This window comes from Thermanaerothrix daxensis, from assembly GCF_001306145.1.
GTDB lineage: Bacteria > Chloroflexota > Anaerolineae > Anaerolineales > Anaerolineaceae > Thermanaerothrix > Thermanaerothrix daxensis.
Genome location: NZ_LGKO01000005.1, coordinates 400590 through 515512 on the forward strand (window position 1 = coordinate 400590; position 114923 = coordinate 515512).

At 56.2% G+C, this 114923-nt stretch carries 108 protein-coding genes, 2 tRNA genes, 1 other RNA gene and 1 other annotated feature (2 of these 112 cut by a window edge); of the genes, 56 read left to right on the forward strand and 55 right to left on the reverse strand.

Features of this window, described 5'->3' with window-relative positions:
• The 5 genes in view from lysX to SE15_RS10505 are tightly spaced (at most 23 nt apart) and all read left to right on the forward strand, a layout consistent with a single transcriptional unit that may run on beyond the window.
• Positions 1-821 carry the 3' portion of a lysine biosynthesis protein LysX gene (lysX, locus tag SE15_RS10485; protein ID WP_054522484.1) on the forward strand. The gene continues 46 nt to the left of window position 1, outside the view, so only the last 821 of its 867 coding nucleotides appear in the window; the start codon falls outside the window, past its left edge; it ends in the stop codon at positions 819-821.
• Entirely contained in the window at positions 818-1852 is a 1035-nt protein-coding gene (gene argC / locus SE15_RS10490) for an N-acetyl-gamma-glutamyl-phosphate reductase (protein ID WP_054522064.1), read from the forward strand. The genes lysX and argC overlap by 4 nt, the downstream gene beginning before the upstream one ends.
• A gap of 23 nt (positions 1853-1875) precedes the next feature.
• Positions 1876-2706 (forward strand): [LysW]-aminoadipate kinase, encoded by an 831-nt coding sequence (locus tag SE15_RS10495; RefSeq protein WP_236690022.1) that lies wholly within the window; start codon positions 1876-1878, stop codon positions 2704-2706.
• A 20-nt stretch (positions 2707-2726) separates the two neighbouring features.
• Positions 2727-3941: an aspartate aminotransferase family protein gene (locus tag SE15_RS10500; RefSeq protein ID WP_236690023.1), complete on the forward strand. Its 1215-nt coding sequence runs from the start codon at positions 2727-2729 to the stop codon at positions 3939-3941.
• Positions 3931-5028 (forward strand): [LysW]-lysine hydrolase, encoded by a 1098-nt coding sequence (locus SE15_RS10505; RefSeq protein WP_054522066.1) that lies wholly within the window; start codon positions 3931-3933, stop codon positions 5026-5028. Before SE15_RS10500 ends, SE15_RS10505 begins: the two co-directional genes overlap by 11 nt.
• Here the strand turns inward: SE15_RS10505 and SE15_RS10510 are convergent.
• Positions 5004-6335: a glycoside hydrolase family 1 protein gene (locus tag SE15_RS10510; protein ID WP_054522067.1), complete on the reverse strand. Its 1332-nt coding sequence runs from the start codon at positions 6333-6335 to the stop codon at positions 5004-5006. The genes SE15_RS10505 and SE15_RS10510 overlap by 25 nt on opposite strands.
• A 92-nt stretch (positions 6336-6427) precedes the next feature.
• Between SE15_RS10510 and SE15_RS10515 the strand changes: the two genes are divergently transcribed.
• From SE15_RS10515 to SE15_RS10585, 15 genes are all read left to right on the forward strand, one after another.
• Entirely contained in the window at positions 6428-6964 is a 537-nt protein-coding gene (locus SE15_RS10515; RefSeq protein ID WP_083461882.1) for a CinA family protein, read from the forward strand.
• The gene (locus tag SE15_RS10520; protein ID WP_054522068.1) at positions 6948-7181 is read left to right on the forward strand and encodes a hypothetical protein; all 234 of its coding nucleotides are present in this window, start codon (positions 6948-6950) and stop codon (positions 7179-7181) included. The genes SE15_RS10515 and SE15_RS10520 overlap by 17 nt, the downstream gene beginning before the upstream one ends.
• A gap of 9 nt (positions 7182-7190) precedes the next feature.
• The gene (locus tag SE15_RS10525) at positions 7191-8435 is read left to right on the forward strand and encodes an MGDG synthase family glycosyltransferase (protein WP_054522069.1); all 1245 of its coding nucleotides are present in this window, start codon (positions 7191-7193) and stop codon (positions 8433-8435) included.
• Positions 8432-9136 (forward strand): 5'-methylthioadenosine/S-adenosylhomocysteine nucleosidase family protein, encoded by a 705-nt coding sequence (locus SE15_RS10530; RefSeq protein ID WP_054522070.1) that lies wholly within the window; start codon positions 8432-8434, stop codon positions 9134-9136. The genes SE15_RS10525 and SE15_RS10530 overlap by 4 nt, the downstream gene beginning before the upstream one ends.
• Positions 9137-9404: 268 nt before the next feature.
• Positions 9405-9920: a cytochrome c maturation protein CcmE gene (locus SE15_RS10535; RefSeq protein WP_054522071.1), complete on the forward strand. Its 516-nt coding sequence runs from the start codon at positions 9405-9407 to the stop codon at positions 9918-9920.
• Positions 9921-10007: 87 nt separating this feature from the next.
• Positions 10008-12065, forward strand: coding sequence for a heme lyase CcmF/NrfE family subunit (locus SE15_RS10540; RefSeq protein ID WP_083461884.1), 2058 nt, complete (start codon positions 10008-10010; stop codon positions 12063-12065).
• Positions 12062-12595, forward strand: coding sequence for a cytochrome c-type biogenesis protein (locus SE15_RS10545; protein ID WP_054522073.1), 534 nt, complete (start codon positions 12062-12064; stop codon positions 12593-12595). Before SE15_RS10540 ends, SE15_RS10545 begins: the two co-directional genes overlap by 4 nt.
• Positions 12596-12625: 30 nt before the next feature.
• A complete protein-coding gene (locus tag SE15_RS10550; RefSeq protein ID WP_054522074.1) occupies positions 12626-13189 on the forward strand; it encodes a TlpA family protein disulfide reductase in 564 nt (187 codons plus the stop codon).
• A gap of 15 nt (positions 13190-13204) precedes the next feature.
• Positions 13205-13744 (forward strand): zinc ribbon domain-containing protein, encoded by a 540-nt coding sequence (locus SE15_RS10555; protein ID WP_054522075.1) that lies wholly within the window; start codon positions 13205-13207, stop codon positions 13742-13744.
• The gene (locus SE15_RS10560; protein WP_054522076.1) at positions 13741-15678 is read left to right on the forward strand and encodes a c-type cytochrome; all 1938 of its coding nucleotides are present in this window, start codon (positions 13741-13743) and stop codon (positions 15676-15678) included. The genes SE15_RS10555 and SE15_RS10560 overlap by 4 nt, the downstream gene beginning before the upstream one ends.
• A gap of 17 nt (positions 15679-15695) precedes the next feature.
• Positions 15696-16430 carry a heme ABC exporter ATP-binding protein CcmA gene (ccmA, locus tag SE15_RS10565; protein ID WP_054522077.1) on the forward strand — a complete coding sequence of 245 codons (735 nt, stop codon included), beginning with the start codon at positions 15696-15698 and terminating at the stop codon, positions 16428-16430.
• On the forward strand, positions 16427-17116 hold the full coding sequence (locus SE15_RS10570; RefSeq protein ID WP_054522078.1) for a heme exporter protein CcmB: 690 nt from the start codon (positions 16427-16429) through the stop codon (positions 17114-17116). Before ccmA ends, SE15_RS10570 begins: the two co-directional genes overlap by 4 nt.
• A 15-nt stretch (positions 17117-17131) precedes the next feature.
• Positions 17132-17830 carry a cytochrome c biogenesis protein gene (locus SE15_RS10575; protein ID WP_054522079.1) on the forward strand — a complete coding sequence of 233 codons (699 nt, stop codon included), beginning with the start codon at positions 17132-17134 and terminating at the stop codon, positions 17828-17830.
• 14 nt (positions 17831-17844) lie between these two features.
• Complete coding sequence (locus SE15_RS10580) at positions 17845-18033, forward strand: hypothetical protein (RefSeq protein ID WP_054522080.1); 189 nt, start codon at positions 17845-17847, stop codon at positions 18031-18033.
• A 10-nt stretch (positions 18034-18043) separates the two neighbouring features.
• Entirely contained in the window at positions 18044-18661 is a 618-nt protein-coding gene (locus SE15_RS10585) for a ribonuclease H1 domain-containing protein (protein ID WP_054522081.1), read from the forward strand.
• 106 nt (positions 18662-18767) lie between these two features.
• Here the strand turns inward: SE15_RS10585 and SE15_RS10590 are convergent, their stop codons facing one another.
• The 3 genes from SE15_RS10590 to SE15_RS10600 all read right to left on the reverse strand — a co-directional run bounded on the left by SE15_RS10590 (position 18768) and on the right by SE15_RS10600 (position 21447).
• Positions 18768-20147 (reverse strand): TrpB-like pyridoxal phosphate-dependent enzyme, encoded by a 1380-nt coding sequence (locus tag SE15_RS10590; protein ID WP_054522082.1) that lies wholly within the window; start codon positions 20145-20147, stop codon positions 18768-18770.
• Positions 20148-20635: 488 nt separating this feature from the next.
• On the reverse strand, positions 20636-20881 hold the full coding sequence (locus SE15_RS10595) for a hypothetical protein (RefSeq protein WP_054522083.1): 246 nt from the start codon (positions 20879-20881) through the stop codon (positions 20636-20638).
• A 215-nt stretch (positions 20882-21096) separates the two neighbouring features.
• Positions 21097-21447 carry a hypothetical protein gene (locus SE15_RS10600; protein WP_054522084.1) on the reverse strand — a complete coding sequence of 117 codons (351 nt, stop codon included), beginning with the start codon at positions 21445-21447 and terminating at the stop codon, positions 21097-21099.
• Positions 21448-21672: 225 nt separating this feature from the next.
• Here SE15_RS10600 and SE15_RS10605 point away from each other — a divergent pair, with 225 nt between their 5' ends.
• Entirely contained in the window at positions 21673-22284 is a 612-nt protein-coding gene (locus tag SE15_RS10605; RefSeq protein WP_054522085.1) for an inorganic pyrophosphatase, read from the forward strand.
• Here the strand turns inward: SE15_RS10605 and SE15_RS10610 are convergent.
• The 9 genes from SE15_RS10610 to nusA form a co-directional block, all read right to left on the reverse strand.
• Complete coding sequence (locus tag SE15_RS10610) at positions 22281-22781, reverse strand: DinB family protein (RefSeq protein WP_160316701.1); 501 nt, start codon at positions 22779-22781, stop codon at positions 22281-22283. The two genes, SE15_RS10605 and SE15_RS10610, sit on opposite strands and share 4 nt — an antisense overlap.
• Before the next feature lie 8 nt (positions 22782-22789).
• A complete protein-coding gene (locus tag SE15_RS10615) occupies positions 22790-24205 on the reverse strand; it encodes an FAD-dependent thymidylate synthase (RefSeq protein ID WP_054522087.1) in 1416 nt (471 codons plus the stop codon).
• Entirely contained in the window at positions 24195-25124 is a 930-nt protein-coding gene (locus SE15_RS10620; protein ID WP_054522088.1) for a bifunctional riboflavin kinase/FAD synthetase, read from the reverse strand. Before SE15_RS10620 ends, SE15_RS10615 begins: the two co-directional genes overlap by 11 nt.
• Positions 25125-25278: 154 nt before the next feature.
• Positions 25279-26193, reverse strand: coding sequence for a tRNA pseudouridine(55) synthase TruB (gene truB / locus SE15_RS10625; protein ID WP_054522089.1), 915 nt, complete (start codon positions 26191-26193; stop codon positions 25279-25281).
• 15 nt (positions 26194-26208) lie between these two features.
• Entirely contained in the window at positions 26209-27198 is a 990-nt protein-coding gene (locus tag SE15_RS10630) for a DHH family phosphoesterase (RefSeq protein WP_054522090.1), read from the reverse strand.
• Positions 27195-27614 (reverse strand): 30S ribosome-binding factor RbfA, encoded by a 420-nt coding sequence (gene rbfA / locus SE15_RS10635; RefSeq protein WP_054522091.1) that lies wholly within the window; start codon positions 27612-27614, stop codon positions 27195-27197. The genes SE15_RS10630 and rbfA overlap by 4 nt, the downstream gene beginning before the upstream one ends.
• A 19-nt stretch (positions 27615-27633) precedes the next feature.
• Positions 27634-29427: a translation initiation factor IF-2 gene (gene infB, locus SE15_RS10640; protein WP_054522092.1), complete on the reverse strand. Its 1794-nt coding sequence runs from the start codon at positions 29425-29427 to the stop codon at positions 27634-27636.
• A 75-nt stretch (positions 29428-29502) separates the two neighbouring features.
• Positions 29503-29844 (reverse strand): YlxR family protein, encoded by a 342-nt coding sequence (locus SE15_RS10645; RefSeq protein WP_054522093.1) that lies wholly within the window; start codon positions 29842-29844, stop codon positions 29503-29505.
• A gap of 27 nt (positions 29845-29871) precedes the next feature.
• Positions 29872-31806, reverse strand: coding sequence for a transcription termination factor NusA (nusA, locus tag SE15_RS14220; protein ID WP_083461885.1), 1935 nt, complete (start codon positions 31804-31806; stop codon positions 29872-29874).
• Between the two features lie 232 nt (positions 31807-32038).
• Here nusA and SE15_RS10655 point away from each other — a divergent pair, with 232 nt between their 5' ends.
• From SE15_RS10655 to SE15_RS10670, 4 genes are read left to right on the forward strand one after another with little or no spacing between them, the layout of a single operon-like run.
• Entirely contained in the window at positions 32039-33001 is a 963-nt protein-coding gene (locus tag SE15_RS10655) for an SH3 domain-containing protein (protein WP_054522094.1), read from the forward strand.
• 41 nt (positions 33002-33042) lie between these two features.
• A complete protein-coding gene (locus tag SE15_RS10660; protein WP_054522095.1) occupies positions 33043-34218 on the forward strand; it encodes an ArnT family glycosyltransferase in 1176 nt (391 codons plus the stop codon).
• Positions 34172-34720 (forward strand): hypothetical protein, encoded by a 549-nt coding sequence (locus tag SE15_RS10665; protein WP_152965602.1) that lies wholly within the window; start codon positions 34172-34174, stop codon positions 34718-34720. Before SE15_RS10660 ends, SE15_RS10665 begins: the two co-directional genes overlap by 47 nt.
• A 30-nt stretch (positions 34721-34750) precedes the next feature.
• A complete protein-coding gene (locus SE15_RS10670) occupies positions 34751-36361 on the forward strand; it encodes a glycoside hydrolase family 13 protein (RefSeq protein ID WP_054522097.1) in 1611 nt (536 codons plus the stop codon).
• Between the two features lie 28 nt (positions 36362-36389).
• On the opposite strand, the gene SE15_RS10675 is transcribed toward SE15_RS10670, so the two are convergent.
• The 3 genes from SE15_RS10675 to SE15_RS10685 are packed head-to-tail and all read right to left on the reverse strand — an operon-like array spanning position 36390 to position 40486.
• Complete coding sequence (locus SE15_RS10675; protein ID WP_054522098.1) at positions 36390-37499, reverse strand: Ldh family oxidoreductase; 1110 nt, start codon at positions 37497-37499, stop codon at positions 36390-36392.
• A gap of 32 nt (positions 37500-37531) precedes the next feature.
• Positions 37532-39445, reverse strand: coding sequence for a DNA topoisomerase (ATP-hydrolyzing) subunit B (gyrB, locus tag SE15_RS10680; RefSeq protein WP_054522487.1), 1914 nt, complete (start codon positions 39443-39445; stop codon positions 37532-37534).
• Positions 39446-39490: 45 nt separating this feature from the next.
• The gene (locus tag SE15_RS10685) at positions 39491-40486 is read right to left on the reverse strand and encodes a hypothetical protein (protein ID WP_054522099.1); all 996 of its coding nucleotides are present in this window, start codon (positions 40484-40486) and stop codon (positions 39491-39493) included.
• Positions 40487-40623: 137 nt separating this feature from the next.
• Between SE15_RS10685 and SE15_RS10690 the strand changes: the two genes are divergently transcribed.
• Positions 40624-41127, forward strand: coding sequence for an HNH endonuclease (locus tag SE15_RS10690; RefSeq protein WP_054522100.1), 504 nt, complete (start codon positions 40624-40626; stop codon positions 41125-41127).
• 5 nt (positions 41128-41132) lie between these two features.
• Here SE15_RS10690 and SE15_RS10695 read toward each other — a convergent pair whose 3' ends face one another.
• The 11 genes from SE15_RS10695 to SE15_RS10745 form a co-directional block, all read right to left on the reverse strand.
• Complete coding sequence (locus SE15_RS10695) at positions 41133-41879, reverse strand: MBL fold metallo-hydrolase (RefSeq protein ID WP_054522101.1); 747 nt, start codon at positions 41877-41879, stop codon at positions 41133-41135.
• Positions 41880-41927: 48 nt separating this feature from the next.
• On the reverse strand, positions 41928-43355 hold the full coding sequence (locus SE15_RS10700; protein ID WP_054522102.1) for a stage II sporulation protein M: 1428 nt from the start codon (positions 43353-43355) through the stop codon (positions 41928-41930).
• Complete coding sequence (locus SE15_RS10705; protein ID WP_054522103.1) at positions 43342-44274, reverse strand: ABC transporter ATP-binding protein; 933 nt, start codon at positions 44272-44274, stop codon at positions 43342-43344. Before SE15_RS10705 ends, SE15_RS10700 begins: the two co-directional genes overlap by 14 nt.
• A 19-nt stretch (positions 44275-44293) precedes the next feature.
• Positions 44294-45109, reverse strand: a complete 816-nt coding sequence (lgt, locus tag SE15_RS10710) for a prolipoprotein diacylglyceryl transferase (protein ID WP_054522104.1) — start codon at positions 45107-45109, stop codon at positions 44294-44296.
• Positions 45110-45115: 6 nt separating this feature from the next.
• A complete protein-coding gene (locus SE15_RS10715; RefSeq protein ID WP_054522105.1) occupies positions 45116-45766 on the reverse strand; it encodes a CDP-alcohol phosphatidyltransferase family protein in 651 nt (216 codons plus the stop codon).
• Positions 45767-45868: 102 nt separating this feature from the next.
• The gene (locus tag SE15_RS10720; protein WP_083461886.1) at positions 45869-48043 is read right to left on the reverse strand and encodes a DNA translocase FtsK; all 2175 of its coding nucleotides are present in this window, start codon (positions 48041-48043) and stop codon (positions 45869-45871) included.
• Positions 48040-48990, reverse strand: a complete 951-nt coding sequence (locus SE15_RS10725) for a 30S ribosomal protein S1 (protein ID WP_083461887.1) — start codon at positions 48988-48990, stop codon at positions 48040-48042. Before SE15_RS10725 ends, SE15_RS10720 begins: the two co-directional genes overlap by 4 nt.
• Before the next feature lie 59 nt (positions 48991-49049).
• Entirely contained in the window at positions 49050-50936 is a 1887-nt protein-coding gene (locus SE15_RS10730; protein WP_054522108.1) for a histidine kinase N-terminal 7TM domain-containing protein, read from the reverse strand.
• A gap of 33 nt (positions 50937-50969) precedes the next feature.
• Positions 50970-51509, reverse strand: coding sequence for a GNAT family N-acetyltransferase (locus SE15_RS10735; protein ID WP_054522109.1), 540 nt, complete (start codon positions 51507-51509; stop codon positions 50970-50972).
• Positions 51510-51514: 5 nt separating this feature from the next.
• A complete protein-coding gene (locus SE15_RS10740) occupies positions 51515-52225 on the reverse strand; it encodes a hypothetical protein (RefSeq protein WP_054522110.1) in 711 nt (236 codons plus the stop codon).
• Between the two features lie 42 nt (positions 52226-52267).
• Positions 52268-53107: a purine-nucleoside phosphorylase gene (locus tag SE15_RS10745; RefSeq protein WP_054522111.1), complete on the reverse strand. Its 840-nt coding sequence runs from the start codon at positions 53105-53107 to the stop codon at positions 52268-52270.
• 221 nt (positions 53108-53328) lie between these two features.
• On the opposite strand from SE15_RS10745, the gene SE15_RS10750 reads away from it, so the two are divergent.
• Positions 53329-55050 carry a diguanylate cyclase gene (locus tag SE15_RS10750; protein ID WP_054522112.1) on the forward strand — a complete coding sequence of 574 codons (1722 nt, stop codon included), beginning with the start codon at positions 53329-53331 and terminating at the stop codon, positions 55048-55050.
• On the opposite strand, the gene ltaE is transcribed toward SE15_RS10750, so the two are convergent.
• The 7 genes from ltaE to SE15_RS10785 form a co-directional block, all read right to left on the reverse strand.
• A complete protein-coding gene (ltaE, locus tag SE15_RS10755; RefSeq protein ID WP_054522113.1) occupies positions 54971-56011 on the reverse strand; it encodes a low-specificity L-threonine aldolase in 1041 nt (346 codons plus the stop codon). The genes SE15_RS10750 and ltaE overlap by 80 nt on opposite strands.
• A 25-nt stretch (positions 56012-56036) precedes the next feature.
• A complete protein-coding gene (locus SE15_RS10760; RefSeq protein WP_054522114.1) occupies positions 56037-56975 on the reverse strand; it encodes an RluA family pseudouridine synthase in 939 nt (312 codons plus the stop codon).
• Positions 56972-57514 carry a signal peptidase II gene (gene lspA, locus SE15_RS10765; RefSeq protein WP_054522115.1) on the reverse strand — a complete coding sequence of 181 codons (543 nt, stop codon included), beginning with the start codon at positions 57512-57514 and terminating at the stop codon, positions 56972-56974. Before lspA ends, SE15_RS10760 begins: the two co-directional genes overlap by 4 nt.
• A gap of 69 nt (positions 57515-57583) precedes the next feature.
• Complete coding sequence (locus tag SE15_RS10770) at positions 57584-58042, reverse strand: GIY-YIG nuclease family protein (protein WP_054522116.1); 459 nt, start codon at positions 58040-58042, stop codon at positions 57584-57586.
• Entirely contained in the window at positions 58039-58965 is a 927-nt protein-coding gene (locus tag SE15_RS10775) for a class I SAM-dependent methyltransferase (RefSeq protein ID WP_152965603.1), read from the reverse strand. Before SE15_RS10775 ends, SE15_RS10770 begins: the two co-directional genes overlap by 4 nt.
• A 14-nt stretch (positions 58966-58979) precedes the next feature.
• Positions 58980-60068, reverse strand: coding sequence for a glycosyltransferase family 4 protein (locus SE15_RS10780; protein WP_054522118.1), 1089 nt, complete (start codon positions 60066-60068; stop codon positions 58980-58982).
• A gap of 3 nt (positions 60069-60071) precedes the next feature.
• Positions 60072-60449: a 6-pyruvoyl trahydropterin synthase family protein gene (locus SE15_RS10785; RefSeq protein WP_054522119.1), complete on the reverse strand. Its 378-nt coding sequence runs from the start codon at positions 60447-60449 to the stop codon at positions 60072-60074.
• Positions 60450-60528: 79 nt separating this feature from the next.
• Here SE15_RS10785 and SE15_RS10790 point away from each other — a divergent pair, with 79 nt between their 5' ends.
• The gene (locus SE15_RS10790; RefSeq protein ID WP_330218237.1) at positions 60529-61392 is read left to right on the forward strand and encodes a 1-acyl-sn-glycerol-3-phosphate acyltransferase; all 864 of its coding nucleotides are present in this window, start codon (positions 60529-60531) and stop codon (positions 61390-61392) included.
• Here SE15_RS10790 and SE15_RS10795 read toward each other — a convergent pair.
• From SE15_RS10795 to ileS, 5 genes are all read right to left on the reverse strand, one after another.
• The gene (locus SE15_RS10795; RefSeq protein ID WP_054522121.1) at positions 61383-62411 is read right to left on the reverse strand and encodes a zinc-dependent alcohol dehydrogenase; all 1029 of its coding nucleotides are present in this window, start codon (positions 62409-62411) and stop codon (positions 61383-61385) included. The genes SE15_RS10790 and SE15_RS10795 overlap by 10 nt on opposite strands.
• Positions 62408-63154 (reverse strand): RibD family protein, encoded by a 747-nt coding sequence (locus SE15_RS10800; protein WP_083461889.1) that lies wholly within the window; start codon positions 63152-63154, stop codon positions 62408-62410. Before SE15_RS10800 ends, SE15_RS10795 begins: the two co-directional genes overlap by 4 nt.
• Positions 63105-63764, reverse strand: a complete 660-nt coding sequence (ribA, locus tag SE15_RS10805; protein WP_054522123.1) for a GTP cyclohydrolase II — start codon at positions 63762-63764, stop codon at positions 63105-63107. Before ribA ends, SE15_RS10800 begins: the two co-directional genes overlap by 50 nt.
• A 46-nt stretch (positions 63765-63810) precedes the next feature.
• Positions 63811-64140 (reverse strand): hypothetical protein, encoded by a 330-nt coding sequence (locus SE15_RS10810; protein ID WP_054522124.1) that lies wholly within the window; start codon positions 64138-64140, stop codon positions 63811-63813.
• Between the two features lie 220 nt (positions 64141-64360).
• Positions 64361-67516: an isoleucine--tRNA ligase gene (gene ileS, locus SE15_RS10815; RefSeq protein ID WP_054522125.1), complete on the reverse strand. Its 3156-nt coding sequence runs from the start codon at positions 67514-67516 to the stop codon at positions 64361-64363.
• A 78-nt stretch (positions 67517-67594) separates the two neighbouring features.
• Positions 67595-67858 (reverse strand) — a binding site (T-box leader).
• A 186-nt stretch (positions 67859-68044) separates the two neighbouring features.
• Between ileS and SE15_RS10820 the strand changes: the two genes are divergently transcribed.
• From SE15_RS10820 to SE15_RS10840, 5 genes are all read left to right on the forward strand, one after another.
• Positions 68045-68953 carry a TIGR01777 family oxidoreductase gene (locus tag SE15_RS10820; protein WP_054522126.1) on the forward strand — a complete coding sequence of 303 codons (909 nt, stop codon included), beginning with the start codon at positions 68045-68047 and terminating at the stop codon, positions 68951-68953.
• A gap of 49 nt (positions 68954-69002) precedes the next feature.
• Positions 69003-70217 carry a tyrosine--tRNA ligase gene (tyrS, locus tag SE15_RS10825; protein ID WP_054522127.1) on the forward strand — a complete coding sequence of 405 codons (1215 nt, stop codon included), beginning with the start codon at positions 69003-69005 and terminating at the stop codon, positions 70215-70217.
• Between the two features lie 56 nt (positions 70218-70273).
• Complete coding sequence (locus SE15_RS10830) at positions 70274-71893, forward strand: ABC transporter ATP-binding protein (protein WP_054522128.1); 1620 nt, start codon at positions 70274-70276, stop codon at positions 71891-71893.
• Between the two features lie 13 nt (positions 71894-71906).
• Positions 71907-72839: an ECF transporter S component gene (locus SE15_RS10835; protein WP_054522129.1), complete on the forward strand. Its 933-nt coding sequence runs from the start codon at positions 71907-71909 to the stop codon at positions 72837-72839.
• A 78-nt stretch (positions 72840-72917) separates the two neighbouring features.
• Positions 72918-73787, forward strand: a complete 870-nt coding sequence (locus SE15_RS10840) for an energy-coupling factor transporter transmembrane component T family protein (RefSeq protein WP_054522130.1) — start codon at positions 72918-72920, stop codon at positions 73785-73787.
• A 53-nt stretch (positions 73788-73840) separates the two neighbouring features.
• Here the strand turns inward: SE15_RS10840 and SE15_RS10845 are convergent, their stop codons facing one another.
• The 4 genes from SE15_RS10845 to SE15_RS10860 are packed head-to-tail and all read right to left on the reverse strand — an operon-like array spanning position 73841 to position 77510.
• Positions 73841-75034 (reverse strand): MFS transporter, encoded by a 1194-nt coding sequence (locus SE15_RS10845; RefSeq protein WP_054522131.1) that lies wholly within the window; start codon positions 75032-75034, stop codon positions 73841-73843.
• A 34-nt stretch (positions 75035-75068) separates the two neighbouring features.
• The gene (locus SE15_RS10850) at positions 75069-75290 is read right to left on the reverse strand and encodes a DUF6494 family protein (protein ID WP_054522132.1); all 222 of its coding nucleotides are present in this window, start codon (positions 75288-75290) and stop codon (positions 75069-75071) included.
• A 22-nt stretch (positions 75291-75312) separates the two neighbouring features.
• Positions 75313-76785: an MFS transporter gene (locus SE15_RS10855; RefSeq protein ID WP_201778095.1), complete on the reverse strand. Its 1473-nt coding sequence runs from the start codon at positions 76783-76785 to the stop codon at positions 75313-75315.
• Positions 76786-76802: 17 nt separating this feature from the next.
• Positions 76803-77510: a response regulator transcription factor gene (locus tag SE15_RS10860; protein ID WP_054522133.1), complete on the reverse strand. Its 708-nt coding sequence runs from the start codon at positions 77508-77510 to the stop codon at positions 76803-76805.
• A gap of 175 nt (positions 77511-77685) precedes the next feature.
• On the opposite strand from SE15_RS10860, the gene SE15_RS10865 reads away from it, so the two are divergent.
• A complete protein-coding gene (locus SE15_RS10865; RefSeq protein ID WP_054522134.1) occupies positions 77686-77970 on the forward strand; it encodes a ubiquitin-like small modifier protein 1 in 285 nt (94 codons plus the stop codon).
• 57 nt (positions 77971-78027) lie between these two features.
• Here the strand turns inward: SE15_RS10865 and SE15_RS10870 are convergent, their stop codons facing one another.
• Entirely contained in the window at positions 78028-79845 is a 1818-nt protein-coding gene (locus SE15_RS10870; RefSeq protein ID WP_054522135.1) for an aldehyde ferredoxin oxidoreductase family protein, read from the reverse strand.
• A 363-nt stretch (positions 79846-80208) separates the two neighbouring features.
• Here SE15_RS10870 and SE15_RS10875 point away from each other — a divergent pair, with 363 nt between their 5' ends.
• The 3 genes from SE15_RS10875 (at position 80209) to SE15_RS10885 (ending at position 84449) form a co-directional block, all read left to right on the forward strand.
• Positions 80209-81195 carry a DUF368 domain-containing protein gene (locus tag SE15_RS10875; protein ID WP_054522136.1) on the forward strand — a complete coding sequence of 329 codons (987 nt, stop codon included), beginning with the start codon at positions 80209-80211 and terminating at the stop codon, positions 81193-81195.
• A 1-nt stretch (position 81196) separates the two neighbouring features.
• Complete coding sequence (locus SE15_RS10880) at positions 81197-82141, forward strand: DUF1028 domain-containing protein (RefSeq protein ID WP_054522137.1); 945 nt, start codon at positions 81197-81199, stop codon at positions 82139-82141.
• Between the two features lie 67 nt (positions 82142-82208).
• The gene (locus SE15_RS10885; RefSeq protein ID WP_054522138.1) at positions 82209-84449 is read left to right on the forward strand and encodes a hypothetical protein; all 2241 of its coding nucleotides are present in this window, start codon (positions 82209-82211) and stop codon (positions 84447-84449) included.
• Between the two features lie 3 nt (positions 84450-84452).
• On the opposite strand, the gene polX is transcribed toward SE15_RS10885, so the two are convergent.
• From polX to rnpB, 5 genes are all read right to left on the reverse strand, one after another.
• Positions 84453-86174 (reverse strand): DNA polymerase/3'-5' exonuclease PolX, encoded by a 1722-nt coding sequence (polX, locus tag SE15_RS10890; protein ID WP_054522139.1) that lies wholly within the window; start codon positions 86172-86174, stop codon positions 84453-84455.
• A gap of 13 nt (positions 86175-86187) precedes the next feature.
• Positions 86188-87408 (reverse strand): site-2 protease family protein, encoded by a 1221-nt coding sequence (locus tag SE15_RS10895; protein WP_054522140.1) that lies wholly within the window; start codon positions 87406-87408, stop codon positions 86188-86190.
• A 62-nt stretch (positions 87409-87470) separates the two neighbouring features.
• Positions 87471-87564, reverse strand: a tRNA-Sec gene (locus SE15_RS10900).
• A 196-nt stretch (positions 87565-87760) separates the two neighbouring features.
• On the reverse strand, positions 87761-88093 hold the full coding sequence (locus SE15_RS14630; protein WP_201778096.1) for a DUF4190 domain-containing protein: 333 nt from the start codon (positions 88091-88093) through the stop codon (positions 87761-87763).
• A 38-nt stretch (positions 88094-88131) separates the two neighbouring features.
• Positions 88132-88556: RNase P RNA component class A (gene rnpB, locus SE15_RS12670), an RNA gene on the reverse strand.
• 167 nt (positions 88557-88723) lie between these two features.
• Between rnpB and SE15_RS10910 the strand changes: the two genes are divergently transcribed.
• On the forward strand, positions 88724-89581 hold the full coding sequence (locus SE15_RS10910; protein WP_054522141.1) for a DegV family protein: 858 nt from the start codon (positions 88724-88726) through the stop codon (positions 89579-89581).
• 168 nt (positions 89582-89749) lie between these two features.
• Entirely contained in the window at positions 89750-91069 is a 1320-nt protein-coding gene (locus SE15_RS10915; protein WP_054522142.1) for a DUF1015 domain-containing protein, read from the forward strand.
• Between the two features lie 11 nt (positions 91070-91080).
• Here the strand turns inward: SE15_RS10915 and mce are convergent, their stop codons facing one another.
• A complete protein-coding gene (mce, locus tag SE15_RS10920; protein WP_054522143.1) occupies positions 91081-91488 on the reverse strand; it encodes a methylmalonyl-CoA epimerase in 408 nt (135 codons plus the stop codon).
• A gap of 22 nt (positions 91489-91510) precedes the next feature.
• Complete coding sequence (locus tag SE15_RS10925) at positions 91511-93166, reverse strand: acyl-CoA mutase large subunit family protein (RefSeq protein ID WP_054522144.1); 1656 nt, start codon at positions 93164-93166, stop codon at positions 91511-91513.
• A 120-nt stretch (positions 93167-93286) separates the two neighbouring features.
• On the opposite strand from SE15_RS10925, the gene SE15_RS10930 reads away from it, so the two are divergent.
• Positions 93287-94543: a cation:proton antiporter gene (locus tag SE15_RS10930; protein WP_054522145.1), complete on the forward strand. Its 1257-nt coding sequence runs from the start codon at positions 93287-93289 to the stop codon at positions 94541-94543.
• Positions 94544-94560: 17 nt separating this feature from the next.
• Positions 94561-94923: a hypothetical protein gene (locus tag SE15_RS10935; protein WP_054522146.1), complete on the forward strand. Its 363-nt coding sequence runs from the start codon at positions 94561-94563 to the stop codon at positions 94921-94923.
• A gap of 37 nt (positions 94924-94960) precedes the next feature.
• On the opposite strand, the gene queA is transcribed toward SE15_RS10935, so the two are convergent.
• Together queA and ruvB are read right to left on the reverse strand one after the other, a co-directional pair.
• A complete protein-coding gene (gene queA, locus SE15_RS10940; RefSeq protein WP_054522147.1) occupies positions 94961-95995 on the reverse strand; it encodes a tRNA preQ1(34) S-adenosylmethionine ribosyltransferase-isomerase QueA in 1035 nt (344 codons plus the stop codon).
• Positions 95996-96038: 43 nt separating this feature from the next.
• The gene (gene ruvB, locus SE15_RS10945) at positions 96039-97070 is read right to left on the reverse strand and encodes a Holliday junction branch migration DNA helicase RuvB (RefSeq protein WP_054522489.1); all 1032 of its coding nucleotides are present in this window, start codon (positions 97068-97070) and stop codon (positions 96039-96041) included.
• A gap of 75 nt (positions 97071-97145) precedes the next feature.
• Here ruvB and upp point away from each other — a divergent pair, with 75 nt between their 5' ends.
• Complete coding sequence (upp, locus tag SE15_RS10950) at positions 97146-97772, forward strand: uracil phosphoribosyltransferase (RefSeq protein ID WP_054522148.1); 627 nt, start codon at positions 97146-97148, stop codon at positions 97770-97772.
• A 57-nt stretch (positions 97773-97829) separates the two neighbouring features.
• Here upp and SE15_RS10955 read toward each other — a convergent pair whose 3' ends face one another.
• On the reverse strand, positions 97830-98612 hold the full coding sequence (locus tag SE15_RS10955; protein WP_152965604.1) for a hypothetical protein: 783 nt from the start codon (positions 98610-98612) through the stop codon (positions 97830-97832).
• Positions 98590-100893, reverse strand: coding sequence for a triose-phosphate isomerase (tpiA, locus tag SE15_RS14965; RefSeq protein WP_083461892.1), 2304 nt, complete (start codon positions 100891-100893; stop codon positions 98590-98592). Before tpiA ends, SE15_RS10955 begins: the two co-directional genes overlap by 23 nt.
• A 157-nt stretch (positions 100894-101050) precedes the next feature.
• Between tpiA and SE15_RS10965 the strand changes: the two genes are divergently transcribed.
• From SE15_RS10965 to SE15_RS11030, 14 genes are all read left to right on the forward strand, one after another.
• A tRNA-His gene (locus SE15_RS10965) sits at positions 101051-101122 on the forward strand.
• A 400-nt stretch (positions 101123-101522) separates the two neighbouring features.
• Positions 101523-102398, forward strand: a complete 876-nt coding sequence (locus SE15_RS10970; protein WP_054522150.1) for a CRISPR-associated ring nuclease — start codon at positions 101523-101525, stop codon at positions 102396-102398.
• 107 nt (positions 102399-102505) lie between these two features.
• Positions 102506-103438, forward strand: coding sequence for a type III-B CRISPR module RAMP protein Cmr1 (gene cmr1, locus SE15_RS10975; RefSeq protein WP_054522151.1), 933 nt, complete (start codon positions 102506-102508; stop codon positions 103436-103438).
• Complete coding sequence (cas10, locus tag SE15_RS10980) at positions 103435-105189, forward strand: type III-B CRISPR-associated protein Cas10/Cmr2 (protein WP_054522152.1); 1755 nt, start codon at positions 103435-103437, stop codon at positions 105187-105189. The genes cmr1 and cas10 overlap by 4 nt, the downstream gene beginning before the upstream one ends.
• Positions 105186-106271 (forward strand): type III-B CRISPR module-associated protein Cmr3, encoded by a 1086-nt coding sequence (gene cmr3 / locus SE15_RS10985; RefSeq protein WP_054522153.1) that lies wholly within the window; start codon positions 105186-105188, stop codon positions 106269-106271. The genes cas10 and cmr3 overlap by 4 nt, the downstream gene beginning before the upstream one ends.
• Before the next feature lie 30 nt (positions 106272-106301).
• Entirely contained in the window at positions 106302-107201 is a 900-nt protein-coding gene (cmr4, locus tag SE15_RS10990; protein ID WP_054522154.1) for a type III-B CRISPR module RAMP protein Cmr4, read from the forward strand.
• A gap of 14 nt (positions 107202-107215) precedes the next feature.
• Entirely contained in the window at positions 107216-107605 is a 390-nt protein-coding gene (cmr5, locus tag SE15_RS10995; RefSeq protein WP_054522155.1) for a type III-B CRISPR module-associated protein Cmr5, read from the forward strand.
• 18 nt (positions 107606-107623) lie between these two features.
• The gene (gene cmr6 / locus SE15_RS11000) at positions 107624-108619 is read left to right on the forward strand and encodes a type III-B CRISPR module RAMP protein Cmr6 (RefSeq protein WP_054522156.1); all 996 of its coding nucleotides are present in this window, start codon (positions 107624-107626) and stop codon (positions 108617-108619) included.
• A complete protein-coding gene (locus SE15_RS11005) occupies positions 108594-109511 on the forward strand; it encodes a PDDEXK family nuclease (protein WP_054522157.1) in 918 nt (305 codons plus the stop codon). The genes cmr6 and SE15_RS11005 overlap by 26 nt, the downstream gene beginning before the upstream one ends.
• Positions 109508-109891: a CRISPR-associated protein Csx15 gene (csx15, locus tag SE15_RS11010; RefSeq protein ID WP_054522158.1), complete on the forward strand. Its 384-nt coding sequence runs from the start codon at positions 109508-109510 to the stop codon at positions 109889-109891. The genes SE15_RS11005 and csx15 overlap by 4 nt, the downstream gene beginning before the upstream one ends.
• A 23-nt stretch (positions 109892-109914) precedes the next feature.
• A complete protein-coding gene (cas8a1, locus tag SE15_RS11015; protein ID WP_054522159.1) occupies positions 109915-111390 on the forward strand; it encodes a type I-B CRISPR-associated protein Cas8b1/Cst1 in 1476 nt (491 codons plus the stop codon).
• A gap of 24 nt (positions 111391-111414) precedes the next feature.
• Positions 111415-112494, forward strand: coding sequence for a type I-B CRISPR-associated protein Cas7/Cst2/DevR (cas7i, locus tag SE15_RS11020; protein ID WP_054522160.1), 1080 nt, complete (start codon positions 111415-111417; stop codon positions 112492-112494).
• A gap of 18 nt (positions 112495-112512) precedes the next feature.
• Positions 112513-113232 (forward strand): CRISPR-associated protein Cas5, encoded by a 720-nt coding sequence (gene cas5, locus SE15_RS11025; protein ID WP_054522161.1) that lies wholly within the window; start codon positions 112513-112515, stop codon positions 113230-113232.
• Between the two features lie 3 nt (positions 113233-113235).
• Positions 113236-114923, forward strand: partial view of a CRISPR-associated helicase/endonuclease Cas3 gene (locus SE15_RS11030; protein ID WP_083461893.1) — the 5' portion only. The gene runs 694 nt beyond the window's last position; 1688 of the gene's 2382 nt are visible here — the first part of the coding sequence; its start codon is at positions 113236-113238; the stop codon falls past the right edge of the window.

The window sequence follows — 114923 nt, forward strand, 5'->3', positions numbered from 1 at the left end:
GGATTTTTGCGGCACTTGAACAGCGCGGTGTGGATTATGAGCGCTTGGACGACCGTTTTGTCCACTTCGACCTGGATAACCCTGGTCCGTGGCTTCAGTACGATGCCATTCTGGAGCGCAGTATCAGTTACGCCCGTGGCCTTTATGCTCTGCGGGTGCTCAATGCCTGGGGCGTGCCCACGGTGAACACCGCGGCAGTGGCGGAGGTGTGCGGGGATAAACTGGCCACCACTGCAGCGCTGACACGTGCGGGCATCCCACAGCCGCGCACGGTGGTGGCTTTTACAGCGGAGGCAGCCTTAGAGGCCATTGAACAATTGGGGTATCCGGTAGTGCTCAAGCCCGTAGTGGGTTCATGGGGACGCCTGCTGTCGAAAATCAATGATCGTGATGCGGCGGAAGCCATTCTGGAACACAAGGAAGTCTTGGGGTCTTACCAACACCAGATCTTTTACATCCAGGAGTACATTGAAAAGCCGGGACGCGATATTCGGGCTTTTGTGCTGGGAGATCGCACCGTGGCAGCCATTTACCGCAAATCGGAGCACTGGATCACCAACACGGCGCGAGGTGGCCAGGGTGAGATCTGTCCGATTACCTCAGAACTGGAAGAACTCTGTGGGCGGGCAGCAGCAGCCGTTGGCGGAGGGGTGTTAGCCATTGATATTTTGGAGCACCCTGAGCGGGGCCTTCTGGTTAACGAGATTAACCACACCATGGAATTCCACACTACGGTACCTACCACAGGTGTGGACATTCCGGGCATGATCGTGGATTACGTCCTGGCGGTGGCGCGCCAGCGTGTGGGGGTGGTGGCATGATCCGTGCAGCCATTGTTGGGGCTTCCGGCTATGCAGGTGGCGAGGTCTTGCGCCTGCTTCTGGACCACCCGGAGGTTGAGGTGGTACAGGTGACTTCACGTCGCCATCTGGGGGAGTATGTTTACCAGGTCCATCCCAACCTGCGCAAGCGCACCTCGCTTAAATTTAGCGATCCCGCCGGACTTGAAGCGGTGGATGTTCTCTTTCTGGCGCTCCCCCATGGCGAGGCACAGCACCAGATTGACCGTCTGGCAGGTTTGGCCACCTACATCATTGATCTCTCTGCCGACTTTCGCCTTAAGCGCGCCGAAGATTACGAACACTGGTACGGAGCGCCACATGCAGCCCCTCACTGGTTAGGGCGCTTTGTTTACGGCCTACCCGAACTTCATCGCGAAGATCTGCGCGGTGCTCACTACGCCAGCGGCGTGGGTTGTAATGCCACTGCAGCCAACCTGGCACTCTGGCCGCTCGTGCGTGCCGACTTGCTGGATACGAGTCAGCCGGTAGTGGTAGAAATCAAAGTTGGATCTTCGGAGAGCGGCGCTGAAGGGAACGTCGGAACTCATCATCCGGAGCGCAGTGGGGTCATTCGCACCTTTTCCCCCTTTGGTCATCGCCACACTGCAGAGGTGATCCAGGAGATGGGGTTGGAACATGTGGTGCTGACCATGACGGCAGTGGACCTGGTGCGTGGGGCCCTGGCAACAGCCCACGCGCGGGTGAAAGCCGGGGTAAGCCAACGCGATCTGTGGCGCGCTTATCGTGCAGTGGTCAATGAAAACCCGTTTTTGCGGTTGGTCAAAGAGCAGCGGGGCATCTACCGTGTGCCGGAGCCCAAAATTCTGGCCGGTTCCAATTACGCTGATTTGGGGTTTGAATTGGATGAACGCACCGGGCACGTGGTTTCCATGTGTGCCCTGGATAACCTGATGAAAGGTGCGGCGGGTTCTGCCGTACAGTGCATGAATTTGATGTTGGGGCTGGATGAGACCTTGGGGCTGACATTCCCCGGCCTACATCCCATTTAATGTTTTTAGGAGGAGGCAAGCGTGTGAACGGAAATGGGCATTTGCAGACCCTTGTGGTCAAACTAGGAGGTACCGAAGGGGTTGACTTTGCTGCGATTTGCCAGGACGTGCTGGCCTTACAGCGCGAGGGCTGGCAGATGGTGCTGGTGCATGGAGGATCAGCAGAAGCCAATGCCTTGGGAGAAGCATTGGGGCATCCCCCGCGTTTTGTGACCTCACCCTCAGGTTTTACCTCGCGTTACACCGACCGCAAGACCCTGGAAATTTTTGCAGCAGCGGTTAACGGCCGTGTCAACACCTTGCTGGTGGAGCAATTGCAGGCGTTGGGTATTAACGCACTGGGGCTGTGCGGCCTGGATGGGCGATTAATGGTGGCCCGGCGCAAGGATGCCATTCGGATTATAGAGAATGGGCGTCAGAAAATCTTGCGCGATGATTACACCGGGACCATTGAAACGGTCAATGTGGGCCTGTTGCGCCTGTTGCTCAAGGAGGGCTATGTGCCGGTGGTGGCGCCTCTGGCACTTAGTCCACAGGGAGAAGCCCTTAATGTGGATGCTGATCGTGCGGCGGCCATGATTGCTGCAGCACTGCAGGCAGCCACTCTGGTACTGTTGACCGGGGTTCCGGGGCTGCTGCGCGCCTTTCCGGATGAAAGCACGCTCATCCCGCGCCTTACGCTGGCTGAGATGGAACGGGCATTGGGTTACGCTGAAGGTCGGATGAAGAAGAAGATCCTGGGGGCGCAGGAGGCTCTGCGCGGTGGAGTGGGACGCGTCATCATTGCGGATGGACGCGTGGGCCAGCCGCTGGTGAGAGCATTGCAGGGTGCCGGTACCTGGATTACTCCCTAGAAAAGACGGAGGAGAACGTGATGAGCACATTGACGATGGTGGACTCGATTCAGGCCGTTGAAGGTCGTCACACCTCGGGCCTCTATAATAAGCAGCCGATCACCCTGGTAAGAGGGGAAGGGGCCTGGCTGTGGGATGAGCGCGGACGAAATTACATTGATTGCACCAGTGGTCAGGGCGTGGCCAATTTAGGACACGGTCGCATTGAAATTGCACGGGCCATTGCCGAGCAAGCCCAGCGTCTGATTACCTGCCCGGAGACCTTTTTTAACGATCAGCGTGCGGCACTTATGGAGGAACTCACCGCATTAACGCCGGGATTGGAGCGGGTGTTTTTCTGCAACTCCGGCACTGAGGCGGTGGAAGCGGCGCTTAAATTCAGCCGATACAGTACCGGGCGCAAGCAAATTGTGGCTACCATGCGCGGGTTTCATGGGCGGACGATGGGGGCGCTCTCGGCAACCTGGAATAAAAAATACCGCGAGCCGTTTGAGCCGCTGGTGCCGGGATTCATTCATGTGCCCTATAACAATCTAGAGGCCATGCAGACGGCAATCGGGGAAGATACGGCGGCGGTCATCCTTGAAGTGGTACAGGGCGAAGGGGGAGTTTACCCGGCAACACCCGATTACCTGCTCGGGGTTCAGGCACTGTGCCGCGAACGCGGCGCCCTGCTGATCATTGATGAGGTGCAAACTGGCTTTGGACGCACCGGACGCATGTTCGCCTATCAACATTATGATCTGCAACCCGATTTACTTTGTGTGGCTAAGTCTCTGGCTGGGGGACTGCCCATGGGGGCTGTGCTGATGGGTGAACGGGTACGCGCACTCAGCCCGGGCTTGCACGGTTCGACATTTGGTGGCAATCCCCTGGCATGCGCCGCTGCTCGCGCGACTCTGCGCATTTTACAGCGTGAGGATTTACCGGCCCAGGCAGCGCGTAAGGGCACCTATTTCATGGAACGCTTGCGTCAAATCCGCTCACCGCTTATTCGTGAGGTGCGAGGCCTGGGACTGATGGTAGGTGTGGAGTTGAAGCAAAAGGTGGCCCCTTACCTGAGCCTGATGCAAGAGCGGGGCGTTCTGGCGCTTTCGGCAGGGCTAAATGTCATCCGCTTTTTGCCGCCCCTGGTGATCCGTGAAGCCCAACTGGATCGGGTGGTTGAAACGCTGGAAGAAGTGCTCGCCTTGGGGCCGGATGGGGCTGAGGAGCAAGGCCAGAATGGAAGGTGAGGGTATTTTGCAGGCAACTCGCTTGACCACCCTGGTGGGGTTGTTAGAGCGCTACAGCCCGACCGGGAATGAAGCCGAGGCTGTGGCCTGGTTGGTGGGGCGCATGCGCGCGCTGGGGTTTACGGGTGCCCGGGTGGATGAGATCGGTAACGCAGTCGGGTGGATGGGTGCAGGACCTTACCAGGTGCTGCTCCTGGGACATATTGATACCGTGCCGGGAGAAATCCCGTTGCGTCTGGAAGCAGGCCGGCTCTATGCCCGGGGGGCTGTGGATGCCAAGGGGCCGCTGGCGGCTTTTGTAGATGCGGTTGCCCAGGTGGGGGAGATGCCAGGTGTGCAGTGGGTCGTCATCGGGGCCGTTGGCGAAGAGGGGGATTCACGGGGGGCCCGCTTCCTGTTACCCCACTATCGCCCCCAAATGCTGATCATCGGCGAACCGAGCGGCTGGGAACGCCTGACCCTGGGTTACAAGGGGAGCGCCTGGGTGCAGGTTACTGCTCGACGTACTCTGGCCCATACGGCGGCACTAGCGGAAAGCGCCTGTGAAGCAGCAGTGGCGTTTTGGGAACGTCTTAAGCAGGCAGTGCTGACTTTTAATCAGGGCCGCTCCGGCATATTTGATCAATTGCTGGCAACTTTGCGCCAGATGCATTCCGATTCAAATGGATTTGAGGAGCGGGCTCAATTGCAAATTGGCTTGCGACTTCCGCCGGGGTTGGAGCGGCCGGAATTAGAGGCCTTGCTTACCGCGGCCGCAAACGGCGATACCTGGTTAATTGAAGATTTTATCCCCGCGTATCGAGCAGAGAAAAATACCCCGCTCGTGCGAGCCTTCCTGGCGGCCATTCGGGCTCAAGGGGGGCGGCCCTCATTTACGCTTAAATCGGGCACGTCAGATATGAACCTGGCCGCACCGGCCTGGGGATGCCCCACTCTGGCTTATGGGCCGGGCGATTCCAGCCTGGATCATACACCGTACGAACACATTGAGGTGGAGGAGTATCTTAAGGCCGTTGAGGTTCTATCCCATGCCCTGCGCGGTCTGGCTTCAATCTTCAATGATCACTCCGGGAACAATTTCGCATAGATTTCCGGCGTGAAACGCTGGACCGTTTCGGCAGAGAGACTGTTGGTTTTGCAGATTTCGGCGTAAAGATCCACGCTGGGTCGGCGAATGCGTCGTTGGGTTTCGACGTCCAGCCCCCATAGACCGAAGCGCTGGGTCCAACCGCGTTCCCACTCAAAATTGTCCACCAGGGACCAGTGGAAGTAGCCCTTGATTTGCCAGTTGAAGTTGACCGCCCGCCAGACCTGATGAAGGTGTTGCACCAGGTAGCGCGGGCGCAAATCATCATCAGCATCCTCCACGCCGTTCTCAGTGATCAGGATCGGCAAACCGTATCGCTTGGCCCATGCCAGGCCCTCAAACATGCCCTCAGGCACGTTAGCCAGAAAACCGGTATCGCTTAGTTCGGCTTCCTGAGGGTATCGTGCGGTGTAGAAAAAGCCGCTTTTTGAGAATGGATTGAAGGAGATTAAGTCGCGAGAGTAGTAGTTGAGGCCAAAGAAATCCTGCGTTTTGGCGGCTTCTGGGATCTCGGCTCGAAAAGTTGCAAAGCGCAGTTTGCCGTGCGTGATGGCATCGGGAAAGGCGGCGTTGAAGCCCTGGTGCAAGAAAGCGGCTATCCAGGCATCGGGGGGAAACCAAGTTCGGGCAGGTCGGAAACTGCGGTAGTTGAGGGCTATGCCCACCCGGGCGGTCTTTTGGATGCGGTGGATGGCCTGATAGGCTGCTGCGTGACCCTTGACCATGTGAGCTAGCACCTGGAAGGCGGTGCGCAGGTCGTTTTTTCCGGGCGGAAATCCCCCGCCCAGGTAACCCCCGTAAACATAGACATTGGGTTCGTTGATGGTTACCCACAGTGAAACATAGTCTTTCAGTGCCTCTACCACCTTGGTAACATAACGTTCAAAGTGGCGCGGTGTTTCCTCGTTTTCCCATCCCCCTTTTTCATACACCCAGATGGGATCGGTGAAGTGATGAAGAGTCACTAACGGGGTCATGTTGCGCTGGTAGAGGCCGCGAATGATCTCACGATAGTGGTCCAGGGCATCCTCATCCCAACGATCTGGGGTGGGTTGAATGCGGCTCCATTCAATCGAAAGGCGGTGCGCGTTTTGACCTGTTTCAGCGGCGCGGTCGAAGTCCTCGCGCCAGCGTCCGCCCCACCAATTGCAGGCCAGGCCGGAACGATGCCCGTGGACGATGCGCCCGGGTTCATTTTCCCAAAGGTACCAGTTATTATTGGTATTATTGCCTTCCACTTGATGGGATGAAGTTGCCGTACCCCAGAGAAAGCCGGTAGGAAAGTAGTAGGTGGCACTTGGGGGCATTTGCGAGGCACTCCTGGTGATGTGGGATTATGGACTAGATTTATTATATCCTTCCCGCGCCGGTGAGGGCTTCGTTTATAATACCCTTGATTATGGATGATGGACTGGCTCTGACCGTGAATGATGAGCTGAGTGCCCAAGTTGGTTTGCTCCTCCGCCGACACGGGTTGTACCTGGTAGTGGCAGAATCGTGCACCGGTGGGTTATTGGGGCATCGCATAACGAATGTCCCGGGATCTTCCGATTACTTCCTGGGAGGCGTCATTGCCTATGCGGATTCGATCAAGCAGGCTTTGCTGGGAGTAAAGGCCGAAACCCTAATCCGTTTTGGGGCGGTAAGCCGCGAGACGGTACTGGAGATGGCGCATGGTGTGCGAGAGCGCCTGTGCCCGCCGGGTATTACCCCGGCGCAACTGATTGGCCTGGCCATTAGCGGTATTGCCGGACCGGGCGGTGGTACCCTCGACAAGCCAGTGGGCTTGACCTGGATCGCTTTGAGTACGGCTGAGGGGGAGTGGGCCTGGTCATATCACTGGGAGGGGGATCGGCTCCACAACAAGGCCTCCTCTGCGGAGCAGGCCCTGCGCCTTTTGCTGAACTATTTGGAGGGATATGGGTCATCGCGTTGAAGTGATCCTACGTACCCAGGGTGGGCGTCAACTCCCCTGGATGGTTGTTCACCAGGGGCGTGTGCTCCCCATCACAGAATGGGGACGAGCCTGGGTGGACTGGGATGGCGAGCACTACCTGGTTCGCCTTGAAGGGCAGATTTGTGAACTGTGGCACAATACTGCCGAAACCGTGTGGTATTTGCGCGATGTGGCCGGTTCAACTCACCCGGCCTGAGGAGGACCTGTGGACAGTCCCAGACGGATTGTTATTCTGACCGCGGATGCGGGTTTTGGTCATCGGAGTGCGGCCAATGCGGTCGCCGCTGCTCTGCAGGAGCGCTTTGGAGCGCAGTGTGAGGTCCACATTCTCAATCCGTTGGAGGACAAGCGAGTGCCTTTCATCTTGCGCGAGAGCCAGTCGGATTATGACATTCTGGTACGGAAGGCGCCTGAACTTTATCGCCTGGGATTTGAGGTTTCCGATGCCACCCTGCCCAGCGCGGTCGTTGAGGGGGCGCTGACGGTAATGCTGTTTGAGGTCCTGTGGGATCTCGTTCATGAATATCGCCCCGACGCCATTCTAACTACCTACCCGCTCTACCAAGCCCCGCTGACAGCGGTTTTTACCGTCTCACGTCGCTTTGTACCATTGCTAACCGTCATTACCGACCTGGTGACTGTGCACCGTTTATGGTTCCACGAACGTGTAAATTACTGTCTGGTTCCTACACCGGCGGTTTATGATCTGGCATTGGAGTATGGACTGGCACCGGAAAAAGTGCGCTTGACGGGCATTCCCGTGCATCCACGCTTTGCCCAGGAAAAGCGCCCCAAACCCGAGATTCGCCATGCGCTGGGCTGGCACCCAGATCTGTTTACCGTCATGGCGGTTGGGAGTCGCCGGGTTTCAGGGCTGATGGATATGCTGCACGTGCTGAATCATTTTGGGGCTCCCCTGCAGGTTGTGGTGGTAGCCGGCAAGGATGAGGAACTCTATGCTGACTTACAACGCGTGGAGTGGCATGTGCCGGCTTTCTTGTACCTGTATGTAAGCGAGATGCCGGCTTTTATGCACGCTGCCGATCTGCTCATTTCGAAGGCGGGAGGGCTCACGGTAACTGAAGCCCTGGCCAGTGGTTTACCCATGGTGCTCATTGATGTGATCCCCGGTCAGGAAACCGGCAACATGCAGTATGTGGTTGAAAACGGCGCTGGAGATTGGGTCGAGCAGCCCCTTCAGTTTTTGGAGGTTCTGGCGCACCTGCTCCAGAATGACCGGGCTTTGCTCCGTCAGCGTGCCGAAAACGCGCGGCGGTTAGGGCGTCCGCTGGCGGCCTATGAGGTGGCAGAATTGGTTTGGGAGGCGGCCCAAACTGGGCCTGTGCGTAAGGCAGCCGGCAAGCTGGCCGGAAGGCGCTCTCTACTCGACCTGCTCAGGCTGAATCAGGTGCACTGGAACGAGGCGGCAGAGACGGAGGAGGCTGAGTGAGACGTGCAGATGTCGTGGTGTTAATCTCAGCCCACGCCGAGTGGCAGGTGGTCACGGATTTTTATTCGTATCCCCCGCAGGGGCAAACCCCTTTCGGGGATTTTTTTGAAATGGAGATCGAAGGGTTAAGGGTGGTGTTTGTATATGGGGGGTGGGGGAAGATCTCGGCGGCGGCTTCGGCTCAGTATACCATTGATCGTTGGCAGCCCCGTCTATTGGTCAACCTGGGAACCTGTGGGGGAATCGCCGGCCAGGTGCAGAAGGGAGAGATCCTCCTGGTAGAGCAGACCCTGATCTACGATATTTTGGAGCAGATGGGGGATCCTCAGGAGGCGTTGGATTTTTACACCACTTCTTTGGATGTCACCTGGGTGGGGGAGCGGGCTCCTCTGCCGGTACGCCGCGCGCGTTTGCTCTCTGCAGATCATGATTTAGATCCCTGCGAAGTCCCCATACTAAGGGAGCGCTTTGGGGCAGTGGCCGTGGACTGGGAAAGCGGGGCCATTGCCTGGGTAGCAGCGCGTAATTGTTGTCCCTGTCTGATCCTGCGCGGCGTGAGCGATCTGGTGGATGAGCACCGGGGCGAAGCCTATGTTGCCTTTGAGGTTTTTCAACAAGGGGTTGAGGCTGTCATGCGTCCCTTGCTGGTAACGCTCCCGACCTGGCTTTTGCTCTGGGCGGAGAAAAGGTTGAAAGATTAGCCCTAAGGTCCACCCAGCCTGATTTGATATCAAAATTTTGTGATGATTTTCACTATTTGTTTGTGCCAGTTATCCGTAGTCGGTGGATGGCAGAGATGATATACTGGCCAAATTGGAGGTAAAAAGTAAACATTGTACGTATTATCAATTCTTATGTCATCGTGCCTTATGTTCTCACCTTTGGTTAATCTTTGCATGGCATAATTAGGCCGGATATTCCGGGCTAGACAAGATATCGGTACAATATTTCATGACCAAAGGAGGTCAAATGTCTCAACCCGCTGTTGAAATCCCCAGGCCAGGTGGCAACCGCGCCAAGTTTATTGTGGGTGGCTTATTGATTGTTGCGGCCATTGTTTATTTGATTGCTTCTTCCACCCAGGCCAGCGCGCAATATTTCCTGACTGTAGAAGAACTTCGGGCTAGAGCCGATGAAGTGAGGGGTCGTGAGGCGCGCATTTCGGGGGCTGTGCTTGGGGACACAATTCAGTACGATCCACAATCCTTGCAATTGAGTTTTGAGATTGCCCACGTGCCCGGCGATAATAAAGAAATTGAAGTGCAGGGAGGATTGGCGGCTGTACTGCACGCGGCGGTGAATGACCCCACCCGACCTCGTATCAAGGTTGTCTACCACGGGGTCAAGCCCGACCTCCTGCGTCATGAGGCCCAGGCCATTGTCACGGGCAAGTTGGGTGAAGATGGGGTATTTTACGCTGAGGAATTGCTTCTCAAATGCCCTACCAAGTATGAAGAAGCCCTGCCCGAACAGGCGGGGAATTAACGCGCCGGGTGATTGTCCAAAGTCACACCGCGTTGGGATGTTGAACTGAGCTTACCTCTTCGCGGGTGACCAAACGAGGAGAGGATTATGGTGGCCGAAATAGGGTTTGGTGCGCTTATCGTTGCTTTTGTGGTTTCAATTTATGGAATCGTGGCCGGCATTTATGGGGCGCGTCGTCACGCAGAGCCCTGGCTGGAGAGTGGGCGCCGGGCCATGTTGCTCACCTGGCCGCTGATCACGCTTGCGGTGCTTTGTCTGGTGGCCCTGTTGGTGGGTGGTCACTATGAGGTGCAGTATGTTTATAACGTGACCAGCAGTTTCATGCCCCTTTATCTGAAAGTAACGGCTTTGTGGGGTGGCCAGGCGGGTTCATTAGTTTTCTGGTCCTGGCTTATGGCAGCCTTTGCCTCCGCGGTAACACTGCGCAAATGGGATCGAGACCGTGAATTCCTCCCCTGGGTAATCGTGGTCACGCTGGTCACACTAGCATTTTTCCTTGGGCTGGTCATCTTTGTGGAAAATCCTTTTGTTCGGTTTTGGCAGATGCCAGATGGTCGGCAGGCAGTGGCGATGTTTGCCCCGCGCGGGGCTTTGCCGCTCGTGCCGATGGAGGGGCGCGGGCTCAATCCGCTTTTGCGCCATCCGGGGATGATTTTGCACCCCCCAATGCTTTATTTGGGTTTTGTGTCTTTTGTCATTCCCTATGCGTTTGGCATTGCTGCGCTGGTAACGGGCCGGACGGATGATCGGTGGATTCGCATTACCCGGCGCTGGACCCTGGTAGCCTGGTTGTTCCTCTCATTGGGGTTGATTTTAGGTAGCCGCTGGGCGTATGATGTCCTGGGGTGGGGGGGCTATTGGGGCTGGGACCCGGTTGAGATTGCCGCTTTCATGCCCTGGCTGAGCGGCACGGCCTTCCTTCACTCAGTGATGATCCAGGAAAAGCGAGGACTTTTCAAGCGCTGGAATATGATTTTGATCATTCTGACCTATGCGCTGGTCATTTTTGGCACCTTCCTGACTCGCTCGGGAGTGCTTTCCTCGGTGCATGCCTTCGCTCAGAGTGCCATTGGCCCGCTGTTCTTTGGCTTTATTGCCATCACCTTCCTTGGCTCCTTGGGGTTGTTACTATACCGCTGGAATGATCTGCGCTCCGAAGGAGTCATGACCTCGTTGCTTTCGCGCGAGGCGCTTTTCTTGCTCAACAACCTGCTTTTTATGGGCGTTCTGGTGGTGTGCTTCTGGGGGGTCATTTATCCCCTCATTTCAGAAATCATCACCGGGCAAAAGGTAACCGTAGGCCCCTCCTACTATGAACGCTCCACGGGTCCCCTATTTGCTGCTTTGTTGCTCCTGATGGGCATTGCCCCCCTTTCTGCCTGGGGGCACTCGACGCTAAAGACGTTGGGGCGTGCCCTGTGGAAGCCTTTGGTGGCCTCTGTGGTGATTGTCGTTGGCTTGTGGGTAGGAGGAATCCGCGCGTGGAGCGCTTTACTGGCTTTCTGGCTGGTTGCTCTGGTGTCGTTAGTGACCTTGTATGAGTACTACCGGGCTGTGGTGGCGCGGCATCGTCGAACGGGTGAGAATTACCTGCGGGCATTATGGAACCTGGCCGGGCGCAACCGCCGCCGCTACGGCGGGTACATCATCCATCTGGGGGTGGTTCTGATGGCGCTGGGGATCATCGGAATTGAACTTTTCCAAACGGAGACCCAGGGGACGGTCCAGCCGGGTGGCTCATTGCGCCTGGGAAATTACACCATGCTCTTCCAGCGCCTGGATGTGTTTGACACGCAGGACGGACGCAACGTGGCGCGGGCGGTGGTCTCGGTTTTTAAGGGGGATCGCTACGTGGGTGAGTTGCACCCACGTCGGGATTTCTTTTACGATTCTCAGCAAACCATGACCATTCCAGGGGTACGTAGCACAATGGAAGACGACTTCTACGTCCTCCTGGTGGATTGGCAATCCTCCGCCCAGGGGATTACCTTCAAGGTTTACCATAATCCCCTGGTTAACTGGTTGTGGGTAGGTGGGTTGGTCTTCATTCTGGGGACGCTGGTAGCGGCCTGGCCGGACCGCGAAGCCGAACCAACCCGTGCTCGGGCTACGCAATCCCTGGCGGCGCAGAGGGTGAGACCGTGAGTAAGATCAAAACTGGCGAAGTGCGCTTTTTCTGGCAAGGCTGGGTTTGGGGGGCAATGCTTGTGCTGATCCTGGCGGGGATCGTGGTGCAGCCGGTGCTGGCCCAGCAGCCCACTCCCTCCGATGACGAGGTAAATGCGATTGCCAAGACCATGTACTGCCCCGTCTGCGAAAACGTGCCTCTGGATGTATGTCCAACGCAGGCGTGTGCCCAGTGGCGTGAGTTGATCCGTCAGAAACTGGCAGAGGGCTGGACGGAGCAACAAATCAAGGATTATTTCGTGGCGCAGTACGGGGATCGAGTGTTGGGAGAGCCGCCTCGCCGCGGCCTGCATTGGCTGGTTTATGTGCTTCCCCCGCTTTCGTTTTTGATCGGTGTTGTCATTGTGATTAACGTTATCAGAAGCATGCGCCGACCTCTGTCTCTGAACGCCTCATCCCCCTTGGGGGCGGATGCGCCATCCGCCGCAGAGGATCCTTATTTGCAACAGTTGGAAGAGGAGTTGCGTCGGCGCGAACGTGGCGAGTAAGCGCCCGAATTTTAGAGATGGAGAGGTAAGATGAGCACCGAATCCAAACCGACCACGGGTTCGCGTTCGTTATCCCCTGTGATTATTGTGGTTTCGTTTGTGTTGTTGATCGGCTTTCTATATCTGATCGGTCAGGGGCTTCGCCGTGCCTATGCCGGCCCGATCGCGATTGGGCAAAAGGTACCAGCGTTTGAATTGACCACATTTGAGGGGGCGGTTATTCGCACAGCCGACTGGCAGGGCAAAGTGATCGTGGTCAATTTTTGGGCATCGTGGTGTAAGCCATGTGAGCAAGAGGCCGCTGATTTAGAACAAGCCTGGCAGCGCTATCGCCCCGGAGGGGAGGTGTTGTTCCTGGGGGTGGACTATGTGGATACCGAGCCGGAAGCCCGTGCGTTCATCGAAAAGTTTGGCCTCACTTATCCTAACGGCCCGGATTTGCGAACCAAGATTTCGCAAATGTTCCGCATCCAGGGCGTGCCCGAAACCTATATCATTGATCGTGGCGGTCGCTTGGCCTTTGTGAAGAAAGGTCCTACGACGCTGAACGAAATTACCGGGGTCATTGACCAGTTGCTGGCTCAGGCCCCATAAGGAGTGTATGGTTTTATGGAACTGGGTACATTGTTTCTCATCCTGGCGCTGGCATTACTGGTGGGTTTCTACCTCAGCCAGCCCTTTTTTGATGCCCGCCTGCGTCGAATCTCGAAGGCTGCGCAAGCAGCAGCGGATAGCCGCGAGCACCTTCGTTCCAGCCTGTTGGCGGAGCGTGATCGCCTGATTAATGCTTTATTGGAACTGGATTTTGATTATGCCCTGGGAAAGATCCCCGAGGAGGATTATCCGGTCCAGCGCGAAACCATGCGTCAGGCGGCAGTACAGGTTCTACGTCAACTGGATGAACTCGAGGTATCGGTTGCAGAAGGCGAGGCCGAAGAGCGCCTGGAAGCCGCTCTGGCGGCACGGCGGGCCGAACGCAGGGGTGAAGCCCTACCCGAAGAAATGGATGAGATTGAACGCCTGATAGCCGAGCGCCGACGCGAGCGCCAGGGTAAAGTGGCTGGCTTTTGCCCTCAGTGTGGCCAGCCGGTGCGGCGTGATGATCGCTTCTGTCCCAAGTGTGGTGCGGCGCTTCAGGGGGGAGCATGAGCATCTTAATGAACCGTCATTGCCGTATAAGTGGACTTATCCTCATAGCGGTCTGGCTTGTCTTCGGCCTGGTGGGGTGTTCGCTGGCCGCTGATGTCACCCCTCCACCCAATGTACAATCGTTTGTGGCTGCTCAGCCCACTCCCACTCATGCCACGCTTCCTCTGGTCCCTCCTGACCCGCGGCAGGGTGAGGCTATCTATCGCGAAAAATGTGCGCCTTGCCACGGGGAAAGCGGTCTGGGGGATGGCCCACAGGCCACGCAGTTACCGGTGGCGGTACCCGCGCTGGCCGATCCTCAACTGGCCCGCGAGGCCAGCCCTGCCGCCTGGTATGCGATGGTGACTCAGGGTAATGTGGAGCGCTATATGCCGGGTTTTCGCTCCCTGAGTGACCGTCAGCGCTGGGATGTGGTGGCCTATGCTCTTTCCTTGAGCCTTTCCGAGAAGATGTTGCAGCGCGGCGCCGAAATTTATGCGCGGGAGTGTCAGGCATGCCATGGCCCGAAGGGCGAAGGAGATGGCCCACGTGCGAAATCTTTGGGCATCACTTTGTCGAATTGGCGAAGCGAGCCCGGAATCCTGGCTGAGCGTTCTCTGCGCGAGATTTACAAGGCGGTTCAGGCGGGGGTGACCCCTGCCATGCCGGCGTTTGCGCAGACCTTGAGCGATGATGATCTGTGGGCTGTGGCGGGTTATGTGCGCTGGCTCTCATTTGTTTCGCCCTCTCCTACTCTAGGAACTACTGGGGTGGAAGCCACGCCGCTGGCAGCCACCCCTCCTGCGGGCTCTGCTTCTCAGGCAACGCAGGCTCCTACCACTTTGCCCTCGACGGTGGCACTGGTCACGGTCAAGGGTCAGGTTAACAACGTAACCCTGGGAAAGGCATTAACCGGCGTTGAGGTGCGTTTACTGGCCTTTGATGGCATGACCGCTGCTTTTGAGCGCTCAGCGCGCACCGATGCGCAGGGACGTTTTACCTTTTCCGAAGTCGAGATTCAACCTGGACGGATTCTGCTGGCCACAGTAAGTTATCAGAACCTTTCCTTTGAGTCCCAGGCTTATCATGTCCAGGATCAAGATATGACCTCGACCGACCAACCGATTGATCTCTCGGTGGCTGTATATGAGACCACCACCGACACCTCCGTGCTCTACGCAGATCGCATGCATGTTTTCCTGGACGTGCTGAACAACGAGCGTCTGCAGGTGGTGGAACTTTTGCTCTACAGCAATGTGAGCGATCGGGTGTTGGTGCCCTCCGAAGCAGGTGGTCCCGTGTTTACTGTGGCTCTCCCCGCCGGGGCTGAAAATCTCCAGTTTCAGGATGGGACATTGGGGGAGCGTTATGTGGCGACCAGCGGCGGCTTTGGCGATACCGAACCGGTCTATCCGGGGATGAGCCACCAGCTCTTGTTCGCATATGAACTGCCGATGGCACGCCAGGTGTCGTTGAGCATCCCGGTACCTATGCCAGTGGAGGCGGCGGTGATCATGGCCCCCCAAGAGGGAGTGAGCCTGAGCGGCCCTCAGTTGCAGGCGATCGGTACGCGTCAGGTGCAGGGGGTGAATTTGCAGGTTTTCACCGCTTCGGCACTGCAGGCGGGGTCAACCCTTGATCTCACGCTGGGGGTGCGGCGTGCTTTTCCCTGGCGCTTAAACCTGAACGCCGGCAATAGTTTGATTGTGGGACTGGTGGTATTCATCGCAGTGGCCTTGGGACTGGGTGTGTGGTACTGGCGACAAGTCCGTCTTCCGCAGAGGACGGAGCCATCCCCAGAGATTGAAAGCGAAGACCCGGTGGCCATTCTGGATGCAATCATCGCCCTGGATGATCTCTACCGGGCAGGTGAATTGCCAGAAGAAGCCTACCGCACACGACGGGAGGAATTGAAAGCCCGCCTGCGGAACTTGAAACAGCCTAAGGACTCCTGAAAGGGTAAGACGTGGCGATGATTGAAGTGCATCATCTCACCAAACGTTATGGCCCCAAGGTGGTACTGCGCAGGCTGGATCTGCGTGTGGAGAAGGGTGAGTTTGTTGCACTGTTGGGACCCAATGGCGCAGGGAAGACCACTTTACTGCGCATTCTGGCTTCTCTCTCCAAGCCGACTCTGGGTGAGGTTTGGATTGCCGGTTATCGGTTAAGAGACCAGGCGGCTTGGGTACGACGGCGTCTGGGGGTGGTCTCACATCAGCCCCTGCTCTATGGGGATTTGAGCGCTGAGGAGAATTTGCGTTTTTACGCCCGACTTTATGGACTGGAAAACGCGGAGACGCGAATTCGCGAGGTTTTGACCCTGGTAGGACTTTGGGCGCGGCGGCGTGACCTGGTACGGACTTTTTCGCGCGGGATGCAGCAGCGACTGGCCATCGGGCGGGCCATTTTGCACGATCCAGAAGTGCTTTTGCTAGATGAGCCGCACACCGGGCTGGATCAGGAGGCCTGCGACATGCTCGATCAATTGTTGCGGCAGGTGGCTGCGAGAGGTCGGACAGTGGTCATGACCTCGCATGATCTGGCGCGGGCGGCTGACCTGGCTTCACGTTTTGATGTGCTTAGCGGGGGGCACATTCAAGCGAGTGTGCGGCGCGAAGACCTGGCCGGAGATGCATTGCTGACATTTTACCGTCAGGCTTTGGGGTCTGAAAACGCTACGGAGGGAACGGGGGAGGTGCATTTGTGAAAGCGACGGGGGCGGTTTCATTCTGGCAGGCCACTCTGGCCGTGTTGTGGAAGGACCTGGCAGCCGAGTGGCGCAGTCGCGAGTTGCTCTCAGCAATGCTGGTTTTTGCCCTGTTGGTGATCTTTATTTTCAATTTTGCCCTGGAACTGCAGACCCAGTTGCGTGCCGGCCTTAGCGCAGGGATTCTGTGGGTCACCCTCATTTTTGCGGGCACGTTGGGGTTAAATCGCTCATTAGCCGTTGAAAAGGATCGCGGCTGCCTGGATGGTCTCCTGCTGGCACCAGTGGATCGGGCAGCCATTTATGCAGGAAAAGCACTGGCTAACTGGGTTTTCATGCTCATCGTGGCCGCGATTATGCTGCCCCTGTTTGGGATTTTCTATAATGCCTCTCTAGTACTGCCGGGCGTTGTCCTGGTGGTCCTGCTGGGCGCTGAGGGTTATGTGGCAGTGGGGACGCTGTTGGCTAGCATGGCGGTTCAGGCCCGCACGCGTGACATTCTTCTTCCCATTTTGTTGTTCCCGGTGGTTATCCCGGTGGTGGTAGCCGCGGTCAAGGCTACAGGGGGCTATTTGCAGGCTTTACCCCTGGAGGAGATTCGTCCCTGGCTCAACCTTCTGGGGGTGTACGATGTCATTTTCACTTCGGTGGCTTTTATGGTATTTGATTCTATTCTGGAAGAATGAGTAGAGGAGGTTTCCATGTCAACAACTCCCCGAGCCTTAGTGGTACTGGATGTCATTGCTGGTCTGGCGTTGGCAGTAGCAGCCGGTATGGTTTTTTTCTATGCCCCGTTAGAGCGGGTCATGGGAGCGGTTCAGAAGGTGTTTTACTTTCACGTGGCGGCTGGCTGGGTGGGCATGTTGGGCTTTGGGTTGGCGGCGGTGGCGGGTATTATCTACCTGATGAGGCGTCGCAGCCGGTGGGATTTACTGGGGGTGGCGGCTATTGAGATCGGTCTGGTCTTTACGTTGATCAACGTGGTCACCGGCATGATCTGGGCACGCCCGGTCTGGAATACCTGGTGGACATGGGACCCGCGCCTGACGACGGCCACGATCATGGAACTGGTTTACATTGCCTATCTCATGTTGCGCCAGGGCATTGAAGATCCGGAACGACGAGCGCGTTTTGGAGCCGTTTATGCCATTGTGGGTTTCCTGAGCGTCCCGCTGACTTTCTTTTCCATCCGCATCTTCCGTACCATTCATCCAGTGGTTTTGGGGAGCGGTGACCCGACGGCGACCGGTGCTTTCAGCATGACCCCCCGAATGACCCAGACGCTGATGGTCAGTCTGGTGGCGTTCTCGCTGCTGTTTGTGGCTTTGCTCTGGCATCGCCTGCGCCTGGGCGAGTTGGGCGAACGGGTAGAACAACTACGTCTTAAGTTGCAATCCTAGTGAGGAATAAACTTATGGAACAACCGGCCAATACATTTACTTACTTTATTGCGGGGTATGCGGTCATCTTTGGAGCTATGCTCATTTACCTGGTGAGCCTGGTGGTGCGGTGGCATCACTTGCGTCAAGATGAGGCCCTGTTAACCCAACTTGAAGCCGAGAAGGCCAATCCCCAGGCAAGGGATCAGGCATTCTCACCTTAAGCGACGGCGCATGGCAAAGGCACAGCGTTTTTATGCCGTCTGGCAGGGGCGGCAGCGTGGGGTGTTTGATTCCTGGGAGGCCTGTAGGGCGCGGGTGGAGGGGTATCCGGGTGCCCAGTTCATGAGGTTTGAGACCCGCGAGGCCGCTGAACAGGCGTTGCAGAGACCTTACCAAGATGTTGTGGCCGAGCGCCAGAGCCCTCCGCGTCCGTCTCAATCACCAGCACCATCGCAGGGCTATTGCGTAGATGCGGCTTATGACACAGCCCGTCAACGCCTGGAGTATCGCTGTGTGTACCTCCCTTCACGCCGCGAGATCTTTCGGGTTGGTCCCCTGCCCGATGGGAGCAATAACATTGGGGAATTCCTGGCCATTGTCGAGACGCTCATGTATCTGGCAGAGCGCAACGATCCAGCACCAGTTTACTCAGACTCGGAGATCGCCCTGCTATGGGTGGCTCGGAAACGCTGTCGCACGCGGTTGCCTGAAAGTCCGGAACGGGCAGCCCTTTTTGAACGCATCCGGCGAGCAGAACAATGGTTGCAGTCTCATACGTTCAGCAACCCATTGCGCAAGTGGAAGACAGACCAATGGGGGGAGAATCCCGCCGATTTTGGGCGCAAGTAAGCAGGGTGGGGAATTAAAGCCTCCAACGGGGCCTTGCATGCGTACCCCGTTGGAGGCGTTTCAGGAGGTGTGGCACACGGAGAGGTCCGTGGTGGCACGCTCTTTCCTAGGCAACCTGGCTCTGGGAGATCTGAGGTAGCCGTGAGGGTATGGCAGCGATTTCTTCTTCGGGAAGGGCCAGGTCTTCTAATTGCCCGTTATTATAGGCATTATAGGCACTCAGGTCGAAGTGACCATGACCGGAGAGGTTGAAAAGGATGACCCGTTTCTCACCCGCTTCTTTGGCTTTCAGGGCTTCGTCAATGGCAACCCGAATGGCATGAGCGGACTCGGGTGCCGGCAAGATCCCTTCGGTACAGGTGAAGAGCACAGCGGCTTCGAAAACGGACCGTTGAGGCACAGCAACGGCTTCGATGTAGCCCGCGTCATAAAGGGCACACAGGGTAGGTGCCATGCCATGGTAGCGCAAACCACCAGCGTGAATGGCGGGTGGGGTGAATGAGTGTCCCAGGGTGTACATTTTCATCAAGGGGGTCATGCCGGCAGTGTCGCCGAAGTCGTAGGCGTAGATGCCACGGGTGAGCGAAGGCGCGGCGGTGGGTTCAACCGCGATCAATCGGGTGCGCTGGCCGTTGCGCAAATTCTCGCGCAGGAATGGGAACGCAATGCCCGAAAAATTGGAGCCTCCTCCGATGCACCCGATGACCATGTCCGGATACTCGCCGGCCAGGTCCATTTGCTTGAGGGCCTCTTCTCCGATTACGGTTTGGTGCAAGATGACATGGTTGAGCACCGAACCCAGGCTGTATTTTTTCTTCCCGCCCGAGGTCGCAGCCACTTCGACGGCTTCGGAGATGGCAATGCCAAGGGACCCGGGATGGTCGGGGTTGGTTGCCAGGATGGCGCGCCCGGCTTGAGTGCGGTCGGTGGGGCTGGCAAAAACCTGAGCGCCATAGGTTTCCATCAGAAAACGACGGTAAGGCTTTTGCTGGTAGGAAACTTTGACCATGTAGACTTCCAAGTCGAGGTCAAAAAAGCGGCAGGCCATGGCCAGGGCTGAACCCCACTGCCCGGCGCCGGTTTCTGTGGTTAAAGCATGCGTTCCCGCCACCTTGTTGTAAAAAGCCTGAGCCAGGGCGGTGTTCGTTTTGTGACTGCCGGATGGGGAAACACCTTCGTATTTGTAATAAATGTGCGCCGGTGTATCGAGAACCTTTTCAAGCCGGCGAGCACGAATCAAGGGGGTGGGGCGGTAGAGTTTATAGGCCTCGCGCACGGGCTCAGGTATCTCAATGTACCGCTCTTGACTGACCTCTTGCAGGATCAATTCCATGGGGAAGAGCGCACTAAGGGCATCTGGGGTCAGGGGTTGACCGGTTGCCGGATGCAGGGGCGGGCTAAGAGGTACCGGCATGTCGGCTAGAATGTTGTACCAGTAGCGGGGCAGATCGTTTTCATTAAGGATGTAGCGGGTCTGTTCGGACATGGTAAACCTCCTTTGGAAATGTGAATTAGATAAAAGACGCCATTTAGCGGTTTGTGATTACACACCGAAACAAAAAGCGTGTTCGCCTCGCTTGGAGGCGAACACGCTTTGGTGTCCGCGGTGCCACTCCAGTTAGGCGGCTTTTCTAACGAAAATCCCCTGGTGAAAGCACACAGGGGAAAAAGCCAGCCTCACTCGTTGCGGGTACGGTGGTCGAGCCACGATACCCTTTGCCCTGATAACGGTGGCGACTCCGGCTCAGGCTACTTTCCTGCTTGGCAGGAGTTCGCCCTGCAACTCCGAGGTCCATTCGGCAACGCTGTACGTGCAGGCTCTCACCTTACCCTGCTCTCTGGAACGCCCTGGCGCTGCTTACTCGCCCTCTTCATCGTCTTTCGCTATTTTGTTTTGCCTGATTATATAGGTTTCAGGTGTTTTGTCAATAGTTGATTTGAAATTTTTAAGAATCTGAGGCCTCGGATTTTGATCTACGACGTGGCCTTAGGGCGTTGGGTGAGTGTAGCGGAAAGCACGATTAAGAAGAGATAGACAGTGACAGCGATGAGGATATACGCAGTGGGACGGATGTTGAGGTTCATTAGGAGGAGACTGATGAGTAACCCTCCCAGCGGAACGGCTAGGCAGGAAATTGTGAGAGCCCTGCGTTGTAGCCGACGCAACCCATAGCAGGCGAGACAAGCAATCGCCCAGAGTGCAACCACTATATAGTACATGGCATTCTCCCCGTAGGTGACTATCGTTGAAGAGGTGTGAGAGATGAAACGATCGGATAGACACCTATCTAGCTACATTATATAAAAATTTTTCATTGAATACAATAATAAATCTTTATTGTTATTGGGTAAAAAAACCATCTCCAGAAGCCCAAGGATTAAACACCCCAGAGGCGATGGAGATGGAGGTTACAAAAATGATGCGGTGTGCGGGCTTAAAGTACGTGCCGGTTCATCAGGTCCATTTCGCGGAGCAGGTTCAAGCCGATTGCGCTGCCTTGCATGACCAGGAACAGCCCAATCCCTGTAAAGAGGGGGGTACTGATGTTAGTGATGAGGAACGATACTGCGGAAGGCTGGCGCAGCACCTCAGCCAGGCTCAGACTTTGATTGGTCAGGGTGATCTGAATGTTGACCACCTGGGCAATGACATCCGCCAGGAACGCAGCCAGGACAACCCATGAGAAAATACTTAGCAAGGTGGTTACCAGAACGAGTGCCTTGCTACTGTAGAGCATCGGCTCGCTGGCTTCGACCGCTTCGGGTAAATTGGGGGTTTCTTCCACTTTGGGCTCCTTGAAAATGAAATGGTTTTGTCCTCTCCAGGTGAGGACAGGTCCATTCTAACACGGATCGGTAAAGGCGAAAGCGCGGATTGGGTGCACGAGAGAGGGATGAAGACTGGCGCATTCAGGGGAGAGGGCTTAAAATAAGGGAGCTGCATTAAGCGAGGAGCAGGTTTTGTTGCTTCCTGCTTACCTTGTAAAAAACAATCATTCAGGAGTAGTCCCTTGACATTTCCAAATCCATTTTATCGCTGGCGCCCGCATCCCTGGCATGGGTTAGAAACCGGTCCCCAGCCCCCACAATTGGTCTATGCTTATATCGAGTTAACCCCGTTCGATCTGGTCAAATACGAAGTCGAAAAAACCACCGGGTATCTTAAGGTGGATCGGCCTCAACGTACGTCATCCCAGCCCCCTACTCTGTACGGATTTATCCCGCGCACCTACTGCGGTGCAAGGGTGGGGGCCTTGACCTCGGGGACTTACCGAGGCGATGGAGATCCGCTGGATATCTGTGTTATCAGCGAGCGCCCAATTGCCAAATCAGAGGTGATCTTGACCGCACGGGTCATTGGGGGAATGCTGATGATTGACAATGGCGATGCCGACGACAAGATCATCGCCGTTTTGGCCAATGATCGCTTTTGGGAAAGTGCTAATGACGTGAGTGACCTTCCAGATGTGCTGGTAGAACGCTTACGGCACTACTTCAGTACTTATAAATTAGTGCCCGGCAAGGAATCTACCACCTTTATTGAGCGTATTTATGATGCTCAACACGCAATGCGGGTGATTGAGGCTGCCATCCAGGACTACATTGACATGTACGGCGGTTAGTCCGTAGTAGAGGTTGGGTTGTCCTGCCGCCGACGCCAGGCTTCAAGGTCGGCGGCATGCTCTTCCTCATGCTGTACCACCCACTCATAGACAAAGTCAGCAAGGCCTTTTCTCAGCCAGGGGAAGCGGGTGGGAGCACTTAATTCCGGCTCAGTAAAGGCTTCCAGGCGGCGCAAGGTCTGTACCCGAACACCCTGGAAATCTGCCCATGCGCGTTCCCAGGGGCAATCTTTAGATTTTTCATACCAAAGGGCATTTTGGTGATCGGTATCAAAGGATTTGAAATGTAGGGTGGAGGGCTTGATCCCCTGGCGCATCTGGTACAAGAGCGTGACTGTTTCGGCTTCCCACATTGCCAGATGAGCCAGTACGTCTTTCGCAGACCATATCCCTACCGCTCCTGGTTGGGTGAGCAGATCGGGTTCCAGCCCTTCAATGGCGCGCAGCAGGCGCTCACGACTGCGCTGGAGAGCCTCGAAAAGGGTTTTCTTGTCCATGGATCCCATTAGGCTCGCAGGAAGTATTGGGTTTCAATTTGTTGCCAGGTTTCTTCCGGGTGGACGAGCAGGAATTGCCCCAGTAAAGGCGTAGCCTCGCGGATCCGTTCCGCCATGCGCTGGGCCAGCCGCCGCAGGGAGAAGTGGGCATTGGGTGCACTTCGCAATGCAATCATGTGCCAGGCCTGACGGAAGTTGAGTCGTACCAATGCTCGGCGGCGGAAGGCATTGGGGACGACGTAGGCGGCCACGTCCGGGTTCCAGGCTGCAAGTTCACGGTAAGTTTGGTCAGCAGTGCTCATGACTTGCTCATAGGACTCGAGCAAACCAGCGGCTTCAATGGCACGCGGGATGGTGTAGCCCAGGTATGTGCTCAGCGGCTGTGGGCTAAGGGTCATCATGCGATGACGTTTGAGTTCAAGGTAACCTCCTTGATCCAGCACGAGAACGAAGGTGTAGCCAACATGTTCCAGTTCACGGATTGGGGGTGTAAAGCGATCCAGGCCACCCAGGATCATTCGCGCCAAAGTACTTATCTGTTCGGGAGAGCGTTCTCTAATGGCCTGACGCGCCTGCTCGAAACTCAGGTGAGAGTAGCGAAAGAGGCAGGCGGCCAGGGCGGTTTCTTCGGCGTTGTGATCCCAGGCTACTAAGTGGCACCAATCCTCCATTTCAGGAGGAACGGCAGGAATTTCTCGTGCCAGTTGGCGTGGCAAGGTCTGAAGGTAGGGCACTGCCTCGGCGTATTTGACCAGGGTGGGCACAGAAGCCTGAGCGACGGCTTTTATTTCTGCGCCTAGTGCGCGTACCTCCTCCAGCGGATGAGAAAGCATTTTACGGAGGGTGTGTTCCAGCGCGCGGGCATTGATGGTGACCCCCACATTAGCCAGGGCTGCCGCCGGCAAGTAGAAGCGGCACACATCCACATACTTGGAGCGAATGCGTCGCTCCCATGCGTTTTCGTCTTCGTCGGATCGGCGCGGAAACTGAGCGGCGATTACCTCGCGCACTTTGGGCAGTGCCTCATGGTAATGGGCAAAGAGGGTTCGACAGGTCTCTAGATAGCGTTTTTCAAGGGAATGCCCGGCCAGTTCAGGGGGGCGGTAAAAATCTTCCGTTCCCCATTTCTGGTAGCGTGTGGATTTTTCGGTGTATGAAGCCAAGCGGCACGATTCCAGGGTTTCGATTGCCAGGCGTGAAACGTTCTCCACGGCGATATGAAGAACCGCGTGTTCTGCGACCGAGGCATGGCCATACCCTACCACCCATTTTTCATGGAAGGCGGCACTCTTTTCTTCCGTCAGTTCGGCGGCAATGTCGCGAAAACTTTGGGGGGAACGCGAGGTCTTGGCAAACGTGACAGCAATGGTTTCAGGGGGCAGGGATTGAGGGTCCAGCAAGTAAACCTGGCGTTCAGGGCACATGATTCAGGATCTCCCGGGCTTTGCGAATGTCATTTTGGATTTGGATTTTCAGGGCCTCGATGCTGGCAAAGCGTTGCTCGGGGCGCAGGCGGGCAACAAAATCCAGTTTAAGCGTTTGGTGGTAGAGATCACCGGTAAAGTCCAAAAGATGGGCTTCTAGGTGTCGCTGGGGCAGGGGAGAATCGAAGGTTGGACGCAGACCCAAATTGGTGACCGCGGCGAGGCGCTTTGCGCCAACCCAGGCCCAGGTAGCATATACACCATTGGCGGGAAGCAACTTCTCGGGCCATATGGTCAGGTTGGCAGTGGGAAATCCCAGGGTGTGTCCCCGGCCGTCCCCTCGCACGACTGTGCCCTCAATGGAGTAAGGTCGCCCCAACCACCGGTTGGCGGCTTCGATCTCGCCCTGGAGGATCAGGTGGCGGATATGGCTGGAGGAGATGGGTTGCTCGCCTTCTTGAATGGGATGGGTCAGGATGACCTCATACCCCAATTGACGTCCGATGGCCTGAAGCCGTTCAGGGGTGCCTTCCCGACCACGTCCCAGCGCAAAGTCGTAGCCGATGACCAGATAGCGGACTCCCAGGTGAGCGGTTAGCCATTGCATGAATTCTGCGGCGCTCAGGCTGGCCATGTTGAGGTCAAACGTGAGCGTAACCACCCAATCAACCCCCAGTTCGCCTAAATAGCGAGCACGTTCGTCTGGGCTGGTAAGATAGCCGGGAGGGGGATTCTTGCCCAGCACGACGGTTGGGTGAGGGAAGAAGGTAATGACCACGGCAGGATGACCTTGTTGATGAGCACCTTCCACCAGTGTATGGGTTAGTGCCTGATGCCCGCGGTGAACGCCATCAAAAGTGCCGATGGTTATCCACGAATTTTGGAGCGAGAGCGCATCGAGAGAGGTGACATGATTCATGCTATCTGCTCACTTGTGTACATCCAAGGGATCTGTGATGAAGTGACGTTTGCAAAAAATCGCAGCAATCCCACTGCACGGTGATTGCTGCGTTCCTCACAAATCTTTCCCGGCCGTTGGAGTTCCCCAAGTGGCTTGATCATCCTTGGCCGTGCTATGAGAAGAACACCTTCTTAGGCTGCCACTCGTTGGTAGTTTCATCAAACTCCAACAGAGCAACCAGTTCCCCTTGTTCGTTGATGGCACGCACCATTTTGCCAATGCCAGGCTGCCCGGGGATGCGATGTCCGTGCCGGATAAGTTCGACCTGTTCGTGGTCCAATTCGATAGCAGGCCAATCGGCTAGGGCTTCGGCAGCCGGGATGAGGTACTGGTACCAGGTGCCGTTTTCAAAAGCCTCGCGCAGTTTTCGCAGGGGTACGGCATCGCGCAGCGTAAAGCGTCCGCTACGCGTGCGGCGCAAACCCACCAGATGAGCACCACACCCCAGCACTTTGCCAAGATCGTTAGCCAACGAACGAATGTAGGTGCCGGATGAGCAGTGGATGTCAATCACAGCCTCGGGAGGGGCCCATTCGAGCAGTTCCAGGCTGTATACCTTTATCTTACGTGGCTGCAGGTCCACCTCTTCACCTTCGCGTGCCATTTCATAAGCCCGACGTCCCTGGACCTTGACCGCCGAGTAGGGCGGTGGCACCTGCTCAATTTCCCCCACAAATTGCTGAAGGGCTTCCACAAATTGTTCCTCAGTGATCTCAACAGGCGAGGTGCTTGTGACCCGACCCTCGGAATCATAGGTGTCGGTGGTTTCGCCCAGGCGGATAACGGCCTGGTAGCGTTTGTCAGAGGCAGAGACGTACTCGCTAAGTCGCACCGCCGGGCCGATCAGGACCACCAGCACTCCCGAAGCCCGCGGATCAAGCGTTCCCGTGTGCCCGGCGCGGCGGATGTTGGTTCCCTTACGAATAATCTGTACCACGTCGTGAGAAGTCAACCCCACCGGCTTATCAACGACGAGGACGCCCGAGATGGCATTTTTAATATCAAACTGACGTGTTCGATCACTCATGCTTGCTTCCCCTGCTCAACCTTTGGCCGTTATGGAATTTGACTTAATGACCTGTTGCTCCCATAATTCTTGTGTGGCTTTGAGTACTTTTTCCTGCACATCCTCCAGATTCCCATAGAAGTCAGCACCAGCGGCGGCGGGATGTCCGCCCCCTCCGAAGCGGGCTGCCAGGGCTGAAACATCCCAGCCGGGTTTGGCCCGCCAGCTTACCTTGATGCGCCCATCGGCATGCTGAATGAAGAGCACTGCAATATCTCCGTCTTCAATCCCTGAGAGAATATCCGTCAGATCTGCATCGTCATTACCCTGGTAACCAGCGGCGGCACGATCGGCCTGGGTAAGGGTTGTCCAAATCAACCGACCCTGACGTTTCAGGTTGACCAACCCATAGCCCCAGAAACGGGCCGCCTCGAAGGAACGGTGGATCAGCGCACGTTTGTAGAGTTCGGGCAGGTTAGCCCCTTTCTCCATCAGGTCGGCTGCCAGGCGCAGCGCCTTGGGAGTCATATTTGAGGTTCGAAACCCAATTGTATCGGTAATTATGCCGGTTAGCAAGGCGCTGGCCACTTCTGGTGTGATGGGTAAATCCCAGGCGGGGAGGTGCTCGGCGAGGATGGCGGAGGTAGCCACGGCCTCTGGGTCAATCAAATTAACCCGAGCAAAACCGGGGTTGGTCACGTGATGATCAATGCAGAGATCTACCTGGTAACCATTCAAGCCCGAAGCAATCCGTGGTACGTCGGCGGTATCCAGAACAATGAAGAGATCAAATGGAGGCTGGACATCGTGGCGAATCTGGTCGGCTCCGGGCAGGTGGCGAAAAACATGTGGAAAACCATCCGGGAGCACCATTTGAACGTTGCGCCCGGCCTCTTGTAAGGCCAATCCCAGACCCAGGAGCGATCCCACAGCATCGCCATCCGGCCGGATGTGCGTGGTGATCAGCACGCGCTGAGCCGCATTGAGCATCTGGCGGATGGTGGTATCCAGTTCAGCATTGGTCATGCTGTTTCGTCCTCGGCTTCGCTCTCATCCGGCGCTGTGGGTTGTTCCGGGGCTCCGGGGGTTGAGGTGCTGCTCCGTAATGCAGCCAGCAAACGCTCGATGCGGTCGGCGCGTTCAGGTGTGGGATCCCAATGAAAGCGCAGCCGCGGAAAGACGCGCAGTTCGATACGATCGGCCAGCAGGCGACGAATGTAACCGCTGGCGTGGTTGAAGGCTTCCAGGATTTCAGGCGCACGCTGACTGCCCTCGACCGCTGAGACGTAGATATCGGCATAGGCGAATTCACGATCCACTTTTACACCGGTAATGGTAACCCCACTCAGGCGAGGATCGCGAATCTCGCCCATGACCAGCATTTCGGAAATCTCTTCCTGGATCCGTTCGGCTATGCGTTGCAACCGTTGAGGTGTTGGCATGGTTCTTTACCCGACTTTCTCAAGATTGACTACTTTTGCGCTCGATCACATAACACTCAATTTCATCGCCAACCTGAATGTCATCAAAACCCTTAAAACCGGCGCCACATTCCATACCGGCACGCACTTCCCGCACATCCTCTTTTTCGTGCTTGAGCGAGGCAAATTCCCCATCATAAATAACCTCACCCTTGCGGCGAATGCGCACGCGTGCCCCTCGGCGGAATTCACCCTGCAGGACCCGACAACCAGCCACATTGCCCACCTTAGAGATGTGGAAGACGGCCAGCACTGTACCTTTGCCCACTGGCACCTCTTTTTCAGGTGGTTCCAGCATACCCTTAAGGGCTTTTTCAATGTCCTCGGTCAGGCGATAGATGACATCGTAAAGACGTATTGATACGCCTTCACTTTCAGCCAGCCGCCGGGCGGCATGGTCGGCCTGTACATTGAAACCCAGGATGATGGCATGGGAGGCTGAGGCCAGCATCACATCGCTTTCGCTCACATTGCCGGTTTCGGCGTGCAGGATGTTAATACGGATCTCACTGTTTTTGCTCAAATCATTGAGCGACGAGATGATCGGTTCCAGCGAGCCCTGTACATCCGCCTTGATGATCAGACGCAGTTCCTGGGTCTCACCGGCCTGTACTTTGCTGAAGAGATCTTCCAGGGAGGCTTTTGGCAGGGCTTGACGGCGTTGTTGCCGCTGCAACAGGCGTTCCTCAACCACCTGGCGGGCTTCGCGCTCACTGGCATAAACCCGGAAGAGTTCGCCCGCATCGGGTACTTCGTTGAGGCCCATGACCTGCACGGGGGTGGAAGGTCCGGCTTTGCGCAGTTTGCGACCACGGAAATCAAACATGGCGCGGATACGCCCGTAGGCGGTGCCAGCGACCACAATGTCTCCTGCTTCCAGGGTGCCGTTGTAAACCAGAAGCGTGGCTACAACCCCGCGGGCGCGGTCAATTTTGGCCTCGATGACGGTACCAAAGACCTGCCCATTGGGGTTGGCCTTGATATCCAGACTATCGCTGACCAGCAGAATGGCTTCTAACAGGTCTTCGATGCCTTGTTTTAACTTGGCAGAAACCGGCACTACAATGGTATTGCCACCCCATTCATCGGGTACCAGACCCACCTCGGCCAATTGACGTTTGGTGAAGTCGGGGTTGGCGTCAGGGCGATCAATTTTATTGAGTGCCACGATGATCGGCACCCGTGCTGCGCGAGCATGGGCAATGGCTTCTTTGGTTTGAGGCATGACGCCATCATTGGCAGCCACAACCAGGACGACGATGTCGGCACCCTGGGCACCGCGTGAACGCATGGCTGTAAATGCTGCATGGCCGGGTGTATCCAGGAAGGTTATCAACCGCCCTTTGTGTTCAACTTGATAGGCGCCAATGTGCTGGGTGATGCCACCGGCTTCGCCAGCGGCCACGTTGGTGTGGCGAATGGCATCCAACAAAGTGGTCTTGCCATGATCCACATGGCCCAGAATCGTGACCACGGGAGGCCGCGGCTGTAAGAGCCGGGGATCCTCTTTGGCGATCAACTGCCGCCACAATGGCACCTCGCCAGTTTCCTTCTCCTCTTCTTCCTCATGAACTTCGGGCTTGGCTTCAAACCCCAATTCAGAAGCCACGATGGCCGCAGTGTCAAAGTCCACCATCTGGTTGATGTTGGCCATGACACCGTTGTCCATGAGGATGCGAATCACCTGTATCGGGCTGGCCTGCATGCGCTGAGCCAGCTCGCGGACGGTAAGGCTTGCCGGTAGTTCGATGGTCTTCGACCCGTTATCGCTCATAGATGTTCCTCACTTTCTAGTTGGTTTCCTGCGTTGGTCGAGCGATCGGGGCGAGCACCGGAGTGACGGAGACTTTTACCCGGCGGGGGCGCCTGGATCGCGGGACCCGGTTTGGGGTTGCGGCGCGGTTTCCTCTTCTGGCAGGGTGGCCATGAAGGCCAGCAGGTGCTCCCGGTCGGTTGGAGATAACTCTGTCCGTAGAGCCTGAGCCAATGGCCCTTTGAGCGCCCGTTCCCAGCAAGACCGCTGATTGTGCAGGTAGGCTCCGCGTCCGCGCATCTTGCCTGTTGGATCCACCTTCACCCCGTCCGGGGTTCGCACCAGCCGTATCAGGCTGCGCTTGGGGAGCACCTCGCGGCAACCCACGCAAGTACGCTGCGGAACGTGTTTGGTGCGCCGGGGTTTGGCTTTAACCACCGCTCCTTTTCCTCCGTTACTCCATGCTCAGAGTTCCCATTCATCCCAATCTTCATCTTCGCGTTTGTGCTTTTTGCGAATTACCACCTGATCCCGATCGGGATCGTATTCCAAAGCCACGGGTTTCTTTTTCTTCTTGGCTTTCTTCTTCCCTTTACTTCGCGTGGTAATTTCCTCTTCTTCCTCCTCATCTTCGTCCAAAACGACTTTGGTGAAGATATCACTTTTGAGGGAGAAGAGTTGATCGAAGGAAATTTCCTCTTCCTCGTGTTCTTCTTCGCTTGTTGCCGGTGCAGCCTCAACCGGGGCTTCAGTGATGGGTTCGGGTTCGAGGCTCATCTCAATTTCTGGTGTAGAGGCAACAGCCTCCATCACCGGGGGCTCTTCGGTGACCATTTCCACTTCAGGAGTTGGTGTTGCTTCTATCTGGGTTTCGGGTTGAGCCTCCAGTTCGCGCATACGCTCTTCCAGGCGCGCCATCAGCTTGTTGATTTCCTGCATGGCGCGTGGCCCAATTCCATTGAGGCGGAAGATTTCCTCGGGACGCACTTTCATTTGCACGGCCATCTCGCCCACGGTTGTGTAGCCGGCTTCCTGGAGGATGTAAGCCACGTGCTCGGGCAATCCACTATCGAGGATATTGGTCTCGAAGGCGTCCGGCGGGATTTGGGCCTTGATCTCGGCCAGTTTATCACTCTCGATGGGCTTGGCAGCGACAGCCGGAGCGCCCAGGGTTACCCGACGCTCTACCCGATCTACAAAGCGGGTCAGCGTATCGTACTCTTCGGGGGTCAGGGGGCGCCCTTCCGCCTTGCGTGCCAACATGTCCTCGATTTGAGGAATTTGATCTGCCAGTTGCTCGGCGAGCGGGGCGTAGGCCGGATCCTTCTGGAGTCTGTGCAGGGCATCGGCGGCGGCCTCGGTCAGGCTCTTGATATCAATGCGCCAACCGGTTAGGCGAGCAGCCAAACGGGCATTCTGCCCATCTCGCCCGATGGCAAGGCTCAGTTGGTCTTCCGGAACAACGACGGTGGCTGTCTTGCCGTTGGGATTTTTCTCGTCCAGGTACACCCCGGTCACGCGGGCCGGGCTCAGGGCTTTGGCGATGAAGACGGCCGGATCTGGATTCCATTCAATGACATCAATCTTCTCATCGTGGAGTTCGCGCACGATGGCCTGGATGCGCACACCGCGGATGCCCACGCAGGCACCCACCGGATCCACCCCGGGCTGGGTGGCGGAGACAGCGACTTTGGCACGTTCGCCGGGTTCACGGGCTATGGATCGAATTTCTACGATGCCGTGATAGATCTCGGGCACCTCGGTCTCCAGCAGGCGGCGCAGGAAGTTCTTGTGCGTCCGCGAGAGGATAATCTGAGGGCCACGCGGCGTGTCCTTGACCTCGGCCACCAGGGCGCGTACGCGATCGTGCACACGGAAACGCTCGCCGGGGATCATCTCCTTGCGTGGCATGGTGCCCTCGGCCCGCAGTTCCAGGCCAATGGTTAGCCCCTGCGGGGTTACTGCCTGGACAATGCCACTCACAATCTCCCCTAGTTGCTTCTGGTAGTAATCCAGTTGCATTTGGCGTTCAGCATCGCGAATGCGCTGCTGAATGACCTGACGGGCGGTTTGAGCAGCCACACGTCCAAAGTCTTTAGGGGTACTGTCTACAATGATGGTCTGGCCGATCTCAACATTGGGATCAATTTTGCGGGCTTCTTCCAGCGAGACCTCCGTGTGGGGGTCCTGCACGGTTTCCACCACTTCCTTTTCGGCCAGGATGGTCACCTTACCCGTTTCGACGTCTATTTTGGCTTCGATGTGCTGGGCCCCGGAGGCATTAACGGCTTTGCGGTAGGCCGAAACCATTGCCGACTCCAGGGCTTTGATGATGACCTCCTTGGGCAGTTGTTTCTCTTCAAGCACCTCGTTGAAGGCCAGAGTAAATTCGTTCTTCATACCTGCTCGCTCTCCCAAAATCTCACTACAGAATTTGTGCTCAAGGTTTATTCGCATTCTATAAGCAGAAAAGTGGGACTGGCCCACTTTTCGGTGCTTGCGCTTTCTGTGGCGACGTTGACGTTTCGCATTTTAACACAATCTTGTGGGGGTGACAAGGGCGAAAGTGTATATAATATGCGCAAAGACTCGGTCGGTCGTTGCGTGGGTATATCAGGAAAGGAGTGCTCAAATGAAGTTTTTCCACTTTATTCTGGCATGTCTATTGGGGGGGCTGCTCCTTGCGGGGTGTGGCGGAAAGGCTGAACTAACCCCTACCGTCGTAGAACCCCCTGTGCCGACTTCCACCCCATTACTGTTTCCGACCAGTACCCTTGCTGTGCCCACATCTCCGCCTCTGCCCACTCAGCCCCTTACCTCACCCACTTTATCTTTGCCTGCACTTACTCCCACCCCAGCAGACAACCAGCGCTTTGCAGTGATTCTGGTGAAACCAGAAGAACGTCTGGCCGTTCACGAAGGTCCCGGCCTTACGTATCGCGTTGTGGGGACTTTGCCCTATGATGCTACCGATGTGCGAATAACTGGCCGACAGGCTCAGGCAGATAATATCACCTGGGTAGAGATTCAGCGGATCTCAGATGAAACCTTGAAGGGATGGGTGAATGCCCGTTTTCTGACCCAATACGTTCCCACGGAGGCCTTCTGCAACCCTGAGACCGAGAATCTGATTCGGCAATTCGAACAGGCAATCCTCCAGGCAGATGGCCGTTTGCTGGCTTCGCTGGTTAGCCCTGTCCATGGGGTTGATATCTGGCTCTGGCGTACTGGACGGGCGATTAACTTCGATGCCGCCCATGCCCGCTGGGTGTTTGATAGCACTTACGTCCACAACTGGGGTGTGCACCCGGCCAGTGGTCAGGAGACTCGGGGATCGTTTCAGGAAGAGGTGCTTCCGGCTTTACGCGATGGCATCGCTACGACGCATGAAGTGCGGTGTGATGATCTCACGGTACCGGGCCTTGCGAAGGAATTCGTCTGGCCGGCGCACTATCGCAACATCCATGCCTATAAAATTTACAAACCCGCAACACCGGGTGTGGATCTGGATTGGCGCGTCTGGCTGGTGGGGATTGAGTACGTAGACAATAAACCCTATCTCTTTGCGTTAATTCATTATCAATGGGAACCCTAGGCGTTAAGCGTTCCCATTAAGTTGATCTTGGGAGGAAAAGGGTGGATACAGAAACCGGATTAATCGACAACATTGCGGGTCGCAATTGGGGTAAGGTCGATGTCAGAGGATGGGTCAACGTCGTTTTGTTGTTTGGAATCATCTTTGTTGGAGCGTTACTGCGCCTCGCCCCGGTTCTCTCGGCTGGGTTTCCTCTCAATGATGGGGGATTGTTTTATGAGATGGTGAGAGATTTACAGGCAAACAATTACCACCTGCCACTTTATACCACTTATAACAACTTGAACATCCCTTTTGCTTACCCACCTCTGGCTTTCTTTATTGCAGGCTGGCTGAACGATTACCTTAAGATAGATTTGCTCGTACTTTTCCGGTTTCTTCCTGTGATTTTTAGTATTCTCACCATCCCGGTTGTTTATCTCCTGGCGCGCGAATTCTTTGAAAACGAAGTTGCCTTTCTTGCAACGTTTACATTTGCTTTGCTCGTTCCGGGTTATCAGTGGTTAATCGTGGGTGGGGGGCTGACTCGTTCACCTGCCTTCTTTACCGGAACCATTGCCCTGTGGGTGTCTCTTAAATGGTTTAAGTCCGGGCATCTTCGCTATGCCGTTCTCACAGGTCTTTGCTTGGGGGTAACTCTCCTTTTCCACCTGGAGATCGCCTGGGTTACATTCGTAAGTACGGTGGTGATCGGGTTTTTCAAGGGGCGTTTAAAGCGAATACTGCGTGGAACTCTGATCGCCGTTCCTGTTATGCTAATGGTATCAGCGCCTTATTGGCTAACAATGCTAGCACGTTATGGTGTATCCATCTTTGCCCGTGCTATGGGAACAGGGAATTTGTTTGCATTTAACATCATCCTGACCAAACTTATCTTTAATAATTACACCCAGGAATCTTATTTCACGCCCTTTGCAGTTTTTGCTTTATTGGGGTGGATCTACAGCCTGATGTATGGGGAAAAATGTCTCTCTATTTGGGTGCTGGTACTTTTATTTCTTGGTCCGCGAAGCATAAATCGCTCGATTTCGATTCCGGTGGCCTACTTGAGTACGGTGGGTATCGTCAATGTGTTGTCGCCCGTGTTTCGTGCACCTCGGGGACAGTATTCGACAGGCTCTCCTTTGCCAGGGAGCGTCTTTGCCGGTACCTCTCCATTGTTTATAAGGAATGGTCCTTATATCCTACGTGACATTAATTTTCAATGCCTACTATAACCCTGTTTTGGACGATCCGCTTAAGCACCTGCCTAAGGCTGACCTGGCTGCCTTTGGGTGGCTATCCTCAAATATTCCCATGGAAAGTGAGGTTTGGGTGGTCAGTTGTGCTTCAGATTGGGCTGTAGATCTAGTTTCCGAGTGGTTTCCGGCGCTTGCTCGGCGCAAGAGCATTCTAACAGTCCAGGGGACTGAATGGTTGCCCAATGGAGAGTTTGCCAGGATGGGAAAGGCCTGGGCTGAAATTAGATTTTGTTATCGAGATGAGAATGCTCTGAGTTGCCTTGAAGAATATGCCAGGAAACACGCTTTAAATTACACTCACATTTACCTGTCCGCCCCGGACTCTTCGTGGAGTTGTTCGGATGGCGGAAATTTATATCGTCTGAAGCACCAGTTGGAGCAGGCGGCGCATTATCGCAAGATTTACTCGGAGAAACAGGTGGTTATTTTTGCCAGGGAAGAACAGAACACTTTAGAGACCGATTCATCAAAACAATAGACCCCTTGAAGCGTGGAGGCAGGCGACATTATGGAAAACCCTACTGATTTTCTCTGGTGGCGAGATGGCGTCATCTACCAGATTTACCCACGTTCGTTCGCCGATAGCAATGGGGATGGTATTGGTGACCTGCCGGGTTTAATCTCCCGACTTGACTATTTGGCGGATTTGGGAGTAGATGCCATTTGGCTTTCACCCATTTATCCATCTCCCGATGTTGATTTTGGTTACGATGTGGCAGATTATCTCTCCATTGATCCACGTTTTGGCAGGATGGAGGATTTTGATCGTCTGATCGAAGCGGCTCATCACCGTGGCATTCGGGTGATTTTAGATCTGGTGCTCAATCACACCTCTGATCGTCATCCCTGGTTCCAGGAATCGCGGCGCTCACGGGATAATCCCTATCAGGATTGGTATCTCTGGCGCGATCCGCGCCCCGGGGGGCGTCCCCCAAATAACTGGGCATCTGTGTTTGGGGGAAGGGGGTGGGAATTCGAGCCCCAGCGTGGTCAGTTCTATTTCCACATGTTCTACAAGGAGCAGCCGGATTTGAATTGGCGCAATCCGAAAGTGCGCCAGGCCATGTTGGATGTGTTTCGTTTCTGGTTGGAACGAGGTGTGGATGGCTTTCGCCTGGACGTTTTCAATGTCTACTTTAAGCATCCTGAATTCCCTAATAATCCATTCCGCCTCGGATTACGGGCGTTTGATTGCCAGCATCATATCTACGACATTGATCAGCCTGAAATGATCCCCCTGCTGCGCGAGATTCGGGCTATTTTGGATGCCTACCCTGAGCGGTATGCGGTTGGAGAGACATTTTTGAGCACACCCGAAAAGGCAGCGCGCTACTGTGCTCCTGGCTTGCTCCACGCCACGTTCGATTTCACTTTCTTGCATTGCCCCTGGCGCCCTGAGTGCTTCCTGCGGGCGATTCAGACCTGGGAGCATGCACTTGGGGCCGAGTCCTGGCCTACTTATGTCTTGAATAACCATGACAACCCACGTGCAGCGACCCGATACGTCCGAGGCGAGAACGATGCACGCCTGAAAGTTGCTGCCACATTGTTGCTGACCCTGCGGGGAACTCCGTTTATGTACTACGGTGAGGAAATCGGAATGCGAGATATCCGCGTTTCACGGGCGGAGATTAAGGACCCCATCGGAAAACGTTATTGGCCTTTCTACAAAGGGCGGGATGGTTGTCGTTCGCCAATGCAGTGGGATGGCTCTTCCCATGCCGGGTTCACCACCGGGGTCCCCTGGTTGCCGGTGCACCCCAACTACCGTTGGCGGAATGTGGAAGCTCAATTGCAGGATGAACGCTCGCTACTGAATCACTACCGGCGCTTGCTCCGCTTGCGGAAGGACAAAGTGGCCCTACGGCGGGGGCTCTTTCAGCCTCTGAGTTTTGAGCCGCGCCGCTTGCTGGCCTACTTGCGCCAGTTTGAAAACCAGACGATCCTGGTGGCCTTGAACTTCAGCACGCGCCCCGTGCGTCTGGCGCTGGGTGGAACGCTGCGAGCTGCACGTTGGAGGCCGCTTTTTTCCACCTATGGTGATGAACCAGCGATGCCCCGAGACGGTTTCCTGGCTTTACGCGGGGATGAGGCTGTTATCCTAGAGCGAGAAGATTAATCAAGCGCCTGAGTCTCCGCTGTTGGTTTCACTCGGCATCTAGTTCTGCTTCGCGTTCGCCCAGCGGCTCCAAATTAAAGGGCACACCGACCTGCTCGCCGCCTTCACGCAGTGATTTGACCACTTCGGTCAACAAGGGTACGCCTTCACGCGCATACCGTTCGGCGTTTTCAAATTCCTTTTCACCATGAATGAAAATACGGTCTTCCCCCTCGGCCTTGGGGGACTCTCTTATCATGCGGATCAGGCGATCCATGTCGGCTTTGAACTCATCCACCGGACGGAGTGCATCCACGCGGATGGCGGCAAAAAAGTGCCCCACATTTGCCGGCCGTCCTTCACCCGGTTGCGCCACTTCAATGCTGTAGGCGGCTCCCGAAAGCACGCCGGAAAGGATATCTACTACCATTGACAAGCCGTAGCCTTTATAGCCGCGCATCAGAGCCGTGCCTCCCAAAGGGAGCAGGGCCCCGCCCTTTAAAACGGCTTTGGGGTCCGTAGTGACTTTCCCACTAGAATCAATACCCCAACCTTCTGGAATGGGCAGACCGGCTTTATCGTATACCGTGATCTTGCCGATGGGCACGATACTGGTGGCCATATCCAGTACGAAGGGACGTTCCTGGCCGGCTGGTGCGGCAACAGCGATGGGGTTGGTGCCAAGCATTGCCTTACGCCCGTAGGTGGGAGCCACCAGGGGTTGCGAATTGGTCAGGCTAATGCCGATCATGTCATGGGGCAGGGCCATCATGGCGTAGTAACCCGCAATGCCGTAGTGATTGCTGTTGCGCACGGTGACCATGGCCATTCCAACTTCGCGCGCCTTTTCGATGCAGCGTTGCATAGCACGGTATGCCACAACCTGCCCTAATCCGCGTCCACCGTCTAGAAGTAGGGTGGCGGGGGTTTCACGAATCACCTGAAGGGGGGAGTGAACGTCAATCAGTCCTTTGCGGATGCGATTGCCGTAATAAGTGTGGAGCCGGATGATTCCGTGAGAGGCTACGCCTCTCAAGTCAGCAGCCAGCAGTACATCGGCCGCAATGTGGGCGTCCTCTGCGGGGACGCCCATGTGGGTGAAGAAGCGCACCATATAATCTTTCAGCGCATTGGCCTGGAAAAGCAAGACACGTGGCATGGACTACCTCCAAAAAAAGCCCTATGCCTATATTATATATCCAGATTCTTAACCAGGCGGGCATGGGTCTGGATAAAGCGGGTGCGCGGAGGCACGGCCTCACCCATCAGCATGTCAAATGTGCGATCGGCTGCTGCCGCATCCTCGATCGTTACCATCATGAGGGTGCGGTTCTGGGGATTCATCGTGGTTTCCCACAATTGCTGAGGGTTCATTTCCCCCAATCCCTTGTAGCGCTGGATAGAAGCCTTTTCCGCCGGAATTCCCAATTCTTTCAAGATTTGCTCTTTTTGTGCCTCGGTGTAGGCATACCGTACAATGTCCTTGTAGGCGATTCGGTAGAGCGGTGGCTGGGCAATAAACAAATGCCCATTCTCAATAAGGGGTTGCATATAGCGGAAGAAGAAAGTTAACAACAATGTGCGAATGTGGCTGCCATCCACATCGGCATCTGTCATCACAATGACCCGCCCGTAACGTAAATTGTTAAGGTCAAAGGATTCGCCAATCCCGGTGCCAAGGGCTGAAACTAAAGCCTTTACTTCGTTGTTTGAGAGGATTTTGTCCAGGCGGGCTCGTTCCGTGTTAAGAATTTTGCCGCGCAGCGGCAGGATAGCCTGAAAATGGCGGTCGCGCCCTTGTTTGGCAGAACCACCCGCACTATCACCCTCCACAATGAACAACTCGGTTTTCTGTGGATCGCGTTCAGAGCAATCGGCCAATTTGCCGGGCAAGGTCAGGCTTTCCAGGGCTGATTTGCGAATTACTAAATCCCGAGCCTTGCGAGCAGCATCGCGGGCTCGTGCTGAGGTCAGACATTTCTGGATGATGGCTTTGGCAGCGGCCGGGTTTTCCTCCAAAAAGACCGCGAGCGCCTCGCCCACCACTTGCTGGACGTAAGTCTGCACCTCAGGGTTCATCAGTTTGACCTTAGTCTGGCTTTCAAACTGCGGGTCAGGGTGCTTGATGCTGACAATGGCGGTCATGCCCTCACGGGTATCATCGCCGGTGAAGTTGGGATCGGACTCCTTGAGCAGTCCATTGCGGCGGGCATAATCGTTGAGCACCCGTGTCACTGCTGTGCGCAGCCCGGTGAGGTGGGTACCCCCGTCAATGGTGTTAATAGTATTGGCAAAGGAGTACACCGACTCGGCGTAAGCGTCTGTGTACTGGATGGCTACCTCGATACCGATATTCTCCACCTCCTTCTCCACGTAAAAAACCGGGTGAAGTACTTCGCGGTTGCGGTTGAGGTAGCGCACAAAAGAGATGATCCCGCCTTCAAAGTAGAAGGTCATCTCTCGCTGGGTGCGTTCGTCTACCAGGCGAATTTCAACTTTGCGGGTGACAAAGGCCATCTCTCGGAAGCGTTGCACCAGGGTTTCGAACCTGTAGTCCAGGTCCCCCTTAAAGATTTCACGGTCAAATTTGAAAGTGGTGATGGTGCCAGTATCTTCCGGATTGCAAGTACCAATGACCTTTACCGGCTCAAGCGGTATGCCCCGCTCATAGCGCTGGAAATGGATCTTCCCCTCACGCTTGACCCGCACCTCGCACCATTCGGAAAGGGCATTAACCGCCGAAACACCGACTCCATGCAACCCACCCGAAACCTTGTAACTGGAATGTCCAAACTTTCCACCCGCGTGCAGGGTGGTCATGACCACCTCTAAAGCGGACTTTTTCTTCTCGGGGTGGATATCCACCGGGATACCGCGTCCATTATCTTCGACGGTGACACTGCTATCGGGGTGGATGGTGACGGTGATGCGATTACATGCCCCCGCAAGAGCCTCATCAATGGAATTATCCACGACCTCATACACGAGGTGGTGGAGGGCCTTAAGGTCCGTGCCACCCACGTACATGCCGGGACGTCGGCGGACTGCCTCAAGTCCTTCCAGAACTTGAATGTCCTTTGCTCCGTAACTCGTTGTTGCGTTCATCTGCGCCACAATTACCTCCAAATCACTTACACGACAACAGCCGCTTCATTGGCTTTTAGCGGCGATATTAGCGGCCGTGCGTTGAACTAAAAATTGCATCCACTGGATACCGCGACGATAATAGACGAAACTGGCTGCCAGGATAGCAGAATAGATAAAAGCATGGCCTAGAATGCCCACAAGGGTCAGCCAGGAATCAGTTGGTGCGGAGCGCCAGAGCAGATCCAGCCCCTGTCCTAAGATCAGCGCCATCAGGATGAAGATGGGCAGACCGGGCAGGAAAGGTTGAACTAATACCATGCTCTTAAGGGCAGCCTGGATGGGGTTAAGGTTCAGGGCAAAAATTCCATGGGGCGTAAAGACCAGAGGAAACAAGATCATGATGACGAGCAGCCCACCGACGAAGAAAGCCACATTTCCTAAACCAGGCAAGAGCCATGCAACCAATCCGACCAGTAAAAAGGCGGGCACACTCAAAATGGCCAGGAGAATGTAAAAGAGGATAGAAAATCCCAACGCCGAGGGCACCTGATGACCGATGAAACGCGTGAGTTCAAGATCAGGTGCTTCTGCTGTTGCATTGGCCAGCAAGGCGAAGTACAGACAGCCCAGCACAAAGCCCAATGCCAGGAGCAAAACCCCTACGCTGAGCAGTTCTCCCAGGCTTGTGATTTGTAGATTGCGGGCCATTCCCAATGGAGTAAGGTTATCCGAAAGGCCGCCGAACAAACTGGGAACTCCGATGGGAAATGTTCTGAGCAGTCCCATGAGGTTGATCTCTTTCAGCAAGGCTTCCCAGGCTTCTGCAAACGATGTAGATGAAGGTGGGTTGCCATAGTGCTCAAGAGAGGCAATCATAGCCCGAATGGCAGGTGTAAAGATCTGTTCTACTCTCAATCTAGGGGCAAGCCATAAGAGCAAATCCACACCTACTGGGAGCAGAATCAAATAAAGATGACTGGCTACCGTATTGAAGCCAGCAATAAAAGCCGCCATTATGTTTGGCGGTTGTTCACGTACCGATTCAGGAGAAACAGCCATACGTGTTACATTTTACCACACGCCAATAACAAAGCCCTGAACAGAAAGCGTTTGCATGACCGCTTTGTACGCCTGCCCTTCTTAAACCTTGCGTGCTATAATGAAGGCGTAATTCTTTCGCGCCTGCGATTTGAGCGATGTCTGAGAGTGTTCTGGTTTTAAATGCCAATTTTGAGCCTATCAATGTGTGCAACCTTCAGCGTGCTATCGGGTTGATATTGACGAACCGGGCGACGCTGGTGTTGAACGGTCGCGGGGAGATTCACACGGTTAATCGAGTTTTCCCACGTCCTTCCATCATCCGGTTGCAGCACATGGTGCACCGTCCCCGCCCTAAAGTTAAACTGACTCGGCGTGAAGTCTTCCGGCGGGATAATTACACCTGTCAGTATTGTGGTCGGCGCACGAATGATCTCACGGTAGATCATGTGGTCCCCCGTCACATGGGGGGACAGCATACCTGGACCAATGTTGTCACAGCGTGTGCGGCTTGTAATCATCGCAAGGGCGGGCGCACTCTGGCTGAGGCGGGTATGACCCTTTTACGCCAACCGACCGAGCCGCCCAACACTGCACTCTACATCTTTGGGCGCCATCTCAGCGAATATGCTGAATGGGCTCCGTTTCTCTCCGGTTGGTAGCCCCATTACACCATAATTTGCATTAAATCGCGTGCCAGTGAGACTGGGCCGGTAAAGGCCTTACGTGCGCGTGCTACCCAGGCTTCGGGCTGGGTTAGAGGGGGGGTGTGGATAAGGTAGAGCGCCCCAACCTGCGCCTGAGCGGCAATGTGCCCGGCCTGTTCAGGAGAGGTGTGACCGGGCCCCTCACCGGTGGCTTCGTGCAGGAGGACATTGACCCCCTGAGCCAGGCGGATTACATTCTCGCAGGGCTCTGTGTCGCTGGAGTAGGCAAGGCTCCCGTTTGCCAGTTCGATGCGCAGCCCCAGGGTGGGCAGGAAATGCTTAACTGGGGCCGCATAAACCCGCCAGAGGGGAGTGTGAATGAAACAAGTCATGGCCTCTTCGGGTACATGGATATATTCCACCGGATAGAAACCCGGCCATTTCTCCCACTCATAAAGGTCCATCATGGACTGCAGGCGTTCCATTGCGTGAGCCGGTCCGTAAACCTTAAGGGGATCCTGCCGCCCGAGGAGCCATAGATCCATCAGCAGCAAGGGCACCCCAGACACATGATCCGGGTGAAAGTGCGTGATGATCAGGCTGTTAATGTGACGCCAGGAGAGACCCGCGCGCATTAAGCGAGCAATGGGGCTCCCGGGGGCATCAATCAATAGAATCTGATCCTCTTCAACGATTGCCAGGTGAGTATTTTCGCGATGTTCATCGGCAACCGCATAGGCCGAACCCAGGATTACAATGCGTCCCATGAGTCAATTCTCCTTCTCGATTTGCTTGGGTGTTGCTCCTATTGGAGTTTAGCGGAAAAGCAGGTAGCGGGCAATTTGGGGGGTGATCCAGGTTTCAATGAGGGCCGCCAGCACCAGGAGTGGGATGACCGCACCCAGCATGATTTTAAACCACCGGGCAATGCCGGCCAACAGAGCCTCGCTGAATGTTTTACCGCGCTGGGGGGTGATCATCCCCAGGCCAATTTCCAGGGTGGCTGTGGTGGCTAACCACAGTGCTGGCACCTCAAAAAGGCCATGGGGGAGGATGGCTCCCACAATGAATAAGGAGGGTGCAAAGCCGTTATTGCTCAGTGCCTGGATTAAGAAGCCGACTATGCCCATGGTAGCCAGCATGGGAAGCACGCCCAACACACCAAATGAAAAACTACCCAGGATCAGCCCCAGGAATAGCGCGCGCAGATTTTGACCGAGGATCGCGGTAAATGTACCGGGTGATCCCATCGGCCAGAGGGTGGTCCATTGTGAAAGGCGCTGATTCACCTGAGTTTGGTTGAGATCGAGTTGCAGGGGGAAGCGATGGGCTAAGTGAGCACCCAGGCCCAAACCAACCAGCGCCAGCACTGCGGCTATCAGCAGTGTCCAGCGCATCTCTGCCAGGGTGCGTGGGATTTCTGTCCGGATCCAGGAGAGCACACTGCGAGCCTCACCGCGGAAGTGCCGCACAAAGGTCCGCCAGCCCCAGGCCAGATCCAGGGTATCCAATTCACGCCCCAGGAGTTCTTCGCGTTGGAAATGGGCCAGGCCCACCCGCACCAGCAAGATTGCCAGCACCAGAAGACCGAACACGGCCCACCACAAGATTGTGTTCTGTCGCCCCCAGAACATGATGGCAGTTTCTCCCTGGATGAGCAAGGCCATGGGGATCACAATAAAACTGGCCAGCAGGTTGGCGGCACGTACCGAGGTGGCTTGACTGGACGCTACTACTGCCCCGCTGACCATAACCAGGGCGTGGAAGAAGGTCAGACTGAATACCTGAAGCACCACCTCCACAGGTGGTAAAGTCACTCGATTGAGCGCCAGACCCAGCGTGTACACTCCCATCCCCAGGAAGGCGGCCATCAAGGGTAGCACCATCGAGGAAAGTAATTTGCCGGTATATAGTTGCCAGTCCTCAAGGGGGGTGCTCAGCAGGGGTTCGATGCTCCCACGCTCCTTCTCGCCCACAAAACTTTCCAGGGCGATCACCAGTGAGATGGAAATGGGGAAGAATCCCACCACAAGCATTAAGAAGGGCACCATGCGTTCGCCAACCAGTTCGGCGCCATACTGGCGGACGAAATTGAGCATTTGCTGGGCGAAGAAGTTCATCAGGAAAGGAAAGAACGCCGTGAGAAAGAAAATAGGCGTTAGAATGCGCCAGTCGCGAAATTGATCGCGAATCTCTCGCCGGGCGATGATCCAGACAGGTTGCAAGGCTTCACGCCATGGCATGAGGCTCCTCCATTGTCATAGCACGCAGATAGGCTTCTTCCAGGCTGCGCGGTAACTCGCTGAAAGTGAGGAGGGGCATTTTCGCTGCGGTCAACGCACCCAGGAGAAGGGGGTTGGTCCGGTGTGGCTCTTCAATTCGAAAATGAATCCAATCAGACCCGCGGCCAACTACCTCAACGCCGGGTGGCAGGGTGGGAAGAGGATCGTTCCAGGGTTGAGCAAAACGGATCTCATACAGGGGGGCCCCCAGCAGATGGCGCTTAAGTGCCTCGGGGGTGTCGTTGAAAAGGATGCGGCCGCGGCGAATGATGGCAATGCGGTCCGCTAATGCTTCTGCCTCGGTCAGGTTGTGTGTGCAGAGGACAATGGAATGCTGGGCTTTGCGTAAACTGTGAATGGTTTCGCGCACAATGCGTGCGTTTTCGGGGTCCATGGCTGAGGTGGGCTCGTCCAGTAGCAGGACCGGGGGTGAATGTAGGAGAGCACGCACCAGGGCCAGTTTCTGACGCATGCCCTTGGAGTACTCACCGATGCGCCGGCGGGCGGCTTCTTCCAATCCAAATTGTTCCAGTAGGGTGTGTACGCGCCGGCGGCTGTTTTCTCCCTTCAGACCATAGAGCTCGGCAAAGAAGAGCAGGTACTCCTCCCCGCTCATTCGTGCATAAAGTCCATGGTGCTCGGTTAACACCCCCACGTTGGCACGTACTTTTTGGGGGTGCTGAATCACGTCAAAACCAGCCACCCACGCGCGGCCGCGCGTGGGGCGCAACACCGAGGTCAGCAGGCGCACTGTAGTGGTCTTGCCGGCGCCGTTGGGGCCCAGCAGGGCCAGCACCTCGCCCGTTTCGACGCGGAGGTTAACGCCATCCACGGCGACAAACTCCCCGAATGCTTTACTCAAATCCTCGGTTTGTATCATTCCCCCTGCTCCTGGTGACTCAAGCCGTCGGTTGGGAAGATTGTGCCTGTGGGCGATGGCGAAGGAATAAAGCCAGGGCCGCTGCCAGGGCGACTACCGCCATCAGGGTCTGGTTGATATTCAGCCCTGCGACAGGTGAAGGGTCGAGGCGCAAGAATTCAAGCAGGAAGCGCCCAATGGGGTAGATGATCAGATATACCAGGAATAAATCACCGGGTTTGCGTTGTGTGGCGAAGCGGCGCTCCACCCACAGGATGACGGCAATGTTCATCAGGTTCCACAAACCCTCATAGGCGAAGAGAGGGTGATAGTAGGCCTGATCCATGAATTCAGGCAGGCGATGGGCTGGATCAATGTAAATGGCCCAAGGCAGTTGTGTGGGCATGCCGTAGAGTTCCTGGTTGAAAAAATTGCCGAAGCGCCCGATGATCTGAGCCAGCGCCAGGCAGGGGGCGATAATGTCCGTCCACGTAGCAAAAGACATGCCGTGTTTCCGAGTATAGAGATAGAGCGCCACGACTCCGCCGATCACTGCCCCGGGAATCCCCAGGCCGCCGTGCCAGATAGCGATGGCATCTAGCGGATGGGTCAGGTAGTACCCGGTTGTGATGCCTTGTTTGACCAGGGAGGCAGGGGGAGTCAGGATGTGCCACAGACGGGCACCGATGACCCCCGCAATGAACACCCAAAACAGCATGTCCCACGCGGCTTCGGGGTTTTCTCCATAGCGACGGGCACGCCGACTGGCCAACCAAGTGGCCAGCATGGCACCCCCAACAATCAAGAGTCCGTAAAAGCGAACGGTGATCGGGCCAATATTAAAACCGGAAGGCATTGGGGTTCACTCCTGAGAGGAAGTAGTGGGGTTGACAGGGGGGAGACTTGAAGCCTGGCGAAATACGATCCACAAACGCTGAAGGGCGGTGAAATTGGCCAGGATCGCGATGACCCACATGGCGATAAGGGGGCGATTGAGGAGAAGGCATGGCACCAGGATCAAAAAGCGTTCTACCCGCGTTAGCAGTCCGCCCTCGACTCGAAACCCTTGGGCTTCACCGCGCGCTTTGGTGTAAGACACCATGAGGGAACCGCCGGCTGCAAGGTAAATCAGGAGAATGGCGGTGGGGTTTGCTTGATTCAAATAATAAACCAACAAGCCGCCCCAAACAAGTAATTCGGCATAACGGTCTGCCACCGAATCTAGAACGCCGCCGAAGGGGGTGGGGGCCCCCCGTAGGCGTGCCAATGCTCCATCCAGCGCGTCCAACGGCCAAATGAAGAGCAACAGCCAACCCGCCCAGGTTATTCGGCCCTGAGCCAACCAAAGGGCAGCCAACACGTTCCCGGCCAACCCCAACGAGGTGACCATGTTAGGCGTCACACCTAGGTGGGCTAGTCCACGTGCCAAGCGCTCCAGGAGGGGTTTGAAGCGTTGGCGTAAAAAAGCCGTCAGTGTTTGGGGGGAATTCTCGGAAGCCTTAGGGGACACCATCACATCTCCTTCCTGCCAGGCAGTGATGTCCCGAATGCTATCCCAGCGGAGAGAAAAAGTCAAGTTTGAGTTTCAGGAATGGCCCGGCAATCAAGAGGTTTCTTAGCCGGTATCGGCATCCTGATCTTCGTCTTCCGGTGGTATCAGGACTTCACGTTCCCGCCCGCCCCCTTGGGCCGGCCCGACAATTCCCATGGCCTCCAATTCGTCCAGAAGCCGCGCTGCCCGGGGATAGCCAACGCGCAGGCGGCGCTGCAGAAGTGAAGCACTGGCGCGCTGGGTGCGACGCACCAGCGCAATGGCCTGCTCCAGCAAGTCGTCATCCTCGTTTTCCTCTTCCTGCAAGAGGGCCTCCCAGGGGGCTTCTTCGGGTTCATCTGCCAGACGATGCCAGTACGCCACTACGCGGTTGATCTCCGAATCCTTGAGGATGACCCCCTGAGCGCGGATAGGACTACCCACCTCCGGGTTCAAGAACAGCATATCTCCGCGCCCTAACAGGGATTCGGCCCCGTTAGCGTCCAGGATCACGCGCGAATCAACCGAGGAGGCAACGGCGAAAGCGATGCGCGCCGGAAAGTTGGCTTTGATCAGTCCGGTCAGTACATCGGTGCTGGGGCGCTGTGTGGCAATCACCAGGTGGATGCCCGTGGCGCGGGCCAGCTGGGCCAGGCGCACCAGGCTGTGCTCCGTCTGGTCGGGCGCCGACATCATCAGATCCGCCAGTTCGTCAATGATGATGACGATGCGAGGTAACCCGGGTTGATTCTTGCGCGTCTGTTTGGCGTTGTAGGCGTTCAAATCACGGGCGCGGGCGGCTTCAAACAGGCGGTAACGCTGGTCCATCTCGTTCAGCGCCCAGCGCAGTACGGCCAACATGCGCTCGATTTCGGTTTCAACTCGTCCCAGGATGTGGGGCAAGCCGTCGAAGCGTGCCAGTTCCACCATTTTGGGATCCATGATGGCCAGGCGGAGCTGTTCGGGGGTGTTGTTCATTACCAGGCAGGTGATCAGGCTGGCCAGACAGACAGATTTTCCCGAACCGGTGGTACCGGCGATCAGCAAATGCGGCATGCGCTCCAGGTCGGCCACAACAGGCTGTCCGGAGACATCTCGGCCCAGGGCCAGTGCCAAGGGAGAGCGCAGGCGTTGGAAGGCCTCGGATTCAAGAATGGGGCGGAGGCGTACCGGAGTTGTGGTTGTATTGGGTACCTCAATACCCACGTAAGAGCGGCCGGGCACCGGGGCTTCGATGCGCAAGCGTTCGGCGGCCAGCGCCAGGGCCAGGTCGCGGCTCAGGGCAGAAATTTGCGAGACGCGCACCTTCTGACGCATGGGTTGGCCATCTGGTCCAGGGCGCTCAATGTAACCCGGCTCAACAGCAAACTGGGTCACGGTTGGGCCGCGCCGGTAGCCCACCACCTGGGCAGGGATGCCGAACTCCGCCAGCGTCTGTTCGATTTTACGCGCCACTGCCAGAATGCGCTCTTCATCAATCCCGTTGGTTTCCTCCTGGGTCAGCAGACTTAAAGGTGGCAGACGCGGATCACGGGTGGCGCTGACAATGGCCACCGGAATCCCCTCAGCGCCCGATGAAGGGGAGGGGGAAACCCTTTCCGTGGGCGGAAAGGCTGGCTTTTCAGAAAGTGCGGTGGATTGGGTTGGACGCTGCCACTCGCGCTCTACCCAGGCTTTGAAGGCCGTGGTGGCTCGTTTCCACAATCCCAGTCCTATCAAAGCCAATCCAATCCACAGAAGGAACCAGAGCAAGGCGTTAAGAGGAACAGGAAGAACGCGAGCAGTGAGAGTTCCAAGCCCCCAGCCGATGATTCCGCCATCCAGGCCGGCTTCTGCGCGTTCCAAATCCAGCCCTTCCATGATGGACAGCCAGGTCATCCAGGCAAAAAGGGCACCTTCCAGAGCCAGGATGCGCTTGAGCAACTTAACCGGAGCGGTGGCTGTCCCACCGCGTAGTACCCATCCCCCTAAATAAGCCAGGAATAGAACCAGCCCATATCCTCCCAGACCCAGGCCACGCTTGAGCAACAGGCCCCAGGGGGTGATGAGGCTGCCCTGGCTGAGAGAGGTCATGCCGATTAGGCTGAGCGCGGCCAGGACAAGTAGCCCCAGGCCCAGCGCATCACGCCCAAAGCGGTCCAGGTAGGCCATGGCCTTGCCCAGCCTACCAAGCCAGGAGGCCGAACGTCTCTGTTCGGATGGAATGGAGGGTGAAGATCCCGGACGCGACTCAGGACGCGGACGAGGGGTTACACTCATTCAGCGCACACAAAACCCAAACCCAGGCGGCGGCGATCTACGTCAATGTGCAAAATGCGCACCTGAACCGCCTGCCCTACCTGGAGAAAGTGATTGGGGGATTTCACGCTGGTGGGAAGATTCATCGAGGAGACATGGATTAGACCTTCCACACCTTCCTCCAGGCGGGCGAAAGCCCCGTAGGGGGCAACGGCGGTGATCCAGGCGGGGACAACGTCTCCTGGTTTGTAACGAGCCGCCAGCGTGAGCCAGGGGTTGGGCATCAGCCGTTTGAGACTCAGGGCGATGCGCGCATTCTCTTCAGAGACCTGTAAAACCAAAACCCGCACTTCATCCCCCACCTGGACAATATCGCGGGGGTGTTGCACGCGTCCCCAAGAGAGTTCGGAAACGTGTATCAATCCCTCTACGCCTCCCAAATCTACGAAGACGCCGAAATCGGTGATGTTGGTTACGCGCCCGGTAACCACGGCGCCTTCTTTGAGGGTATCAAAGAGGGCACGGCGGCGCCCCTCGCCCGCAAGGGCGGCTCGCTCTGAAAGCACAATGCGATTCTGAGCCGGTTCGCACTCGATCACCTTCAGGCGCAGGGTGCGATTCAGGTAGGCTGAGAGAGCGGCGCGCCGCTTTTCCCCTTCGAGATTGCCATTGATTTCCACCAGATGAGAGATGGGAACAAACCCCTGGATACGTTCACCCTGCACGAGCAGGCCCCCCCGGTTGAAACCGTAGACACGCAAGGTCAGTACCTCATCGTTCTCAAACACCTGCTGCACGTATTTCCAATCGGTTTCGCTTAGATCCGCTTGAAGCATAGGCCGGATCTCATACGTGCGGCAGTCTGGCATGATGGCTGCCTCGTTGGATAATACTGATGCCCACCATCCTTCATCAAGCGGTTCGGGTGATGAGGCTCTGGTCGTTGAGACCATACGTTTAGTGACCATAAATTCCTCCCCGACGAACACAAATAAAAACCGATCGTATGATCGGGTTCCCCCCACAACTAAGAGATTTGGGATTGACGCTGGTTTTGTTCTTCCATTTCCAGGAGAGCACGGGCAACCGCTTCAATGGCTACCTTTTGTTTCCGATAAAGATCTGCTTCCGACATGGCCAGGCGCGCTGCCACCTCACGCACCTTTTTACCTTGCACAAATTTTAACTCGAGAATATTATACAACACCCACTCAGCTGTGAAGCGTCTTTCACCCTCTGGTCGCACTCTTTCGATGGCTTCTTTCAGTACGGCTCGCAGGGCATTGGAGACATTCCCATCATAAGCCTCAATGGCACGTTGGACCACGCTCAGGCGCAGAAGCGGGCTCTGGGTTAACTTGGGACCTCCCCAGTAATGCGATAGCGCCTCGCGCACCCATTGGGTTAGGTCTGCCGGCTCTGGCGGGATGTTCTGGAGCACGGTATTTTGGTGGTAGCGTCCAACTGCCCGCAATCGCTGTATGAACTCGGTTTGCGTGGTCAGAGTACGTAGGGATTCAAACACCTCACGTTGAAGACGGTAGTCTTGCAGCGCCAGCGCCATGCGAGCGGTCAGAGTCTCAAGGGCTTGCTCTTGCTCGCTATCCATTTCCATGTCCCCTGCTTTGCAAATGCCTAAGAACCCCAGCAATTGGGGGTTGCCCGCTTCATCTTCATCCAGTAGGGGCACCAGCATGTCTTGGCCCCAACGGAAGCGTCCGCTCAGACTGCCGTTTTGCGCCAGAACCTGGTTGAGAGAGGCTTCGGTGGGGTTGTTTTCCAGGTTGGTTTGCCCCACCTGGACTAAAAGTTCCAGGCCTTGAGGGTCGAGCGCGGCTACATAAGCCCCCGGCACCTGCAGGCGATCGCAAATGGCAGCCAGCAGGGCTTCCAGGAACTGGCGCAGGTCATTGCGTGTTAGCAGGCGCGTTTCCAGGCGGCGCAGAAGTTCCAGGTCGTTTTTGTCTTTTCCGTCAAAGAGCCATTGCTCCAGGAGGGGGAAGAATAATGTGATCAGGTACTCGCTCAGCAGAATGGTGGCGACCATGATGATGGGCACCAGGGTGGAGTAGGGGTTGCCAAATTGCTCTCCCGCTCGGCGCACGATGGTGACGGCAGCCAGGGTCAGGCTGGCAGTGACCGGGCCGCGCAGAATCCATTTCAAAAGGCGGCTTTTCACCGTTCGATCAGGCCAACCCACACCGAAGAAGGCGACCGCATAGGCCATGACCACTACCAGCCCGCCCACCAGGAAAGTGTTGAGCACCGAGAAGACCCAGAAAAGCCCCACATGACGCGCTGCCAGGGCCGAGCCAAAGAGCAAGTACGGAAACGAGCCGAGCGCAGGTGCAATGGATCCTACCAGCAGGTAGAACATGCGGCGTCGGCCCGTTGAGGTGGTGGAGCGCCGAAATGCGCGCACCAGGTTATAGCCGCTAATTCCCATTGCCAGCGCGTAGCAAAAGGTGAAAAAATCGGTCAGTGGCGTAGGTTTGAGGTGGGGGGCCGGCAATCCGTTGCGGACCAGGGGGCCAATGAACCAGGGGGTGGGAAGTAGGAGCAGGAAGATTAACGAAGCGACGTAGGCCAGGCGTACGAAGAAGCGCCGACGCCCTCGGCTGGGTTTACCGGTGGTTTCCAGTAGCGCGTCCGAGAAGTGCAGGTAACACGCTGGTAGCAGGATAATCCCGACCCACTGAGCGCGCAGCCAGAGTTCTTGCTGTGCAGGTTGGGCAGCCACACTGGCGAGCGCCTCAGCCGTGTAAATGATCACAACCGCGACCAGAATCAGCGCAAAGGAACGGGCGACCCGATCACGTAAGTTGAAAGCCAGCGCATATAAAAGCAGGGCAAAGGCGGTGATGGCAACGCCGGCAACCAGAATCTGGTTCAAAGTAATCAATACAGATAACATGCCCGACCTGTTGGCTTGCCTGTCTTTACAATACTAACGCAAGAGCCGACTGAAGAAAAGGGCAATGTCTTGATTGGCATAATACCGATCATGAAAACCACTAAACTCAAAACCTGATTTAAGCGCCAGGCGGATGGCGGGGGTATTTTTTGAACTCATCTCAAGTACCATTTTGCGCAACCCGCGCGGCAAGGCCCAGGCTTCTGCGGCCAGCAGGAGAGCAGTAGCAATGCCCTGGCGGCGATGGGGAGTATCTACAACCAGGTCCAGCACCCAGGCGGTGGCAGGGGCTCGTTCATCGCTCAAGGTCAGGTAACCCACCGGCCTTCCACCCAGCAGGGCTACCAAACCACCGCTGCGTGTTGACCATTCCTGAAGCAGTAGAGCGGGCGAGCGCGGATACTGCAAGCGCGCCGTGCGTGGCAGGCGCACTTCGCGGAATCCCACGTTAACCTGTCCCTCTTCCAGAGAACGTTCCATTTGCCAGACGTATTGAATTTCAACCGAGTGGTCCATGGCGACCAGGTATTGCAAATCGGCAGAAAGTGCGGGACGAACCTCGATTTGAGGCATGCGGATTAACCTCCATCAGGGGCAAGGATGCGAACCGGTACAATGCAGGCAGGAAAAGGCTGATTGGTATTGTCATAAACGACCAGGCGCAACTCGTAGTCGCCGGGGGTCACCATTTCGGTATCCCATTCGCCACTGCCCTCGCCGCCCAGGGGCTGGTCCACGATGGGGCGATTGCCGGCGGCAATGGTCAGCCAGTCCTGGGTGCCAACTGCCCGGTATTCATACTTGTAGAAACCCAGGTTGGGCACGTTAATCGTTCCCCGCAACACCACTTTTCCCTGCAAGACGTCCCCGGCTTGTGGATAGGTCCATTCAATCTGGCCAGGAAGGCACCCTTCGCTGGTTGGGGTGGCTGGCGAAGGGGTGGAAGCGCCCATGGCCGGGGCGCTGGTGGAGGTAGAAGCGGGAAGTGAAAATGGCGTTTCCAACAAAGTTACCGTGGGCGTGGGCAGCGGCTGAAAAAAGGCGACTGCGGTGGGGTACACAAACGACACCGTGATGAATTCGAGCAGGGCCAGGCCCGTGGTGAAGACCAGGAGCGTTACTGCGCTGCGTAAACGCAGTAAGGCACTCTCGCGTTCCAGCCCAAAGACGGCGCTGCGCCATGCCTCCCAGGCGCGCACAAGATTGCGCAGCCCAATCAGGGCGGCTATTCCTAGGAAGGCGTAAATCCATCCTTCATAGGTCTTCAGGAAGCGCAGCAGATCTTCCATGGCTCCTGGTCGGGTGCTGCGATCGGGGATGACCCGGCAGGCTCACACATGGATGCGTTGGAGCACACCCCGGATCAAAGCGGTCAATTTGGGCACCAGGATCTTTCCGGCTTGAAGCACCTCCTCATGCGTGGTGAGGGTGTTCCCGTCCAGGTTGGCTTTGTTGCTGATGCCCGAAAGCCCTAATACCCGCATGCCGCCGTGGCGAGCGACTGTCACCTCAGGTACCGTGGACATGCCCACGGCATCGGCGCCGATCAGGCGCAGGAAGCGCAGGTCGGCGGGGGTTTCAAAGGAGGGGCCAGCCAGGCAGATATAAACCCCTTCCCGTAGGGTCAGCCCGGCTTCATTGGCGACGGCACGACAGTGGCTCATGAGTTCACGGTCGTAGGCCTGACTCATGTCGGGAAAACGTTCCCCAAAAGCGTCCAGGTTGGGGCCTCGTAGTGGGTTAAGTCCGGCCATTCCAATCAGGTTAATATGATCGGTGATTAACATCACATCACCGGGCTCAAAGGCGGGGTTAACGGCCCCTGCCGCGTTGGTGACCATCAAAATCTGAACGCCCAGGCTTTGCATGACGCGAATGGGGAAGGTGACCTGTGCCATGGTGTAGCCTTCGTAATAGTGGGCACGGCCCTGCATGACCATGACTGCCTTGCCCTCTAATTCACCTACGACCAACCGTCCGCTATGGCCTTGTACCGTCGAGACCGGCCAGTGGGGAATCTCCCGATATTCGAGATGGGTGGGATGAGCAACCTGGTCGGCTAAGCCGCCTAGTCCCGAGCCCAGAATCAGGCCAATCCGGGGTTGAAGGTGAATCTTGGAGCGTACATAGTCACGCGCCTGATAGATGGTTTCTAACGTATGGGTTTCCATGCGATTTCAATCCTTCTTTTCGAGAGAATCATCTAGGAACACACCCGTGGTGATGCCGTTTTTCTATACCATCCCTGCCGTGCACGATTATAACAGAAAAGCCCTGGGCCTTTTTTGCGGAGCCAACCGTGAAGAGAATATGAAAACGCTTCCATCGGATTTTAAAGTGGTATATAATATAATGGTAAGCAAATTGTATGCGTTCATTGTCCAGACATTCTATGGCGTCCCGGTTCCGCCTCCCCCTAACCCCCCGGCACCGCTCTCCAAACCCACAGCGTGCTGATCTTGTCTGGCCGTGTGTACTAACCGCCCTGGTCCTTAGCGGGGTGCTGGTGGGATATGCTCTCCTAGCGCCGCTTTCCCCTCCGGTACAGCGTATCAATCTTGTGTTTGGGTTGAGTGGCTTGATTCTTACCATCATCGCTTCTCGGTGGCTGCTACCCTATAGCCAAAACCCGCTTAATATGTACCTGGGATTGGCACTGAATGCGCTGGTCATTTTGCTGGCGTTTTATTTCCACAACTTCCTTTTGCCGGGCTATACTACAGTCCTGGGGATTACCCTGATTACGCTTACGGCGGTGCTGTACGGGCGATGGGCAACCTATGGGCTGTTTGGTGTTGTGACCCTGGTGGCAAGTGGTCTGTATGCCATGGGATGGCTACGGGTGGAACGCCTGTGGCAGCAGGCCACGTTGTTTTTGCTAACCAGCGCATTGCTGGCTGAGACAATTTTACGTCTTCGGCATTCCTTTATTCAGCAACTGGCGCATCTAAATATTCTCAATCGGGCCGCCCAGGCACTGGCTTCCACAATTGAGTATCATCAGGTTATCAACCTGGCCTGTAGCCTGGTGCAGGAAGCCGTGCAGGCCGATGGGTACTATTTGGGCTTGTTGCAGGGTGATAGATTACGCCTGGAATTGATCTACGACTCCGGAGAGCACTTTCCGCCTACTGAGGTCTCTCTCGATGACACCCTGGTGGTTCAGGTTATTCACCAGGGCAAGCCTCTCTTGATCCAAGACATGGAAACCGAGAGATGGAAGTATCGGAAGGGTATACGCTATGTGGGGCAGCCCCGCATGTCCCAATCCTGGTTAGGCGTGCCCATGATTGTGGGTGGGAAGGTGATAGGCGCCATCGTGGTGGCGTCATACCGTAAACATGCCTTTACCCTGCATGAGGTGTGGTTGCTCGAGAATCTGGCGCGACAAGCGGCACTGGCAATTGAGAATGCCCGGCACCATCTGCAGGTTGAGGAACGAGCCCGTCTGGATAGTCTGACCCAGGTACTCAATCACAATGCGTTTCTCGAGGTACTCGAGAAAGAACTGGTTCAAGCGCGCCTTTCAGGAGCGCCCCTCAGTCTGATTATGCTGGACGTGGATTATTTCAAGGACTATAACGACACGTTTGGCCACCTGCTGGGTGATCAGGTGTTGCAGCGTGTCATTGAGGTCATTCGCCAGCATCTCAAGCGCACGGATTGGGTGGGGCGCTGGGGTGGGGAGGAGTTCGTTGTTGCTTTGCCGAATGCGACGGGAGCGCAGGCCTATCAAGTTGCGCAGCGTATACGGGAGGCATTGCGTAAGATCTGCCTTACCGATCCATCCGGTCGTCCGGTTGTACCGCCCACGGTCAGCCAGGGCATCGCCGTATTTCCGGATGAAGCCGAGGAGGTACTTACCCTCATTGATCTGGCCGACCAGCGCCTTTACCAGGTGAAAAGCCGGGGGCGCGATCAAATTGAGCCCGGCCCGGCACATTGGTCAGTGGAAGGCACTTCTGACTCCATCGCCGCATCCGTGGAACCTGGGCGGGAAACGCTTGAAGTGCCCCCCGAGTCGTTTGTTGATCTTATTGAAGGAGCGCGAGCACGTCCTCAAAAGCGGCCAGGGTTTGAGCAACCTCGGCGTCGCCGATCCAGTAGTGCGTGACCAAGCGGAACTGACGTGGACCCACCACCCCTACTCGCACGCCGCGCTCGGCCAGGCGGGCGGCAAAGGCCGTGGCATCCAGAGGGAGGCTCTCGTCCAGATTGAGGAATACCATATTGGTGGCCGGCAGGCCCATGGGCAAGTAGAGCCCTGGCAAACGTGCCAGCCCTTGTGCCAGTTCGCGGGCGCGGCGGTGATCCTCAGCCAGGCGTTCAATCATGGTTTCCAATGCCACAATGCCGGCTGCTGCCAGGATACCGGCCTGGCGCATCCCACCCCCCAGTTGTTTACGGATGCGCCGCGCTTGCTCGATAAAAGCATGCGATCCGCACAACACGGAGCCAACCGGAGCGCATAGCCCTTTGCTCAGGCAAAAAGTGACGGTATCGGCTGGGGCGGCCAGGGCTTTTGCGCTGACTCCCAGCGCAACTGCGGCGTTGAAGATACGCGCCCCGTCCAAATGCAGTCTCAGCCCGCGCGCATGGATGGTTTCACCGACCTGGCGGGTGTACTCCACGCTCAGAGGTACCCCGCCGCAGCGATTGTGTGTGTTTTCCAGGACCACCAGGCGGGTGATTGGATGGTGGACATCTGAAGGGCGAATGGCAGCTAGGATGTCTTCCAGGCGCAGGGTGCCATCCGGTTGGTTAGGTAGGGTGTGCACGAACACACCTCCCAGGGCCGAGACGCCCCCGACCTCAAAGAGGAATGTGTGGCCCAGGTGTCCCATGATCACTTCATCGCCGCGCTGGCAGTGTCCTAGCACGCCGATCAGGTTTCCCATTGTCCCGGAGGGCACAAACAGACCTGCTTCTTTGCCCATGAGATCGGCCGCCATGGCTTCCAGGCGATTGACGGTCGGATCTTCGCGATAGACATCATCACCGACCTCGGCGCGAGCCATGGCTTCGCGCATGGCGGGTGTGGGGTGGGTTACGGTATCGGAGCGCAGATCAATCATGGCGGTTCCCTCTACAATGCATAGTTCAAGCGGATTGGTACCGACGCAGCCATTCCAGCAGGGCTTGCAGGTCTGCGGGAAGGGGGGCTTCGAACGTGCAGGGTTCGCGTTCACCTGGCAGGCGTAGGGTCAGGCGAGCCGCGTGCAAAAAGTGGCGCTGTAGGGATAGACTGGGGCGGCGGTGACCGTAAAGGGTATCCCCCACAAGCGGGCAGCCCAGGAAAGCCATGTGCACCCGAATCTGATGAGTGCGTCCCGTGAGGGGATGCACCTCCAGCAGAGCATGCTGGCGGAACGACTCGCGCACCCGGTATTCTGTGATTGCCTCACGCCCCTTACCAGGGGGGAGAACGCTCATGCGCTGGCGGTGAGCAGGATCCCGCCCAATGGGGGCTTCAATGCGCCCCTGGGGCGTGGGGGGGTGGCCATCTACCAGCGCCAGGTAAGTCTTCTGCACCTGGCGGTTGCGAAACTGCTCCTGCAACCAGCGATGAGCGCGGTCGTTTTTGGCAACCAACAGCAACCCCGAGGTGTCTTTATCCAGGCGGTGCACAATGCCCGGACGACGTTCCCCGCCCACGCCTTCCAGGTCGGGGTGGTAAGCCAGAATGCCGTGCACTAGCGTCCCCTGGGCATGCCCGGGTGAGGGGTGTACAACCATCCCCGCCGGTTTGTTTATGATTAGCAGATCCCCGTTTTCAAAGACAATGTCCAGAGGAATGGGCTCGGGCTGGAGCGAGGAGGGTTCGGGTGGAGGCAGGAGGATCTGAATCTGCTGTCGGGGTTGCACGGCAAAACCCGTCTTTGTGACGACTCGCCCGTTGAGGCTCACTTTCCCGTCTTTGATCAGACTTTGGAGACGGGCGCGAGAAAACTCAGGCAGTTTCTGCACCAAAACTTTATCCAGGCGCTCCTCGCCGGGACCCTCATACACGAAAGCAATCACCTGGCTTGACTCATTCATGGCTGATCATTGGGGCTGGAAGGCAGGCTTTCCCCCGGTAGATTGGAATTTGAGAGCGCATTTGCCGAGCGTTCACGGCGTTCTTGTAGCCAAACGCTCAATATCAGAAGCCCGGTACCAATGGTTATACTGGCATCCGCCAAATTAAAGACCGGGAATGTGCCCACCGAGATGAAGTCGGTGACATGCCCGAGAGTCAGTCGGTCAATCAGATTGCCGATGGCTCCTCCCAATTGCAGGCTCAGCGCCAGGCGGAGCCACTTCTCGCTCGTCGGAATGCGTGGGAAGTAATATAAGATGGCCAGGGCGACCAAGACGGCCAGAACGGCAAAAAGTTTTCCACGTTCTTGAAGGAGGCCGAAGGCCACACCGGTGTTATACCAGTGCACGATGCGGGCATAAGGGGCTAACCATGGCCAGGGTACCCACACTTCATAAAGCGCCAGATGCTGGCGGATCAGTGCTTTGCTAATCTGATCCAGGAGAATGACTCCCCCGGCGATAAAAACCAGCAGACGGTAACGCATCCAGGTTTTCACATCATGCCTCCCAAGGTATCCCCCTTATTTTAATCCATGGATTGCCATCCCAACGTGAGAATGTGGGGTTTAGCCCATGTCAATGAACATGAACTCGGGGTTGCCAAGATGGTTGGCCAAAGCATTTAGATTGAGTGAAGAGCCAAAATAAATCAGGTGGGCCGGACAACCCTGACCGCAGTCCTGGCTGCCAAACCCACATACCGGTACCTGGGCTCCTGGGAAGGTGAGGGCTTGCTGAACCCACTGACATTCCGAACGACCGGGGCTTTCGTCGAAAAAAACGGCCACGGGGTGGGCGTGAGGACGCAGCCAATCCAGATGCCAGTGCGGGGTGGGGTGTAGGCCCAAATGGTGGCGGATACGCGCTGCGATACCGCCGTGGCCGCGTGCACTTCCCCAGTAAGCATACCAACCGGCCGGAAATTTGTGTTCTCCTAAGCGTCCAACACGAATTTGGCTGGTCTGGGGTAACCACAGGATCAGGCCGTATGTGCCTTGAGCAGAGGGCCAGGGATTGGGCTTCATGGCACACGGAGCAAGAAATCCAGTTGATGGGCCACAAAGATCAGTTCTCCCCGCGCAATCTGCTCTCGGCGCGCGGTCAGCCACTTCTTTAACAAGTCCGCGGGAAGAAGGGCTTGCCGGGTAAGGCTTTCTTCTACGAAATGTAGGATGCACTCCAAAAAATATGCCTCCCGGGCCGGATAGCGGCCGTGGTGGGGAAAAACCACCCAGTCGGAGGCGCCGGCAGTCAGAATCTCCAACCCCAAAGCGCGGCTGGTCGTGAAAAGGGCGCGCCCGGCGGTGCTGCCTCCGGTGGGCAAACCGTGCAGACGGCGTTCGTCCATGCTCTGATGGTAAAGGGCTATGACCTGCTCGTCAAGTTCCTGAGAGAGTGGGGGCAGGAACAGGCTGAGGCCGTCAAAATTCAGGGTGAGGTAAAGCCATCCACCGGAACGAACACAGGTGCTCAAAGTGGTGAGGCCTGCTTCCAGGTTGACCAGGTCTAGAACAGTATGGGCGATCAACAGATCGAATTGGGGAAGGTGGAGCGGGAGGCCGCCTGGAACCACTGCATCGGCAGCCAGGAGATCGAGTCTGAGCCAGCGCTCTCCCTGTTGGAAGAGATAACTTCCCGCGGTCGCGTCGAAGGTTATTCCGGCCTGTCGGGCCCAGTGGGCGAGCCAGCGGCGTGCGTATTGTAGGTTAGCCATTTCAATATCCAGTGCCAGGTAGGTGGCTTGGTCCACCAGTCCCCATTCCCACACGCGTGGGATCATTGTGCCGATCCCTGCCCCTATTTCCAGAATTCGTATCGGGCGGCGAGAAACTTGCGCCAGGTGCTGAGCCAGCATTGCCCATACCTGACGGTTAAGCGCCCGGTCATCCACGCTGCGCTTGGCGTCCAGGTAGTGCTGAAAATTGAAAGAAAAAGAAGATGAGTTCATAGAAGCGGTGATCATTAAACAAAGGTTTGCAGGAAGTATCGGGCTTCAGTCATGCTTTGCTCCCAGGTTGGAAATTGCTCAAAGCGCGCCCGTGCGGCTACGCTCATGCGCGCCAGCAGATCGCGCTGGGTAGAAAGATGTTGCACCACCTGGGCGAGGGCTTGGGGATTACCGGGTGGAACGAGAAAGCCGTTCACGCCAGAGGTGATGATTTCTGCAGCCCCTCCGCGGGTGGTTGCAATAGGGACCAGTCCATAGGCCATGGCTTCAAGATAAACGATGCCAAAGCCCTCATAGTCAGAGGGCATGACCAATGCATGGTGCTGACTCAGTAAGTCGCGCACCGATTCCCCGGAACAGGCACCCCAGATGCGAACCGTTGTCTCTAGATTCCTCTGTGAAACGAACTCCTGGACGGCACGGGTTGTTTCGGGTTCCAGGTCTGTGCGTCCGACGATGCTTAGTGCCCAGGTTTGCATGGGCAGAGTAGCCAGAGCCTGCAGGAGCACATCCAGGCGCTTACGCCGGATGAGATTGCCCAGGAAAAGGACGCGTAAGGGCCCGGGTTGCTGACTACGTTTCTGCAGCCAATTGCGGTCCGCGATCCCCTCCCCGTGTGCATTACCACCAGGGTAAATCACGCGGTGGGGCTTGGTCTGCGCTGCTCGGCAAAGACGTTCCACACTCTGGCGAGTGGTTTGGCTGTTGTAAAGAAAACCGTCCAAGGTACTTAGATAGGCCCGCTCAATCCACCCGTAAAAACGGCGTAGCAAAGGGGCATGATGGGGCTCACTACTGCGAAGATGGTGAACAATGCCAAGAATCGGGTAGTGGATCTTTCTTTTGAGTCTGGCATTGAGCAGGAAAAGTGACGGGTGGTTCAATTCATCCTGGAGCAACAAATCGAGGGGGGTGTTTTTCAGTCGGCTCTCAATCCGGGGATCGAGATTTTGGAGCACGGCCCGTCCGTAACCGGGCCAGGGCAACGAGATGATCTCCACTGTATCTCCCTGTGCACGCAGGTGCTGAACCAGGTAACGGTCGTAGAGGTAACCGCCTGAGAGTGTGTTCAGGTCTCCGTAAATGACCAACCCTACTCGCATGGATCACAGAGCCATCTCATAAGAAGCCCAGGCATTCTCGTGCTCCCATAGGCGCACGCGTAGATGAGAGAGGCCCGCGGCAGGTAGACTATGAGCGATATTCTCGCACAAAAGGCGAGCAAAGAATTCTAGCGAGGGATTGACCCCGGCAAACTCGGGAAGGTCATTCAGCAGGCGGTTGCGGTAGCGGGCCACCTGACTTTCCAGGGCGGCTTCAAGAGCTACAATGTCCATGAGATAGAAGTTGGCATCCAATTGTTCTCCGCTGACCTCGACTTCGACCCGGTAAGCATGGGCGTGAGGCAGGTTTTCAGCCCCCCAATCTCCTCCGATCAAAAAGTGCTGGGCAATGAACGAGCGGGAAACGGCCACGCGATACATATCAGAATCCCTTTACCTTGCAAAATGGATATTGGATCTCACCTTTTATAATCATAGCATGAGGACAGACTTGAGCGAAGTGCATGAACAAACTCTAACCGAAATTAATCTTGAAGATGTGCTGGAAGCAATCGGGGTGACGCGGTCTGGTCTGTTAGGGCGTGGGCTGAGGAAATTACTGCGATCATCAGCCCGGAAGTTTGCCCGCCAGATTTTGACCTTTGATCGTCGTGTAGCCGAAATTGGCTTACATCACGCAGCAAGTCAATTTATCACCATCTATGTTGAAGAGGTGAGGGTGGTAGGGGATGTGCGAGTGCCTGCTCAGGGGCCGCTGTTGGTGCTCGCAAACCACCCCGGATTGAGTGACGCTCTGGCGCTCTTTACTGCCCTGCCTCGTGAGGATCTGCGTATATTGGCAGCTGAACGTCCTTTCTTAGAAGCATTGCCCGCTATCCGGCCCTACCTGATTAGCGTGCCCATCAGCGAGGCTGCCCGTATGCCGGTCCTTCGGCAAGCAATCCAGCATTTGCGCGCGGGTGGAGCGTTGCTGAACTTTCCCGCAGGGCGCATCGAACCGGATCCCGCAGTTTTGCCAGGGGCGCGGGAAGCCGTGGGGGCGTGGTCAGAGAGCATCGGGTTGTTTGTGCGTTCGGTGCCCCAGGCGGTTGTAATGCCCATCATTGTCAGCGGCGTCCTGGCGCGGGCGGCGTTGCATCATCCGTTGACGCGCTTGCGCCGCACCCCCCGTGAGCGCGAGCGGTTGGCCGCAACGCTGTGGATTCTGTATCAGTTACATCGGCCAGGGCGTTGGCCGGTCAGGGTGGTCGTGCATTTTCTGCCACCCCTGTATGCTGCCCAATTAGCCCCGCTGCATGATGTGAGTGCAATCACCCGTGCTGTGATTACGCACATCCAGGCTCACTTTCCGCTTCAGGAGTAAGTCAGGATGACCTGTAAGGTATCCTCTGGATATTCGTAAAGTAAGCGGAATGCCTCAGCGGCACGTTCAAAGGGAAAGCGGTGAGAGATCCAGAATGAAGGACGCAGCCACTTGAGGGCTTCAAGAGCCATTTCCAGCCGCCGCTGTTTGTTCCAGCGTCCGCTGAGTTCGGGAGCGATGGTGCTTACCTGGCTGGCAATCATTTGAATGCGGCTGCGGTGGAAGCGCCCTCCCAGATCTAGAGCCACTGGCTTGCGCCCGTACCAGGAGCCAATCACAATGCGCCCGCTGTAGCCGGTAATCTCGACCGCCTGGTTGAGCGCACCGGGGGCCCCAGAGACTTCAAACACCAGATCGGCACCCTGGTGGTAACCGAGTGTTTCCAGGATCGAGCGTAACCCTCGCAACACATCTTCGCTGAGCGGATCAAAAGTGGCTGTGATGCCCAGTTCCATTCCGGCTTTACGGCGAAGTGGGTAGCGGTCCAGGGCGACAATGCGGCTGAGAGGGAAACGCGTCAATAAGGCGGTGGTGAGCAGTCCTACCATGCCTAGCCCGAAGACGACCACTTGTTCGCCCAGGATGGGGCGGCCATCCTGGACCAGGTTGATGGCTGTTTCCATGTTGGGAAGGAAGAGCAGATCCTCTTCCCCCAGGCCTTCGGGTAGAGGGATTAGAGACTCGACCGAGGCCACAAAAGCGCTTTCGTGCGGATTGAAAGCAAACACCTTGCGCCCCAGCCAGGTTTCTGCCACTTCCTTGCCCACTGCGATGACCTCTCCTACGCAGGCGTAGCCGTACTTGAAAGGAAGGGAAAAGGTGCCCCTTAAGGCGGGCAGTGTTTCATCCAGGCTCAGCCAGGTGGGGATTTGTCCGGTAAAAGCCAGCAGTTCGGTGCCGGTGCTGATCGCGCTATACAACGTCTTAACCAGCACTTCGCCCTTGTGCGGGGTGGGGCACTCTTCTTCCCGAATTTCGAGCACGAGCGGGGCTTTGAAGATGAGCGACTGTCGCTTCATATTTGACGTTCGGTAGGCCTCCCCCATAAAACGAGATCATGGTCATAGAGTTCGTGATAAAGGAGCATCAATCCCGGTGCTTGCCGCTCAGGGCTGATCAGCAACTTGTTTATATAATGATAACCGCCAATCCATACTGGCGCAAGTGTGATGATGGCGGCATCCAGGAGCCGGGCTTCCAAAAAGGCTGTCAGTACCGTGGCGCCCCCTTCGACCATCAAAGTGCGGATGCCCCGATGCCAGAGGTCATTTAGCAAGCGAGGTAAGGGAATGCGTTCGCCAGGTTCGCTCACCAATGGGATCACATGGGCCCCCCGGGTTTCCAAGATATGGCGGCGCCTCTCAGCGGCGCGGATCGAGGTGAAAATCCACGGGGGGTTGGAAGGATGATGCATAACATGGCTTTCAAGTGGGGTGCGTAATTGGGTGTCCAGGATGAGCGGTTGGGGATGCGTTCCTTTAATCAGGCGTACCGTCAGGCGGGGGTTATCCGCCAGTACCGTACCAATACCGACCAGGATGGCTTGATGTTCGACGCGCAGGCCGTGAGTCAGATGCAGGGCTGCTTCGCCGCTAAGGGCGCTCGGTTGACCCTGGGCGAAGGTCAGGCTACCATCCAGGCTCTGGGCAAATGCCAGGGTCACCCAGGGACGCTGTTGGGCCTCGCAGTGCGCCTTGCCCTCTTCTTGCCACTCACGGATGCGTTTTCTGGCCGTTTCGACCATGGCTGGTAAGGTTTGCATGGGGCAGCCTTTCTAACTCAAGCCAATGATTCAGGCGCAGGACTTTGCTGCGTAGGTAAGCCATGTTCTCTGGATAAACGGTAGGTAAGAGGGGAACGCGTTCAACAACTTGAATGTTGTGGGTTTCGAGGTCACGGATCTTGTGGGGGTTGTTGGTCATTAACCGGACTTTGGTTACCCCCAGGTCTTTCAAGATGAGTGCGGCAATATCGTAACGGCGCGCATCGGCCGGGTGTCCAAGGGCCAGATTGGCCTCTACTGTATCCAGGCCTTGATCTTGTAGGTTGTAGGCGCGCAGTTTTTCAATTAAACCGATACCTCGCCCCTCCTGCCGTAGATAGATCAAAATGCCCTGCTCTGCATCCGCGATCTGATTTAACGCCTGCTGTAACTGCTCTCCACAATCACAGCGCCGCGAGCCCAACACATCCCCGGTGAAGCATTCGGAATGGATGCGCACAAGGACGGGGAAGGTGGGATCAAGGTGCCCATGAACCAGGGCCAGATGTTCGCGGTGTTCAATGGAGTCGGTATATAGATGCAGGTAAAAATCCCCCCGGGCGGTGGGCAGGTACGTGCTGACTTCGTGCTTAACCTCTAAGTGACGCATAGGAAAACCTCATCGTTGACAGGGTAGGAAACGATGCGGGGTGGTATCAGGTGCGATCGGTAATCAACACCCCTATCAAAGCGATTTCAATGAGTTTTGTGAAATACCCAAGCGGAGTTCGAGCGCCGATCAAGATCCACAATAGAACGGTCAACCCGGTGTAGGCAATAAAGCCATAGCGCACCCAGCGGAAGCGTTCTCCCAGTCTGCTTGGACCTAGCAGGTAAGCCCCCAGCAGAATGAGATATCCCAGACCATTGAGGATAAAGACCGGGTCGGGGAAGAGCAAGGAGAAATGAATGGCAGCCGTGGCGACGGTCAACAGGGTTATGACCAGCCTTCGCAAGAACCGGGTGTCTGAAGTTTTTGAAGCCATGTTCTTCGCTCCTAATACTAAAGGGAAGCCATGTCATCACCATGATGAAGATCTTGCCCAAGAGGTAAGCCTTCCACAACGCTCAGGCCCTAGCTTGTCGGTGCTATCTTGACAAATTGTATCAACAAATGGGGTTATTGGGGAATTATGTAAAGGCTCGGGCAGACCTGGAATGCCCGAGCCTTATGGAAGAGCAAATAGGGGTTATATACCTAAAGTACTATCGCTGGATGCGTTCCAGGGCAATCTGCAATCGCTCGCCGTCGAAGGTATCCTCGGCGGCAGGCAGGTTGGCCGGAAGCGGTTGGTTGAGCATTTCCAGGGTCAGGGTTTCGCCCATGATATAGTCCTTGAAGGCAGCCAAGGCCGCTTCCAGACCGGGTGTGGCCTGGTAGTACAGGCGGATGCGGTCAGCGATGTCCAAATCGGCCTGCTTACGCAACTCCTGTACCCGGCGTACAAACTCGCGAGCCAGTCCCTCCTGGATCAGTTCCGGAGTGAGATCTGTGACCAGGGCTGCCAGGTAGGGGCCTTCTGAGGCAACGGCAAAGCCCTCTCGCGCCTGGACGCGGACCTCGACCTCCTCAGGCAGAATGGTATAGGTTTCTCCATCCACGTTAACTTCAATGGGCTGGTTGTTGAGCAGACGCTTGGCGGCTGGCTCAGGGTCAAGGGCTAGAATTGCCTTGCGGATGGCGGGGAAGCGACTGGCGTATTTTTGTCCCAGTTGTTTGGGCAGGGGGTTGAGGCTGTAGGCCACGGCTTCGCTGGTGGCATCTAGTACTCGCACACGCTTCACATTCAACTCGTCTGCCAGCAGGTCGGCATATGCTTCGACCACCGGGATTTCCTCAGCATTTCCCACCGCAAAGGCGGCTTCGGCTAGCGGCTGGCGCACCTTGCGGTTGGCTTTGTTGCGCGCCGCATGCCCGAGTGAAGCTAGACGCATGACCAGTGCCATCTCCCGATTGAGCCGTTCATCAATGACACTGACGTCATAGGACGGCCATTCAGCCAGGTGCACGGAGAGGGGCGCCTCTTTATCCACGGAGCGCACCAGGTTCTGGTAGAGGGCCTCCGCCAGGAAAGGCATGGTGGGGGCTAGAAGTTTGCTCAGGGTCACCAGCGCCTCGTAGAGGGTGGCGTAAGCAGCCCGTTTATCGGCATCGGATTCGCTCTTCCAGAAGCGGCGGCGCGAACGGCGCAGATACCAGTTAGAAAGTTGGTCCACGAAAGTCTCGATGGGACGCGTGGCTCCCAGTACGTCGTAGTGTTCCAGGGCGTCGGTGGCTTCTCGCACCAGTGCATGCAGGGTGGAGCGTAACCAGCGGTCCAGGGCGGTATATTCAGGGGTCTCGTCTGGATTGGGCTGCCAGCCGTCCAGGTTCGCGTAGGTGACAAAGAAGGCGTAGGTATTCCAGAGAGTGAGTACAAAACTGCGCAGCACCTCGGCCACCAAATCGCTGGAGAACCGCCGTTCCTGGCCCGGCGGGCTGGCGGTGTAGAGGTACCAGCGCATGGCATCTGCGCCTGTACGGTTGATTACGTCCCACGGATCCACCACGTTCCCGCGCGATTTGGACATTTTCTGCCCCTGCGCATCCAGGATTAGCCCCAGGCAGATGACGTTCTTGTAGGCAACCTCGCCAAACAAGAGCGTGCTGATGGCATGAAGGGAGTAGAACCAACCGCGGGTCTGATCCACCGCTTCGCAGATGTAGTCCGCGGGGAACTGCCGCTTGAACATCTTTTCGTTCTCGAAGGGGTAATGCCACTGGGCAACCGGCATGGCACCGGAGTCAAACCACACGTCAATCAGTTCGGGCACGCGCTCCATAGTACCTCCGCACTCGGGGCACTTCCAGCGGATTTCATCCACGTGCGGGCGATGGAGATCCAGCCCAGAAAGATCGCGCCCCGCCTTTTGGGACAGTTCGGCCACCGAACCGATGCACTCCTGGTGGTGACACTGTTGGCACTCCCAAATAGGAAGGGGAGTACCCCAGTAGCGTTCACGCCCCAGTGCCCAATCAATGTTGTTGGCCAGCCAGTTGCCGAAACGCCCGTACTTAATATGCTCCGGGTACCAGTTGATTTTCTCGTTCAATGCCACCATTTGCTCTTTAAACTGGCTGGTACGAATGTACCAGGTGGGGCGAGCGTAGTAAAGGAGCGGGGTGGAGCAACGCCAGCAGAAGGGGTAGGTGTGAGTGTAGGTGCCGGCACGCAAGAGCAGGCCGCGGCGACGCAGGTCTTCGGTAATCTCGGGGTCTGCCTCTTTGACAAATTTGCCTGCCCAGGGACGCACTTCTGGGATGAAGGCCCCTTCTTCATTCACCGTCATCAGGATGGGCAAATCGTACTCCAAAGCGGCGCTCATATCCTCGGCACCGAAGGCGGGAGCCATGTGCACCAGGCCGGTTCCTTCCTCGGTGGTCACAAAGTCCCCTAGCACCACATAGTGAGCCGGTTTATCCACCGGAAGGAAGGTGAACAACGGGTGGTAGCGCTTGCCTTTCAACTGGCGACCCTTCATTCGAGCGACGACCTTTACCGGCTCGTCTCCGAAGACAGCCTGCACCAGCGCTTCGGCCAAAATCAAGCGCTCTTTGCCGTTTTCGGGAGTCTCGCGCTCGATAACAACGTAGTCCACGTCCGGGTGAGCCGCCACGGCCACATTCGCGGGCAAGGTCCAGGGGGTGGTGGTCCAAATGAGCAGAGAGTTGCCCGGTTCATCCACCAGGGGCAACCGCACATATACCGAGGGATCGGTGGCTTCATCGTATCCCAAGGCGACCTCATGATCTGAAAGGGGGGTGCCGCAACGCGGACAATAAGGGACGACCTTGAACCCCTGGTAGAGCAGGTTGCGTTCCCAGAAATTCTTTAAGATCCACCACACCGATTCGATGTAATCGTTGGTATAGGTGATATAAGCCGTATCCAGGTCAACCCAGTAAGCAATGCGTTCGGTAAGTTTTTCCCACTCGCGGATGTAGGTGAAAGCCGATTTGCGGCACAGTTCGTTAAAGCGCGCGATCCCGTAGGCCTCGATCTCACGCTTGGTATTAAAGCCAAGTTGTTTTTCTACTTCAATTTCCACCGGCAGTCCGTGGGTATCCCACCCGCCGCGGCGAATGACGTGATAGCCGCGCATTGTTTTGTAACGCGGGAAGACATCTTTAAAGGCCCGTGCCAGGACATGGTGGACGCCCGGCTTTCCATTAGCGGTGGGAGGGCCTTCGTAAAAAACATATTCCGGTTGTCCCTCGCGCTGGCGCAGGGTTTCGTGGAAAATGTCGTGGGTCTTCCAAAAGCGCAGAATGGATTCTTCAAGAGAGACGATGTCGAGTTTCGGCGAGACGGGTCGGAACATAATCCACTCCTCTAACCTGAGATTTTTAACCGCTTCATCCGCAGAGGGGGAGGCCCTAAATAAAAACCCTCTGTCCACTTCAGGGACGAGAGGGCTTCTCGCGGTACCACCCTGATTCCTGCCCACAGGCAGGCACTCTGCCAGGTACGCCCGGTTTCCCGTTGATACCTGCGCCGCGGATAACGGCTGGCGAGGCCGGCGCCCCTACTGACGAACCTGTCGGTTCGCGTTCAGTTTGCAGCTCCGGAAGGATTTTCGGCTCACCGATCTGCCCCGGCTCACACTCTCCCAGGTTCGCTGACAGCCTCTAATGAGCCTACTCGTTTCCATCATCGCTTTTGAGATGCGCAAATTATGCCACGAACCTCAGAAAAAATCAACCGCCGCAAGCTGAGATCAACTTGAGCCCGCCTGGATATAATTCGATAGAGAACAGGTGATTGCAGGACTTGTCCCGGGACACAATTAACGGGGCATATTGATCATTTATTTTAGAGGTTGAATGAAGCCTACAGAAAGGTGGTGCACATGAACATTCTGATCATTGGCGGAAGCGGTTTTATTGGGAGCGCCCTGATACCACGGCTATTGGAAGAAGGACATGCCATCAATGTGCTGAGTCGGCGTCCCCACGCCGTGCGTTTGCCCCCTTCGGTTGCCGTGCACCCCTGGGACGGGCATAGTGGAGCGGCCTGGGCGGACCTGTTGGCCGGTATGGATGCAGTGATCAATCTTGCGGGGGCAAATTTGGGTGTGGGGCGTTGGACTCAGCAGCGAAAAATGGAATTTTTGGCTAGCCGTGTCACGAGTGGGCAGGCTGTGGTTGAGGCATTTGCTCTGGCTCCGCGCAAACCTCGTCTCCTAATGCAGGCTTCGGCGATTGGGTATTATGGACCCTGTGGAGACGAGGTGATCACCGAATCCTCACCCCCAGGAAGGGATTTCCTGGCTCAACTTTGCGTGCAGTGGGAGGCCAGTACCCAGCCGGTAGAGGCGTGGGGGGTGCGTCGAGTACTTTTGCGCACCGGAATAGTGTTGGGGCGGGATAGTCTGGTGCTCAAACGTCTGCTATTGCCCTTCCGGCTGGGGGTGGGAGGACCTTTGGGCAGTGGACGGCAGTGGATGCCCTGGATTCACTTAGCCGATCAGATCGGTGCAATGTTGTTCCTGCTTCATAACGATCAGGCGGTGGGCCCCTTTAACTTGACGGCACCTAACCCGGTACGCAATGCTGTCTTCGGGCGCATCCTAGCACGTGTGCTACGACGTCCTTACTGGTTACCCGTTCCGGCATTTGCGCTGAGGTTGGTGCTCGGGGAGATGAGCACCCTGGTGCTGGATGGGCAACGCGCCTTGCCCCAGCGGCTTTTGGATTTGGGTTATCGCTTTGCCTTTGAGGATTTAGAAGCGGCTCTGCGCGACCTGCTAACCGACTGAGATCCGTGTAGTTTTAGGTATAATTAACCAACTCACGGAGGACAAGCCCATGAACATTGATGAACAGGTTGCACTTCTCATGCAGGGAACCGAATACGGGGATGAGGCCCTCAAACAGGCCATGGCGACGGAACTACGCGAACGCCTGATTGAGGCACAGCAGGAGGGGCGTCCTTTACGGGTTTATTGCGGTTATGATCCGCGGAAGGCCGATCTGCACCTCGGTCACACGGTAACCATGCGCAAGTTGCGCCAGTTTCAAGACCTGGGCCATGAGGTGACCTTTCTGATCGGAAACTTTACTTCTTTGATCGGCGATCCTTCGGATAAGGACAAACTGCGCCCCCGGTTGACCCCCGAGGAAATTGAGGAGAACGCCCGCACCTATGCCGAGCAGGCCTTTCGTATCCTGGATCCTGCGAAGACACGGATACGTTACAATGCAGAGTGGCTTTCCAAGTTGTCCTTAGCGGACATGATCCCGCTGGCAGCCAATTTCACACTTCAACAATTCCTCACCCGTGAAAATTTCCGCCTGCGCTGGGAGCGCGGCGACCCGATTTACCTGCATGAAACTTTCTACGCCATCATGCAAGGGTATGACGCTTATATGCTTCAGGCGGACGTTCAGGTAGGCGGTACGGATCAATTGTTTAATATCGTGACCGCCGCGCGCAAAATTATGGCTTTCCTCGGTGCCAAACCCAATATTGCGATCATCATGGGCATCTTGCCGGGTACCGATGGGGTGGTAAAGATGAGCAAGTCGTTGGGCAATCACATCCCCATCAACACGACGGCTGAGGATATGTATGGTAAGGTGATGAGCATTCCCGATTTTGTCATGCCCACCTATGCCAAACTGGTTACCCGGTGGCTGCCTGATGAGGTGGCTGCTTTTGAGAAAGCCCTCGCCGATGGCACTCTGCACCCGCGGGATGCTAAGATGAAACTGGCCTTCGAGATCACGGCGAACTTTTATGGTGAAGAAGCCGCTCAGCGTGCTCAAGAGGCTTTTGTGCGCCTTTTCCAAAAGCATGATTTGCCTGAGGATGTTCCAGAATTCCATGCCGAGGCAGGTCAGAGCGTGCTGGAGATTATGGTGAAGGCGCACCTGATCAATAGTAAAAGCGAGGGGCGCCGTCTGATTGAGCAAAAGGGTGTCCGTCTGGATGGGCAGGTACTGACCGACCCGAACGCCCCGCTACCCCATCCGGGCATCCTGCAGGTGGGGAAGCGCCAGTTCTTACGGGTTATTTTCTAGGTCGTTTGGGCGATAAAGAGTGTCTTGGCCAACATTGAGTAAGAAGATGAAACGCGATGTCTGAATTGCCTCTGATTGTTGAAAATTTGACTTTTCGCTATCGAAGCCGCCATGAGCCGGCGATTCGAAATATCAACTTAAAGGTTCAACCTGGTCAGGTCGTACTGATTGCCGGGGCCAGTGGATGTGGAAAGACCACCTTGATTCGCTGCATTAACGGTTTGATCCCACGCAGTTACAAAGGCGAACTGACAGGCAGTATCCGCATCTTCGGGCAGGACACGCAGGGGCTCTCATTAGCGCGCATTTCTCAGATGGTGGGCACTGTCCTTCAGGACCCGGAGCGTCAAATTCTTGGCTCACGGGTGATCAACGAGGTGGCGTTTGGATTGGAGAACTTGGGTCTGCCGCGTGAAGAGATCCTGCAACGCTCGCAAGAGGCTTTAGAGCGGTTGAAAATTGCGCACCTGCGTGATCGTGAGACCTTCAGCCTTTCGGGAGGCGAGAAGCAGAAAGTGGCTCTGGCGGGTGTGTTGGCAATGCGTCCGGGTATCCTGCTGCTGGATGAACCGCTGGCCAGCCTGGACCCGGCCAGTGCCCAGGATGCGTTGCAGATGATTCGCCAATTAGCCGATGAGGGCATGTCGGTCATCCTGATCGAGCACCGTGTGGAGGATGTCCTCGCCATCCATCCTGAGCGGGTGCTCTTCATGAGTGATGGGGAGATTAAATTCGATGGTACTGCCGAACAACTGGCGGATTATGTGGACTACCGCGAGGTGAAATTGCCAGCCCCGATGATCTTGAACCTGGCGGCGCGCGCGGAGCCGCCATCTGAGCCGCACTGGCTTCCCAGCGGGCGAGAGGGTCCCCGTGAACCGCTGGTGGAGTTCCAGGGGGTGCATTTCGGCTACGAAAACGGGACCGAGATTTTGCACGGCGTGGATCTGACCATTTACCGCGGTGACATCATCGCGGTTTTGGGCCCTAATGGAGCGGGCAAAACGACTCTGATCAAGCATGCCATTGGGTTGCTCAAACCCAAGCAAGGGCGTGTTCTCATCCGGGGGCGCGATACGCGCCATATGAGCGTGGCAGAGATTGCCAGCACCCTGGGGTATGTTTTTCAAAGTCCAAGCCATATGCTCTTTGCCCCGACCGTTTACGAAGAGCTGGCATTTGGACCTAGAAACCTCAATCATGATCCCGAAACCCTGCGAAAGGAGGTGATGGACGCTATCGAGATTGTGAACCTGAGGGGGTATGAGCAGATTCCGCCGCTCTCAATGTCCTTCGGGCAACAGAAGCGTGTTAGCATCGCCGCCATTCTCTCGATGCGCTCGCGCATCCTGGTCATGGATGAGCCCACGGCCGGGCAGGATTATAAGAACTACATCAGTTTCATGGATTCGATCTTGCAAATGCCCGGCTTTGAGGCGATTCTTTTTATTACTCATGATGTTGATGTGGCCATCCGCTACGCAAACCGGGTGCTTCTGGTCAATGATGGGCAGGTGGTCGCGGATGGCGCGCCCGAGGAGGTCCTCAGCGATCTGGAGCGGCTGGAAGCCTGCCGCCTGGTTCCAACCTCACTGCTGCGCCTGAATCTGGAATACCTGTCTGCTACACGTCGTTTTCTCAGTGCGGAGGCGCTGGCCCATTTTTCACTAGCTTGAAAGGAGGAGCAAGATGGATAAGCGTTTGCGTTCAATTCTCTTTTCTTTAATCGGTGTTCTGGTTTTCTTCCTGCTGATTGTTTGGATTGGCGGGATGATCAATCCTAACCTGCAACTGGATGAAACCGGCGTGCTGCGTTTTGCGTTTGTTGGTATTGGTTTGTTAATCGTTTTTGTCATCTACACCCTAACCCGCCAGAGCCCGGTGTGGGAAGTGGGCACGCGTGAGGTGGTGTACATGGCGATTGGCGCGGCCCTTTATGCCGTGCTCTCTTTCCTTTTCAACGGCACCGTGTTCGCGGTACCTTCGGTCAGCCAGGTGGCCCTGCGCCCGGCTATTGCCATTCCGATGTTCTTCGGTTATGCCTTTGGCCCGGTAGTGGGCTTTTTTAGCGGCGCGGTGGGCAACATGTTTGGCGATGCGTTGACCGGTTTTGGCCTCTCTCCTCAGTGGAGCGTGGGGAACGGGCTGGTTGGTTTCGTGGCGGGGTTGGTGCATCTTTTCAAGGATAAACGGCGCAGTGTGGACACGGTGTTAATCGTCAGTGCCTTGCTTGCTGCATTGGCCACCGTCATTTTCTTCGTCAACCGCAATGTGCCCAACATGATGTTCTTCGATCCCGAGGCGGGCATCTTTGGTGATGCCACCATTAGCCTCTTTGCCGGTATCTCGGCGGTGGTGGGCTTTATCCTGGTATTACTGGTGCGCTTCCTCTTCGCCCAGAATCTGGATGTGGCAGCCGCGGTGACGTGGAGCCTGCTGGGTAATTTCTTGGGCATTGGCTTTGCGGCCATTTCGGATATCTGGATCAATGGCTATCCGCCAGCAGTGGCAATTGTGGGAGAGTTCCTGCCTGCGGCGGGTCCGAATGCCATCTTTGCTGCCATCCTGGTACCGTTATTGGTGGTGGCGTTTGCATCGGTGCAGCGCCAGACTGGTCGCTGATAGAACGTGTGGAGCAAAGGCAGGTGAGGGGGGCTAAACAACTCCCTCACCTGCCCCTGAGGAGTCATTAGGAGTTATATGCTCGTTACTTGGCGTTACCGACCTCGTAAGTCGCTCATCCAGAGTTTTGACCCGCGTGCCTGGATCATTTTCTTCCTGTGCTACATTGCCTGCACAGTGCTTTTCTGGGATCTGCGGTATTTGCTGGTCCTTTTTGCCATGGCGCTGGTGGCGGTTTTTACCTCGGGAATCAAATGGCATGAAATGCGCCGCGCCTGGCTTTTCATTGGCGGTTTTATCCTTTTCTTTTCCTTCCTTACCTTACTGACAGGGCGGGGAGGCATTGAGCTTTATAAGGAAGAACATGTTATTCGCCGTCTGGCGGCTGGTTTTACCCTCTTCGGTTGGCGCCCCACGCTCATCCTGAGCGCTGAACGCATTGCCTACGCCGTGGCCATGATGGTGCGCGTTTTCAGCCTGGCCAGCATGACCATCCTTATTCCATATTCACTGAATCCGGCTCTTTACGGGGTGACATTCCGCGGTTTGGGACTGCCTGATAAGGTGGCCTACGGCATGGATTTAACCATGCGTTTTATCCCCTCCTTTGGGCGTGATTTTCAGTTGACAATGGATGCCCAACGGGCGCGGGGCTACGAACTGGAGAAGATTTCTGGAGGGCTGTTCGCTCAGGTGCGCAAACTGGCGCCGCTCATTGTGCCGGTGACGATCCATGCGATTGTGGCTAGCGAGGATATTATTGATGCCATGGATCTACGCGCCTTTGGGGTTGGGCCACGCACGTGGGTAGATGAATTGCATTATCGCCCGCGTGACCGTGCCCTGATCGCATTTGGAGTGGTAATGCTGCTGGTCTGCATTGCCCTCTCCCTGTGGGGGTTTGGAAAGTTCTGGGTGCCGGAATTTTTGCTACGCCTGGCGCAGTAAATCTCTTTTTCCGATCGGCTAGTGCCCGGCCGCCATTCAGGTCAGATGGCGGCTCACTTTTCTTTGGCCTGGGTGCCACGATGACCATCCGGCAAGGCAAAGATGATCGGCAATCCCAGGGTCAAGATGCCTGCGCTAAGCAGAAAGGCGTTGTGCAATCCCAGGTTGTCGCTGAGCCAGCCCACCCCTAACATGGCAAATGAGCCAACCACAAAGTTGACCGCCATGAAGGCGCCGTTAGCCAGGGCGCGCTGTTCAGGGTAGTGATCCTGAATGAGGGCCATCAGGATGGGGGTCATGGAGAGCATGGTGGCTCCCAGTCCCAGTAACGTGACCAGGCGGAGGACCAGTTGGGAAGTAGCAAGAAAGGCAAATGCGAAGGTAGCCGTCCCCAGCCCGGCGGCGATGAGGACGGGTTTGCGCCCCAGACGGTCACTGAGCGACCCTCCCAGAAATGCACCTCCAATGCCGGCAAATTCCATGATGGTAAGCGAGCCTCCTGCCAGCCAAAGTGTGGCCCCCTCTTCGGTCAGAAACGTGGGCAGAAATGTGGAGAAGGCCACCTGAGCCAGCGCGCGGGTTATCAGCAGGGCACTCACCGGGATTAAAACCGGTCGTAACAGAGCCCAGGCTTGTTTCCAGGGGATCGGATCGGGAGGCTGAGCGGGTTGGGCGGGAACATCGCGCAGGCTCCAGTAAACGGCCAGGGAAACCAGAATACCGATGCTCATGAGCCATGGTAGCCGCTCTATTCCTAATCCCTGAATGGCAATTACGACGATCAGGGGGCCCAAAGTACGTCCCAATTCACCAGCAGCCATCCACAGACTCATCCCCAGTCCCAGCCGGTGAGCCGAGAGCCGCCCGGCAATGGCGGGGCCAATGGCATGGAAACCTGCAGAAGAAAGCCCAACTACAAGGAGTAAAATCATGGCGGTTGGGTAAGTGGGGGCGACGCCCACCAGGGACATCATAGCGGCTGTGATGGCCGGCCCAAGGAAGAGCAGCAAGCGCAACCCAACCCGATCTCCCAGATAGCCGATGAAAGGTTGAAGAATGGAAGGGGCCTGAGTGAGGAAGGAGAGTACCCCTGCCTCGGTTTTGGAGAGGGCATAGCGCTGGATGAGCAGAGGCAGTAGTGAAGGCAGAAAAGCCGAGTAGGTGTCGTGCACTGCGTGCCCCAGGGCAATGGTGCTTACACGTTCACTTTGAAATCTTTCGGCGTTCAGGCTCTGGTCTGTGATCATGGGGACGAAGGATTGGGTAGACGGGGCGTGTGGTTTAAGGATGAGGAGTGCGGCGAATTTCTCCTTCAACAACTAGATGAAGGAGAGAATGGGGTGCATTAGTCCCGTATTCCGTAACGTCTTCCAGGGTGATGCGCAGGCGCAGGGGAGAATCACCTGGATGCTGCTCCAAATAGCGAAGAATGGCCTCATCAGCCTGCACGCCGAAAGTCTTTAGCAGGCGTCGAATATCGTGGTGGCTGATCTCTTCATTCATTGCTGAAATCCTCCTCTCATGGTTACCGACAAACTTTGTGCTTGCCTTCCAGTACCGGGTGAGCGGCGTGCTGTTTGCGCTTTTGTGCATCTATCCAAAGGGCCAGTACGGCCAGCAACGTCGCGACCAGGATGACAAACGCTGCAATATGGTACGTGCCCCGCAACCCTGCCAGGAGGGCTGAAGGCTCCGCCTGAGTTACTTCAAAGCCAGGAGCAAGGTTAGCGAAGGCGCGTACCTGGAGGGCAAATAATGTGCCCATGAGGGGAAGCCCTGAAGTTTGCCCCAGAGTTCGCATCAGAGCCAGTAACCCAGAGGCAATCCCCAGACGATTGCGGGGCACGGCGCTCATGATGGCGTTATTATTCGGGGATTGGAACATTCCCAGCCCGATACCGAAGGGGATCAGGTGCAGGACAAAAGCCAGTGGGCTGATTCCGGCACGAATGGAGGCGACCGAAAGGCAGCCAATGATGACCATGATGAGGCCGATAAGACTGATCTCCCGCGAACCATAGCGATCTGAGAGCGCGCCAGCGACAGGTGCAACGATGCCCATGGCCACAGGATGAGCCATCATCAACAATCCTACCAGTTGGGTTGGGTAGCCCTGCACCAATTGGAGGAAGAAAGGCATTAGGAACATTCCGGCCATGACAACGAACACAAGAAAGGCCATTAGCAGATTGATGGAGAACAGAACGTTGCGGAACAGACTCAAATCCACCATGGGGTGAGGCTGGCGGTGCTCTACCCATACAAACAAGATCAATCCGATGAGGCTGACCCCCAGGAGAATTTTAGGCCACTGATTGCCAAAGCCCAAATCCTGTCCCAGGGTCATACCCAGGGCATAGCAGCCCATGGCGATAAAGAGAATCAGGGCCCCCACAGCATCAAAGCCCCCATCGCGCTGGCCAGGGTGCAGGTTCGGGACAAAGCGGTGCACGATCAACGAGGCGATGATTCCTATGGGGAGGTTAACCAGGAAGACCCAATGCCAGCCGGCCCAGGCGATGATCAACCCACCCAGGGGCGGCCCGGCGGCAATGCCGATTGAGACAATGCTTCCGATGGTGCCCAGGGCACGCCCGCGGGATTCGGGCGGGAAGACCTCAGTGACTATGGCCGTACCAAGGGCTTGAGTAAAGGCAGCTCCGATGCCCTGAAGCGCACGAAAGACGATGAGCGCCGTAATGGTGGGGGCCAATCCACACAGTAGCGATCCCAGGGTGAAAATGATTAGCCCTATCTGGTACAGTCGCTTCTTGTTGTAGAGGTCACCCAGTCGTGCCGCGCCAAGCATCAAGGCTGTGACCATCAGAACATAGGCCAGGACCACCCACTCCACGGTGGCAAAATCGGTATGGAGGTCTTTGACGAGGGTGGGCAGGGAGATATTTACAATGCTGGCATCGAGCGTGGCCATCAAAACGCCAGAGCCGACACTTAGCAGGGTTAGCCAGTGCTGGAGGTTAGGGCGAGATGATGTCATGGCGATGATCAAAGCCCCTATTCAGGTAGGAATATGTACCCCCCCATTGTACTCTGAATCAGGCGGGTTTCGTCAGAGTCGGGCTGCATCTTATAGAGAAGGCTGCGGATGGTGTTTTCTACCAGCGCTCGTGCGGTTGGTTCAGGCAGAATTTCATTACCCCAGCCCGCGTGGTAAAGGGCTTCCCAGGTGACCTCGTGAAAAGCATTATCCAGCAGGTAGCGCAGGAGCCGGCTTTCGGTCGGAGTCAGCAGGATGGGCAGATCTTTATACACCAGCAGGTTCTGTTCGACATCCAGGCGGAATTGGGCCTGCCAGGTAGTATCGGGGATGGGACGAGGCGGAATCTTTTCAGCCAGACGACGCACACGCTCTTTGAGTTGGGTCATAGCAAAGGGTTTGACCAGATAATCGCTGGCTCCCATGTCGTAACATTGTTGCATGACCCGCGGATCGGAGAGGGCCGTCAGCATCAGAATGGGAGCCTGCGTTTCGCGCCGCAGGGCTTCCAGCAGGGTTAACCCATCCAGGTCGGGCATCATAATGTCCAGAATGATGAGATCAACGGCCTCATGCTGGAGCAGGCGCAAGGCCGATTGAGGCTGGGTGGTGGTCAACACCTGGTGGTTTTCTTTCTCCAGGATGCCGCGTAACAGATCACAAGTGTCACGATCATCGTCTATGATGAGGATCTTCAGTTGAGTGGGAATGGCGTTAAACACCATAAAGGGACCCCTTTAAAAAACAATGAGGGATAGAGATCTTTTCTTATTTTAGATTTGGGTGAGGGAAATGGCAAGCGCCCGTCTGATATAATTGCCTTTGACCCTGTGGAATTGATAAAATCAATAAAGAAAGGTATATCGTGTATTTTCAAGGAGAACCGGAGGTCAGGTAGCGATGGTGGTGCATTTTTATGCGACATTTCGCCCGATTGTGGGAGGGAAAACGGTAGAGGTACCGCTGGCCGAGGGCGCAACGGTAGCGCAGGTATTGGAGCATTTGTTTGATCGTTACCCTGAGTTACGGGCTCAGATGATGGATGGCCAGGGCAATCTCCTGCCGTATGTGCATTGCTTTGTCAACGGTCGTGATGTTCACTACTTGCCTGAAGGGTTGCAAACGCCTCTTCGTCTCGAAGATCGCCTGGATATCTTTCCCCCGGTAGGCGGTGGGTGCATTTAGAAAAGCACGAGAGCGTATGGCCTACCATACGCTCTCGTTTGGGGGTGGAGGTGGGGGTTAGATAATCTCGAGTTCTTTGAGCTTGCTCTCGGGCACCACGCCGTTGACCCAGCCGCGCTCGTGATAGTATTCTTCGAGCATCTTGTCCAGTTCGCAGACATGGCCGAACGAGCCCTGCTCCTGAGAAGGCTCCTCCAGGAAGCGCTTGGGTAAAGTATCGCTCCCCTCCCGGAAGCCGCACAGGTTGTTGTAGTAGCGCTCCAGGTTGTAGATGCGCTCACCCGTCTTCAGTACATCCTCAGCGGTGAAGGGCACGCCCACTACAGCCGAGAACTGTGCTGCATAATCTTCTGCAGCCTCAGCAAAGGCGCTGAATTTGCACAGATCCAGGCTATCTGAGAAGGCGTGCAGGTCCTGCAGTAATTTGAGCAACTTGCCTTTGCCCTCCCAGGCCAGCGGGTCGGTCTTCAGCGGGATCAGGCCGAGTTCGGAGGCCGGGCTATAGCCGCGCAGGTGACAGGCACCGCGGTTGCTGGTGGCATAACCCAGGCCCATCCCTTTTAGACCGCGTGGGTCGTAGGCCGGGATGCCCATTCCCTTAACTGTCATTGCGATCTCGGGGTGGCCGAATTGCTTGGCCGCTTTTTCGGTACCCTCGGCGAGGATGTCGCCCACGCCTTCGCGGTAGGCAATCTTGCGCATTACCTCGATCATGCCGAACACATCGCCCCACTTCAGGCCGCCTGTGCCGTTGACATAGCCGCGCTCGGTGGCTTCCATGTACATGGCCAGCACGTCGCCGATTTCAATGGCGTCAAAGCCGTAATCATTGGAGAGGTCAATCATCTTGGCGATGGCGGCCGCATCATCGTTTTCGCACATGGCACCCAGCGACCAGGCGGGTTCGTACTCCACCGACTCCATGCGCAAGCCGGCAAAGGGGCCTTCTTTGATTTCCACTTCTTTCTTGCAGGCGACCGGGCAGGCATGGCAGGTGGGGTCATCTACCAGGATGTGTTCCTTGACCCACTCGCCGCTGATCTTCTCAGATCGGGGCGCAAAGGAAGCGCGCTGCGCATTGCGAGTGGGCAATGCCCCCATGGTACTGGTGATGTTCATCAAAACGTTGGTGCCGTAGACCGAGAGGCCACCCTTGCGCGGGCTGGTCACGTTGGCCGGATCCATGATCTTGGCCAGCGCTTGCTGGTGGGCAGTCTTCCATAGTTCGCGATTTACGGCCTTAGGCATCTTCTTCTCGGCTTTGATGACAATGGCTTTGAGCAATTTGCTCCCGCCTACGCAGCCGGTACCACCGCGACCACTGGCACGATCGTCTTCGTTGACCCAGCAGGCAAATTTGACCAGACGTTCTCCGGCTGGGCCGATGGCGAGCACACTCAGATCTTTCTCGCCGTACTTTTCCTGCAGAGCCTTGATGGTCTCGTGGACCGTCTTGCCCCAGAGTTCTGAAGCGTCGTGAATCTCAACGTTGCCGTTCTCTACATAGAGGTAAACGGGTTTGGCGGCTTTTCCTTTGACAATGATCCCATCCAGCCCAGCCCACTTGAGCCGTGCGCCTGACCAACCGCCGTGGTGGCTGTCCATGATAGTGCCTGTCAATGGCGACTTCGTGCAGATCGCCATGCGGCCGCTCATGGTCACTTCGGTGCCGGTGAGTGGGCCGGTCATAAAGCACAAAATGTTCTCAGGCGAGAGCGGGTCAACCTGATACCCGTTTTCAAAAACATATTTGTCGCCCAGGCCTCGCCCGCCAATGTATTTCAGCGCCCAATCCTCGCGGATGGGTTCGTAGGTTACTGTTCCTGTGCTCAAATCCACATGGGCAATACGATTCGCATAACCTCCGAGTGCCATACTCCCCTCCTTGTTGGCATAACTTCATTTGTTTGTTGAAAATCAGGGCTCGCGGAGAAAGACCTTTTCCTCACCTCCTTTCCTGACCCGGCCGAGATGAGGCAGTGATGAAAAAGGTATTCCATTGGCTGGCTTTAATGGCGATGATGGGGATAGCAGAGTTGAGAGCAGAATGTACAATAAGCGGCAACCAGCCTTGCCACTATGTTAAGTCTAGCCAATTACTGGTTTGAATTCAAGTGACATTTGTCAATTTTTGTCCCCTTATCGGAGGGTTGGGCTCTCATGAGTGGCTGTAGCTCGGCTAATGGTAAAATCAAGGGCACAGTAGGACAACACTTGACCCCATCCAACAGGAGCACGATGAGTTCTTCTTCCCCTCCTCAATCTTCATGGCGTCACTATATTACATTGGTAATCCAGGGTTTTCTCATTGGAAGTGTAGATGCTGTACCCGGCGTCTCCGGCGGGACAATGGCCTTGCTTCTTGGTTTATATGAGGATCTGATCCGGGCCATTCGCACTCTGGCCGATGTGAAAGTATTTCAACAGCTTCTCAAGCCCCGTGAATGGAGATGGCTGGTCACCCATCTTCCCTGGCGCTTTTTGCTGGCTGTGGCATTGGGAATTTTGGGTGGGGCATTCACCCTGGCGCACGGACTGCAGCGGGCCCTATTCCATCATCCGCGGGCTGTGTGGGCGCTCTTTTTTGGATTTGTTCTGGCCTCAACATGGATCGTGAGCCGCCGCATTCGCCGTTGGAAGCCCTTTTATGGCGGCTTGTTTTTGCTGGGAACGGGCATCTCATTTTCACTGGCCGGGGCCATGGCCCTCTCAACCCCTCAAGCGTTGTGGGCGTTCTTTCTGAGCGGCTTTGCGGCTATTTGTGCCATGGTCCTGCCTGGCATTTCAGGCGCCCTGGTGCTGGTTCTTCTGGGCAAGTATCAAGATGTGCTTGCGGCGGTGACCGGCTTTCAGATAGGGGCTTTGCTGGCCTTCGGGTTAGGAGCCATTCTGGGCTTGGGCTTGATGGCGCGCCTGCTGACGCGTTTGTTGCAACGCCATTACGATCCAACACTGGCTTTTTTGTGTGGCTTGATGGCCGGATCACTGCGGCGTTTATGGCCATGGAAGGCCTGGGGGGAGGGCAGTGAAGGTGCTTCTTCATTTGTGGAGTCAATTGCCAATGTCTGGCCAGCCTTTGGAGAGATCGAGACATGGGGACTGCTTGGCTTAATTGGGGTGGGGTTTGGTCTGGTTGGTTTGTTGGAACAGGTGGCTCGTAGGAAAGCCGTTCGGATGAAATCCCAGGCGTCCGAATCCCCTTCAGTTATGTTAGGAGGAGAATAAAATGAGGCCTTCTGATTTCTACTCGCGTTTTCCACTGGCGCATACGTTCTCCATTGTTGCTCGCGATCCTCAAAGTGGGTGGATGGGGGTGGCAGTTCAATCGCACTGGTTTTCAGTGGGTTCGATTGTGGCTTGGGGTGAGGCTGGGGTGGGCGTGGTTGCGACCCAGTCAATGGTGGAAGTCAGTTATGGACCCCGTGGTCTGGCGCTGATGCGAGTGGGTCTCTCTGCGCCCGTAGCGCTGGAAGCACTTCTCCAAATGGATGAGGGACGTGATGTGCGTCAGGTGGCCATGCTGGATGCGCAAGGGCGGGTGGCCGTACATACCGGTGTGCGGTGCATTGAGGCAGCGGGACACTATCAGGGAGACGGATTCTCAGTACAGGCAAATATGATGAAAGGGGCTGAGGTGTGGCCAGCCATGGCCGAAGCCTACACCTCCACCCACGGCGATCTGGCCGACCGGCTTCTGGCAGCGCTGGAGGCAGCTCAGGCGGCCGGGGGAGATATCCGAGGACAGCAGTCTGCCTGTATCTTGATTGTCAAAGGCGAGCGTTCAGAACGCCCCTGGGAGGGGGTAATCGTGGACTTGCGGGTGGAGGATCATCCCCAACCCATTGCTGAATTGCGACGTCTGGTGACCCTGCATCGCGCTTACCAAGAGATGAATGCCGGAGATGCTCACCTGGCCGAAGGGCGGGTGGAAGCCGCCTTAGAAGCCTATCGCCGGGCTGCCGAAATGGCCCCTCACTTGGATGAACTTCCTTTCTGGCATGCGGTTACCCTGGCTGAAATGGGCCGTCTGGAAGAAGCGCTTCCAATCTTCAAACAGGTATTTGCCCGCAATCCGGATTGGGCGGATCTGCTCACTCGGCTACCCGCCGCGGGTCTATTGCGCCAGGATGAGACCATGTTACAGGCCATTCTGGCACAACGGACTGGCTAGAAATGTGGGCTCTGGCATGTTTGTTGCACGAGGGCTAGAGAAAATTGTGGATTGACGTGAGGCGCGTGTGGTGGATTTGGTCGTAATCCCTGGCTCGCAAGCAGAGAACGGAATGCAGGTGGTGCATCACTTGGTAAAGCCACCCCGGCGCGTGGAGCGAGGGCGAGAGCGCGAGCAGATATGGCTGGCCCTGTGGGCGAGCAAAGGGAGGCAAGCAGAGGAAGCCTTGCTGAAAACCTGGTTGGATCAGGCAGGAGCCCGCTATTACCAAACCCGTGGTTCGGTGAGTCTGGCTCTGCGCCAGGCATTTGAATATCTTAACCAGCAGGCGCTTGCCCATAACCAGGCCCATGGGCTTTCCACCCCATTTTTAGTGGTGGCGGCGGTTTTGCGTGGGGAACAAATCTATCTGGCTTTTTGTGGCCCGCTTCATGCCTGGCTGTTTTCAGGGAGGGATGCTACCGATCTTTTCTCTCCTGAACTGGCGGGTCGGGGGTTAGGGATTGGCCGTGCCTGGACCATGCGCTTTTATCATTGGGCCGCCCAACCACATTCGCGTGGTTTATTCAGCCTGAGTGCCACATTCCCCTCCGCTCTGGCTGAAACAGGGCACGAGGGTTGGAAAGAGGCTCAAGGAATCTGGATTGAGGTGGTGGCCGGGGATGGGCAAATCCGTTATGCGGAAAAGGCCTCAGCCCCTCCGGAGGTAACTTCTGAAGTAGCCCAGCCTGCCGGGTTGGGGAAGGCGACTCAAACAGCCCAGGGGCGCCCCCCTTCTGTGCGCACTGGCGAGGCGCGGGTGTTGGGAGGAGATCACCTCTCTGCTACGGCCACTCGGATGAGACCCCCTTTGCCTGAAGAGACGCCGAGCGCATCGCCGGCTGTTGCGCAAACGGCCCGGGCGGGGGGTTCTTCAGCCCCAAGCCGTGCCGAGCCAACTGCACCGCGCAAGCAGAGGCAACCCTCTGTTCCCTTTGCCGGTGTGGGCCGTGCTCTGGCTGGCGGGGTGTGGGGGATTGGGCAAGGGCTTGAGAAACTTAATCAGCATCTGAGACGCTTTTTGGGTAAAGTACTACCGCGCTTTTTGCCTACTGATAGCGCGTTGATGCGGGTATCTCCGGGTACTTTGGTATTCCTGGCAATTGCAATCCCGCTAATGGTGGTGACGGTGGCCCTGGTCGTGTACTGGCGACAAGGGCGTTTGGAGCAACACCGGCTCTATCTCCAGCAAGCCCAGCAAGTGGTCAACCAGGCACTGGGCCAAAGTGATCCGGCGTTGAAGCGCGTCAATCTGGAGGCGGCCCTTACCTGGGTGGAAAAGGCCGATCAATATGGGCAAAGTGCCGACTCTAAAGCCTTGCGAATGAGCATCTACCAAAACCTGGATGCTCTGGATGGCATCCGGCGGTTGGTTTTCCAGCCCTTACTCCCCGGGGGAGTAGGGGGCAATGTGCAGGTTGGCAAGATGGTAGCCACCTCCAGCGAGGACCTCTACGTGTTAGATCGTGGGCAGGGGATCATCCTGCGCCTGGTGGCGACGCAAAGCGGTTACGCATTGGATACTCAGTTTGCCTGCCGGCCGGGGCAAATTGGGTCTCTGATTGTGGGGCCCTTTGTGGATTTGCTGGCCCTGCCGGCTTCCAATTTCCATAATGCCCAGGTGATGGCGATTGATGCTAACGGGAATCTGGTTTATTGTGGCTTTAAGGGGAATCAGCCAGTGCTGGATGCGGTAGCACTTCAACCGCCGGATCAGGGATGGGGAGGTGTGAAGAGCATTACTGTACGCCAGGGCAATCTGGTTGTTTTGGATGCAATGCAGAACGGTCTTTATGAGTATCGGGGTAGCCAATGGGATTTTGTGGATCAGCCTAAAGCCCTCTTTGGGGCGCAGGTTATTCCCCTTGCTAACGCAGTCGCCCTGGCCGCCTTTCAGGATGACATTTTCATCCTGTATGAAGATGGGCATGTCAGTCGCTGCAGTGGCCTGGGAAAGGTCGAGTGCCAGGATCCCTTCCCCTTCCGTCTTAGCCAGGATGGGCAGGTTCTGGAGGTAGCGCGGTTGAACGTTACTTTTACAGATTGGACATTGACCCCGCCTCCCGACCCGGCGCTTTATCTGCTGGACCCTTCCAGTCCCTCAGTCTACTATTTCAGCCTGATGCTTAGCCTCCAGCAGCAGTATCGCCCTTCTCTAGTGGAAGGGGAACGCCTGCCCGAGCGACCGGCTACAGCATTTACCATCACACCAGGGCGTAACCTGGTGCTGGCATTTGATAATCTGCTCTATCTGGCAACGCTGCCCTAGGGGTTAGCCACGCCCCCGCAGCCAGCCCAGCAGACGTTCGGGAGACCAGGTGTTTATGATTTGAGGTGGCTCTACCCAACCTCGCCGCGCGATCCCAATGCCGTACTCGATCAGATCCAGATCACCCGGCGTATGAGCATCGGTATTCAGCGCCAGGGGGATGCCCATTTCCGCGGCGCGACGAGCATATACATCATCCAGGTCTAAGCGGGCGGGGTTGGCGTTGATTTCCAAAGCAGTTCCATGTTTGAGGGCTTCCGCCAAAACGGTGTCCCAATCCAGATCTGCTCCTTCGCGATTGGGGAGGAGTCGTCCACTGGGGTGTCCAATGATGTCTACGTGGGGGTTACAGATGGCATTAAGGACACGGCGGGTGATCTCAGACCGTGATTGGCGCAGGCTGACGTGAAGGGAAGCGATGACAAGGTCCAGTTCCGCTAGCACCTCATCCGGGTAATCCAGTTGGCCATCAGCCCGAATTTCAACCTCAGCCCCCTGGAGGATCAGCAGTTTATCTCCCCAGCGCTGGCGCAAGGCCTCGATCTCTGCCCGTTGCTGATGTAGCCGTTCGGGGGTGAGCCCATTGGCAATGCCTAAACCGGCTGAATGATCAGTGATGGCAATGACACGCAGACCACGGGCGTAGGCGGCTGCGATCATCTCCTCAAGGGTTGCAGCGCCATCGCTCCAGGTGGAATGGGTATGCAACTCGCTTTGTAGGTGTTCCTTGCGCAGCAATTCGGGAAGTTGGCCTTTGAGGGCTGCTTCGATCTCTCCCCGATCCTCACGCAGTTCAGGTGGGATCCAGGGCAACCCCAGTGCCTGATAAAGACTTTCCTCATCGGCAAAGTGCTGTTCGTGCCCCGTCTCGTCGCTAAGCCCGTGCTCGGAGAGGGAAAGGTTTTGTTTTTGCGCCAGTCCCCGCAGGCGCACATTGTGTTCTTTGGAGCCGGTAGCGTATTGCCAGAGACTGCCAAATTTTTCGGGAGGCTGGCACCAGAGTTGCAGGCGGGTGCCGCTTTTGGTTTCGATGCTGGCTTTGTTTTCGCCCTGGGCTAGGACGCGGTACACGTCGGGATGATGAACGAAGGCGTCCATTAGCGCTTCAGGCTGATGGGAGGCGGCTACCAGATCCAAATCGCCCACCGTGGCACGCCAGCGGCGCAGGCTTCCAGCCAATTCAACGCGAATAACTCCCGGTTGTTGGCGCAGCCACTCCACCCAGCGCAGAGCCATTGGGCGGGCCATGCCCAGGGGCAAGCGATGCGAGCGGCGACGCAATGCCTCAATCCCTTCCAGGATGCGGGATTCGGATTTTTCACCCATTCCAGGCAGGGTGCGCAAACGCCCAGCACGCGCGGCTTCCTCCAGGGCTTCCAATGTGGTAATGCCGGCTTGTTTCCAGAAGAGGGCGGCTCGTTTGGGTCCCACATCTGGAATTTGTAGCAATTCGATCAGGCTAGGGGGAACCTCTGCTTCCAATCGTTTCAGAAAGCCCAGTTCTCCGGTATCCAGCAGTTCCTCTATCTTTTCGGCAATGGCTTTGCCGACGCCAGGGATTTCCTGCAAGCGGCCCTGCGCGCGCAACAGGCTGACCTCTTGCCCCAATGTGCGTAAAGTTTCGGCAACGCGGCGGTAGGCCAGCACGCGGTAGGCATTTTCTCCCTTGATTTCTAAGAGATCGGCAACACGTTCAAATACGGCAGCCAGTTCTTCGTTCGTCATTTGGGACATCGGCTTACGGCATCAGCACCAGGGGCACGGGTGTGAAGATCAGGACAAAGATGATCAGCATGATCGCACCCAACAAGCGTCGCTGTCCATCCAATTCAGTGATTTGATCTAGCGGCTCGGCGTAAACGCGCCCGAAGAAGAAAATCAGCAGGGCCCACAGCCACCAACCGCTCCAGATGAACCCCATTAGAATCAGCACAGCGAGGATGATTGGGAAGAGCGCTTGAGCTCGTTTGCGCCCGAAAAGCGTGTAAAGGATGTGTCCTCCATCAAGTTGACCCGCGGGGATGAGATTCAGGGCTGTGATCAACAAGCCTCCCCAGCCCGCCCATGCCACTGGATGCAACACCACATCCAGACCACCGTAGGGCAGGGGCTGCCCGGTCACGAGATAGCGCAGCCAGTAGAGCAGGGGCGGTAAGCCTTGATAGGAGACCGGTTCGGGCAACAATCGTCCAAACACTAGAAATTTGAGAAACAAGTAAAGGATGGAGTTACCCTCTAACTGAGCCTGGCCCAGGACACCCGGCTGGGGAAAGGCCGGCAACGGCTCCAACCGCGAAAGCGAGAGGCCGATTAAAAGAACCGGGATGGCTACCACCAATCCACTGAGGGGGCCGGCGATGCCAATATCCATTAAGATGCGCCGGTTGCGGGGCACTTCTTTCATGTTTATAAAAGCCCCCATGGTGCCAAACGGGCTGATTGGGAACGGAAGGGGGAGGAAGTAGGGTAGGGTAACGTGCACGCCGTGGTGACGGCCCATCAGATAGTGTCCGAACTCATGCGCCGCCAGGATGGCCATCATGCTGAGCGCAAAGGGCCATCCGGCGCGGAGCAGTTGCAGGATGACCTGAGGGGCAGAGCCGCTGAGTTCCCCTTCACTGCCCAGGATTCCGCCAGTAAACCATACACTGAGCAGGGTCAGAATGAACATGATCAGGTTTACAGCGGGGTTTGAAGGGCGGGCGGAAGGAAGCCCGCGGATGATGTAGATGACGTGACGCTCCTCTTCAGTGCGGAACAGTGGAGTCAGTCCCAGGGGTTTCAATTGTGTGCTAAGCGTATCGTAAGCAGTGGCGGAGTCCGGTGCTACCAAGCGTCCGCGGTAGCGCACGATATAGGGGGTGCGTTCACTCCCCAGGGTAACATCCTCGATGTGAAAGATGCGCCGCACATAGGTTTCGACAAGATCCTGACGCTGAAGGTCAAATGTGTAGTCCATAAGGGATTCCCCTTGTTCGAGTTGCACAGAAAAATCAGCCGTTCATTCACCTCTGCTTGAGGCGGGGATGAATGGGAGTCGAACCCACCACGGCTCGCCACGCGACCCGTCACCGGTTTTGAAGACCGGGGGGCTCACCGGAGCCCTCCCATCCCCACCTCTAAGGATAATTCAGCCCCTATAATTCGTCAACAATTTGCCAAAGTGCGGGAGCAATCACCGTGCGAGTCACCAAACCTGTCATGGTTGAAGGTTCACCCGCACAGGTCGAAATTTCTCTGATTGTGGTAGAAGATCTGCCTTATGCCGTATTTCTGCCTGCGGTGATGCGCTGGGCGGGTTGGCCGTTCACTCAGGGCTGTACGGGCATCTGGCGCATGAACTCTTCGAACATTTGGCTGAACTGAGGTGCCAGCAAGAAGCCGACTACTGAATTAACAATGGCAAGTACCAAACCCAGGCCGGAAAGGATTAACCCGGCGATGGCCATGCCCCGGCTGGTACTGTTCAACCCCAGAATGCCGGTGATGATGCCGGCGATTGCCAAGGGAGCCCCACAGATGGGCAGACACCAGGCTAGTAACGTGATCAGGCCAAGGACCAGGGAGGCAACGGCCAGACCAGGGCGATTGGGAGAAACAGATGGTGAAGGGGGCGGGGTTGAGGGAGCGGGTTCGTAACTCATGGTTTGGGGTCTCCTTTGAATGGGGCCAAAAAACGAAGGCTCCAGGTCGGTCTATAAGCCGCATTCTGTCCGTCCGGTGGGTATCTCTGGTCAGCCCAGAGACGGCACCGGCCGGGATGATCATCTATCTGGGCGAGCCGTTACCGACTCGCTCTAGCGGCCTACCCGGGGCTCCAGGGAGGCGAGCCACCTCCCGCCCGCTGACGCGGGCTTTGCCCCTGCTTGGCCTTGCTCCCGGTGGGGGTTACCTAGCCGCCTGTATTACTACAGGCGCTGGTGGTCTCTTACACCACCTTTTCACTATCACCACTCGCTCCCCCTCAGGGGTGGCGAGGGCTACCTGTTTCTGTGGCCCTATCCGGCGAGTTACCCCGCCCCGGGTATTACCCGGCACCGTGCTCTGTGGAGTGCGGACTTTCCTCAGTCTCGCGCCTGGCGAGACCGCGATCATCCGACCGGCCTGGAGCATTTCTTATGATAACGACTTTGAGGCTTGGCGTCAACTGGATCGCAGGACCGCTTCTTGAGGTCTATACAATGGCTAAGAAGATTGCATGGAAGGTAACTTTTCAACGAAAAAGGGGTTAAACTTTGGAGAAAAATAATGCATATGCCAAGGAGGAGCCGTTTATGTCGAAAGTCGCCGTGGTCACCGACAGTACCGCTTACATTCCCAGATCACTGAGCCAGGGCCTGCCCATCTATGTGGTGCCTCTTCAGGTGGTCTGGGGCGAAGAGACTTACCGCGACGGCATAGATATTCAGCCTCTGGAATTCTACACACGCCTCAAGACCGCCAAAGTGATGCCCAGCACCTCACAGCCCTCACCGGAAGCCTTTCGGCAGGTGTACGCCACCTTGCTGGAAGAGGACTATGATATCGTGAGCATTCACATCTCGGCGAAACTCTCCGGTACGCTGGATTCAGCCATTCAGGCGCGTGAGATGCTCAAGAGCGAACGCATCGCGCTGATAGACTCGAAGGTAACCGCCATGGCCCTGGGATATCATGTGCTCAGTGTTGCCCGGGCGGCGGCTCAGGGGGCGTCTTTCGAAGCGTGTAAAGACCTTGCTGAACGTGCGGTAAATCACACTGGCGCGGTTTTTGTTGTCAGTACTTTGGAGTTTTTGCACCGCGGTGGGCGCATCGGCGGAGCGGCGGCGTTTTTAGGGACGGCCCTCAACCTCAAGCCTCTGCTAGAACTTCGCGATGGTCGGGTGGAGGCGGTAGAGCGCATTCGAACCATGCGCAAGGCATTGGAGCGATTGTTAGAGCTTCTGGATGAGCGTGTTGGGCAACGTTCTCCCCTGCGCCTGGCCTGCCTGCACGCCAATGCTCCTGAGGAGGCTGAGGCTCTGATGGAGCGGGTGCGTCAGCGTTACCCCCAGGAGCGGTTGGTTGAATTGGTGATGGCAGAGGTCAGCCCGGTGATCGGTACGCATACCGGGCCGGGCACCGTTGGCATTGCCTACATGGCCGGCATGTGAGTGCCTCGACCTGAACCAACGTGCTACCAGTGGTCCGGTGGGTGGCAAAGGGCTGCTTGATCACCCCATATTTATGGGATGGACCCGGTCTTTGGCCTCTGGGGTGGACAAAGTCTGATAGAATCACACTGCTGACTCTCTCAATCATTCCACCACTCGAGGTCTGCGATGCGAAACTATCCTCACATTGGCGTTCAGATTGCAGATATCTTGCTGCCGAAGCCCGGCATTGATCTTCAAAAATGGGCTGTGATTGCCTGCGATCAATTTACCTCCCAGCCAGAATACTGGGAAAAGGTGGCTGCTCTGGTGGGTGAGGCACCCTCAACGTTTCACATGATCCTGCCCGAGGTGTATTTGGGCACCCCCGAGGAGACACGGCGCATCCAAAGTGCACAGGAAGCCATGCGCCGCTATCTGGAAGCCAACCTGTTTGAGACCTATAGTGGTCTAATCTATGTAGAGCGCACGGTGGGGGGAAAAACACGCCGGGGCTTAGTCCTGGCCCTTGATTTGGAAAAATACGAATTTACCCCCGGCGCTCAGTCTCTGATCCGGGCAACCGAGGGTACCATTCTTGAGCGCATTCCACCGCGCATGCGTATCCGCAGGGGGGCGCCACTGGAACTTCCTCACATCCTGGTGTTGATTGATGACCCAGAGCGGACAGTGATAGAGCCGGTGGCTGAGCAGTCTGAGCGCCTGCCCTTGCTCTACGATTTTGACCTGATGCTCGGGAGCGGCCATTTGCGCGGGCGCTGGGTGGATGATCCGGCATTAGAGCAGCAGGTGGTGCAGGCGCTGGAACGCCTGGCTTCACCCGAAGTGTTTTACACCAAATATGGGGTCGAGCGTGATAAGGGAGTTCTGCTCTTTGCGGTCGGAGATGGTAATCACTCCCTGGCAACTGCCAAGTCGGTTTGGGAGGAACTCAAAGCTCAGGTTGGTCCAGACCATCCGGCTCGGTACGCACTGGTGGAAATCGAAAATCTTTACGACGAAGGGCTGGAGTTTGAACCCATTCACCGTGTGGTCTTCAATGTGCAGTCGGACTTGGTGGCAGACCTAAAAGCCTGGTTTGGAGAGCGTCTCACACTCCAACACTATGCCGATGAAGATGAAATGGTAGAGCAGGTCCACCGCCTGCCCGTTCAAGGGGAGCATCGTTTCGGTATTATCTCCGCGCAAGGCAACTGGCTGGCAAGCATCCAGCGTCCCGATTCAAATCTGCCTGTGGGTAGTGTTCAGGCCTTTCTGGATGCCTGGCTCAAAGAGCACAAGGAGGCCAAAATTGACTACATCCACGGGCGCGAAGTGGTCAGCCGCTTGGGACGCCAGCCGGGGAATTACGGCTTTTATCTGCCCGCCATGCCCAAGACCGAGTTATTCAGGACCGTTATCCTGGATGGCGTGCTCCCCCGCAAGACTTTCTCGATGGGGGAGGCGATTGAGAAACGTTTCTACATGGAAGCGCGGCGCATCGCCTGAGTGCACGGGCCTCAGGAGGTGTACTGGTAGAGTTCAACCAGCACCCCGCCTGTGCTTTTAGGGTGGATGAAGGCCATTTTGCGTCCAGGAAGTTCAAGAGGGGATTCGTTGATCAAACGGATCCCCTTTTCTTTGAGGGTGGCCAGCATCTCCTCAATGTTGTCCACTTCGAAACAGAGGTGGTGCATACCCCCTCCGCGCTCAGCAATGAAGCGCGCTACGCCGGTCTCGCTGCTGGTAGGTTTGACCAGTTCAACTTCGCTATCACCGACCGGGATGAAAACCACAGTGGCCTGCTGGCTGGGCACATCCTCAATGTGATCAATCTGCAGTCCCAGTGCATCCCGCCAGAAGGAAAGCGCAGTTTCAATGTCCGGCACAGCAATGGCAATGTGATTGATCTTTGTGATTTTCGCCATGTCCTCACCTCATGAAAACAACCTAGATCCAGTTTGGGGGTTGATATTCGCCCCACACCTGACGCAGGACCCGGCAGATTTCGCCCAGGGTGATGTCATTTTCAACGCACTCGATGAAAAGTGGCATCAGATTTTCGCTACCACGGGCGGCCTGCTCCAGGCGTGTCAGCAATTCACTCACCCTGGCCGGATCACGTTGGGCGCGCAGTTCAGCCAGCCGTGCGCGTTGAGTGGCTTCGATGGCGGGGTCAACTGTCAACCGCTCTAAATCCAGTTGTTCCTCGATTTGAAAGGCATTGACCCCCACAATGATCTGCTCCTTGCGTTCCACGGCTTGTTGATAACGGTAGGCCGATTCCTGAATTTCTTGCTGCATATAACCGTTTTCAATGGCTGCCAAGGCACCCCCCATGGCGTCAATTTTCTGGATGTAGGTCATAGCCCGCTGGCTGATTTCGTCCGTCAGGTATTCAATGACATAAGAGCCGGCCAGGGGGTCCACCGTATCTGCCACCCCGGATTCATAACCGATGATCTGCTGGGTACGCAGCGCAATATGCACTGATTTCTCAGTCGGCAACCAGAGCGCTTCATCCATTGAGTTCGTGTGCAGAGATTGTGTGCCACCCAGAACAGCGGCCAGAGCCTGGATGGTGACCCGGACGATGTTGTTCTCGGGTTGTTGGGCGGTGAGCGTGGATCCCCCGGTTTGGGTGTGGAAGCGAAGCATCCAGGACTTGGGGTCTTGGGCGTTAAAGCGTTCGCGCATAATCTGCGCCCACAGGCGCCGGGCAGCCCGGAATTTGGCCACCTCTTCCAGGAAATGGTTGTGAGCGGCGAAGAAGAAGGATAATTGAGCCGCAAACTCATCCACCTGTAGACCGGAATCAATGGCGGCCTGCACGTAGGCAATGGCGTTGGCCAGGGTGAAGGCAACTTCCTGCACCGCATTAGCTCCGGCTTCGCGGATGTGGTACCCGGAGATGCTGATGGTATTCCAGCGTGGCACGTATTGGGCGCAGTACTTGAACACATCGGTGATTAAGCGCATAGAGGGCCCGGGGGGGAAGATGTAGGTGCCGCGTGCCACATATTCTTTGAGGATGTCGTTCTGAATCGTGCCACGCAACCATTTGGGGTCCACTCCCTGACGTTTGGCAACCGCGATGTACATGGCCAGCAAGATGGCGGCAGGTGCATTGATGGTCATGCTGGTGGAGACTTTATCCAGGGGGATTTCCTTGAACAGTATCTCCATATCTCGCAGGGAAGAGACCGATACCCCCACTTTGCCCACTTCGCCGGTGGCCATGGGGTCGTCGGCATCGTAGCCAATTTGGGTGGGCAAGTCGAAAGCAACTGAGAGCCCGGTTTGACCCTGGGAAAGCAAGTAGCGATAGCGCTGGTTGGATTCTTCGGCGGTGGCGTAGCCGGCGTACTGGCGCATGGTCCACAATCGCCCGCGGTACATGGTGGGCTGAACCCCGCGGGTGAAGGGATACTCACCCGGAAACCCCAACTTTTGCATGTAATCAAAGTGTTTTGGCGGAAGGGCAACACGAGGCAGTGGAATTTGGGATGAGGTCAAGAATTCCGGTTTGCGCTCGGGATATTTCTCAATCAAGGGTCGTAACGTCTGGGCTTCCCAACGTTGTTTTTCTTTTTCAAGATCCGTCATAGGATCATCTCCCGATTGACCTGAAGGTTGCGGCAATGCTAGTATACCGTATCCCTCATCTCGGAAAAGATAACAATTTCATGGTAAACTTTGGACAAACTTCCTAAGAGCATAGTCGCCATGACTCCGTTCTTGCAATTTATCCTTGTGGCCGCCATTATTTTGTTTGCCGCAAAAGTCGGGGGTTACTTAAGCACGCGCCTAGGACAGCCTTCGGTACTGGGTGAGTTGCTGGTGGGGTTGTTGCTAGGTCCCTCATTGATTGATTTGATTCATTTGCACATTTTCACGGATGTGCATTTAGGGGAATTTGTTTATGAAATTGGCGAATTGGGTGTCCTGATCCTGATGTTTCTGGCTGGATTAGAGCTGCACATTCGCGACTTTGTCCGCAATACACGGGTTTCTCTCCTGAGCGGATCGTTGGGGGTCATTGTTCCATTGGGGCTGGGCACCTTAGTGGGCGTGCTCTCCCACCTGCCTCTCAACAGCGCTATCTTCCTGGGGCTGACCCTTGGGGCAACGAGTGTGAGCATCTCGGCACAGACCCTGATGGAATTGAATGTTCTGCGTACCCGGGTGGGGCTAGGCCTGTTGGGGGCAGCGGTATTCGATGATATTCTAGTGATCTTATTCCTCTCGATTTTTCTGGCCCTGGGTGATGGGGGCCTGACCACGGCGGCCATTTTGCCGGTGGTACTGCGCATGGCCCTATTTCTGGTGCTTTCCATTGGATTTGGGGTGTGGGTACTGCCCTGGCTTAGCCGTCGGGTGGCGGTGTTGCCGGTCAGCCAGGCAGCACTCAGTTTTGCAATTGTGATCATGCTGGTATACGGCCTGGCAGCCGAGATAATAGGTGGGATGGCTGCCATTACGGGAACTTTTCTGGCCGGTCTGATGTTTGCCCGTACTCCTGAAAAGCGGCAAATTGAAAATGGACTGCGTGCTCTGGGTTATGGCTTCTTCATCCCACTATTCTTTGTCAATGTGGGCCTTGCTGTGGATTTGCATTTGATCCGCGTGGAGACCCTCTGGATCATGCTAGGGGTGATCTTAGTGGCTATTGTGGGTAAAATTCTGGGAGCGGGGTTGGGGGCGCGCATTTCGGGGTATTCCTGGCTGGAGTCGCTTCAACTGGGGATTGGGATGGTCTCGCGTGGAGAAGTGGGATTGATTGTGGCAACCGTCGGTTTAGATAATGGCTGGCTCTCGCCGGAAGTCTTTCCAGCCATCGTGGCCATGGTATTGGTTACCACCCTGATAACACCGCCGCTGCTACGCGCTACGTTTGTTCAGAAGAAAGAGGCGGGTGAGGTCACTGAAGCTACGGCAGAGTCTTCTGAAGAATCGGTAATAACTCTAGAGTCCAAAACTTGAAGAGGTGGTAATCGCTCATGTTTCTCGTTTTGTTCGTTCTCAACGACCCCGAAAATCTAGATCGTCTGCTGGATGCGTGGGAGAAGGTGGGTGTGGGTGGAGTTACCATCCTGCTCAGCAAAGGGTTGGTGCGCTTTAAGGAGAGCGGTGGGGCGTGGCGGGAGGATTTCCCCCTTTTTCCTTCGCTTGAAAACTTCAAAGAGCACATTGAGAATACCAACCGTACGTTGTTCTCCATTGTAGAGGATGAAGCCACCGTTGAGCGTTTGTTGAAAGCCACAGAGCAGGTGGTAGGGAGTCTCTCTCAGCCTAATACCGGGATTATGGCGGTGATTCCCTTGGCGCGCGTGTATGGTCTAAAATATCCGCGCCGCTCGTAATCAGATTGCTGGGTGAAACGAGAACCCGACCAGCATTCTAGAGAATGAGCATTGCATCACCAAATGAATAGAAGCGGTAATTGAGGCGGATGGCTTCGCGGTAGACCTCAAGAATCCGCTCACGTCCAGCAAATGCGCTGACCAGCATCAGCAAGGTAGAGCGGGGCAGGTGAAAGTTGGTCACCAGCGCATCCACTACGCGAAACTCGAAGCCGGGGAGAATGAAAAGATCGGTTGGGCCCGCAAAAGGGGCAACCCAATCTCCAGGAGCGCCGTGGCGAGCCGCAGTTTCAAGCGCACGCACACTGGTCGTGCCCACAGCCACCACACGCTTCCCCGCGCGTTTTGTCTCGTTGACCAGCCGTGCTGTCTCGGGGGGGAGTTCGCACCACTCGGTGTGGATGTGATGCTGGGTGGGGTCTTCCTCGGTTACTGGTGCAAAGGTATCCAACCCAATATGAAGAATCAGGCCGGCAAAACGGATTCCCTGTTGCTTGAGGTGTTCGATGAGTTCGGGAGTGAAGTGTAGACCGGCGGTAGGGGCAGCGGCTGAACCAGGTTGGCGAGCAAAGACCGTCTGATAGCGTTCGGGGTCGCGCAAGGGTTCGTGAATATACGGGGGGAGTGGCATAAGCCCGATGTGAGGTAAATAGGGTTCAATGGGTTCGCTAAAACGGATCAGACGTCGCGATCCGCCCAAATCGGCTACAACTTCTGCGGTAGGGCCGCCTTCGACTCGGAGACTTAAGAAGGGGCGGATGCGTTTTCCGCCTACCAGGGCCTCCCAGGCCTCTTCGTTCATCTTTTTAAGCAACAGCAGTTCGACCCTCCCCCCGGATGGCTTACGCGCCCAGATGCGGGCAGGAATCACCCGGGTTTCGTTCACCACCAGCAAGTCTCCGGGGGCAAGATAGCGCCCAATGTCCCAAAAACGGGCATGCTCGAGATCGGGCCGATCTCGCCACATGACCAGCAGGCGGGCGTTGTGGCGCGGTTCAACCGGGGTCTGAGCAATGCGCTCCGGGGGCAGGTCGTAGTCAAAGTCTGAGGTTTTGAGGGGCGATTTCGACATGGGTTAGGTAGTTGTTAGGCATGCATGGACCCGAGTGGTGGTATCAGGTGAACAGCCGTGGCTGCGAATTTTCTTTCGTATAAGGAATGCCGAGGTGGGCATAAGCCAGGGGAGTAGCAACCCGCCCCTGCGGGGTGCGGTCCAAGAAGCCCAGTTGAAGCAGGTAGGGTTCGACAACGTCCATGATGGTATCGGGTTCCTCGCCGATGGAAGCCGCAATTGTGTTCAACCCCACCGGTCCCCCATTGTATTTCTCAATCACGGTACGCAATACGCGCTGGTCCACATCATCCAGCCCCAGGGGATCCACATTAAGCAGATTTAGCGCCTCGCGTGCGATTTCAGCGGTAATTTGACCCGCCGCACGCACTTGCGCATAATCGCGCACCCGACGTAGCAGTCGCAGGGCCACGCGAGGTGTGCCACGAGAGCGGCGAGCAATTTCTTCAATTCCTGCGGGGTCCGCCTGAACGCCCAGTAACATGGCAGCACGCGTCAAAATCTGGCTGATGGCTTCGAGCTCATAGTAATCCAGGCGGTAGACCGCCCCAAAGCGTGCTCGCAGAGGTGCGCTCACCAGGGCCAGACGTGTGGTGGCACCGATCAGGGTGAAGCGAGGGAGCTTCAGGCGAATGGAACGTGCTGATGGCCCTTTGCCAATGACGATATCTAAAGCAAAGTCCTCCATGGCAGGATAGAGGACTTCCTCAACTGCTTTACCCAGGCGATGGATCTCGTCAATAAAAAGAATGTCACCGGCGCGGAGGTTGGTCAGAATTGCGGCCAGATCGCCAGCGCGTTCGATGGCTGGTCCCGCGGTTACTTTAATCTCCACCCCCATCTCGTTGGCCAGGACATGAGAAAGGGTGGTCTTGCCCAGGCCAGGGGGCCCATAAAACAAGACGTGCTCAAGCGGCTCGCCGCGCTGGCGGGCAGCGGCAATGAGGATGGCAAGATTCTCTTTTAGGGTGTCCTGGCCAATAATATCATCCAAACGCCGTGGACGCAGAGCCTGATCCAGGCGGTCATCCGGTCGGCTTTCGGGTTGCACCAGGCGTTGCTTGATCTCGTCCATGTCGGTTTGATTATAACCGCTTTCGGCGGGGCGTTTGAGATTATAATAAGCAAAATTTGAGGGAAGGAGCCGCACATGTCTCTCGTTCACGTCTCAAAGCACCCTCTGGTGGCTCATAAACTAACGAAGTTGCGCTCGGTGGAGACCGAGCCCAAGCGATTTCGCGAGTTGGTGCGCGAATTGAGCGCGCTACTGGCCTATGAGGCAACAGCGGATCTCTTGACCCGTCCGGTCACAGTGCAAACGCCCATGGGTGTGGCGCAGGGGGCAGAACTGGTGGATACGATTGGGCTGGTCCCAATCCTGCGTGCCGGGTTGGGGATGGTGGAAGGCGTTTGGGAACTCATGCCCACGGCAGAGGTCTGGCATTTGGGAATTTATCGGGACGAAAAGACGCTGAAACCCGTGCAGTACTATAACAAACTGCCCACCGAGCCGCGAGTGAGTGTGTGCCTGATTCTGGACCCCATGCTGGCCACAGGGGGGTCGGCGATTGCGGCAGTGGATATTCTTAAGCAGTGGGGGGTAAAACGGATCAAGTTTGTGGGGTTAATCGGCTCACCCGAGGGGATCCAGCGGCTGGAGACTCACCATCCCGATGTGGCCATTCATCTGGCAGCCATTGATGAACGCCTGAACAACCAGGGTTATATTGTGCCCGGCCTGGGTGATGCAGGAGATCGTCAATTCGGGACGGGGTAAAGCCAACCTGCTTAATCCCCGCTGAGTTTTCACGCCCATTGGGGGTGTGTTGGGGATTCACACGCGGAGGGCATGCCGGGCGCGAGCAATCACTCGGTTGAGCCCCCACAGCGGGAGGACCAAAACCAGATGTACCGCCAGGGCAATTCCCAGAACGAGACCTAGCGTCAAAAGTCCTCGGTTAAGAAGAGGCCACAGCGTAAGAGCCAGCCACTGCTCAGCGCCAGCCAAAATGGCGACCAGAACGACGATCCCCAGTACAGTCCCTACAGCCCACCAGGCACGGCGGTCAGCCGCAGAGGGAATCATGGTGCTGCTGATGGCAAAGGTAAGGTAAAACCACAACCAGAAATCTGGTTGTTGCGTCAGGGCAAGGGCTTGTTGAGGAAGTGCCTGCCACTCGGCCCGGAGGAAGAGTGGAATCAGGGTTTTAAAGCCGAGCACATTCAACCCAAGATGAGCGACCAGGAGCGTCCCGGCAAGGAAAGGAGCCGCTCCGATAAGGGCATCGCGCAGAAAATCCGTTGGGGTGGTACGTACATACCCCAATTCCAGTTGTCCATCCGGTAACAAGCGCGGCAGGAGCGAAACCCCCTGTACCGGCACGCGCAGTAGCCAGGCCACAAGTGCATGGCTGGTTTCATGCAAAAGTACTCCTGGAAAAAGCAGGATTGAGAACAGGGCCAGTGCCCAGCCCGGGCGCCCAGTTAGGAGGAAGAAAAACGCCTGCATCTCGTGATGAAGCCAACGCTGGATCACGAGCAGCAGGACCAATGAAGAGATAAAAGCGGCTATGCCTTCAAATGCCAAACCGTGCTTACCCGGCAGCGGCCTCAACAATTTTGACGAACTCGGCTGCTTTGAGGCTGGCTCCACCAACCAGGGCACCGTCAATGTGGGGCTGGGAGAAGAATTCAGCGGCATTTGCCGCGGTGACCGAGCCGCCATAGAGCACTCGCACTGCTTCGGCCACTGCAGGGCCGAACATTCTGGACAAGGTGGGACGAATGACTTCGGCCACCACGCGGTTGGCATCCTGGCCGCTGGCTGCGCGCCCGGTGCCAATGGCCCAAACTGGTTCGTAGGCAATGACCAGTGCGCTCGCTTGTTCAGGAGTCAGGTCTTTCAGCCCCTGCTCAATTTGGCGAGAGACGACCTCAGCGGTGCGGCCAGCCTCGTTTTCGGCCAGGGTTTCACCAATGCAAACAATCGGGGTCAGGGCGTTCGCAAGGGCGGCGCGCACTTTGCGGTTTACCGTTTCATCGGTTTCCCCAAAGTGGGTACGCCGTTCGGAATGGCCAAGGATCACGTACTGGCAGAACTCCTTAACCATTGCGGGGGAGATTTCACCCGTGAAAGCCCCGGCTGCTTCCCAATGCATGTTCTGAGCTCCCAACCCGATTTCGGTACCGCTCAGCATGGCGGCTATGGCCATCAAACTGGTGAAGGGAGGGCAGAGGACACGCTCCACTTCACTGACTGCCTGCAATCCCGGCAGCATCTCAGAGACCAGGGCACGGGCTTGCTCAACGGTCTTGTTCATTTTCCAATTGCCGGCAACTAGAGGTTTACGCATGGTGGCATCTCCTGAAGGGAATAGTAAGGTCATTTGGTTAAGGGAAGAGAAATGGTGATGCGTGGACGAAGGGGTTGAGGAGACCGGTTGAGGTTCTTCTAAGAAGGCTCCCTGGGAGGTCAGCAGGAAGGCGGTGAAACCCAGAAATACCCAGGGCAACAGAGGTGCCTGAGCATGACGAGCCAAAAGCAAAGCAGAGCACAGAAGGTAAAGGCTCATTGCCTTTTCACCCCATTCCAAATAATTATAGGGGTTTTTAGCCGACCGCGGCGAATGAGTGGCCGAGAATCCTTGATTCAAGGTCTTAGGCGTGCGATCAAATACCCCACCTTCGTGGAAAAGACCATCGAGGGCACCGACTGCACAGGTCAGGCTGATCCCGATTCCCAGCAAAGCCATTCCGGGCAGTAATTTGAGGCGCTGCTGCCAGGTGGAATGGGTCTCGGTCTGGGCTGTCAGGTATTCTACGGCAAGGCCGAGGCCGCCCAGCGCGCTCCAGAAGAAGAAATTGAAGTAAGAAGGGGACCACACTCCCAGAGGTAGGATGAGCGCAAATGCCAGCACTGCAAAGGGAAAAGGCACGTACATTGAAAGATGCAGCAGCCCCTCTAGGCGGATCCGCCAGGGTAATGGGGCGCGCCACAAACGTGTTGCGAGTTTGCGCAACGTTTGGACACTTCCTTTTGCCCAACGATATTGCTGTCGCCGCAGTGCGGTCAGAGTCTCGGGGACCTCGGCTTGGACCGTGACATCGGGGAGATAGACCCCCTTCCAGCCCAGCAGTTGGGCCCGGTAAGCAAGGTCCAGATCCTCGGTGAGGGTATCCCATTGCCAACCCCCGGAGGCCACAATACAAGTACGCCGCCAGATCCCTCCCGAGCCATCAAAACCGATGAAAAATCCGCCAGCAGCCCGACCGCCTTGTTCGACAATGGCGTGTCCGTCCATGGCCAGGGCAAGCAGGCGGGCAAGGAGGTTTGTGTGGGCGTTGTAGTGGACCCATCGCGTCTGGACAAAACCTATCTGGGGATCTTGAAAAACGGGGACAACGCGTTTGAGCCAGTTGCGGGGAGGGATGAAGTCGGCGTCGAAGATGGCAATTAGTTCGCCGGTGGCTGTTTCCAGGCCGGAGGCCAGATTGCCTGCTTTGTAGCCCTGGCGGTTGATGCGATGGCGGTAGACGATTTCAAATCCCTCGCGTCGATATCGTTCGACTAGCGTCTGTGCCAGTATCGAGGTCTCGTCGGTCGAATCATCCAGGACCTGAATTTCCAGGCGATCGCGGGGATAGTCCAGGCGGGTCACGGCGTGGAGGAGGCGGGTGATCAATTGGCCCTCGTTATAGATAGGAAGCTGAATGGTAACGCGAGGCCACGAGGGAGGGGGAATGAAGTCCGATGAGCGGGGGAGGCGGTGACGAAAGCGCAGATACGTGTAAGCGAGGAAGAGGCTATTCAGCCCAGGGAGAAGGACCATGAGCATGCATAGGGCATACAGGATTTTAAGGACAATCAAGAAAGTTTCCCAGGCAACTGCATTGGTCATGGCACATCCCTTGATGCGGGCTACAGGGCTTTGCAAGCGCTAATTCTACCACCATTGGGCTTGTAGTTATGTGGGTTTGAGCAGATAGAGAGGGTAAAAGAGGTCAGGGTTACTTGTCGAACCGGTTGGGTTGTGTTAAAATCATAAGCGCAATACGGTGGCTGTAGCTCAAAGGCAGAGCACCTGACTGTGGATCAGGTGGTTGTGGGTTCGACCCCCATCAGCCACCCCTGTTTTTAAGGGGAAAGACAAACGTCAGCACCGATCCTAAGCGTTCTGAAGTCACGATGATAGTGCCCATCAGTGTGCCTGCTCAGATTGAGCAGGAAATTCAGATGGCATTGCAAAGAGATGAGAGCGATGTCTCTTGCTTACCGTTATCCTATTAGAGCACTACGGTAAGTTTTAATCCGCGCCAGGGCGGAGGATGAACTCATGACCAGAAAAGAGACGCGCTGAAAGCCCTCTCAATTCTAAAAACTCTTTAGCCCTTTTGAGGGCTCTTAAGCCCCGTTTTATTTGTATTTGGTTAGGCGATTGTTTATAATGAGAATTGTTGATGGGGGACGATGGGTAGAGGGGTATAAGTTTAGTGTTATCTGCTTTCTCTGTAGGGGTGAGAGGTGCCAATGAACGTTAGTGAAGGGTTTGCTAAGGAATTTTTCATCGCTATGTTGGGCACTGAGCCTCAAGGGGTGACCTGGCTGCTGGATTGGCTGTTAGCCCAGGGCTTTCCAATCAAAGAGGTACTCGTTCTTCACACTCAGGGGGAAGTTGTTCAGCCCGGACTTGAAAAATTAGATGCTGAGTTTTTACGGAGTTATCCCCACCTTCATTATCGTCGCGAGGCGGTGGTCGGAGATGATGGCCCTCTCCGGGATATTGCTTCGGAGAAAGATGCTTGGGCTTTCTTAAAAGCCATCTACCGGGCGATTCGGCGGGCACAACAGGCCGGATACAGTATCCACTTAAGTCTGACGGGAGGGCGAAAAACCATGGCCGTATATGCTATGGTTGCAGCCCAGTTGCTTTTTGGCGAAAAAGATCGCGCCTGGCATATGATCTCAGAAATTCAGTGGTCGGGCACCGAAAAACGTATGCATGCTTTGCCTTCCGATCGCTTTCAGGTGGTTCCTGTACCGGTTCTACGCTGGAGCGATTCGGCCATTGCTCGGCTGCTTCTCTCGGAGGTAGACGACCCATGGGAAGCCATTCGCCGTCAACAGCGTTTTACTACCCAGGAGGCTTTACGTCGGCGCAGAGAGTTTTGGAATTACCGACTGACCCCTGCCCAGAGGCAGGTCGCCGAACTACTCGTCCGCGAAGGATTGGATAACGCGGCTATTGCTCGCCGATTGGGGAAAAGCGAGCATACCGTTGCCAATCAACTCACCCAAATTTACCGCGCCTTCGAAGAATGGCAGGGGGAACGCGGAATCGTAGGGATGGCCAATCGGGCTGCTTTCGTTGCCGAGTTTGCTCCTCTGTTTGAAAAAGAGCGTTGAGGATCAAATGGGAAGAAATTCCCATTCAAAACGGGAAGTGTCAGCGATGACAAATGTGAAAAACGACTTAACCTATATAGGAGGAGCGTTCGTAGAAAGGAGAAACCATGAGTGAGTGGATGCAGAGTGTGACGGTAGAAGTGAAAACGGTAACCCCCCTCTTTTTGGGTGGGGCGGACCCTCATGGCCAGCCGGAACTGCGTCCACCCGCCTTTCGCGGGGCGATGCGCTACTGGTACCGCGCTGTCCTTGGGGGAGTGATTGGAGATCAAGATCTAAAGAGCCTGAGGAAATTAGAGCAAGAAGTTTTTGGAGATACCGAGCGCGGTTCTCCCTTCTCGATTCAGATCCAGCAAGTTCCCCTTAAGACAGAACGCAAGCCCATTCTACCTCATAAAACCTCTTCAGGGAGCCGAATGGCTTTCAGTGAAGGCCAACAATTTCAGGTGATCCTCAGAACCTCTCGTCCGGTGGACCCACTGGTTTGGGTCAACATGTGTATGGCATTCAACCTTGCCATCTGGCTGGGCGGGCTGGGACTGCGTTCGCGGAGGGGGGCAGGAAGCCTGCAGGTCATTGGAAGTAGCGATCCATCCCTAATTCCGATTTTTCCTACGAAGACGGAGGAGATTCGTAAGTATATTGAGAGGATCCTGCGCTCTGCCCTCAAGCAGGCGAAGTCATTGGCTGAACAGAAGGGAGTTTCCTCATCCTCTGCTCTGCCTTTGCCGCCAACTCAGTTTCCCTGCGCCGCAAAAGGTGCAGAGATTCGTCTGGTGAAAGAATGGGCGGTTTCTCCTCAAGAAGCGCTTGCCAAACTAATGCGCAAAATGCCTAAAATCGTTGCGCTGGGGGGAATCTCGCCCCGTCAGGGATCGCCACTCTGGGCGCACCTTTTTTATACCCCCAATCAATATCACTTACTGCTCACGCTCTTGCCCTCACGGCTAGCATCCGGAAGTCATGATTACAGGGAAGTGGCTAAGGTGCTCCAGTCTTTTGGTGGGGAAACCATTGAGATAAAGGGGTGGAACGTATGAAGAACGCGGTAATTCTCTTTACCTTCTCGCCGGTGCAGTCCTTCATCGCCGAAGCGCGCCGTGCCGAAGATTTGTTCAATGGATCGGCCATTCTTTCGCAACTGGCTCGTGCCGCTGGCGAGGTTTTCAAATCCAAAGGGGACTTGATCTATCCCGCTCAACTGGGGGAAAATGATGCGCCTAATGTGCTGGTGGCGCGCGTCCCCGCCGATAAAGCCGAGACCACTGCCAGCCGGGCACGAGAGGTGCTCTTGAAACGGTGGCAAGAAATCGCCGAACAGGCTCGCAAAAGGGCCCAGCTTGACGAAGACGACACATGGCGGCAAATCTGGCAGCGCCAGATTGTGGACACCCCTCCGTGGCAGATTTACTGGGCTTATGCTGAAGAAGCAGAATCGTATGCCGAGGCATATCAACGGGCTCGCAATCTGCTCGAAAGCGTCAAGCACAGCCGCCTCTTTTCGCAAAGCCATGAAGAGGGCGAAAAGGACAGTCTGAGCGGTCAGCGCAGTGCCCTTCATACAGCAGCCCATTCTTCTGCCCGGGAGTATTGGAAGAGGATGGCCAGCAAGCCGCACATCCTCCCTTCTCAGGTGCACCCGGAGGGACGGGAGATCCTCGACGGCATTGGGCTGGTCAAGCGCTTCTGGGAAGGGGCCGAGCGGGAATTCCCCTCGACCAGCACGGTGGCAGCGTGGGATTTTTATCAGGCGGCGTGTGCCCAAGCCCCGCAGGAACTGCAACGATACCGTGAATGCCTCGAAACGGTTTCCCCTCGCCTGTACCAAGCCCGGAAGCAGGACAAGATTTTCCCCTACGATGGTGATTTGTTCTTTGCAGAGACCCTCACCGCCCGGCGCCTGAAGGATAGTTACAATGTGGAACTTCCACAGGCTGAACTGGAGAACGTCAGGAAACTTCTCAAAGCTCTGGTTGATAAAGTGGGCAAAGCCCCATCGCCGTACTACATGCTAATTCAGTTTGATGGCGATGGGATTGGAAAAAAGATTGACTACCTGCTAGCGCGGGACGACGCCGAAAACGCGCACCGCCGCTTCAGTCAAAACATTGGTGCATTCTCCAATGCGGTGAGAGGAACAATAAATCCAAACCAAGGGGGTTTTCTCATCTACAACGGTGGCGATGATGTGTTGCTGCTGGCTTCTCTCGAGCGCGGCTTGCAGCTGGCGATAGAACTGGCAAGGACCTATCAGGAAATGGTCGGGGACGGATTTAACGGTTTCACGGCAACGGCATCTGCAGGAATTGTGATTGCCCATCACCTGACACCGCTTTCTAAAGCCCTGACCCTTCTGCGCAGTGCCGAGAGACGGGCAAAGGAGAGCCGAGCCGATTCGTTAGGCAACAAAGGGGTCGTGTGTCTCACCCTGGCAAAGCGCGGTGGGGAAGCCCTTTCTGCGCGCAGCGCTTGGGAAGATGTGGCGAACTTTCATCAATGGGTAAAAGCGTTCCGACAGAAAGATCTGGCAGGAGTTTTTCCCTACGCGCTGGCCCGCGAAGCCGCGACGTTGGAGGCGCTCCCGTCCGAAGCCACTCGCAGTCTGGTGCGCTATCTGGTCCAGCGCCATACCGGCGAGCGCGTAGCCAAGGCAACCTGTGAACAGTGGGCTGATGCGTTGATCACATGGGCCGACAACATTCGGAAAAGGACAAATGACAAAAGTGGACTGACCGAAGTGGCTCACTGGCTGATCGCAGCCCGCTTTATTGCTTCTGGAGGTGCGGAATGATGCGGTTATTCATGGAAGCCGAAGATGTCCTGCTGTTTCGCGATGGACGCCCCTTCAATGCCGGGAGCGACCACCAGGCGCGCAGTCTCTTCCCCCCATCCCCCTCAGTGATGCAGGGAGTGATTCGCTCGCACTATTTGCTCATCAAAAATATCCCCCTGAGCAACAGGGGAGCCATCAAAGAACTGGTGGGCGATACGGAAGACTACAAAGCATTGCGTTTGCGCGGTCCGTGGCTGGCGCGCCAAACGGGCGATGGGCGGGTTGTGCGCTATTTTCCCACCCCCACAGATGCCTATCCAGCCGATGAGAACGCCGAGAGGATTCTGCCCATGAAAGTGGTGCGCAACCCGGGTGGGAACGTCTGGGCCGGGGAATTGCCCTATCTGCTGGAAAAGCCCAACGAAATCATCACCAAAAACGCTCCTGGAGCGTTTGTCAGCGAAGAAGATCTCATGTCTTACCTGGAGAAAGGTGTCTCTGTGAGAACGGAAAAAGCCGATGCGTTGTATGTTTCGGAAGTGCGGTTGGGCATTCAAACCGACTCACGGCGGCGTTCAACAGTAGAGGGAATGCTGTACGAGGTGGAGTTTATCCGCCCCCAAGCGGGCACCGGACTGTATCTTGAGATGGATGGGTATCCGGATTTTCCAAAGGAGGGCCTCCTGCGCGCAGGTGGGGAGGGACGTGCTCTACACTACAAAACCCTTCGAGACAGCCAAATCTCCCCGATCCGTTGGGGGTATAGCGAAGAACTCCCCCGCTTCTTCAAAGTGTATTTTGCTACACCGGCTTACTTCTCACAGGGCTGGAAGCCAGACTCGTGGACGAAATTTTTCACCAGAGAGGTTCGTTTGGAGGCTGTGGCGCTTTCGCGTTATCAGGTGCTGGGCGGATTTGATTATTGGAACCACAAACAAAAGCCCTCAAGGCGCTTGGTGCCAGCCGGGAGTGTGTACTACTTCTCTCACTCGGGAGGCGCAAGGTTGCGTCAGGATTTGGTTCAGCAAGCCATCACCGAGTGGGGCGCAGAAATTGGTTTTGGACAGGTGTTGGTTGCAGGGTGGAAACCTGTAGAATGATCCTATTTACAACGATTTCAGGAGGAAACGATGTTTAAGGAGAAACGCTTACTTTTCCTATATGTCGAAACCCCCCTGCATGTGGGGGCAGGACGTGCCAGTGCCAATGTGGACTTACCCATTCAGCGCGACCGAGTCACCCAGTACCCCATTGTGCAGGCTTCTGGACTTAAGGGTGCGCTTCGTTCAATCTATAGAGAAACAAAAGGGCTTGCAGACGATAGCAAGGAAATTGAAACCCTCTTTGGTAAGGCCGGTGATTCTGGCGAAAACTGGGCAGGCGCAATTTCCACCGGAGATGCCCGCATTCTCCTCTTCCCGGTGCGTTCGCTGGCAGGGGTGTTTGCGTGGACGACCAGTCTACATGCGCTGGAAACGTTCCGTCGCGCTGCCGAACTGGCAGGACAGTCCATTCCGTGGAAACTGCCGGGAGCCGTGGAAAAGAACGCGGGACTGCTGGCAAGCCAGAGCGAACTCGTCATAGACGACAAAGTGGTGCTGGAGGAGTTCAGTTTCTCCGCCAAGCATTCTCAGGAGGTCGAAGCGGTTGCAGAATGGCTGGCACAGAATGCCCTGCCGCAGGGGGAGGCTTATCAATACTGGCGGCAGAATCTCCCAGGACACCTGTGCATCCTCTCAGATGATGCCTTCCGTGACTTCTGCCTCTACGGCACCGAGATTCAGACCCACATCCGCATTGACCCGGGCAAAAAGACCGTGGCGGAAGGTGCATTATGGACCAGCGAAAGCCTGCCGGTAGATAGCCTGCTCTACGCTCCGCTCATGGCAACGGACGCGCGCTCAAATACCGAAACCATGGACGCCGCTCAGGTTCTGGAGAAGTTTGCTTTCCTCAACAACGCCCATGTGCAGTTGGGCGGTGATGAGACAACCGGTCAGGGTTGGGTGGCCGTGCGAATGTACCCGTAAAGGAGGGAAGAGAAATGGCAGAGTTGCAAGTTTCCCATCAGCGCTCATTGGAGCAGCAGCGCGCCGAACATGCCTGGAATGCGGTGCAAAGTGCAAAGCGAGCGTTGAAGGATAAAGAGAAAGAACTGCGGTCATTGGCGCGCAGTGCCCCCGCCAGCATTCAGAGCAACGGTTTAGGGCAAACGCTGGCGTTCTGGAAAGCCAAAAAAGAACCCCACCATTCAGCCCTGTATGATGCACTCTCCGATTGGTTAAAGAAGCAATTGGGTGTCCAGTCAGGTGATCTGGTGGAGTGGATTGCTACTACGGCCACAAGCCTGCAGTACCGCCATGCCACTGCCGAGGCCATGGCATACCTTAACTGGTACAAACGCTTTGCCGAGGCTGACCTCAAATCGGAATGATCAGGGAAGGAAACGCGTATGAGTCCCAATCCTCACTATCCCAATCGAGGAGAACCTCTTTCCTCAAAACCCTCGCAGTCGGGCAAGAGGAGTGGCGATGCAAAGCCCTCTTCGGGTCAGACATTTGAATATCCTTTGCCCCGCGAAGTGGTAGAAGTGTTCAAGAAACAAAAGGAGGTGAGCAACCCCGGGCTGATTTTTGAGCGGTTTGTGCCTTTTCTGGGCGAACAAAAAGAAACCCGCCGAACGCAAGCCTTAGGGGCTGCCCAGAAAGCGCCCGATCGTGGGGCTCTCACCGCCGCCTATCAGCGCTGGGAGGCGCTGGCACGGGCAAATGGAGCCGAAATCTTTACCCTCAAGACAGACTGGCGCTTCATCCCCGGTTTGGGGCGTAAAAATGCACTGGAGATTGGCTTCAGTTTCCACCGCTATGGGTTTCCTTACCTGCCCGGCAGTAGTGTCAAGGGAATTGCGCGCACATGGGCGCTGTACGAACTGGCTTCACGCCTGAAGAAGGACGCCAATACCCTCGACCTGAATGGGCTCGATCAAACCCTTGCCCTTGAAGAGAGCGAATTTAAGAAAGCGTTTCAAATCCATCATCCCGGAGAGGAAGAATGGCTTCTTGCCTCTGCCTTCCGCGACGTGTTCGGCACGCTGAAGTGCGTAGGTGGAGCGGTTTTCTTCGATGCCATTCCCATACAGGCTTTTGCCCTGGATTTGGACATTATGAACCCCCACTATACTCCCTACTATCAGGGCAAGGAACCCCCCGTCGATTGGCATCACCCCAACCTGATCACCTTTTTGGCAGTTCCGGCGGGGAAAGAATTTGCCTTTGCGGTCGCATGGCGCCGCGGCGCCCCCAACCCCGAGTTGCTCAAACGAGCCTGCGTTTGGCTGAAAAGTGCCTTAAGGGATCTTGGGGCGGGTGCCAAAACTAGCGCCGGCTACGGCTACTTCACGGCTACTTCAAGTGAGGAAACCGATGATGGTTCTCTGTCTGGTGGGTGAACAACCCATTCCCAATTTGTTACCCGTGCGCTTCCTCAAGCCACAAGAAACCCTCCTCGTCCATACCAACCTACAGGCCTCTCAGCAGAGCGCCCGGCGTCTGGCAGGGCTGATCGAAAATGCCCGTTTGTTTTCAATCGGAGATGGCTATCGCATCCCGGGGATTGTGGAAAAACTGCGTCAGGCAGTTGGGAAGCAAGATGAGGTAGTTATCAACCTCACTGGCGGTACGAAGCCCATGGCGCTGGCAGCGTTCGAACTGGCACGTCAGCGCCGTTTCCCTGTGGTGTATTATCAGACGGAAGGTCCCCGCGGTCGTGATCAGAAAAGCCTGATCTACCTCTATCGCTTCACTGATGAAGGTGAACTGTGCCTCGAGTCTGAATACCCCCAATCTGTACCCCCGTTAATCACGTTGGATGACTACCTCAAAGCCCATCTCGATAATTACCAAGTCAAGGGACCCTCTCAAGACTCCGGCGGGGAATTAGAACGAGCAATCGCTAGGGTTCTTGGGGAGTATGTAGACGAGAGCCTGCAGGGGGTGGTACCCGGAGGCGTCAAGGACCAGGCCGAAATCGATTTGCTCATTCGTTGTGGCAACCATGTTGGGGTTCTGGAAATCAAAACCGGTGGTTCGGGGAGTGGCAAAAAGGCTGTGGATCAGTTAACCACGATTGCAGCGCGTGAGTATCTGGGCACCTACGCAGCGCGTTTCCTCGTCACGCAAACCTCCATGGAAGACCGCTACAAACCCCTTGCTCAGGCCTTGCGCGTGACGGTGATCGAATTGCGAGAGTACCGTCCCGGAAGAGATTTAAGCCAGAACGACAAAGTCAGACTTCTTCAAGGAATTGCCCAATCCATCCCCATCCGTCAGGAGGGTGTATGATTCTGGTGAACTTCTCACACCCCCTTTCGGCGGAGCAAATCCATCAGCTGGAGATCCTTACCGGCCAGACAGTTGAGCGCATCATCGAGGTGCACAGTCAGATCGAACCCGATCAGCCCCTCGGCCCGCAGGTGACAGCCATGGTAGACCGGGCAGGGTTGACCATGGAGGAGTGGCAAAACGCCCCCATCCTGATCAATCCACCCGCGCTGAATTTCAGCGCCGTTGTATTGATTGCCGAACTGCACGGACGCATGGGGTACTTCCCCGCTTGCGTGCGCCTGCGCCCGGTGAATGGCAGTATTCCACCCCGCTTCGAGGTAGCCGAAGTACTTAACCTGCAAAGCCAGCGGGATTCGGCTCGCCGCCGCAGAGGGTGAACCTTTTCTCCAGGAGGTTGAGCATGTCTCCATCTTCTTACTTCCCCCCAGATTACACCGGACATCCCTTGCTGGATGTAGGGCTGGCAACGCTTACGGCATTTGCCGGAAAGAACCGCCCCACCGAATTGGTTAAGGAAGATTTAATCCATATGGCGGAGTACATCCGCGAGAATTACATCGTGGACCCGCTCAAATCTTTCCTGAATGTGGCCTTCCCCAATTCGGGGTTCACCAACCCGGCTTTTGAAAAGCAACCTGAAAAGCGCCGTAAGTACGCGAACATCATCTCGGAGGCGATTACAGCGCCTGTAGGGGAGGAGCGCGATCCTTTCACGGGGCATCCAGCGACTACCTTGCCGCTTAATCCCGAGGGTGATTTACTTCCTGGGCGAGCCTACCGTCAGCACATTCCTCTCCTGACAGGCGTGGATGTGATCAACTTCTACCCGTACGGCGAGGCAGGTATTCCCATCTCCGGAATCAATTTGCTGGCGTTCCAGGCGCTTCCCTTGGGGTGTGCTAAAGTAAGCGGTAGGTTGCTTGCCGTCCATAGCGATGACCCCGACTTACTACTCTACTTTGCACGAACTTTCCTCAAAGCCAACCTGCAAGGGGTCACCTTAGCCCGGGTTACAGGCGACAAAAAGCTACCCGATACCAGCCCTTATCAAGCCCGAACCGTGCTTATCGAGCACCTGCTCAAAGCCGAGCAGGAACTTACCCGGTATCGGCGGGACAATGAAAGCCCTCCACCCACCCTGACGGGCTACTACTTTACCAACAGTGGACAGGGGGTTGACCTGCAAATCTTCCCGCTTCCTCTCGAGGTAAGTGGTTTTCTCCGCACGGTCATGCACAACCCTACCCTGAAAAACGACTGGGAGGCACTGGCCCGGCGAGGCTGGCAGTTGACGCGCAGTGAGAGCGAGGTTGCGCGTTACAATCGCCTCTATGAGGACTTGTTCAACCTGCCGGAGTCGGCCTCTTTTTTCATCCGCGTGTATTTCTTGCGGAAACCCCCGCGCCTAACCGCGAAAAGGGACAAACAAGACCCCATTCAAACGTATGATACCCGCCGTGAAGTCGATTTAGTCTCGTGGCGGTTAACTCAACGTTTCCTCAAGGAGGTGATGCTTATGGAAGAATCACGTATTCAAGCCATCCGCGCTTTGGGCGATGCGCTGGCGCAGTATATCTTTGAGCGCAACGATCGTGGCGTGTTCAACGGCTTTTGGATGGCTCGCAATTACACCGAATTGCGCGCAGTTTTGATTCGCGCCTCTACCGCCGAGGTGCGCGCCGGACGCAAGCCCCTCATCACGCTGGATCAGTTCCTCTCTATTTTTGAGCAGTCGGAGGGAATCCCCAATGCCGATTGGCGTCTTGGGCGCGATCTGGTACTCATCCGCCTGCTCGAACAGTTATATCAAAAGGGTTGGCTTCAGGCTCATGCTGAAGAACTACCCGAAGTACCCGCAGAAGAAGAATCCATGTAATGCCTTGGAAAGGAGGAAAATTCTATGTCTTTCATCACTGGTTTACTGCTGATCGATGCGCCGGCATCTGCTCTAAACAATCTGGGCAACGTCCCCGGCAGTATGGCCGAAAACGCCGTAGGTGTCAAAGTCATCTCGACCCGTGAAGGCAGTTACCCCTATGTTTCGGCACAGGCGTTTCGCTACTGGTGGCGCACCACGCTGGAGCAAGGACATTGGGGCTGGAAAGCCGCGCCGGTTTTCCGTGAAACCAAAATCGCCTACACCGATGCCAACCCCATCCTCTACTGGGATGATGATTTGTTCGGCTACATGCGGGCACCTTCTCAAAGAGCTGAAGCTGTTAGTGATCGCGAAGCCACTGGATTGGTGGCAGCGGCAACGCCCACAGCCAAGGCGGTGACCCGCCTTTCTCCCCTGCGGGTCTCCACGCTGGTTTCTGTGGCGCCTGTGCGTCTGGTCAATGATTTCGGCACCATGTCTCGGCACGAGGGCAACCCGGTGCCGCATGAACATCAATTTTACCGCGCTACCCTGCAGGGGCTCTTCTCGCTGGACTTGCATGCTGCTGGGACGTTTTCTTATGCCGACCGCACCGGCTATTTGAACCTGGATGAGCCGCGGCGAAAACTAGCCGAACAAATGGGGCTAGAGCATTTGGCGGAGGAAAAATCGTATCGCCTGCCACTCAAAGAACGTCTCCAACGCGTGCGTGCTTTGCTTGAGGGGCTGGCCGAACTCAGCGGGGGTGCTAAACAAACCTTGCACTACACCGACGTTAGTCCAGATATCCTGGTGATGGCAGTGACCCGAGGTGGAAATCATATGTTCGGGCATATAATTGCGGCTCAAGGTGAACGGGCAGTGTTGAACTTACCCGCTCTTCAGGAAACCTTAGACGTGCATCGGGATGATCTGCTCTCCGACGTCTTTATCGGTTGGGTGCGCGGCTACCTCGATGCAGAGCGCGAGAGGCTTGAACAAGCCCTTGCGGAAGGCGGGGCCCTAGCTCCCTGGCACGGCCGGATTCACATTATGCATCCACGCGAGGCGTGTTTGCAGTTATCTCGGGAGTTAGAGACGCACCCGGATTGGTTGAAATAAAAATCTATGGGGTGTGTTATGCGTGCACTAAAAATCGTAGCCGAAGGGCTCACAGCATCCTTCCGCTACCCCCACTTTATGTTCGGCGTCCAGCCAACTTTTGAGATGCCCCCGCCTGCCACACTGTATGGGCACATTGCCAGTGCGTTAGGAGAGTGGTTTGATCCGCAGGGAGTACGCTTTGCCGTGCGTTTCCAGTTCCTCCGCAAGCAGGCAGATATTGAAACCACTTACTTATTGACACCTGCTGGTGGTAGACTCCCTGGGAATAGAGCTTTCTCTAAGGTGTTGGAAGGCAACGCGAATCCATTTAAACGCGAGATCCTTTTCTTCCCGCGTATGACCCTCTATCTTAACCGCCCCGAGTGGCTGGATGCCTTTCGTCAGCCGCGCTATGCGGTTTGCCTTGGACGCTCACAGGATTTATTCACCTACCGCAAAGTGGAAGTGGTGGACCTGCAGTCTGCCGAGGAGGTGGTTCTGGAGCACACCCTGCTGCCTTATACCTATGCTGCCTATACCGCCGCAGGGCAGGCTGTGCTCATGCCACGACTGTTAGATTACACCCATAAACGCTATCCCACTTTTGAACGTTATATTATCCTGCATCGCCGCGTACACACGCGCCACTTCACCCGTTATGAAGGACAGCCCGTCCTTGAACCCTGGTTGGCTGATCCAACTGAACCGGTAGGTGAGGGTGAGTTTTTGGGGGTTGTATGGCTTTCGTGGGTATAGGCAATGGAAATTCCCTGTGTTCCAGACGGTTTGACCCATATATGGGCTAAAAGCCCTAAGTCTACCGATGTGCCACCTCAGACACTGGTGGAACACACGTGGGAAGCGCTGATGCGCCTGCGCGATCTGGCGCATCAGCGCCCCAATTTGCCTGCCAGCGCCGGGCAGCCCCGCCTGTGGCATCTGCTCTTTTGGGCGCTTTTCCTCCACGACTGGGGAAAAGTATCCCCGGGATTTCAAAAAATGTTGCGTGGCAAAGCACCTCGCTGGCAATATCGTCACGAAGTTCTCTCACTGGCTTTCCTCGATTGGGTAACCGATGGATTGACACAGGAAGAGACAACCTTTTTAGCGGGTGCAATTGCCACCCACCATAAAGATTTTGATGAAATCGAAGAGGCTTACCTTGTTGAGTGGGAAGAAGACCTTGACCCACTGAACGAAATGCTGAAAGAAATTTCTCCTATAGATGTGCAGGCGCTGTATCGCTGGATCGAGACATGCGGCGATCGCTGGGTGGATGCTCTTGGGATGCGCTCATTGGGCGTTTTCTGCCCGTCCCTTCCCCCGGTTAATCGGGCATTTGCCATACTTACCCCTACGACGGTTCGTCGACACTTAGGACAAATCAAAGCCTCTTTACAGGCCTGGCAGGCGGGTGCGCCAGCGGATGTGATACGGCCGGGGGTTTTAATGCGTGGTTTTCTGCTTCAATCGGATCATCTGGCTTCAGCAGGATGGGGGGTCTTGCCTAATCTAATGATCTCCCAAGAGGTGATTTTGAAGGCGTTGAATCTTCCTTTCCGCCGACTATACGCCCACCAGCGCAGTGCGGCCCACACGGATGGACATGCCTTGCTCTTGGCTCCCACTGGTTCTGGTAAAACTGAAGCCGCTTTGCTCTGGGCACAGAAACAATGTCTGCCCCGCCTTTTTTATACCTTGCCCTATCAAGCCAGCATGAATGCTATGTATGACCGCCTGAATCGCATATTCCCCGGGCAAGTGGGCCTTTTGCATGGGCGTAGCACTATGGCACAATTCCAACGCTTGATGGAGCAGGCATACACTCCCCAAGAAGCAGCCAAGTTGGCTCATATGCTGCGCAACCGTTCCGGTCTGGCTTATTACCCCATTCGTGTGCTCAGCCCTTACCAACTACTCAAAGCGTCCTTTCAACTCAAAGGGTACGAAGCCCTGCTTAGTGATTTTTCACAGGCCGCTTTTGTTTTTGATGAAATACATGCTTATGAACCTCATCGCTTGGCGATGATTGTTGCATCCGTAAAGTATCTGGCGCGCTACTATGGTGCACGATTTTTGGTGATGTCAGCGACTTTGCCAACCCCTATTCGGAAGGTGTTCGAACAAGCCCTTGGAGCCGTTTCTCTAATTCGAGCCCCTCACTCCTTCCTGAGACGTTTGCGTCGCCACCGCCTTAGCCTCAGGGAGGCGAACCTTGTGGATGAAGCCAGCCTGCGCGAAATCCTTGCACAGGCACTGAACGGACAGAAGGTGCTGGTAGTGGCAAACACCGTGCGCCGTGCTCAAAACATTTATCGGTGGATGCGGGCTCACCTTCCGGCCACCATTCCCCTGTTCTTACTGCACGGGCGCTTTAATGGGCGCGACCGCGTCCGCAAGGAGCGCGAAATGATTGCGGCGGCGGGCTTAAACTCAGGCCGGTGTTC

Coding starts and splice junctions, on each gene's coding strand:
- argC (WP_054522064.1), top strand. CDS start 818: ATGATCCGTGCAGCCATTGTTGGGGCTTCCGGCTATGCAGGTGGCGAG.
- SE15_RS10500 (WP_236690023.1), top strand. CDS start 2,727: ATGAGCACATTGACGATGGTGGACTCGATTCAGGCCGTTGAAGGTCGT.
- SE15_RS10505 (WP_054522066.1), top strand. CDS start 3,931: ATGGAAGGTGAGGGTATTTTGCAGGCAACTCGCTTGACCACCCTGGTG.
- SE15_RS10510 (WP_054522067.1), bottom strand. CDS start 6,335: ATGCCCCCAAGTGCCACCTACTACTTTCCTACCGGCTTTCTCTGGGGT.
- SE15_RS10515 (WP_083461882.1), top strand. CDS start 6,428: ATGGATGATGGACTGGCTCTGACCGTGAATGATGAGCTGAGTGCCCAA.
- SE15_RS10520 (WP_054522068.1), top strand. CDS start 6,948: ATGGGTCATCGCGTTGAAGTGATCCTACGTACCCAGGGTGGGCGTCAA.
- SE15_RS10535 (WP_054522071.1), top strand. CDS start 9,405: ATGTCTCAACCCGCTGTTGAAATCCCCAGGCCAGGTGGCAACCGCGCC.
- SE15_RS10540 (WP_083461884.1), top strand. CDS start 10,008: ATGGTGGCCGAAATAGGGTTTGGTGCGCTTATCGTTGCTTTTGTGGTT.
- SE15_RS10550 (WP_054522074.1), top strand. CDS start 12,626: ATGAGCACCGAATCCAAACCGACCACGGGTTCGCGTTCGTTATCCCCT.
- SE15_RS10555 (WP_054522075.1), top strand. CDS start 13,205: ATGGAACTGGGTACATTGTTTCTCATCCTGGCGCTGGCATTACTGGTG.
- SE15_RS10560 (WP_054522076.1), top strand. CDS start 13,741: ATGAGCATCTTAATGAACCGTCATTGCCGTATAAGTGGACTTATCCTC.
- ccmA (WP_054522077.1), top strand. CDS start 15,696: ATGATTGAAGTGCATCATCTCACCAAACGTTATGGCCCCAAGGTGGTA.
- SE15_RS10575 (WP_054522079.1), top strand. CDS start 17,132: ATGTCAACAACTCCCCGAGCCTTAGTGGTACTGGATGTCATTGCTGGT.
- SE15_RS10580 (WP_054522080.1), top strand. CDS start 17,845: ATGGAACAACCGGCCAATACATTTACTTACTTTATTGCGGGGTATGCG.
- SE15_RS10585 (WP_054522081.1), top strand. CDS start 18,044: ATGGCAAAGGCACAGCGTTTTTATGCCGTCTGGCAGGGGCGGCAGCGT.
- SE15_RS10590 (WP_054522082.1), bottom strand. CDS start 20,147: ATGTCCGAACAGACCCGCTACATCCTTAATGAAAACGATCTGCCCCGC.
- SE15_RS10595 (WP_054522083.1), bottom strand. CDS start 20,881: ATGTACTATATAGTGGTTGCACTCTGGGCGATTGCTTGTCTCGCCTGC.
- SE15_RS10610 (WP_160316701.1), bottom strand. CDS start 22,781: ATGGACAAGAAAACCCTTTTCGAGGCTCTCCAGCGCAGTCGTGAGCGC.
- SE15_RS10615 (WP_054522087.1), bottom strand. CDS start 24,205: ATGTGCCCTGAACGCCAGGTTTACTTGCTGGACCCTCAATCCCTGCCC.
- SE15_RS10620 (WP_054522088.1), bottom strand. CDS start 25,124: ATGAATCATGTCACCTCTCTCGATGCGCTCTCGCTCCAAAATTCGTGG.
- truB (WP_054522089.1), bottom strand. CDS start 26,193: ATGAGTGATCGAACACGTCAGTTTGATATTAAAAATGCCATCTCGGGC.
- SE15_RS10630 (WP_054522090.1), bottom strand. CDS start 27,198: ATGACCAATGCTGAACTGGATACCACCATCCGCCAGATGCTCAATGCG.
- rbfA (WP_054522091.1), bottom strand. CDS start 27,614: ATGCCAACACCTCAACGGTTGCAACGCATAGCCGAACGGATCCAGGAA.
- infB (WP_054522092.1), bottom strand. CDS start 29,427: ATGAGCGATAACGGGTCGAAGACCATCGAACTACCGGCAAGCCTTACC.
- nusA (WP_083461885.1), bottom strand. CDS start 31,806: ATGAAGAACGAATTTACTCTGGCCTTCAACGAGGTGCTTGAAGAGAAA.
- SE15_RS10655 (WP_054522094.1), top strand. CDS start 32,039: ATGAAGTTTTTCCACTTTATTCTGGCATGTCTATTGGGGGGGCTGCTC.
- SE15_RS10665 (WP_152965602.1), top strand. CDS start 34,172: ATGGTCCTTATATCCTACGTGACATTAATTTTCAATGCCTACTATAAC.
- SE15_RS10670 (WP_054522097.1), top strand. CDS start 34,751: ATGGAAAACCCTACTGATTTTCTCTGGTGGCGAGATGGCGTCATCTAC.
- SE15_RS10675 (WP_054522098.1), bottom strand. CDS start 37,499: ATGCCACGTGTCTTGCTTTTCCAGGCCAATGCGCTGAAAGATTATATG.
- gyrB (WP_054522487.1), bottom strand. CDS start 39,445: ATGAACGCAACAACGAGTTACGGAGCAAAGGACATTCAAGTTCTGGAA.
- SE15_RS10685 (WP_054522099.1), bottom strand. CDS start 40,486: ATGGCTGTTTCTCCTGAATCGGTACGTGAACAACCGCCAAACATAATG.
- SE15_RS10690 (WP_054522100.1), top strand. CDS start 40,624: ATGTCTGAGAGTGTTCTGGTTTTAAATGCCAATTTTGAGCCTATCAAT.
- SE15_RS10695 (WP_054522101.1), bottom strand. CDS start 41,879: ATGGGACGCATTGTAATCCTGGGTTCGGCCTATGCGGTTGCCGATGAA.
- SE15_RS10700 (WP_054522102.1), bottom strand. CDS start 43,355: ATGCCATGGCGTGAAGCCTTGCAACCTGTCTGGATCATCGCCCGGCGA.
- SE15_RS10705 (WP_054522103.1), bottom strand. CDS start 44,274: ATGATACAAACCGAGGATTTGAGTAAAGCATTCGGGGAGTTTGTCGCC.
- lgt (WP_054522104.1), bottom strand. CDS start 45,109: ATGCCTTCCGGTTTTAATATTGGCCCGATCACCGTTCGCTTTTACGGA.
- SE15_RS10715 (WP_054522105.1), bottom strand. CDS start 45,766: ATGGTGTCCCCTAAGGCTTCCGAGAATTCCCCCCAAACACTGACGGCT.
- SE15_RS10720 (WP_083461886.1), bottom strand. CDS start 48,043: ATGAGTGTAACCCCTCGTCCGCGTCCTGAGTCGCGTCCGGGATCTTCA.
- SE15_RS10725 (WP_083461887.1), bottom strand. CDS start 48,990: ATGGTCACTAAACGTATGGTCTCAACGACCAGAGCCTCATCACCCGAA.
- SE15_RS10730 (WP_054522108.1), bottom strand. CDS start 50,936: ATGTTATCTGTATTGATTACTTTGAACCAGATTCTGGTTGCCGGCGTT.
- SE15_RS10735 (WP_054522109.1), bottom strand. CDS start 51,509: ATGCCTCAAATCGAGGTTCGTCCCGCACTTTCTGCCGATTTGCAATAC.
- SE15_RS10740 (WP_054522110.1), bottom strand. CDS start 52,225: ATGGAAGATCTGCTGCGCTTCCTGAAGACCTATGAAGGATGGATTTAC.
- SE15_RS10745 (WP_054522111.1), bottom strand. CDS start 53,107: ATGGAAACCCATACGTTAGAAACCATCTATCAGGCGCGTGACTATGTA.
- SE15_RS10750 (WP_054522112.1), top strand. CDS start 53,329: ATGGCGTCCCGGTTCCGCCTCCCCCTAACCCCCCGGCACCGCTCTCCA.
- ltaE (WP_054522113.1), bottom strand. CDS start 56,011: ATGATTGATCTGCGCTCCGATACCGTAACCCACCCCACACCCGCCATG.
- SE15_RS10760 (WP_054522114.1), bottom strand. CDS start 56,975: ATGAATGAGTCAAGCCAGGTGATTGCTTTCGTGTATGAGGGTCCCGGC.
- SE15_RS10770 (WP_054522116.1), bottom strand. CDS start 58,042: ATGAAGCCCAATCCCTGGCCCTCTGCTCAAGGCACATACGGCCTGATC.
- SE15_RS10775 (WP_152965603.1), bottom strand. CDS start 58,965: ATGAACTCATCTTCTTTTTCTTTCAATTTTCAGCACTACCTGGACGCC.
- SE15_RS10780 (WP_054522118.1), bottom strand. CDS start 60,068: ATGCGAGTAGGGTTGGTCATTTACGGAGACCTGAACACACTCTCAGGC.
- SE15_RS10785 (WP_054522119.1), bottom strand. CDS start 60,449: ATGTATCGCGTGGCCGTTTCCCGCTCGTTCATTGCCCAGCACTTTTTG.
- SE15_RS10795 (WP_054522121.1), bottom strand. CDS start 62,411: ATGAAGCGACAGTCGCTCATCTTCAAAGCCCCGCTCGTGCTCGAAATT.
- SE15_RS10800 (WP_083461889.1), bottom strand. CDS start 63,154: ATGCAAACCTTACCAGCCATGGTCGAAACGGCCAGAAAACGCATCCGT.
- ribA (WP_054522123.1), bottom strand. CDS start 63,764: ATGCGTCACTTAGAGGTTAAGCACGAAGTCAGCACGTACCTGCCCACC.
- SE15_RS10810 (WP_054522124.1), bottom strand. CDS start 64,140: ATGGCTTCAAAAACTTCAGACACCCGGTTCTTGCGAAGGCTGGTCATA.
- ileS (WP_054522125.1), bottom strand. CDS start 67,516: ATGTTCCGACCCGTCTCGCCGAAACTCGACATCGTCTCTCTTGAAGAA.
- SE15_RS10820 (WP_054522126.1), top strand. CDS start 68,045: ATGAACATTCTGATCATTGGCGGAAGCGGTTTTATTGGGAGCGCCCTG.
- tyrS (WP_054522127.1), top strand. CDS start 69,003: ATGAACATTGATGAACAGGTTGCACTTCTCATGCAGGGAACCGAATAC.
- SE15_RS10830 (WP_054522128.1), top strand. CDS start 70,274: ATGTCTGAATTGCCTCTGATTGTTGAAAATTTGACTTTTCGCTATCGA.
- SE15_RS10835 (WP_054522129.1), top strand. CDS start 71,907: ATGGATAAGCGTTTGCGTTCAATTCTCTTTTCTTTAATCGGTGTTCTG.
- SE15_RS10840 (WP_054522130.1), top strand. CDS start 72,918: ATGCTCGTTACTTGGCGTTACCGACCTCGTAAGTCGCTCATCCAGAGT.
- SE15_RS10845 (WP_054522131.1), bottom strand. CDS start 75,034: ATGATCACAGACCAGAGCCTGAACGCCGAAAGATTTCAAAGTGAACGT.
- SE15_RS10850 (WP_054522132.1), bottom strand. CDS start 75,290: ATGAATGAAGAGATCAGCCACCACGATATTCGACGCCTGCTAAAGACT.
- SE15_RS10855 (WP_201778095.1), bottom strand. CDS start 76,785: ATGACATCATCTCGCCCTAACCTCCAGCACTGGCTAACCCTGCTAAGT.
- SE15_RS10860 (WP_054522133.1), bottom strand. CDS start 77,510: ATGGTGTTTAACGCCATTCCCACTCAACTGAAGATCCTCATCATAGAC.
- SE15_RS10865 (WP_054522134.1), top strand. CDS start 77,686: ATGGTGGTGCATTTTTATGCGACATTTCGCCCGATTGTGGGAGGGAAA.
- SE15_RS10870 (WP_054522135.1), bottom strand. CDS start 79,845: ATGGCACTCGGAGGTTATGCGAATCGTATTGCCCATGTGGATTTGAGC.
- SE15_RS10875 (WP_054522136.1), top strand. CDS start 80,209: ATGAGTTCTTCTTCCCCTCCTCAATCTTCATGGCGTCACTATATTACA.
- SE15_RS10880 (WP_054522137.1), top strand. CDS start 81,197: ATGAGGCCTTCTGATTTCTACTCGCGTTTTCCACTGGCGCATACGTTC.
- polX (WP_054522139.1), bottom strand. CDS start 86,174: ATGACGAACGAAGAACTGGCTGCCGTATTTGAACGTGTTGCCGATCTC.
- SE15_RS10895 (WP_054522140.1), bottom strand. CDS start 87,408: ATGGACTACACATTTGACCTTCAGCGTCAGGATCTTGTCGAAACCTAT.
- SE15_RS14630 (WP_201778096.1), bottom strand. CDS start 88,093: ATGAGTTACGAACCCGCTCCCTCAACCCCGCCCCCTTCACCATCTGTT.
- SE15_RS10910 (WP_054522141.1), top strand. CDS start 88,724: ATGTCGAAAGTCGCCGTGGTCACCGACAGTACCGCTTACATTCCCAGA.
- SE15_RS10915 (WP_054522142.1), top strand. CDS start 89,750: ATGCGAAACTATCCTCACATTGGCGTTCAGATTGCAGATATCTTGCTG.
- mce (WP_054522143.1), bottom strand. CDS start 91,488: ATGGCGAAAATCACAAAGATCAATCACATTGCCATTGCTGTGCCGGAC.
- SE15_RS10925 (WP_054522144.1), bottom strand. CDS start 93,166: ATGACGGATCTTGAAAAAGAAAAACAACGTTGGGAAGCCCAGACGTTA.
- SE15_RS10930 (WP_054522145.1), top strand. CDS start 93,287: ATGACTCCGTTCTTGCAATTTATCCTTGTGGCCGCCATTATTTTGTTT.
- SE15_RS10935 (WP_054522146.1), top strand. CDS start 94,561: ATGTTTCTCGTTTTGTTCGTTCTCAACGACCCCGAAAATCTAGATCGT.
- queA (WP_054522147.1), bottom strand. CDS start 95,995: ATGTCGAAATCGCCCCTCAAAACCTCAGACTTTGACTACGACCTGCCC.
- ruvB (WP_054522489.1), bottom strand. CDS start 97,070: ATGGACGAGATCAAGCAACGCCTGGTGCAACCCGAAAGCCGACCGGAT.
- upp (WP_054522148.1), top strand. CDS start 97,146: ATGTCTCTCGTTCACGTCTCAAAGCACCCTCTGGTGGCTCATAAACTA.
- tpiA (WP_083461892.1), bottom strand. CDS start 100,893: ATGACCAATGCAGTTGCCTGGGAAACTTTCTTGATTGTCCTTAAAATC.
- SE15_RS10970 (WP_054522150.1), top strand. CDS start 101,523: ATGAACGTTAGTGAAGGGTTTGCTAAGGAATTTTTCATCGCTATGTTG.
- cmr1 (WP_054522151.1), top strand. CDS start 102,506: ATGAGTGAGTGGATGCAGAGTGTGACGGTAGAAGTGAAAACGGTAACC.
- cas10 (WP_054522152.1), top strand. CDS start 103,435: ATGAAGAACGCGGTAATTCTCTTTACCTTCTCGCCGGTGCAGTCCTTC.
- cmr3 (WP_054522153.1), top strand. CDS start 105,186: ATGATGCGGTTATTCATGGAAGCCGAAGATGTCCTGCTGTTTCGCGAT.
- cmr4 (WP_054522154.1), top strand. CDS start 106,302: ATGTTTAAGGAGAAACGCTTACTTTTCCTATATGTCGAAACCCCCCTG.
- cmr5 (WP_054522155.1), top strand. CDS start 107,216: ATGGCAGAGTTGCAAGTTTCCCATCAGCGCTCATTGGAGCAGCAGCGC.
- cmr6 (WP_054522156.1), top strand. CDS start 107,624: ATGAGTCCCAATCCTCACTATCCCAATCGAGGAGAACCTCTTTCCTCA.
- SE15_RS11005 (WP_054522157.1), top strand. CDS start 108,594: ATGATGGTTCTCTGTCTGGTGGGTGAACAACCCATTCCCAATTTGTTA.
- csx15 (WP_054522158.1), top strand. CDS start 109,508: ATGATTCTGGTGAACTTCTCACACCCCCTTTCGGCGGAGCAAATCCAT.
- cas8a1 (WP_054522159.1), top strand. CDS start 109,915: ATGTCTCCATCTTCTTACTTCCCCCCAGATTACACCGGACATCCCTTG.
- cas7i (WP_054522160.1), top strand. CDS start 111,415: ATGTCTTTCATCACTGGTTTACTGCTGATCGATGCGCCGGCATCTGCT.
- cas5 (WP_054522161.1), top strand. CDS start 112,513: ATGCGTGCACTAAAAATCGTAGCCGAAGGGCTCACAGCATCCTTCCGC.